The organism is Geomonas sp. Red32 (assembly GCF_023652955.1).
In the GTDB taxonomy this organism is placed as follows: domain Bacteria; phylum Desulfobacterota; class Desulfuromonadia; order Geobacterales; family Geobacteraceae; genus Geomonas.
Genome location: NZ_JAKLOY010000007.1, coordinates 115344 through 230686 on the forward strand (window position 1 = coordinate 115344; position 115343 = coordinate 230686).

Below are 115343 nucleotides of genomic sequence, written 5' to 3' on the forward strand. Positions count from 1 at the left end.
ATTTACCTCGTACCTTTTTGCCACGAAAAAGGGGACGGCACCTTTTGGTTCCGTCCCCATCTTCGCGATTTTGCGCCGTTCCTGCCGGGCAATATTTTTTAGTATGGTATAATTATTTAAATTTTACAAAACAAAAAACCCGGAAAAGAAAAAGGGGCTAGCCTTAAAAAGCTAACCCCTTGATGTTTCTGGAGGCGGCGCCCGGATTTGAACCGGGGAATAAAGGATTTGCAGTCCTTTGCCTTACCACTTGGCCACGCCGCCTTAATCAACGAAAGGAGGTGAATGTATATCGTGAATCCTTTTTTTTGTCAATGGGAAATTTTGCTAGCGGGCGATGAGCTTCACGAACTTGTTCAAGTAGTCGACTCCCGACCAGATAGTGATCACTGTTGCTATCCAAAGATAGAACATTCCGACATGGTGCATGTTCACCACGAGGAGAGGATGGTCGATGGAGAAGAACCAGCGGTAATCGTAATGCAGCAGCAGCCCGATAATGGCCACTAGCTGAAAGATCGTCTTGAACTTGCCGAGGTTGCTCGCGGGGATCACGATCCCTTCGGTGGAGGCGATCCCCCTCAAGCCGGTGATGATAATCTCGCGCCCGAGGATGACCAGCACCATCCAGGCCGGAACCCGGTCGTAGGGGAGGATCATGATCAGGGCCGCCATCACGATCAGCTTGTCCGCGATCGGGTCGAGGAACTTGCCGAAGACGGTGACGATCTCCATCTTGCGGGCCAGGTAGCCGTCCAGCCAGTCGGTAACCGAGGCCGCGGCAAAGAGCGCCGCGGCCCAAAAACAGGGGCGGCGGTCCGGGGAGAGCAGCAGCACGCAGAGACCCGGGATGGCCGCGATTCTCAGCATGGTCAGGAGGTTGGGGATGTTAAGAATGGTCCCGTGGTTGGATTTCTGCATGCAATCCTTCTATCGGTAGGTATTCCGGTAGCTCAGTACCTTCGCCACGTAGTTTCTGGTTTCCTGGAAGGGGGGGATTCCGCCGTACTTGGCCACGTTCCCCAGCCCGGAGTTGTAGGCCGCCAGGGCCAGTGATTCGTCCCCCCGGAAGGTGTCCAAAAGAAACCTCAGGTAGCGCACCCCTCCCTGGATGTTGTCGGAAGGATTCAACGTGTCGGCCACCTTAAGTCCCTGGGCGGTCTTGGGCATCAGTTGCATGAGCCCCTGGGCCCCCTTGGACGAGACTGCGTTCGGGTTGTACCCGGATTCGGCATGGATCACCGCCTTGACCAGCGCTACGTCCACCCCGTACTTCCTGGAGCAGGCAGCGATGATCGGCTCGAATTCCGCGGGATTCCTCGCATACCCCGAAAGCTTGAAGGCGGTCCGGAGCTTCTTGTCCTTCTTGATGTCCCGCATGAAAATCTTGAACCGCTTGTCGGTGGGAGCATCGGTGAAATGAAGGGTGCCGTCGGGGTCCTCGTACCGGTAGATGTCGGCGCGGGCGGAGGCGGGGTGGAGGACTGCCGCAGGGGCCAGCGCCACAAGGGCGAAAAGGATGACGTATCGCTTCAAGCGCGTGACCTTCCTTGGCTAAATGTGGAAAAAAAACGCACTGAAAAGATATAGAACAATAACCATTAGAATTCAAGGCCTAATATATTACCAGATGGCCTAACCTGCCAAAAGGCTTGACAAAAGTACCCCGGGGGTCAATAATCCGCTGGTTTTCCGGATAGTATTCCCAATTCTAACGCTCCGCCCGGGGGGAACAAAAATGAAGGTGCAAAGTGATTTTCTGGTGATCGGCAGCGGTATCGCCGGGCTCTCCTTCGCTCTGCAGGCCGCCGCCTATGGCACGGTCGCTGTGGTCACCAAAAAGGACATATCCGAGTCGGCCACCAACTACGCGCAGGGGGGGATCGCCACCGTCTCCAGCGCCGAGGACTCTTTCGACGCCCACGTCCAGGATACCCTGGTGGCGGGTGCCGGCATCTGCCATGAAGACGTGGTCCGCATGGTCGTCGAGGAGGGGCCCGGCGTCATCGCGAGCCTCATCGAGTGGGGGGTCCACTTCACCAAGAACGGCGAGGTCTACGACCTGACCCGCGAGGGTGGCCACTCCGCCCGCCGCATCCTCCACGCCGAGGACGTCACCGGCCGCGAAATCGAGCGCGCCCTGGTCGAGGTGGTCAAAGGGCACCCCAACATCACCATCTACGAGAACCATATCGCCATCGACCTGGTCACCGAGGCGAAGGTCAAGAAGACTCCGCAGAGCGTGAACCGCTGCCTGGGCGCCCACGTGCTCGACAAGCAGACCGGCGCGGTGAAATCCTTCGCCGCCCGCATCACCCTCTTGGCCTCCGGCGGGGCCGGCAAGGTGTACCTGTACACCTGCAACCCCGACGTCGCCACCGGCGACGGCGTCGCCATGGCCTACCGCGCCGGCGCCACCATCTCCAACATGGAATTCATGCAGTTCCATCCGACCACCCTCTACCATCCCCATGCCCGTTCCTTCCTGATCTCCGAGGCGGTGAGGGGCGAGGGGGCGATCCTCAGGCGCCGCGACGGCACCGCCTTCATGGAGCGCTACCACCAGTTGAAGGACCTGGCGCCGCGCGACATCGTGGCCCGCGCCATCGACAACGAGATGAAGACCCACGGCGACGACTGCGTCTACCTCGACATCACCCACCGCGACGCCTCCTACATCACCAGCCGTTTCCCCAACATCTACCAGACCTGCCTCGAGTTCGGCATCGACATGACCCGCGACATGATCCCGGTCGTGCCGGCCGCCCACTACCTCTGCGGCGGGGTTGCGGTGGACACCAACGCCGAGACCGACGTGAAGCACCTCTACGCCATCGGCGAGGTCGCCTTCACCGGCCTGCACGGCGGCAACCGCCTGGCCTCCAACTCGCTCCTCGAGGCCGCCGTCTACGCCGGCCGCGCCTTCAAGCACGCGGTGGAGACCCTGAAGAACGGCGAGTTCTCCGCCCCGGTCTTCCCCGAGTGGGATGCCGGCACCGCGACCAACTCCGACGAGATGGTGGTGGTCTCCCAGAACTGGGACGAGATCAGGCGCTTCATGTGGAACTACGTCGGCATCGTCCGCTCCGACAAACGTCTCGCCCGGGCCATGCGCCGCATCGACCTCATCCAGGACGAGATCGAGGAGTACTACTGGAACTTCATCGTGACCTCCGACTTGATCGAGCTCAGGAACATCGCCACCGTCGCGAAGCTGATCGTCTCCTGCGCGCAGATGCGCAAGGAGTCCCGCGGTCTCAACTACAACATCGACTACCCGCAGCTGGACGACAACTGGAAGCGTGACACCATCATCAAGAAGCAGTTCTGAGGCGCGGATGACCATAGACGAGATCAGGGAGAACATCGACCGGCTGGACAGCGAGCTGTTGCGGATCTTCAACGAGCGGGCCTCGCTGGCCCTGAGGATCGGTGAGCTCAAGAAGGGGCTGGGGCTCCCGGTCTACGATCCCGCCCGCGAGAAGCGGATCTTCAACCGGATGACCCAGGAAAACCCGGGGCCGCTCGACGACGACGCCATCGTCCGTCTCTTCGAGAGGGTGGTCGACGAATCCCGCCGTCTGGAGAGGATCATGACCGCCGGTGAGCACTAGGCGGCGCCGTATGGTATCACCCCCTTTCGACAAACAAAACCTAATCAAGATGACCGCAGGGAGTCAGGCAACGAGGCCGGCCGGGGCCATGCCCTCGCCGGCTTTGCCGTATCTGCCCCCTGCATTTCCAAAGGAGTGAATCGTGCTGATAGTGATGCGCAAGGGAGCGGACACCGAAGCTCAGGAGAAGATCAAGGCTTATCTCATCGAACGCGGGTATGACATTCATCAGTCTACCGGCGCCAACCGGGTCATCATCGGTGTCATCGGCGACACGGAGAACCTGCCTGAGGCCGACATCCAGGCGTTCCCGGGTGTGCTCCAGGTGGTAAGGATCGCCAAGGAAGAATAAATGCGCCGTCTGAACATAAAAGGATACCTCCCCCAGTCGCTCATGGGGGCGTCCCACACTTTCGAGGATAAACGGGGCTCCTACCTGGCCGCCGCCCGTGAATTTCTGGAGCATTTCCGGGAGGAGTCCAAGCGCGAGCACCGGGAGGGGGAGAGCGGCAAGGACGTGGTGGAATCCATCACCGCCATGACCGACGACCTCGTCACCACCCTCTTCACCGCCCTTTCCGACGACCTGCACATCGGGAAGGTGGGGGAGCTCGCCCTGGTGGCGGTGGGGGGCTATGGCCGCAGGGAATTGAACCCCTACTCCGACCTCGACCTGATGTTCCTTTATTCCGGCAAGGACGTCAAAAGGGTGGAGGAGATCGCCAACCGCCTGCTGTACTTCCTGTGGGACCTGAGGCTGGATGTCGGCTACTCGGTGAGAAACCTCACCGACTGCGTCGAGATGGCCAACAACGACACCACGGTGAAGACCGCCCTCTTGGACGCACGTCTTTTAACCGGGAGCCAGCCGCTTTTCGCCGAGCTGAAGAAGGTCATGGTGAGCCAGGTGCTCGCCAAGAGAAGCGATGCCTTCATCACGGAGAAGGTCGAGGAGCTCAAGAAAAGGCGGGAGAAGTACGGCTCCAGCGTCTACATCCTGGAACCCAACCTGAAGGAAGGGGAGGGGTGCCTGCGCGACCTCCACTCCGCCATGTGGATCGCCAAGATCAAGTACAAGGTGGACGAGCCGCGCGAGCTGATCACCAAAGGGGTCCTTTCCGAGGAGGAGCTGAAGGTCTACTACGACTCGCTTAGCTACATCTGGCGGATCCGCAACGAGCTCCACTACGCGGCCGGCAGGAAGAACGACCAGCTCACCTTCGATAACCAGATCTCCGTGGCCCGCTTCTTCGGCTACCATGACAAGGATAAGACGCTGGCGGTCGAGCAGTTCATGCAGGACTTCTACCTGCACGCCAACCACGTCGAGCATTTCTGCTCCCTTTTGATCACCAAGTGCAGCCGGCGCGAAGACAGCAAGAGCAAGATCCTCGGCTACTTCACCCGCCGTCCGGTGGGAGACGGGTTCTACGTGATGCGGGGCGAGCTGGTGGTGCCTGACGAATCGGTCATCGAGAAGGACCCCGTCCGGCTCGTCAAGATATTCGAGTACGCCCAGAAGCACGGGGTGAACCTCAACATCAACACCAAGCGGCTGATCCGCGAGAATCTCGACCTCGTCAACGACAAGGTCCGCCGCTCGAAAGAGGCCAATGCCTCCTTCGTCAACATCCTGCAGTCCGAGAAGCTGGTGGCCGAGACCCTCCAGCAGATGCATCACCTCGGCTTTTTGAACCGGTTCATCCCCGAGTTCGAGAGGATCTACTGCAAGGTCCAGCACGACGTCTACCATATCTACACGGTCGACACCCACACCCTCTTCGCCGTCGAGGAGATCACCAAGCTGTGGCGGGGGGATCACCGGGACGACCTTCCGCTCCTGACCCAGCTCTCCCTGGAGATCGACAAGCGCTACCTGCTCCTTCTGGCCGTCATGCTGCACGACATCGGGAAGGGGTCCGGGGGCGGCCACGCCGAGATCGGCGCCGAGCTTTCCAAGACCATCGCCCGCCGGCTGGGGCTCATCAAAGAGGACAGCGAGAGGCTGCAGTTCCTGGTCCGCCACCACCTCCTCATGGCCCACATCGCCCAGCGCCGCGACCTGCACGACGAGCGGATGATCATCCAGTTCGCCCGCCAGATGGAGAAGAGCGAGAATCTGAAGATGCTCTACCTCCTGACCTACGCCGACATCAAGGCGGTGGGGCCCGACGTCTGGACCGAGTGGAAGGCGCTGTTGCTCCAGGAGCTCTACGAGAAGGCCTTCGCCGTGCTCGAGCGGGGCGACTTCAAGCTGGAGGCCTCCGGCGACCGGGTGAAGCGGGTGAAGCGGGCGGTCTTCGACCTTCTGGCCGACGATTTCCCGCACCAGCTCATCAAGGACGAGCTGCAGTCGCTCTCCACCCGTCATCTCCTCTCCTACAAGCCGGACATCATTGCCGGGCATCTGCGGATCCTGCTGACCCTGCGCGGCGAGCAGCTCTTGCAGGTCAAGATTGCCCACGAGGTCTCCAGCGGGTACACGACCTGCACGGTCTGCACCTACGACGTCCCGGGCCTCTTCTCGATGATCACCGGGGTGATGGCCGCCAACGGCATGAACATCCTCGGGGCGCAGATCCACACCAACACCAACGAAAAGGTACTGGACATCCTCCAGGTCAACTCTCCGCAGGGATTCGTCATCACCGAGGAGAGCCGCTGGGCGCGCTTCGAATCCGACCTGACCCAGGTACTGCAGGGGAATGTGCGGGTGGGGGCGCTGGTCGCCAAACGCCACCGGCCGAGCATCCTCACCGGGAAGGCCAAGCCGACCCAGCCGGCCCGGGTGGAGATCGACAACGAGGTATCGACCGACTACTCGGTCATCGACATCTACGCCCACGACAAGGTGGGCCTCCTCTACAACATCACCAGTACCCTGACCCGGTTGGGGCTCTACATCGGCGTCTCCAAGATCTCCACCAAGGTCGACCAGGTTGCCGACACCTTCTACGTCAAGGACATCTTCGGGCAGAAGATCACCGATCCGGGCAAGCTCGAGGAGATCCGCCGCGAGCTTTTAGCCGCCATCGACAAGGACTAGTGGACTCTTTTGTCGACCTCTTTCTAAGTTACCTCCTGGTTGAGAAGGGGGCCGCCGCCAACACGGTGGCCTCCTACGGCCGGGACCTGGCCCGCTACCTCCGCTTTCTGGGGGAGGGGAAGGGGCCCGGCGGTGTCACCCCCACCGATATCGCCTCCTACCTCGCCCGCCTGAATGACGAGGGAATCGCCCCCCGCAGCCGTGCCCGCGCGCTCTCCGCCCTCCGGATGTTCCACCGCTTTCTGGTCACCGAAGGGTACTGCGATACCAATCCGACCTCCATCATCGAGGCCCCGAAGGGGGTACACAAGCTCCCCATCGTGCTGAGCGGCCGGGAGGTGGAGGCGCTCCTCTCTTCGCCTTTGGATACGGGCGCGGGGGAGTTGCGGGACAAGGCGATGCTGGAGCTTCTCTACGCGACAGGGCTCAGGGTCTCCGAGCTGGTGGGGTTGAAACTCTCCGAGGTGAACCTCTCGGCCGGATACCTCATGACCATCGGCAAGGGTGACAAGGAGAGACTGGTTCCCCTGGGGGAAAGCGCCTGCCGGGCGGTCAGCCGTTATCTCGTGGAGGCGCGCGAAGATCTCCTGAAGGAGGGGGCATCGACGCTTTTGTTTCTGACCCGGCTGGGCGACGGGATGACCCGGCAGTCCTTCTGGAACATCATCAAGAAGAGGGCGCTGCAGGCCGGTATCCTAAAGAACATCTCCCCCCATACCTTGCGGCACTCGTTCGCCACCCATCTTCTGGAAAACGGAGCCGACCTGAGAAGCGTGCAGATCATGTTAGGGCACGCCGACCTCTCCTCGACCCAGATTTACACCCATGTGACCCGCGAAAGGCTGAAGCGCCTCCACGCCGATTTCCATCCGCGCGGATGATAAGCTAAGCGAACGCCCGGTTAAGCTATTGCGGACCTCACTTAAGCAAAAGCAGGGTCGCTCATTTTAATAGAAGGTCGTTTTTAAAAAAAAGCAGACCGTCTTTAAATAAATGAAGGCGTCTTTAAGTAAAAGAGGGGCCTCCATTAACCGAAGAAGGTTTTCCCGTTAACCGAATCGGGCGGCAGGGGACATTTGAAGCGGTGCGTTGATTAATAGTTGGGCATCTTTTCGGCGTCAACCCTGTTGCGAAAGGTAAACCGCTGCCCGAGTAACCAAGAGGCGGGATGCGCGAGGTGAAAATCGCCGTTACGCCACGACGAGGTGCTCTGTTTTTACTTAACCACGACCGTCTTTTACGTAACCGAGACCGTCTTTAAGCAAAAGCAGAGCGCATATTAGAAAAAGACGGTCTTACATTGGAAAGCGCATACCATCTTTAACGTTCGCGCCCTTGCTCCCTTCCTTCGCTCCGGAGGGAAGAGTAAAACGGCGCGCAGAGGGGCAGGGGGTATTTCGCCTTCAAGGGTTGACCTTCACCCCCATTCCCTGCTAGATAGGTAGGGTCATTTTTATTGCAATGCAATTGCAATGCACTTCCCAAGCTAAAGAGGAACTTTCGATGAAGTACGTGGTACTGCTCGGCGACGGCATGTCGGATCAGCACATAGCAGCCCTTGACGGGAAAACTCCGCTGCAGGCGGCGAAAACCCCCAACATGGATTACCTTGCCAAGCGCGGCGTCCTCGGCCTGGCCAAGACGGTACCGGCCGGTTACCCGCCGGGGAGCGACGTGGCCAACCTCTCCATGTTCGGGTACAACCCGGCCTCCTGCTACACCGGCCGTTCTCCGCTCGAGGCGGCCAGCATGGGAGTCTCCCTCGGTCCCGACGACGTCGCCTTCCGCCTCAACCTGGTCTCCCTCGAGGCCCGCGGCGGCCGTCTCATCATGGAAGATTACTCCGCCGGCCACATCACCACCGCCGACGGCCGCGAACTGGTGGAGGACCTCCAGCGCCAGCTCGGCAACGACGAGTTCTCCTTTCATCCCGGCGTGAGCTACCGTCACCTCATGGTCTGGCATGGCGGCAAAGAGCAGATCAAGGCGACTCCGCCCCACGACATCACCGGCCAGGATATTCTCGGTTACCTCCCGAGCGGGGAGGGGGCCGACAAGCTCATCTACCTGATGAACTGCTCGCAGATGATCTTCAACAACCATCCCCAGTACAAGCGGCGGGCCGCCAAGGGCGAGCTTCCGGCCAACTCCATGTGGCTGTGGGGGCAGGGAAAAGCCCCGGCCATGGATCGTTTCGCCGGCAAGTTCGGGCTGACCGGGGCGGTCATATCCGCCGTCGACCTGATCAAGGGGATCGGGGTCTACGCCGGGCTCGACATCGTCAACGTCCCCGGCGCCACCGGCTACCTCGATACCAACTTCCAGGGTAAGGCCGAGGCCGCCGTCGCCGCGCTGAAGGATCACGACTACGTCTTCGTACACGTGGAGGCGCCTGACGAGGCTTCCCACTCGGGCAACCTGGCCGACAAGATCAAGGCCATCGAGTGCTTCGACGAGCTGATTGTTGGCCCGGTCCTCGAGGGGCTCAAGCAGTACGGGGAATATCGCGTCCTCTGCGCCCCGGACCACCCGACGCCGGTCTCCCTGATGACCCACACCTCCGATCCGGTCCCGTTCGTCCTCTACAGCGGCGAGCAGGAGGCGAAGCCGGGCGTGGAAGGGTACAGCGAGACCTCTGCCGCCGCCACCGGTGTGGTGGTGCAGGAGGGGTACCGCCTGATGGAGATGCTGCTTAAGAAATAACCCCGGCTACACCTTCTGGACAGAAAAAGGGCCCGGCAAAAAATTGCCGGGCCCTTTTCGTTGGTGCGGCCCCTGCCCAAAATTCTGCCCAGCACCGATCGCTCCCCACCCTGAACCTCTCCCGGAGGGAGAGGGGATTGCAGGCGTAGCGGGTCGAAAATACTGGGCCGGGGAAAAGGGGCGGAAGGTCAGTCGTCTCCGTTCTCGGCGAGGCGGGGATCCTTGCAGATGGCTATCAGCGCCTCCAGGGCGTTGGTGATGGTCAGAATACCGACCAGCTTCTTGTCGTCCACCACCAGCACCCCGTTGAGTTTGCGGTCGTGCAGAAGGGCCGCCGCCTCGGTCAGGTCGGTGTCCGGGGTGACCATGAACGGCTTGGGGTTCATGGCCTTGGTGACGGGAGTCTTGCTCAGGATGTAGTGGAGCTCCCAGGTGTCGAGGGCGGTTGCCTTGCTGGGGGTGAAATCCTTCACCATCGCCTCGGTCAGGATCCCTGCGATCTTTCCTTTCTTCATCACCGGCAGCCGCCTGATCTTCTTCTCCTTCATGAGGTGCATCGCCTCGATGACGGTGGCGTCCGCCTCGATGACGATCGGGTTGGTGGTCATCCAGCGCTTCACTTTGGTCATGAATCCCTCCTCGGCCCGCGTGGCCGTGTTCGCATCGTTAATTACCGCCGGTTGCGCCTGTCTGGGCGCCCGATCACATCCCCAAAAACGCCTTCCGCACGTGCGGGTCGTTGAGGAGATCCTCCCCCTTGCCCGTGAGCACGACCCGTCCCGTTTCCAGTACGTAGCCGCGGTGCGCGATCCGCAGCGACTGGTAGACGTTCTGTTCCACCAGCAGTATGGTCATCCCCTGGCGGTTGATCTCGGTGATGATCTCGAAGATGTTGCCGACCAGCAGGGGGGAGAGTCCCAGGGAGGGCTCGTCGAGGAGCAGAACCTTGGGATTGGTCATGAGCCCACGGGCGATGGCGAGCATCTGCTGCTCTCCGCCCGACATGGTCCCCCCGAGCTGCTTCTCGCGCTCCTTGAGGCGGGGGAAGAGGTTGAAGACCCGCTCGATGTTTTCCTCCCGGTTGGCCCTGGCGCTTTTTATGAAGGAGCCCATCCGCAGGTTCTCGCGTACCGTCATCTCGGGAAAGATCTTCCTTCCTTCCGGCACCTGCACGATTCCCCGTTCGACCACCTGGTGCGATTCGAGCTTGTTGATCTCCTCTCCCTGCAAGGTGATGGTGCCGGAATTGGGGCGCACCAGGCGCGAGATGTTCTTGAGCATGGTGGACTTGCCGGCCCCGTTGGAGCCGACCACCGTCACGATCTCTCCCTGGTGGACCTCGAGATCGATGTCCCAGAGGACCTTGAGGTCGTCGTAGCTGAAGTTGAGTTTTTCGATTTTGAGCATGTATTCCTCGTTACCAGTACTCCCCCTCCCGGCGAGGGAGGGGGGAACGCCCCTCCCCTTGCAGGGGAGGGAGAGCTGTCGAAGGGGGATCCGGCTAGGTGTGGCTCTCGCCCAGGTAGGCGTCGATCACCTGCTGGTTGGTCACCACCTCTTCCGGCGTACCCTCGGTCAGCTTCTCCCCGGAGGTCAAGACCACGATCCGGTCGGAAATCCTCATGATCGCTTTCATGTCGTGCTCGATCACCATCTGGGTGACCCCGCGCTTTTTGATGTCCAGGATCAGGTTGATGATCTCCTCGCTCTCGGCCTGGTTGAGCCCCCCCATCACCTCGTCCAGCAGCAAAAGCTCCGGCGTGGTGGCGAGCACGCGGGCCATCTCCAGCTTCTTCCTCTCGCCGATCGGCAGCCCGCCGGCCAGAAAGCCCGCCTTGTGCTCCATCCGGACCACGTGGAGCTGCTCCATGGCGATCTCCCGGGCCGCCTTCAGGGAACTCGTCCGGCAAAGCGCCCCTACCATCACGTTGTCGAGTACGGTCATCTTGGCCAGCGGGCGGACCTTCTGCCAGGTGCGGGCCATGCCGAGCTTGCAGACCCGGTCGGGCTGCAGCCCGTTCATCCGGTTACCCTTGAAGATGACGTCCCCGCGCGACGGGGGATAGTAGCCGGTGATGCAGTTGAAGAGGGTGGTCTTGCCCGCGCCGTTGGGGCCGATCAGTCCCATGATCGAGCCCTGGGCGACCTCGAACGATACGTCGGAGTTGGCCGCCAGCCCGCCGAAGAATTTGCTTACGTGTTTGATCTCGAGAATAGCCATCAGGCCCGCCCCCCTTTCCTCTTGGATACCAGCTTCTTCGCGAAGCCGAGCACCCCGTCAGGCATGAACAGGATTACCACCACCACCAGGATGCCGTAGATGAGCGCGTGGGCGTGGGCCAGGTTCTCCTTGAGAAAGTTGCCGACCGGGGAGCTCTCCGAGACGATGCCCGTCTCGAAGATTGCGCTCGCTATCAGGTTGCTCCGGAGCCCCTCCGAAAGCGGGACCAGCACCAGGGAGCCGACCACCGGGCCGTAGATGGTGCCGATACCGCCGATGATGCAGATCAGCACGATCTGCACCGAGATGTCCAGGCCGAGCACGGTCGGGGGATCGACGAAGCCGACGTAGATGGCGTAGAAGCTTCCGGCCAGCGAGGTCAAAACCGCCGACAAACCGAGGGCCAGGTTCTTGTAGAGGCTCAGGTTGATGCCGAGGGAATGGGCCGCGTCCTGGTCCTCGCGGATGGCCTGAAAGTAGTAGCCGAGCTTGGAGTGCTGCACCGCGACGGTAACCACCACGGTCAGCACCACGAGGCCGAGTCCGATGTAGTAAAAGGGGACCTTGGTGGAGAAGTCGGTGATCACCGTGCCGCCGATGGAGAAGGGGGGGAGGTCGGTGGCGAGGATCCCCTCGGCGCCGTTGGTGATCTCCTTGAGGTTCATCGCGGAAAGGCGCAGGATCTCTGCCACGGCGATCGAGGCGAGGACGAAGTAGGGGCCGCGCAACCGGAAGCAGATGGAGCCGACGACGAGACCTACCACGAGGGCCACCCCCATGCCGGCCAGGGCGCCGTACCAGGGGGCGATCTGGAAGTGCTGCAACAGGATCATGGTGGTGTAGGCGCCGGCCCCGAAGTAGGCGGCATGGCCGACGGAATACTGTCCCGTGTAGCCGCCGATCAGGTTCCAGCTCTGCCCCATGATGGTGCTCAGAAAGAGCAGGATCATGAGGTGCAGCGTGTAGGGGCTCGACACCACGCTGGGGACCGAGGCGAGGGCCAGCAGCGCCAGGAGGGACAGTACGGTGCCGGTGGTGATGAAGCTCCCCCCGGCGGCCTTGTTTTCTTTTGTGTTTATTGCCATTTCACTGGTTCCCATGAATTATTTGGCACCCCTACGCGCGGGATTTACCCAGCAGGCCGGAGGGCTTGAAGACGAGCACCAGCAGGAAGAGGACGAAGACGACCACGTCCTTCCAGCCGCTGGAGATGTAGACCGCACCCATCGACTCGGCGACCCCGATCAGGATCCCGCCGAGGGTGGCGCCGAGGATGCTCCCCATTCCCCCAAGGACCGTGATGACGAAGGCCTTCAGGGTGAAGGTGCTTCCGATCTGGGGGAAGATGTAGTAGGTCGGCGAAATCAGGGCGCCGGCGGTGCCGGCCAGCGAGGAGCCCAGGCCGAAGGCGATGATCGACATCCTCTTCACGTTGATCCCCATCAATTGGGCGGCGTCCCGGTCCTGGGCGGTGGCGCGGATGGCCTGGCCGGTGTCGGTCTTCATGAAGAACCAGTAGAGGAGGGCGGTAATGCCCGCGGTGATCACGAAGGAGATGGCGAGAGGCTGCGAGATGGAGATGTGGAACAGCCTGAAGCTGCTCGAAGAGTAGCTGGTGGTGAGGATCTGGTAGTCGGAGGTGAAGATGAGCATCATGGTGTTGCTCATGATGAGCCCCAGCCCGATGGTCAAAAGGATCTGGTTCTGGGGAAGCGCGTTCAGGACCCTGTTGATGAAGACCTTTTGCAGCAGGGCTCCGAACAGGAACATGATCGGGATGGTGATGGCCACCGATACGAAGGGGTCGATCCCCGCCAGCGTGAAAAGGTTGTAGGTGAGGTACATCCCGATCATCATGATGTCGCCGTGCGCGAAGTTGATGATCCGCATGACGCCGAAGATGATGGTGAGCCCGATGCCGATCAGGGCGTAGACGCCGCCGATCAGCAGGCCGCTTATGAGCGATTGGGAAAAGACAAGCATGGGAAACTCCGAATGTCCCGCGCACTGCGCAGACAAGACGTCCTCCCCCTGTCCGCTCCCCCTTGGCCTGCGGCCGGCCGGGATGGCCGGGAGGGGGGGGAACCGGGGGCCCCGCCTGACCCGCGCGCCGGACCGATGCCGGCGCGCGGGGGGCGGGGATTGGTGGTTACTTGAAGCCGGGGAAGGGGTAGATCAGCTTCCTGGTGGCCCACTTCTTCGGGTACACGGTCTCGTAGACGCCGTTTTGGATCTGTTCGACCAGCATCTGGTGGTTGTTCTGGTTGGTGAAACCGGCGTAATCCGCGAATTTCACCTCGCCCATGATGCCGTTCCACTTCCCTGCCTTGAGGCCGGCGCGGGTTTTCTCGCGGTTGCCGGCATTTTTGGCTGCGGTCTCGGCCATGATCATCATCGACTCGTAGGCGCAGGCGGCGTGGTAGGTCGGCTCCTTGCCGAACTTGGCCTTATAGCGCTTGCCGAAGTCGTGGGCCCCCGGCCAGCTGACGTCCTCGGTCCACTGGGTGCTGGAGAGGACGTAGTTGGAGATCTGCTTCTCCTTGGCGAACTGGACGGTGGTGAAGCCGGCGCCCCCGCCGAGGAATGCCTGCGGCTTCAGCCCGATCTCGTGGGCCTGGCGCATGAGCAGGATGGCGTCCGCCACGTAGGAGACCATGAAGACCAGGTCCGGCTTTTTCGCCTTGATCTTGGTGAGGGTGGAGCGGTAGTCGGGGGAGCCTTTCGAGTACGACTCGTCGGCCACGATGGCGATCCCCTTCTTCTGGGCGTACGCTTTCGCGCTCTGGCTGGTCGAGGTCCCGAAGTCGGTGTTCTCGTAGATGAAGGCGATGGTCTTCGGCTTGCCGGCGGTCAGGGCGGCATCGATCAGCACCGAGGCGTAGACGTCGGCCGGGGCGTTCATCCGGAAGACCCACATGTACCCCTGCCGGGTGATCTCCTCTTTGGCGGCGGCCGGGATCAGCACGGGAACCTTGTACCTCTGGGCGAGCTTGGCCACCGCGTTCGAGCAGGCCGAGGTGTAGGGCCCGACCACGCCGGCCACGTTGTCGCGGGTGGCGAGCTTTTCCATGGCGCTCATGGCGATCTGCGGTTTGCCGGTGTCGTCCTCCCACACCAGGTCCACGTTGACCCCTTTCTTCTTGAGGTCCTCCTGGGCCATTTTGATCCCGTTGGTGAGGTTCTCGCCGATCGGTGCTTCCGGGCCGGTGATCGAGTTGATGACCCCGATTTTCACGCTGGCTCCGAAGGCGGCCACCGGCGCCGCCATGAGGAGCGCAAGACCCAGAGCGACAAAACGTTTTTTCATACTCCCTCCTTGTTGATGGTGATATGCCGCGGGTGAAAGCTGCCTGTTTTAACTGGTAAAACCGTCTTGGTGCGTTTTCACGGACGGCAGGGGGGCTGAGGCGGACGCCGTTTGCCGGAGAATGCTAAAACGATTTTCTATCTGCCGGTTAGAAGCAAATAAGATGCCGGTCGCTTCCGGGAGCGGGCTTTCGGGGGGGGGCGGGGGGGGCGGCGATGGCTAACCTGCCGTTTCCACGCAGGCGTGGCCGCCGGGGGGGGAGTGGCGGGGAGACCATCGGGAAAGGATGGTGCCGTGGGAAAGGGAAGGGGGAGGCCGATGGAAAGGGAGCGATGGCGGAAATCCGCCACCGCGTGAGGCGGATTTCCGCCACCGGGGGGCGGCGGTTAGCGGAGGGGGAGGGCGTTATGAGGGGGACAGGCCGTACTTTTCCATTTTATAACGGAGGGTGCCGCGGGGGATCTTCAGAATGCTCGCCGTCTGCTGGACATTCCCGCCGCTTCTGCCGAGCGCCTCTTCGATGACCGACTTCTCGTAGCTCGAGATGGCCTCTTCCAGCCCCATTCCGGGAGGGAGGGGGGCGGGGGCGGCGGAGGGGGGCTGGGGAGGCACCGCACCGCTTATCTCCGGGGGGAGGTGTTCCGGCCGCAGCATGGGGCCCTTGTGCATGATGCAGATCCTTTCGATCACGTTTCTCAGTTCGCGGATGTTCCCCGGCCAGGGATAGTTTCTCATCAGCCGGGCGGCCTCGTCCGAGACCCCGCCGAAGTCGCGCCCGAAGGAGCGGGAGAACTCGTCGAGGAAGTAGGCGGCCAGGGCGTCGACGTCCTCGGTCCGCTCCCTAAGCGGCGGTAGGTGGATCGGGAAGACGTTGAGGCGGTAGAAGAGGTCCTCCCGGAAGCTCCCCTCGGCGATCCGTTTCTGCAGGTTACGGTTGGTGGCGGCGATGACCCGCACGTCGATGGGGATGTTCTTCACCCCCCCCACCCGGCGGACCGTTCTCTCCTGGAGGACCCTGAGGAGTTTGGCCTGCATGGCCATGTCCATCTCGCCGATCTCGTCGAGGAAGACGGTTCCCCGGTCGGCCTCCTCGAAAAGCCCCTTCTTGCGGCCGGTGGCCCCGGTGAAGGACCCCTTCTCGTGCCCGAAGAGCTCGCTCTCCAGCAAGGTGGCGGGTACCGATGCGCAGTTGATGGCGATGAAGGGGGCCTCGGTGCGGTCGGAGAGGTTGTGGATGGCCCGGGCGACCAGTTCCTTGCCGGTGCCGGATTCGCCGGTGATGAGGGCGGTGGAGGGGATGCGGGCGATCTCCCGCACCAGGGCGGCCACCCTCAGGAAGGGGGCGCTTTTCCCGATGAAGGGGGAGCTGCCCGGCAGCATCCCGTCGGCCCTCTTGAGCTTGCGCACCTCCCTTTTCAAGGTCTGCGTCTTCAGGGCGAGCTTCACGATGAGCCTCAGGGCGTCCGCCTTGAACGGCTTTTTCATGTAGTGGAAGGCGCCGAGCTTGAGCGACTCCACCGCGGTCTCCACCGAGCCGTAACCCGTGATGATGATGACGAGCAGTTCGGGGTCCAGCTCCTTCAGGGTCTTCAGGACCTCGATGCCGTTCTCGGTACCGAGGTTGAGATCGAGCAGGGCCAGGTCGATCTCCTCGGAGGCGACCAGGTCGCGGGCGGCGCTCCCGGTGGCCGCGCTCAGCACCTCGAACCCCTCGTCGCTCAGGACCCGCTGCACGTTTTCGCAGATGAAGGCCTCGTCGTCGATGATCAGGATTTTTTCCATCTAGATAGTTCCTTTTCCGATTGGCGCTGAACCAACTTCTTCCTCCCCTTCCACCTCGCCCTCGCCCTCTTTGGGAGAAGGGGGGAGCGACGCGGAGGGGGAGGCTTAGGACGGGGTAAGAGGGAGCTCGATGGTAAATCGCGTCCCCTCGCCCTGCACGCTCTCCACCCTGACGGTCCCCCGGTGCTCCTCCACGATCCGCTGGGTGATCGACAGCCCCAGGCCGGTGCCGGCTCCCTTCCTGGTGAAGAACGGCTCGAAGATGAGCGGCAGGTCCTCCGGTGCGATTCCGGCACCGTCGTCGCTTATGCAGACCCTTGCCGTCTCCCCCCGGGCGGTGGCTACCTCGATGCTCCCGCCGTTGGGAAGCGCCTCCAGCGCGTTGCGGATCATGTTCATGACCGCCTGCTTAATCTGGTCCGGGTCGATGAGCAGGGGAGGGAGCTCCCCGACCGCCAGGGTCAACCGGACCTGCTGGCGCTCGCACTGGCGGCGCATCAAGAGCACCGTGTCGGAGACCACCCGGTTCAAGTCGCACTCCCTGAAGGCGGCCCGGGCCGGGGAGGAGTAGTTGAGCAGCGCGGTGATGAGCCGCTCGACCCGCTCGATCTCGCTGAGCGCCTTCTTGATCAGCAACTGGTCCCCGGACCCGGAGACGGCCTGGTCGTGAAGATCGTCGAGGAGCAGGGAGATCCCGGTCAGGGGGTTGCGGACCTCGTGGGCGATGCCGGCCGACAGTTTGCCCAGCGAGGCGAGGCGGTCGAGCCGCATCATCTCCTCCTGGAGCTTGGCCTTCTCCGTCTCGTTGCGCAGGATGACCGTGAGCCCCTTGGCCGCCTCCTCGCCGATGGGAAAGAAGCCGATCTCGAAGTGGGTCATCCCCTCCCCGCGCTCCACCCTGAGCGCCTGGCGCCCGTAGCCCGCGTGGCTGGCGAGGACCCGCTCGATCTTAGCGTCCAGGTCCCCCCATCCCTCGAAGACCTCGCGGTAGCACCTGCCGAGCCGGGCTTCTTCGCCGAGGTAGAGGAGGCCGGTCCCGTTGATCGAGGTGAGTGTCCCCTCCGGCGAGAGGGTGACGATGGCGCTGGAGATACTCTCCAGGATGCTCTTCTGGAAGTTCCGCTCGTCCATGATCTCGAGGCGGGACTTGCGGAGCTCGTCCAGGGTGGCGAGGATGCTCTCCTTGCGGAGCTCCAGCTCGTCCGCCATGTAGTTGAAGGTCCCGGCCAGCACCCCGATCTCGTCGGCCGAGCTGACCGCCACCCTGACGCTGCTGTCCCCGGCGGCGAGCTTGGAAGCCCCTTGGGTGAGCTCTCTTAAGGGGACGCTTATGTTGCGGGACAAAAGCCAGGCGGAGAGGGCGGCGAGCAGGGCGGTGGCGAGGATGATGAGCGCGCTGGTGGTTCTATGTTCGCCGAGCTGCGTGAAGATCAGCCGGCTCCCCCTCCTCGCGGCCTGGTGGAACTGGTCGGCCTGGAACCCGATGGTCACCCCGCCGAAGACTCCGAATTTCTTGTAGTCGCCGCTGTCGTACGGGATGGGGGCGTAGGCCATGATCTTCTTGGCGCCGCCGGCGTTGGTTATGTCGACGTACCCGAACCGCTGGTTGCGGACCTCCGAGGCGACCAGCGGATAGCTCGGGTCGACGAAACCGGCGTAGTCGAGGTTGTAGGGGATGCGCCCCGCATCGATGTCGGCTTTGGAGGAGTGCTCACTGTAGGGGGGGACCAGGCGGCCGTTTTCGTCTACCCCCCGGATGTCCCAGAACTTGGGATGGGTGACGATCCACCCCTCGTCGTCGAACATGAAGGCGTAATTGCCGCTGCGGTAGGAGGGAAAGACGGTAGAGAAGCTCTTGCCGGGATCGATATGCTGGGTGAACTCCATCAGGTGGCGATGGTCCAGGGAGAGCACCACCGCCCCGGCGAAGCCCCCCCCGGCGTTAAAAAGCGGCGCGCCGAAGCGGACCACCCCTTGGTAGCTCTTGCCGTCGTAGGCGCTTTCGGGGTCGCCGGCCCCGGCCAACTGCTCTTTTTTGAGGATATGGAAACCGGTAACGTGCGAGACGTAGATTTCCCCCCGCTTAAGGCCGCGGATCCGGCGGAAGTACTCCTCGCTCTTGTAGGTGGTGCGGGCCGGATCGGAGACGTTGCGAAGCTCGCTGGGGGAGACGATCCGCCCGTTGGCGATGACGAGCTTCTCCTGCCCGGTACGGTCGATGAGGGCGATGGAGCGGTAGAGGGGGACCAGCTCGTGGCTTTCCTGCGGGGCCTCGGGGGTGCCGCTACGGAGCCAGAGCTCGCTGCGGCGGGTCTGGTAGAAATTAAGGAGCGCTGCGCTGTCGAGGCGGGAGCGGGAGAGAAACAAGAGGTCGTTTTCGCATTGGTGGAGAAAATCGGAGACGCTGTCGGCCAAGACCCGCGCCCGCATCTGGAGCACCTCCGAGGACTGGGTGTCGTCGGACTCGGCGATCTCGGCGGTAAGCTTCGTGCTGGTCGATTGCAGGTTGAAAAGCAGAATGATCGAGGAGACCAAAAGCGGCACGAGCGAAAGGAGCAGGGTGCTCATCAGGATCTTCTTGAAGATGGTGAAGCGGGGCAAGAAGGGGTTCCTCCACGTAAGGTGCCGATGCTGATAGAAGTCGATTCAGTTGCCAAGGGATCAAACAGTGTCTTGGCCGGAGACTAACACAAATCTCCCGGCTGAATAAACATAATCCTGCAGAAGGAAGTCCACCCGCGAATAGGGGGGTGGGGGATTCGATGGTGGCGGGCGTGAGGCAAATCCCCCCCGGCCCCCCTTTGACAAGGGGGGAGAGTTAGTGCGAAACGGGATGGTTTTAATTGACTTCGCCGCGGGGCTGCATTAAGAATAACCAGTTATTTCAAGCTTCACGTGGGGGAAACGATTGGGCTACCGGGACCTTGCTTCGTGCGTCGCCGACCTGGAACGCACGGGGGCCTTGAGAAAAATCGATGTTGAACTCTCCGCCGAGCTCGAGATCGGCTCGATCCAGCGGCGGGTGTACCAGGCGGGAGGGCCGGCGCTCCTCTTCACCAGGGTGCAGGGAAGCGATTTCCCCATGCTCGGGAACCTCTTCGGAACCCTGGAGAGGACCAGGTATATCTTCCGGGATACCTTGAAGGGGATCGAGAAGCTGGTGGAGATGAAAGTCGACCCCCGCGCCGTCATGAAGAATCCCTTCTCCTTCGTCTCCGCCATTCCCGCGGCCTGGCATCTCCTTCCCAAGACGGTCGGGGAGGGGCCCATCCTGGCCCACCGGACCACCATCGACAAGCTCCCGCAGCTCAAGTCCTGGCCCGACGACGGCGGCGCCTTCATCACACTCCCCCAGGTCTACTCCGAAAGCGCCGCGAGCCCCGGCCTTCGCCATTCCAACCTCGGCATGTACCGCGTGCAGCTTTCCGGCGGCTCCTACAAGCAAAACGAGGAGATCGGGCTTCACTACCAGATCCATCGCGGCATCGGCTTCCATCACGCCGAGGCGCTGGAGAAGGGGGAGCCGTTCAAGGTCAACATCTTCGTCGGCGGGGCCCCGTCCATGACGGTGGCGGCCGTGATGCCGCTTCCCGAGGGGATGCCGGAGCTCTCCTTCGCCGGGCTCTTGGCCGGCCACCGGATGGAGATGATTGCCCGCCCCGGCGGCCTCCCGATCCCGGCCCAGGCCGATTTCGTCATCACCGGTACCGTCGATCCCACCCGGACCCTTCCGGAAGGGCCTTTCGGCGACCATTTCGGCTACTACAGCCTGGCTCACCATTTCCCGGTCCTGAAGGTCGAGGAAGTCTTCCACCGCGACGGCGCCATCTGGCCCTTCACCACGGTGGGGCGTCCTCCCCAGGAAGACACCTCCTTCGGCGCCTTCATTCACGAGCTGACCGGGCCGCTGATTCCCACCGTGATCTCCGGTGTGAAGGCCGTCCACGCGGTCGATGCCGCCGGGGTTCACCCGCTTCTTTTCGCGGTGGGAAGCGAGCGCTACGTCCCGTACGCCGAGAAGCGCACTCCGCAGGAGATCCTCACCATCGCCAACGCGGTGCTCGGCCAGGGGCAGCTTTCGCTCGCCAAGTACCTGATGATCGGCTGTCACGAGGACGCGCCGCAGCTCGATATCCACGACATCCCGGCGTTTCTTGCGCATGTCCTGGAGCGGATCGACCCCTCCCGCGACCTCCATTTCCAGACCGCCACCACCATGGACACCCTCGATTACTCCGGAAGCGGACTGAACAGCGGCTCGAAGGTGGTCATGGCGGCTATCGGCGAGAAGCGGCGGACGCTCGCTACCGAGGTGCCCGGCGAACTGCGGCTTCCCGCCGGCTTCTCCGCCCCGGCGATCTGCCTCCCGGGTGTGCTGGCCGTGCAGGCCCCCCCCTGCCGGATAGCCAAGGGGGCGGACGATCCCGGCATGGAGGAGCTCTGCCGGACCCTGGAAGGGGTGCCGGGGCTGGAGGGGATTCCCCTCATCGTGGTCTGCGACGACAGCAGGTTCACGGCCGCCACCCTCAACAACTTCCTCTGGGTTACCTTCACCCGTTCCGATCCCGCGGCCGATATCTACGGTGTGGGGGCCTTCACCTCCTGCAAGCAGTGGGGGTGCCGGGGGCCGCTGGTGATCGACGCCCGGGTGAAGCCACACCATGCGCCGCCTCTGATCGAAGACCCGGCGGTGGAGCGCAAAGTCGACGAGCTCGCCGCGCCCGGCGGACCGCTGCACGGGCTGTACTGATACGTCCCCCTTTTTCAAAGGGGGGAGCTAAGCAGGGGATCTCTATTAGACGGCGGAGCTGTCTCGCTGGTTTGAGAATTCCCATTCCAGTAGAAAGGAATTTATTTGCCAAAGGAAAGGCTCGATAAGCTGGTTACCGAGCGGGGGCTGGCGCCTTCGCGGGAGAAGGCCAAGGCTCTCATCATGGCCGGTCAGGTGGTGGTCAACGACCATCTGGCGGACAAGGCCGGATTGATGGTGGACGTGGAGGCCGATCTCCGCTTGAAGGGGGCGCCGCTTCCCTACGTGAGCCGCGGCGGACTCAAGCTCGCCAAGGGGCTGGAGCAGTTCGGGATCGAGGTCACCGGCCTCTGCGCCATTGACGTCGGCGCCTCCACCGGTGGTTTCACCGACTGCCTCCTCCAACGGGGAGCCCGCCGCGTCATCGCGGTGGACGTAGGCTATGGGCAGCTCGCCTGGAAGCTCCGCGAGGACCAGCGGGTGGTGAACCTGGAGAAAACCAACATCCGCTACCTTGAGCCGGCCAGCCTCCCCGAGGTCCCCGAGCTGGCAGTCATCGACGCGTCCTTCATCTCGCTGGACAAGGTGCTTCCGCCCACGCTGCGGCTTCTCTCCGCCGATGGGGTCATCGTCGCCCTCATCAAGCCGCAGTTCGAGGTGGGGCGCGGGCAGGTGGGGAAGGGGGGGGTGGTGCGCGACGAGAAGAAGCACCACCAGGTGGTCGCCTCGGTGACCGCCATGGCGCAGGGGCTCGGGCTCCTGGTGCTCGGGGTGTGCGAATCGCCGATCCTGGGGCCCAAGGGGAACAAGGAGTTTCTCATCCACCTGAAGAAGACCGCCGATACGCCGGTCACCTTCCCGATGGATGCGGAGACGGAATGAAGCAGCGTTCGCGTTGCCAGGAACGTCCGGCAACGCGTTACTTAGTATTCAAAATCTGAAGTGGAGGGTTAGATGTCAGACTGCCTGTTTTGCAAGATGGCCACTGGCGCCATTCCGGTGAAGAAGGTCTACGAGGATGACCAGCTGTTCGCCATCGAGGATATCAATCCGGTGGCGCCGGTCCATATCCTGATCATCCCCAAAGAGCACATTGCCAATGCCCTGGACCTTGCCCCTGAGCACGACGCCCTGATCGGTTCCGTTCACCGGGCCGCTGCCACCCTGGCACGCGAGCGCGGCGTGGCCGACGATGGTTTCCGCCTGGTCAACAACACCAACCTGGCGGCGGGGCAATCCGTTTTCCACATCCATTTCCATTTCCTGGCCGGCCGCAAGCTGACCTGGCCTCCGGGGTAATGGTGACGTTGTCGCGTAATCCTTGACGGCGAAACCGCCGCCCGAGTAGCTAATCTGGCATGCAAGGAGTAGACATGAAAACGTTGTTGCTGGCCCTATTGCTGATCTATCCCGTTTCGGCACTGGCGGTGACCTACGAGTGGACCGATAATCACGGCACCGTTCATTTCACCGACGACCGGGGAGAGATCCCCAAGAAGTACCGGAAGAAGGCGAAGATTTTGGGCGAGGACGAGGTGGAGGCCCCCTCGGCACCGGCTGGTTCGCCGAAGAACGAGAAGGCCGGGAAGAAGCCGGCGGAAGGGCAGGGGGACGCGAAAGAGGCGGCTGAGAAGCCGAACAAGAAGTACGGTGACAAGGACGAAGCGGGGTGGCGGTTGGCCTTCCAGAACGCCAACGCCTCGATCCAGCGTGCGGAGGCGGAGCTCGAGTCGTTGAAGGCGAGGCTTACCGATACCTCCAACATGTCCCGTGGCGAGTATCTCTCCATCCAGAACAGCATCAAGCACACCCAGTCCATCCTCGATGAGCGTAAGCAAAAACTGCGTGATCTGAAGAACGAGGCGGACCGGGCCGAGGTTCCGGCCTCGTACCGGCAGTAACCGGCGCGGCACCGGCCCTCAAAGCCGGTGCCGTTTCCGTCTCAGCGCCGCCGGGATGAAAAGTTCCAGCACGTCGTCCACCGCGACGATCCCCGCCATCTTCCCTTCCTTGTCGAGCACCGGCAGCGCGATGAAGTTGTACTTCGCCACGATCTCCAGCACGTCGTCCGGGGTGGAGTCCACCTGCACACTCTTCACGCCGGAGCTCATGAAGCCCGCCACCACGGCCTCCGCCGGATTCACCAGCAGATCCTTCAGGCTGACCACCCCTTCCGGCCGTTCGTGCTGATCGAGCACGTAAAGATAGTAGATCGTTTCCACCTCGGGAGCGTTTTGCCGCGCCACCTCCAGGGCCTGGGCGGCGGTGAGCTCCTTCTTGATGGAGATGAACTGGCTGTTCATCAATCCCCCTGCCGTGTCCTCCTCATGTTCCAGCAGTTCCTGGATCCGGTCCGCATCCTCGTCTCCCATCAGCCCGAGCAGCTCCTGCGCCTTGTCCTCGGGGAGATCTCCCATGACGTCGGCGGCCTCGTCGGGGTTCATCTCCGCGATGATGCTGCAGGCCTGGCTTGCCTCGAGCTGGTTGATGATCCGGGTTCGCAGCTCGGGTTCCAACTCGTGGATGGCCTCACCGGCGGTTTCGTTGTCGAGGGAGTTGAGCACCGTCTCGACGCGGTTCGACGGGATGTTGCTGATGATGAGCGCCAGGTCGGCCGGGTGGATCTCCTTGAGCTGATCCCGGGCCACGGTGAGGGTGAGGCGGAAGACGTTCGATTCCAATAACTGCACGTACTTCCAGTTGATGTGGTGGTCGGAGATCGGGCGGTGGAAAAGAGAGGCGGCCTTCTCGGCCCAGTGCTCCAACCCCATCCGCCGCAGCAGCCCGCGCAGACCGACGTCCACGAAGAAGACGCAGAGCTTTCCCTGGAAGGTGCCGAGCTTCAGATCGTTGACCCGCAGCACCTTGGCGCCGTTGACGTCGACGATCTGCCGGTCGAGGATATCGCGCTTCAGGAGGATGTCCCCCTCCTGCTGCCGGTAGAGGGGGAGGTTTTGGCCGGGGCCGGCCAGCGAGATGACGAAGCGGTTGAAAAGGTTGACCCGGGGCCAGGGGACGCTGACGACACGGTGGTCGCCTTCGACCAGGATGTGGGAGACGGCGGGGAAGTGCTCGCCGGGAACCATGACCAGGTCCAGTAGTTTCCCTATCTCGCGCCCCTGCGCGTTGATCACGGGCCTGCCGAGCACGGTGCTCAGGAATATCTCGCTCTTGGTCCTGGCCATGGGTCACCGCTGCGGTTGGGTGCGCCGGCCGGCCCCATCCTCGCCCCGGCCCCGGCCTTGAAGGGGAGGGGGGAGCGTGGAAGGGCGGCCGGGGGCGGTATCGGAGACTGAATGATCCTGCGCGCTTGGGAAATGCTAGAACTGTATAACCCGGTTGGGGGTTGTCAACTTTCCAGCCCTCTCACCCGGCCTCCGGCCATCTCTGAAGGAGCGAGGGGACCGGGGGCGGCGATTGACACCCCGGCGGTTTGCTGTTACGGTAGCTGGAATTTTTCTCCTGGAGTCTCATCGATGCTGACCTATCCTCATATCGACCCCGTCTTCCTGCGGCTCGGACCGCTTCAGTTCCGCTGGTACGGCCTCATGTACATCCTCGCCTTTCTCTCCGGCTACTTCGTGCTCCTCTCGGGCGTGAAGAAGAAAGGGCTCCCGCTGGACAAGGAGAAGGTGGCCGACCTCGTCTTCACCGTGGCGGTCGGCGTCATCCTCGGCGGACGGCTCGGCTACATCCTCTTCTACAACCTCGGTTTCTACCTCGAGCATCCGCTGAAACTCTTCGCGGTCTGGGAGGGGGGGATGTCGTTCCACGGCGGGCTCACCGGAGCGGTGGTGGCGTCCATCTACTTCCTGAGGAAGCACAAGCTCCGCTTCTACCAGATGGCCGACATCGGTATCATGGCCGCCCCCATCGGGCTTTGCCTCGGCCGCCTCGGCAACTTCATCAACGGCGAGCTTTACGGCAGGGTGACCGACGCCCCCTGGGGGATGGTCTTCCCCGGCGGCGGCGACCTTCCGCGCCACCCCTCCCAGCTCTACGAGGGCTTCCTCGAGGGGCCGCTCATGTTCCTGATACTTTACCTGGCCGGGAAAAAGTCGGAGGGGCGGGACGGCGTGGTCTTCTGGACCTTCATCGCCTGCTATGGCCTGTTCCGCTTCATCGTGGAGTTCTTCAGGGAACCGGACGCCCAGATCGGGTACCTGCTCGGGATCTTCTCCATGGGACAGCTCTTGAGCTTCCCCATGTTCCTGGCCGGCCTTGCCATGGCGGTGCGCTGCTACCGGAGGAGATAAGAGGGATCAGGAGAGTTTCTTCTTCATCTCCAGGATGTTCTCCCGGCAGTTCTTGTGGTAGGAGACCGAGTCCATCAGCGAGCGGATCAGGAAGATCCCCCGGCCCCGGTCTTCCAGTTCCTCGAAGTTTGGGGTAGGGATGGCGTTGATGTCGAACCCCTGACCGTCGTCGAAGACCCGGATGGTGAGTTCGGAGGCGTGAAGGCTGATTATGATGCGGACGAGCTTCTCCGGTTCGTTGGGACCCGCATGCTTGATCGCATTGACCATCGCCTCCGTCAGCACAAGGTTGAGGTGGTACGCGAGGGTGTCCCGGTCTCCGCTGTATTTCTCCAGTTCCCGGGCGATGTCCTCGCCGATCCTGCCGATCAGGCTGAGGTAACGGGTCTTGTTGGGGACCTTGATGTCAACCTCGATCCTGTTTCCTTCCATTGCTCGCCTCGCTTTACTGGAAGTTTTCCATGGCTTCCACGCTGGAGGGGAATATCTCGAAAACCCGGTGCAGGCGGGTGAGTTCGAACATGGACTTCACCTGGGACTGAAGCGAGGATAGTTTGAGGTTACCCTGGTGGGAGATGGCGTTCTTGAAACCGGAAACAAGGGCGCCCAACCCGGAGCTGTCGATGAACCTGACATCCTTGAGGTCGACCAGCACGTTCTTGGTCCCGTCTTCGAAAAGCTTCTGCACGGCGCTCTTAAGTTCCGCCGAGTTATGAGCGTCCAGCCGCTCCTCTCTAACGTAGAGAATTACCACGTCGTTCCTCGTCTCGTTTACAAGGTTCATAACCTTCTCCTTTATGTAAATCCATGTCCGCATAGCTCGAGCCGCGACTCACATTAATTGTGCAATAACCCCCAGCAATTATCAAGCGAAGCGCGATATTCCTTATCCCCCGCCCCGCAAGCCTTCGCGGCTCTTCCTCGCTCCCGGCCCCCCTCCCGCGGCCGGTTTAATGCCCTCACCCTTTCATTTTCATTGGAAAACCGCCGTTCCTTAGCCCCTTTTGCACCTCTGTGAGTATCGCGTACCGGTTTAGTGGGGAGGCGAGGGGGTGCCGGGTTTTTGCCCCTTTTCCCGAGGGCGGGGTGGATTGGACGGCTCCTTGCCGTCGGTGACCTTGACGACCACCATCGAGATGTCGTCCTGCAAGGGGGCCGGCGAGGTGTATGCGGTCACCTCGGCCATCACCTCTTCGACGATGCCCTCCGGCTCCCGGTCCAGCAGGCGGGTGAGGGTGGCGGTAAGCCGCTCGACCCCGAAGAGCTCGCCGTTTTTCCCCTCGGCTTCGATGATCCCGTCCGTGTAGATGAAGAGGAGATCCCCCGGTGCGAGGGAAACCTCTTTCTGCTCGAAAAGCACGTCCATCTCCACTCCGAGGATCAGCCCCTCGGCGTCCAGCTCCTCCCATTTCCCCTCGCGGTAGAGAAGGGGCCTCGTGTGGCCGGCGTTGGCGTAGCTGAAGGTGTGGGTGGTCCCGTCGTACTTCCCGCAGAACATGGTGATGAACAGCTCGGCCCGGGTGAGGTCGTGGTAGAGGAGCTCGTTGAGCACCCTCAGTACCTCGCGGGGAGCGCGGGTCGCCTGCATCTGGGTCCGCAACACGCTCCTCGTCTCCACCATGATGAGGGCCGCGCCCACGCTGTGGCCGGAGACGTCGGCCATGACGGTATCGACCTGGTCCTCGGTCCTTTGGAAGAAGTCGTAGTAGTCCCCCCCCACGTGGGTCGCCGGGGTGCAGCGGCAGGCGATGCTGATGCCGAGCACCTCCGGGGGGCGCTCGGGGAGCAGGGAGAGCTGGATCTGCTTGGCGAGCTCCAGGTCGCGGGTGACGCGGGCGTTCTCGAGCTGGGCCGCTTCCTTCTGGCGCCGTTCCTGCTCGCGCGCCTCCCGTTCCCGCACGATTCCCACCGCCTGGGCGAGCTGGCCGGCGAGACTCTCCAAAAGCTCCACGAACTGCTCGGTGAAGAGGCCGACGATGGAACGGGAGAAGACGGAGAGGATGCCGACCGGAGGGGCCCCTTCGCTGGCGATCGGGATATGGGCGAAGGACTTGATCCCCTCGCGGTTGAAGATCTCCTTGGCGATCGGCTTGGTGATGTAGGTGGTGTCGTTGAAGAACTCGGTCCGCCTCCCGAGGAAGGCCTCGCCGACGTGGGTGTCGATCTCCACCTGGCGGTCCTCGCCGGTAATGGCATCTCCCCCTTCGCCCTTGAAGCAGCGGACCTCGAGCATCCCGCGGTCGTTCAGGAGCCGGATGACCGCCAGGTCGAGCTTGAACTCGCGCAACAAAAGGGTCAAAAGGTCCTGCATGATGATGTCGAGCTCCTGGGAGCGGCTCATGATCTCCGACGCCCTGAGCCTCACGAAGAGCGCCTCGCGGCTTTGGTCGCGGGAGGTCCGGACCGTGGAGAAGATGTCGTAGACCGACTCCATGCGGGACCCGATGTCGGAGAGGAAGCTCTCCACCACCGCCCCGGCCGCCGCCCCCCCGAGCGAGCCGGCCAGGGTCTTCTCGACGAAGCGCTTCAGGTTGGGGAGCTCGAACTCGGAGACCCCCCCCTTGCCGTCGATCTCACGATCGCCGAGGTAATCGCTGATGGCGGCGTAGGCGGGCCCCTCCCCGATGAACTTCGACATCAGGTTGACGAACTGGACGATGGTCACCGGCTTGGAGAGGCGCTTGGTTTCCCACTGCGGGGTTCCGTCGGCTGGCTCGAAGACGTGGACGAACTTCTCGACCTGTTCCTTCTCCTTCTCTCCCTGGTGGAAGATGATGGAGAGGTGGAGATAGGCGGAGATGTTGAAGAACATGCTCCAGAAGAGGGTGTGGCTCCAGGGGTCGAGCTTGAGGCCGAAGAGCGCCTGGGGCTTCAGGAGCTCGATGCCGAAGGGTCCGTAGGTGAGGATGTCGGAGTGCCAGTGCCCGGCGTGGATGATGGAGGGGAAGAGCATGGTGTAGCACCAGACCGCGAACCCGAGCGCCAGGCCGCCGATGGCCCCCGCCTTGTTGCCGCGGGGCCAGTAGAGTCCGCCGATCAAGGCAGGGGCGAACTGGATGGCGGCCGAGAAGGAGATGAGCCCCATGTTGGCGAGCATGTAGCTCTCCCCGACGATGCTCTGGTAGAGGTAGCCCAGGAAGATGACCAGGATGATCCCGACCCTCTTCAGGTTGAGGAGGAGAAACGAGAACCAGCTCCTGGGCTTGAGCCGCACCACGACCGGCATCAGGACGTGGTTCAGAAACATGGTGGAGACCGCCACCGACTCGACCATCACCATCCCGGCCGAGGCGGAGAATCCCCCCAGAAAGGCCAGCAGGGCCAGCCAGTGGTGCCCCGCCTTGAGCGGCAGGGTCAGCACGAAATAGTCGGCTCCGGCGTTGGTGCCGGTCATCAGCATCCCCGCCGCGGCGATCGGCATGACGAAGATGTTCATCAGGAACATGTAGGCGGGGAAGGCCCAGGCGGCGGAGTTCAGGTGCCGCTCGTCGGCGTTCTCCAGCACCATGACCTGGAACTGGCGGGGAAGGAGCATGACCGCGCTCATGGAGAGGGTAAGGAGACTGAACCAGGAGAGGTAGGAGTTCTCGTTCCCGGACCCGAGGGTGGAGAGCCTGGCCAGGTCGGCCGGGGAGTGCTCCTTGAGCCGGTAGAAGATGTCCCCCACGCCGTCGAAGAAGACGTAGGTGATGATGATGCCGACGGTGAGAAATGCCACCAGCTTGACGACCGACTCCAGGGCGATGGCCGCCACCATCCCCTCGTGCCGCTCGGCCGCCCCCAGGTGCTTGGCGCCGAAGATGGCGCTGAAGAGCGACAGCACGATGGCCGAGAAGAGGCCGGGGTGGGGGGAGATCGTGGCGAGGCTCTCGGGAAGCGGCAGCCCGAAGTCGCGGGTGCCGGTGATGATGGTGAAGGAGGTGGAGACCGCCCGCAGCTGGAGGGCGATGTACGGCATGATCCCGGTCAGGGTGATCACCGTGATCAGGGCACCCAGCACCTGCGAGCTCCCGTAGCGCGAGGAGATGAAGTCGGCGATGGAGGTGATGTTGTTTTCCTTGGAGATGCGGACGATCTTCTTCAGGAAGAACCACCAGGAAAAGGCGGTGAGGGTGGGGCCGAGGTAAATGGGGAGAAAGTCGATCCCGGTGGTGGCCGCCTTGCCGACCGAGCCGTAGTAGGTCCAGGAGGTCGCGTAGACCGTGATGGAGAGCGAGTAGACGAGAGGGTTGGCGGTGATGCTTCTCCCTTCCTTCTGCCTCTGGTCCCCGTAGTACGCCACCAGAAAGAGGAGCGCTATGTAGAGCAGGGCGGTGCCCCACACCAGGTTGGCGGTCAGCATCAGTGACGGTCCCTTTTCTCGTTTTCCTTGCGCGCGGCACGGCTGAAGAGGTAGACGGTGCAGATCGAGACGAACCATCCGGTCAGCAGGTACAGGTAAAGGAGCGGGAGGCCGAAGGGGAGGACCGGGCGGTTGAAGATGCTCAGGAAGGGATAGTTCATCATCACCATCCCGAGCACGAACCAGACGACCCAGGTGTCCTTGAGCCGCAGGCGCTTCGCCACCCCTTCGCGAAACCGCTTTCTCATGTCAATAACCCCATCCCTTCCAGCGCCCGCTCCACCACGTCCGCCAGCGGCAGCGAGGAATCGACGGTGATCGACTCCCCCGGGGCGGGAGGTTCGTACTCGGAGGCGAGTTGCGGATAGGTTTCCCAGCGGGCGTCGGAGATCTCCCGCGGGTCATCGAGCCGCTTCTCGAGCCGCTCCCTGATCACCTCAACGGGGCAGGAGGTCTCCAGCACCACGAAGGGGACTTCGAGATCCTCGGCCAGCTTGCGGAAGATATCGCGGTCGGCGCGGCGGCGGAAGGTGGCGTCGATCACGACCGGCCTCCCGGCCGATAGTTCCTCGCACGCTCGCAGGGCCAGTTCCGCGTAGGTGGCCCGGTCCCACTCCGGCGTGTAAATTCCTTCGTTGCAGGTGGCCGTTCCCCTGCTGGCAGAGGTGGCCTCACTTTCCAGGGGGGGGGCCGGAGGATGGGGTGCTGACGCCACCTTGGCCTGCGCCGCCATCTCCTTTCGCACCGCGTCGCTTCGCTCCCGCCGGATGCCGAGCTGCAAGGCCAGCTCGCCGGAGAGGGCGCTCTTGCCGCTTCCCGTCATCCCGCAGGTGACGATGAGCGAAGGCTCCAGCCGTTCCCGCAGGATAAAGCCGCGGCAGAGGTTGAAGTAGCGGGCGGCGCTCCCGGCGCACGAGTTGCGCTCGGCCTCGGTCACCCCCTCCTGGCCGCTCCTGATGCTCATCACCTTTCCCCGGATGAAGGCGCGGTTGGCGCGGTAGAAAGTCAGCAGCGGCTCCGGCAGGGAGTCGGCGGCCAGGACCCGGTAGGTGGCGAGGAAGGGGGCGCAGAACTCGCGGTGCCCGGCGTACTCCAGGTCCATCAGGAGAAAGCCGATGTCCGCCGCGGTGTCGGTGTAGCGGAACCTTTCGTTGAACTCGATGCAGTCGAAGATGCAGATGGTATCGGTGAGGCAGATGTTGCCTGAGTGGAGGTCGCCGTCGCACTCCCTGATGAAGCCTTGCGCCACCCGGCTTTCGAGGAGATCCCTCCTTTGATCGAGAAAGGCCCGCACCCACTCCCCGACGAGGGTGTGGTCGCGGCGGGAGATGGTGGCGCCTATGAAGGGCTCCACCTGCCGCAGGTTGTCCTCCCAGTTCACCCCGAGGAGCTCGGGCGTGCCGCAGGCGTCGATCTCGGGGGCGCGCCGGGCGGCGAGGTGGAAATCTGCCACCCGGCGGGCGAGCCGTTCCATCATCCCGAAGCTCGCCTCGCCACGCTCCAGCAGCCGGTTCAGCATCCGCTCCTCGGGGAGCCGCCTCATCTTGACCGCATAGTCGATGAGCTCCCCCTCCGGACGAAAGCTCGCCTGATCTCCGGTCCGGTGCAGTTCCACCACGCCGAGGTAGGTGTCGGGGCAGAGCCGGCGGTTGAGACGGAGCTCTTCATGGCAGTAGTAGAGGCGTTTTTCCAGGGTGGTGAAGTCGAGAAAACCCAAGTCGACGGCCTTCTTCACCTTGTAGACGAAGCGGTCGGTCAGGAACAGAAAAGAGACGTGTGTTTCGATGAGCCGCACCTCAGCCGTAGGCTCAGGGTAGGCCATTGGTTCAAGTAGGGATTTTATGAGCGTACGCTCCATCGCGTTCCCTTAAGGTGACGATTTCACTTGAGGAATACTATCACAACGACCCGGTGGTGCAACTCAAATACCCGGCACAATTGTTGTTTGACGCTTCTGGGTATTTGTGTTAGCTTTCATGTGACGATTCGCGCCATCCCGCGGGATAGAGTATCCCCCAGGGGTGCCGCGTTTTTTAAGTTTTTATGACTGCTTTCTAACTGGAAACCACAGGTACCCCATGACCAAGAAGTGTCTTCCGTTCCTTTTACTTCTTTCCCTGTTGAGTGCGTGCGCCACCGGACAGGCGACCCACGAGGTTCCTTCCCCCCTCACCCCTGAGGCGAGTACGCAGTCCCGCACTCTTTACTTCTTCGCGCTGGCCCGTCTGCGGGCGGGCGAGGGGGACCTCGACGGCGCGCTCACCCTGCTCCGCTCCGCCATCGAGGCGGACCCGTCCTCCCCCATTCTGCATACCGCCGCCGCCCAGATCTACCTGCAGCAAAACCACCCGGACGAGGCGCTGGCCGAGGCCCAGGCGGCAGTCAAGGCGGACCCGAACTCCGTCCAGGCCGAGCTTTTGACCGGCAACATCCTGACCACCATGCAGCGCGAGAAGGAGGCCATCCCCTACTACAAGAAGGTGCTGGAGCTCGACCCGGCCAAGGAAGAGGTCTACCTTCACGTGGCGATCTCCTACCTCAAGAATTACGAGTACGAGCAGGCGGTCGACACCTTGAAGTCCATGATCAAGGCGCTTCCGGAATCGCCGCTCGGCTACTACTACCTGGCCAAGACCTACGACCAGATGCGGCTTCCCAAGGAGGCGCTCTCCTACTACAAGAAGGCGGTGGAGATCAAGCCGGACTTCGAGCAGGCGCTGATCGAAATGGGGATCTCGCAGGAGACCCAGGGGCTGACCAGCGACGCCATCGCGACCTACAAGGCGCTTTTGGAGGTGAATCCCTCCAACATCACCGTCGTGCAGCACCTGGCCCAGCTCTACATCCAGCAGCGCAAGCTCGACGAGGCGCTGACCCTTCTGCAGCAGCAGGGGGGAGACTCCCTGGAGAACCAGCGCAAAGTCGGTCTGCTTCAGCTGGAGCTTGAACACTACGACGATGCGGTGGCCACCTTCGAACAGATCCTCAAGACGGATCCCCAGGCCCACCAGGTCCGTTTCTACCTCGGTAACGCCTATGAGGAGATGGACGAGCCCGAGGAAGCCATCGCCGAGTTCTCCAAGATCCCGCGCGACTCGAGCTACTACGTCGACGCCATGGGCCACCTCGCCTTCCTCTACAAGGAGCAGGGGGACCCGGCCAAGGGGATCGATCTCATCAAGAACGAGATCAAGGAGATGCCGGACAAGGTGGAGCCGTACCTGCACCTGGCCGGGCTCTACGAGGCGATGGACCGCTACCAGGACGGTATCGGCGTCCTGACCGGGATGGACAAGAAGCTGCAGGCCGACCCGCGGGTCAGCTTCCGCCTCGGCATCCTCTACGACAAGACCGGCAAGCGGGAAGAGTCGGTGGCCATGATGAAACAGGTGCTGGTCGCCACCCCGGACGACGCCCAGGCCCTGAACTACCTCGGTTACACCTACGCGGAGATGGGGGAGAACCTCGACGAGGCGCTCGGCTACCTGAAGAAGGCGGTGGCCCTCAAGCCCGACGACGGCTTCATCCTCGACAGTCTCGGGTGGTGCTACTACAAGCTCAAGCGCTATGACGAGGCGGTCTACCAGCTCGAACGGGCGGTGGATCTCTCCGACCACGACACCACCGTCATGGGGCATCTGGCCGACGCCTACTGCGCAAACCGCGACTACCGCAAGGCGCTTCCGATCTACCGCAAGCTCCAGAAGCTCGAGCCCGATCAGAAGGACATAGCCGACAAGATCCGCCGCTGCCGTCAGGAGACTGGGGAAAAATGACCCTGGGGCGCCGGCTAGCGCTGGTCCTTTTTGCCTTCTTGGCCTTCGGCTGCGCCCAAGGTACGCCCGAGCAGAAGCCGCGTGCCGCCGCCAAAGGCGGACCGCCCGCCTACGGCGATGCGCTGGTGACCGGGAGCATCGGCGAGCCTTCCAACCTGATCCCGGTCCTCTCCACCGATTCCGCCTCCAGCGACATCTCGGGGCTCGTCTACAACGGGCTCGTGCGCTACGACAAGGACCTCAAGCTGGAGGGGGATCTGGCGCAGTCCTGGGACGTCTCGCGGGACGGCCTGACCATCACCTTCCATCTGCGCCACGGCGTCAAGTGGCACGACGGCGAGCCCTTCACCTCCCGGGACGTCCTCTATACCTACAAGGTCCTCGTCGATCCCAAGACCCCCACCGCCTATTCCGATGCCTACAAGCAGGTGAAGACCGCCGAGGCGCCCGATCCCTACACCTTCCGGGTCACCTATCCCAAGCCGTTCGCTCCCGCCCTCGAGTCGTGGGGGATGAACATCCTTCCCGCCCATCTTCTGGAGGGAAAGGACATCACCAAGAGCCCGCTTATCCGGCACCCGGTCGGCACCGGTCCCTACATCTTCAAAGAGTGGATCACCGGCCAGAAGGTTACCCTGGAAAGCAATCCCGACTACTGGGAGGGGCGCCCCTACATCTCGAAGTACGTCTACCGGATCATCCCGGACGCCTCGACCATGTACATGGAGCTTAAATCGGGGGGGATCGACGAGATGCCGCTGTCGCCGGTGCAGTACCAGCGGCAGACGAACACGCCGGAATTTCTCTCCCGCTTCAACAAGTACCGCTATCCGGCCTCCGCCTACACGTATCTCGGCTACAATCTGCGCCTCCCGTTGTTCCAGGACAAGCGGGTCCGCCAGGCGATGACCTGCGCGATCAACAAGGAAGAGATCATCCAGGGGGTGCTGTTCGGGATGGGGCAGATCGCGCACGGGCCGTTCAAGCCCGGGAGCTGGGCCTACAAGCCGAAGGTGAACGACGACTTCGGGTACGACCCGGCCCGCGCGCTGGCACTTTTGAAGGAGGCCGGCTGGGTGATGGGGAAGGATGGCATCCTCGTCAAGGACGGCAAGCAGTTCGCCTTCACCATCATGCTGAACCAGAACGACCAGCGGGTGAAGACCGCGCAGATCGTCCAGCAGCGGCTGAGAAAGGTCGGCATCGTGGCGAAGATCAGGGTGATGGAATGGGCTTCCTTCATCACCAACTTCATCGACACCGGCAAGTTCGAATGCGTGATCCTGGGGTGGACCCTAGGGCAGGATCCGGACATCTACGACGTCTGGCACTCTTCGAAGACCGGCCCGAAGGAGCTCAACTTCATCCATTTCAAAAACGCCGAAGTCGACCGCCTCATCGAAGAGGGGAGGGAGACCTTCGACATCGAGAAGCGGAAGGCGTGTTACTGGCGGATCCAGGACATCCTCGCCGAGGAGCAGCCGTACACCTTCCTCTACGTTCCCGATGCGCTTCCCGCGGTGTCGTCCCGATTCCACGGAATCGTCCCCGCGCCGGCCGGCATCGGCTACAACCTCATAAAATGGTACGTGCCGAAGGCGGAGCAGGTTTACTAGGACAACTATGGGCAGATATCTCATAAAACGGCTGCTGATGATCTTCCCGATGCTGATTGGGATCTCCCTGATCACCTTCGTGGTCATCCATCTCGCTCCCGGGGAGCCCGTGGAGATGCAGGTCTCCATGAGCCCGAAGATCTCCGCCGCGACCAGGGAGAAGCTTAGGGAATACTACGGCCTCAACAAGCCGCTGCACGTCCAGTACGGCATTTGGGTATCGCACTTGGCGCGCCTGGACTTCGGCCGCTCCTTCGGCTCCGACCACCGCCCCGTCACCGAGAAGATCGCCGAGCGGATCCCGGTTACCCTGTCGCTCAACGTGATCGCCCTGATTCTCGAATTCTGCCTCGCCATCCCGATCGGCATCCTGGCGGCCACCCATCGCGACACGCTGGTGGATAGGAGCATATCGGTCTTCGTCTTCCTCGGTTTTGCGGTGCCGACCTTCTGGCTGGCGCTTCTCTGCATGTACCTGTTCGGCGTGAAGCTCAACTGGCTCCCGATCTCCGGCCTCCATTCCATGGGGAGCGATAAGCTTCCCTTCTTCGGCTGGCTGTGGGATCTCGCCAAGCACCTGATCCTGCCGGTGGGGATCGCCACCTTTGGCAGCCTGGCCGGCCTCTCGCGCTACATGCGCTCGTCCATGCTCGAGGTGCTCTCCCAAGATTACATCACCACCGCCCGCGCCAAGGGGGTGAAGGAGCGGCTGGTCATCTACAAGCACGCATTGAAAAATGCCATGCTGCCGGTCATCACCCTCCTCGGGTTCTCGCTCCCGGGGCTCATCGGCGGCAGCGTCATCTTCGAGACCATCTTCGCCATTCCCGGTATGGGGCAGCTCTTCTACCAGGGTGTCATGGCCAGGGACTATCCGCTGGTGATGGGTATTCTGATCATCGGTGCCTTCCTGACCCTGTTGGGTAACCTTTTGGCGGACCTCTCGTACGCCTTCGCGGACCCGCGCATCCGCCACGGGAGGGAGTAGCGTGCGATCCTCGACTCCCTTCATGCAGTTCTGGATGAGGTTCAAGGAAAACCGTTTTTCGGTGGCGGGACTCGCCGTCATCGCGGTGCTCTTTCTGATCTCCTTCGCCGCTCCCCTCCTGACCCAGTACCGGCCGGAGACCATCAACGCCTGGCACGTGCTTCTTCCCCCCTCGTCCGCCCACTGGTTCGGGACCGACGAACTGGGGCGCGACGTCTTGACCAGGATCATCTACGGCGCCCGCGTGTCGCTCAAGGTAGGTTTCGTGGCGGTAGGGATCTCGGTGGCCATCGGCGTCGTGGTCGGGCTTTTGTCCGGCTTTTACGGCGGGTGGACCGACTCGATCCTGATGAGGCTCGTGGACATCATGCTCTGCTTCCCGACCTTCTTCCTGATCCTGGCCGTGATCGCCATGCTGGAGCCTTCCATCAACTACATCATGATGATCATCGGCCTGACCAGCTGGACCGGGGTGGCGCGGCTGGTGCGGGCCGAGGTGCTGAGCCTGAAGAGCCGTGACTTCGTGCTGGCGGCGCGGGTGCTGGGGGCTTCCGACGCGAGGATCATCTTCCGGCATATCCTGCCGAACGCGCTCTCGCCGGTGCTGGTGTCGGCCACCCTCGGGGTAGCGGGGGCCATCCTCACCGAATCGGCGCTTTCCTTCCTGGGGATCGGCGTGCAGCCTCCGACGCCGAGCTGGGGCAATATCCTCACCTCGGGGAAGGATTACATCGAGTTCGCCTGGTGGCTGTCGCTCTATCCCGGCCTGGCCATCCTGGTCACCGTCCTCTCCTACAACCTGGTGGGGGAGGGGATCCGCGACGCGCTGGACCCGAGAAGGAGATAACGGCCTTACGTCCCCCTTGTTAAAGGGGGATTTAGGAGGATTTGCAGCAGGTTAGCGGCAAATCCTCCCCCGCCCCCCTTTGACAAGGGGGGAGCTCGCAGAGAATATAGAACATGTTTTAGGAGTTTTTATGGCTGAGCTTTGTGATGAAGGATTCGAAGAACTGAAGGTGAGCAAGCAGGATTTTGTGCCCGCCACTCTCGATGACGAGGTGCGGGTCGACAACAAGTGCAAGGAGCTCCTGCTCCGCTTCTATAACGAAAGCATCGGCGCCGGCATACCGGCCGAAGAGGCCACCGCCCTCGCCAGCGGCGCCGACTACTTCATCCGCGATTTCGTGGTGTCGATCAAGCAGCGGAGCATCTTCGACGAGCGGGCCGGGGTCGTCCGGCAGTTCGCCGCCAACTGGTACATCGTCAATACCATCGAGCCGAGCGCCGCCGAGCTCGAAGGTTACCTGGCCGGGGTCAAGGCCTTCTACCGCTTCCTCCACGGTCACCACCTCATCTCGCTCAAGTTCCTCCAGTCCATCGAGGCCGAGTGCGCCGACCTCGGCTACTACGCCGCCCGGATCGAGAGCTTCTGGGACATCAAGGACGACGGCTACTTCGCCTGGGAAAAAGAGTGCACCCTCAAGGGCGATTAGCAGCCGTCTTCCGCCCGGCGTTCCTTCTCCGCCCCCCATCCTCACCCCGGCCCGCCCCTTGAAAGGGAGGGAAACGTTGCATGTCATGGAGAGCCGACTGGCCGCTTCCCTCATAAGCAGAATCCGCCGTCTACGGCTCTTTTCTCCCGGCGAAACCGTCATCGTCGCGGTCTCCGGCGGGGCGGACTCGGTCGCCTTGCTGGACATCCTGGTCCACCTGGAGATCGAAGGGCTCACCCTGGTCGTCGCCCATCTCAACCACTCACTGCGCGGGGCTGCCTCCGACGGCGACGAGGAGTTCGTCGCCTCCCTCGCCTCGCGTTACCAGCTCCCCTTCGTCACCCGCCGCGTCGACGTGGCCGCCCTTGCCCGGGACGGCAGGCTTTCCCTGGAGGACGCCGGCCGCGCCGCCCGTTACGCCTTCTTCGAACTGACCGCCAACGAACGGAACGCCGACGCCATCGCCCTGGCCCATCACCGGGACGACCAGGCGGAGACCGTGCTCATCAGGCTTTTGCGCGGCTCCGGGGGAGCCGGGCTCTCGGCCATGAGCCCCGTGCGGGGGAAACTCAGGCGTCCGCTTCTGAAGGTAAGCCGGAAGGAGCTGGAGAACTACCTGAAGCTTCGCGGGTTAACCTGGCGTACCGACGAATCCAACGCCGACACCGCCATCCTCCGAAACAGCATCCGTCACCAGCTGATCCCCCAGCTCGAGCGCTACAACCCCAAGGTCTCCGAACGCCTGGCCGCCACCGCCGAGATCCTCTCCGGCGATGAAGAGCTCCTCGAACAGGTCGCGGCGGCCGCCTTTGCCCGCCTCGTCGAATGCTCCCCGGCCGCGGTGCGGCTTCCGCTCGGCCTGCTTCTTCGCGAGCCACGCGGGTTGCGGTTGCGCCTGTATCGGCTTGCCCTGCACGAGTTACGCGGCGACCTCCGGCGGATCTCCTTCGCCCACCTGGAAGCCGTCGACCACTTGGCGTCCGGCGAACGCCCCAGCGCCCGGCTGAAGCTCCCCGGGGATTGCGTGGTCTCCCGCGGCTACGACTCGCTCTCCTTCAGCGGCCAGTGGCGGGCTCCCGCCGGAAATTGGCAACTTGTGGTAAGCGGGGAAGGGCGGCATACTCTTCCGGTAGATTCCGCGCTGGTCGTCGAACGGATCCCGTGCCCCGAAAAATTAGATTCCGGCTCCCGCCTGGTTGCCTTCATCGACCCCGAGGCGGCCCCTTTCCCCTGGACGGTGAGGAACTTCCGCCCCGGCGACCGCTTCACGCCGCTCGGGATGACGGGAGAGCAGAAGGTGAAGGATCTTTTCATAAACGAGAAGATACCTTTGGGGGAACGATCCCGGGTGCCGCTCATCGAGTCAGCCGGACGGATTATCTGGGTGGCGGGGATACGGGTTTCCGAACACGCAAAGGTAAAGGCAACCGCGGAAAAGGTGTGGAGAGTTGAGATTCTTAGGGTTTAAAGCTCTTGTCAAGGTGCTACCTTTGTGGTAATCCTTTTGTTCATTTGAAATCTTTTTTTTACTACTAATCTAAGCACATAAATGCTCGCAGGTGCGCTCGCCGCCGGGACCGCTGTCACAGCCCCCGCCGCGAGCGTCATACCGATATTTCCGGGGAGGAAACTTGAACCAATTCTACAAGAACCTGGCACTCTGGCTGGTAATCAGCCTGATGATGATCCTGCTGTTCAACCTTTTTAACAAACCAAAACCCACCCAGGAAAAGCTCGACTACAGCGACTTTATCGAAGCGGTCGACACCGGCAAGGTGAAGAACACCAACCGGACCATCAACAGCGTCACCATCCAGGGTAACGAGATCATCGGCAAGTACAGCGACGGCAAGGAGTTCAGGAGCTACAAGCCGGCCGATGCCAACCTGACCGACAAGCTGATCGCCAAGCACATTGCCGTCTCGGCCCGCCCCGAGGAGGAGCGTTTCTCCTGGTTCTCGCTCTTGGTCTCCTGGTTCCCGATCATCTTCCTGGTCGCCGTCTGGATCTTCTTCATGAGGCAGATGCAGGGTGGCGGCGGCAAGGCGATGGCCTTCGGCAAGAGCCGCGCGAAGCTTTTGACCGAGGCCCAGGGACGCGTCACCTTCGAGGACGTGGCAGGCATCGAGGAAGCCAAGGAAGAGCTCGAGGAGATCATCTCCTTCCTGAAGGATCCCAAGAAGTTCACCAAGCTGGGTGGCCGCATCCCGAAGGGTGTCCTCTTGATGGGCCCCCCGGGTACCGGCAAGACCCTTTTGGCCCGCGCCATCGCCGGCGAGGCGGGCGTTCCCTTCTTCTCCATCTCCGGTTCCGACTTCGTCGAGATGTTTGTCGGCGTGGGCGCCTCCCGCGTGCGTGACCTCTTCGTGCAGGGCAAGAAGAGCGCACCGTGCATCATCTTCATCGACGAGATCGACGCCGTCGGCCGTCACCGCGGCGCAGGCCTCGGCGGCGGTCACGACGAGCGCGAACAGACCCTGAACCAGCTGCTGGTCGAGATGGACGGCTTCGAGTCCAACGAAGGGGTCATCCTGATCGCCGCTACCAACCGCCCCGACGTCCTCGACCCGGCGCTCCTCCGCCCGGGCCGCTTCGACCGCCAGGTCGTGGTTCCCCGTCCCGACGTGAAGGGGCGCGAGATGATCCTCAAGGTGCATTGCAAGAAGACCCCGCTCGGGGCCGACGTCGATCTCGGCGTCATCGCCCGCGGCACCCCCGGTTTCTCGGGCGCCGACCTCGCCAACGTGGTCAACGAAGCGGCTCTCCTGGCCGCCCGCAAGGATAAGAGCATCGTCGAGATGATCGACTTCGACGACGCCAAGGATAAAGTCCTCATGGGCGTCGAGCGCCGCTCCATGGTGATCTCCGACGAGGAAAAGAAGAACACCGCCTACCACGAGGCCGGTCACACCCTGGTCGCCAAGCTCATCCCGGGCACCGACCCCGTCCACAAGGTCTCCATCATCCCGCGCGGCCGCGCGCTGGGCGTCACCATGCAGCTCCCGATCGAGGACAAGCACAGCTACTCCCGCGAGTCGCTTCTCGACCGGATCGCCGTCCTCATGGGCGGGCGCGTCGCCGAAGAGGTCATCTTCAACTCGATGACCACCGGCGCCGGCAACGACATCGAGCGCGCCACCGAGATTGCCCGCAAGATGGTCTGCGAGTGGGGCATGAGCGAGAAGCTCGGCCCGGTCACCTTCGGCAAGAAGGACGAGCAGATCTTCCTGGGCCGCGAGATGGCCACCCACAAAAACTACTCCGAGGCCACCGCGGTCGAGATCGACCACGAGATCAGGCTGATCGTCGAGCAGAACTACGCCAGGGTCCAGGATCTGCTCCGCTCCAACCTGGATGCCCTGCACCGCATCTCCCTGGCCCTCATCGAGAAGGAGAACCTGACCGGCGATGAGGTTGACCGGATCATCGCCCAGGGCGCCCTTCCCCCGGAAGGGACTGCCACCGCATGATAGCTGCACCGGCGGCGTGGGATCTCCCACGCCGCTCTCTTTCGTTGAAACGTCCGCTGGTCATGGGGATCCTCAACGTGACCCCGGACTCCTTTTCCGACGGACACCGTTTCTTCTCCCTTGAGGCCGCCGTGGAGCGCGCCATCGAGATGGAGGCGGAAGGCGCCGACATCGTCGACATCGGGGGGGAAAGCACCCGGCCCAATGCCCCCGCCGTGGAGCTCGACGAGGAACTTCGCCGCGTGGTCCCCGTCATCGAGGCGCTGGCCGGGAAACTTACGGTCCCCATCTCGATCGATACCTACAAGGCCGGTGTCGCCCGGGCCGCCTGCGCCGCCGGCGCCGAGATCGTCAACGACGTGAGCGGGCTCTTCTTCGACGACGGCATGGCAACCGCCGTCGCGGAAGCCGAGGCGGGACTCGTCGTGATGCATACGCGGGGAAGACCCCACGAGATGCAGCAAAACACCAGCTACGGCGATCTCATTGGCGAGGTCGTCGAATACCTGAAAGGGTCCCTCGCGCTGGCCAAGCGGGCAGGCATCGCCTCTTCCCGTATTGCGGTCGATCCCGGCATCGGCTTCGCGAAGAGCCTGGAGGGTAACCTCGAGTTGATCCGCAGACTCCCCGAGCTTGCCGCACTGGGGTATCCCGTGCTGGTGGGCCCCTCCCGGAAGTCGTTCATCGGGAAGGTGCTCGGCAGGGATGGGGGGGAGCGGCTCTTCGGAACGGCGGCAGCGGTTGCCGTCTCCATCGTGAACGGCGCCTCCATCGTAAGGGTGCATGACGTAGCTGCCATGAGGGACGTCGCGGATATGGCGCGGGCGCTCAGCTAGCCCCGCACGAATGCTGGGAGTAACCTCCCGCGTGGTGCCGATGAATCCTTCTCTGCAAGACATAGGCGTGATTCGGGACCTTCTCGATCTATCGCTCGTAGCTCTGATCGTCACTCGGCTCTCCAGGCTTTTGAAGGCGCAATTGGCCCTGCGCGTCCTCCCCGCGCTTTGTCTCCTGCTGGCCGGTCACCTCCTGGCCCGGCTCTTCTCCCTGTACACCGTCCGGATCCTCCTCGATACCTTCCTCGCCTCTTCGGTGGTGGTGCTGGCGGTCATCTTCCAGACCGACATCCGCCGGGGTTTTGCCGCCTGGATCAGGAGCAAGACCGGGAAGGACGTGGAGATGTCGGATGTCATCGACGAGCTGGTGTTCGCCGTGGCGGGACTGGCCCAGAAGCGGATCGGGGCCCTGATCGTCATCGAGCGAGGCATCCAGGTCGATAGCTACCTGGCGGTGGGGACCGACATCGACGCCAAGGTGACGAGCGAGCTGATCTCGTCCATCTTTTTGCCGTACTCCCCGATCCACGACGGTGCGGTGATTATCCAGCATGGGAAACTGACCAAGGCGGGATGCTTTTTGCCGCTCACCCAGAACCTCGAGATCAGCAAGAGCCTGGGGACCAGGCACCGCGCGGCTTTCGGGCTATCGGAGCTGGTCGACGCGGTGGTCGTGGTGGTTTCCGAGGAGACCGGCGCCATTTCGGTCGTCGTGGGAGGAAAGAAGACCGTTATCCTGGAACCGCCGGCTCTTGGCAAGATGCTGAGAAGGCTGATCGAGCCGAGGTGGCTTAAATGAGAATGCACGGGCCGGAACCGAGCGATGCAACGGTGGTCACGGGGCTTTCCCTGCTGCTGTCCGTCCTTATCTGGACGTGCGTGATGGTGGAGCGTCCCGCCGAGACGACCCTGAAAGTCCCCCTGCGAGCCGAACATATCCCTGCCGGCCTGAAAGTGACCACGCCGCTTCCGGAGAACGTGGAGGTTACCGTGGCCGGGCCGGGGATCCTTTTATGGCCGCTTCGTTTCGTCGATCCCGGGAGCGTCGAGCTCGATCTTTCCACGGCGGCGGCAGGTGCGGCATCGTTTGCCGCCGATCGCCGCTCTCTGCGGTTTGCCGACAGCGATCTCAAGGTGGTGCGGATGTATCCGGCCAACGTGCGGGTGACACTGGTGACGATCTCCGGCCAGGCAAAGTAGCCGTTTAATGTAATTTCATCTCGCCCCCTTTGGGGGAGAGGGGCAGGGCGAGGGCAGGTTATACCGGGCACTCTCTCCATTTATTTCGATCCAAGGAGCTCCCTATGAAGAAACTATTTGGCACCGACGGTGTTCGCGGCGTAGCCAACGTCTATCCCATGACGGCGGAGATGGCCATGGCGATCGGGCGGGCGGCCGCCTATACCTTTAAGAACAGCAAGAGAAGGCATCGTATCGTCATCGGCAAGGACACCCGTCTCTCTGGCTACATGCTGGAAAGCGCCCTGGTCGCCGGCATCTGCTCGATGGGGGTCGACGTCCTGCTGGTGGGGCCGCTCCCGACCCCGGGCATTGCCAACATCACCTCCTCCATGCGTGCCGACGCCGGCGTGGTCATTTCCGCTTCCCATAACCCCTTCGAGGACAACGGGATCAAGTTCTTCTCCCGTGACGGGTTCAAGCTTCCCGACGAGAAGGAGCTGATGATGGAGGAGCTGATCTTCTCCAAGAAGATCGACTCCCTGCGCCCGACCGCCAAGGAGGTCGGCAAGGCCTACCGTATCGACGACGCCGCCGGCCGCTACGTGGTATTCCTCAAGAGCACCTTCCCCAAAGACCTCGACCTCGCCGGGCTGAAGATCGTTCTGGATTGCGCGAACGGTGCGGCCTACAAGGTGGCTCCGGCGGTCTTCGAGGAACTGGGCGCCGAGGTCATCACCATCGGTGTCAAACCCAACGGCACCAACATCAACGCCGACTGTGGGTCGCTGCACCCGGAAGTGATGAGCGCGGCGGTGAAGGAGCACGGAGCCGACCTCGGCATTGCCCTCGACGGCGACGCCGACCGGGTCATCTTCGTCGACGAGTACGGAAACGTGGTGGACGGCGACCGCATCATGGCCATCTGCGCCACCGAGATGATGAAGAACGGAACCCTCAAGCGGAATACCCTGGTGGCCACCGTCATGAGCAACATGGGCCTGGATATCGCCATGAAGCGGATCGGCGGCGAGGTCATCAAGACCGCCGTCGGCGACCGTTACGTGGTGGAGGAGATGGTCAAAGGAGGCTACAACCTGGGGGGCGAGCAGTCGGGGCACATGATCTTCCTCGACCACAACACTACCGGCGACGGCATTCTCTCCGCCCTGCAGGTGCTGGCCATCATGCAGCGGCGCCAAAAAAGGCTCTCCGAGCTGGCCCTGGTCATGGAGGCGCTTCCCCAGGTGCTCGTCAACGTGCGGCTGAGCCAGAAATCGGACATCATGCAGGTTCCCGAGGTCGCCAACCTGATCCGCGACGTGGAAGGGAAACTTGACGGAGCGGGGAGGGTGCTGATCCGCTATTCGGGCACCGAGCCGCTGTTACGGATCATGCTGGAAGGCACCGACGAAAGTGAGATTCGCACCTGGGCGCACGACATCGCATCGACCGTCGCCTGTCATTTGGGAGGAGAAGTTCGTGGCTAGACTGGGAGTGAACATCGATCACGTAGCGACCCTGCGCAACGCGCGGGGGGGATCGGAACCGGATCCGGTGGCGGCCGCCGCCATCGCGGAACTGGCCGGAGCCGACCAGATCACCATTCACCTGAGGGAAGATCGCCGTCACATCAAGGACCGCGACCTGCACATCTTGAGGCAGACCGTTCAGACCCGGCTGAACCTGGAGATGGCCGCCACCGACGAGATGGTGGAAATCGCCCTGAACGTGAAGCCCGAGGCTTGCACCCTGGTTCCCGAGAAGCGGGCGGAGCTCACCACCGAAGGGGGGCTCGACGTCCGCCTTCACCAGGAGGCGTTGAAGCCGTATATCGAAAAGCTGCAAGCCGGAGGCATCATCGTCAGCCTCTTCATCGATCCCGATCCCGATCAGATCAAGGCCGCCAACAAGGTCGGCGCCGACTACATCGAGATCCACACCGGATCCTTCGCCGAGGCGAGGGACTGGAAGGAGGAAGAAGAGGAGCTCATCAAGCTCGAGAACGCGGTGAAGCTCGCGAGAAAGCTCGACCTCGGCGTGAACGCCGGCCATGGGCTCAACTATGTGAACGTGAAGAAAGTGGCCGCCATCGGCGGGATCGAGGAATTCAACATCGGCCACTCCATCATGTCCCGCGCGATCCTCGTCGGTCTCCACCAGGCCGTCCGCGATATGTCCGAGCTCGTCCGCTACGCGTAAGCCCGGCGCACCGCTACCTCAGGGTAGCTCATACTGACTTTACCGCCTCTCCCCCTCCTTCAAGGGGAGGGCAGGAGTGGGGATGGGGAAAGGGGACTGGAACCTTCAGGTGCCCGTCCCCCTCTCCGGCCGTTGTTTGTTTCTGCCAACAAAAAGGCGGATCAGGATATCCTGGTCCGCCTTTTTCATTACCTGGTGGATCACGTTTACTCTATCGTATCTGCCGTTCCAGGCCTACAGGATCATGGGAGGTCCTCAGTGCTTCGCCATGCGCGAGGCGGCGCTACCGGTCTGTCTAAAGTACGAGTTGGTAGGCTCGATAGAGTTAGCCTGTTCGTTGGAAAAATAAACATCCGTTCGGGTGATAGTAACTGTAAATGCTTAACATAGACTAATACGGATAGCTCCTGCCCAGACGTCACCACACTCGTGTAACTCACCCGAGGAAAAGGATGTCCCTGCCGGCAGGGACATCAAGGTTACCGCCCTTGCGCTCGATGAAAACGAAGACGTAATCTACACGGGGGTGGTAAACGGGGTAGTCGTACTGGCTGGGCAGACAACCGACCTGGTGACCTTCTTCATGCTGCGTGCGTTGACCTCGATTACCGTCGATCCGCCCAACCAGGGCCTCTCCGCTATCGGCGCGACCCAGCAGTACACGGCGTTGGGCAATTACCACGACGATTCTACGCCGCGGGACATCTCCGGGGCAGTAACCTGGACCTCGTCGGATCCCTCAGTCGCCACCATAGATGCGACCACGGGATTGGCGACCGCCGTGGGAGCAGGATCGACCACCATAACAGCCGCTGATGGCCATCATTCAGGGCAGGCCACGCTGACCGTAACCCTCGCACCCTATATCTCCGCCGTAGTAATCAGCGTGACTGAAGGGGAAAACCCCTTGGGCTTTTTACAGCAGGTGCGAGTGTCCTCCGATAACAGCGAGCAAACTCCGGTGACTGACGCCACCGTGACGGTGAATGGAACGGTTCTTACCTACGACTCTCAAAAACGTGGCTACACAGGTTTCCAACCGATAGACCCCGGTGGTTCAGTCGAACTGAATGTGACGGTCGGAACCAACACCTACAGTGCGGCTGGCACCCAGTTCACCATCTTTCCGAGCATCACCTCACCCGTGTCAGGTGCCACGTGGGATACCGGCAGCGGCAACGACATTGTCTGGAGTGCCGGAGCTCCCTTGGAAAACGCCAACTACACCATCGGAATCTTCTCCAAGTCTCTTGGCAAATTCGTCTATCCGGCAGATAAAAATCCGATGGACAACTCTACCCGGCACTACCTTCCTGAACGTCCCTGCAGGGCAGCTCTCCCCGGCGAACGACTACTTCGTGATGGTAGCAATCGCAACTCCGGGGATGGGAGGGGGGCCGTCCGGGGGGATACCAATCGCGGGAGCCGCCGCCGGGTCCGCCCTCAAGATAGGGGGGACAACCGCCTTCGTCCCGATTTCGGTGACTGCAGCAAGTCCACCACCCTGATTGTTACCCAGGCTGATGCTGCCGTTCGAGGCTGAGCATAAGAAAGGCCTTCCTGACATAGTCGGGAAGGCCCTTTCGATTTTGTTCGCGAACTACCGGACTTCCTTCGGTGTCCTATTTGCCGCTCACCGTCAGTTGCTTGTACGGCCAGCCCTCCATCCCGTCTTCGAGAATGAAGAGACGCTTTTCCGGTATCCCCTTTAGCTGCAGGTAGTCGTACGCGTTTTTCGCACCGCCGCGGCCACGGGGGCAGACGACGACCACGTCGTTCTTGCTGGCGGCAAGCTGCGGGAGGATCCTGTCCAGTCTCTTCTTCTCATCCGCGGATTTGACCGGGAAAGAGTCGGTCTCCATGGCACCCTTGAAGTGGTGCTTCTGAAAATCGCTCGGTACCTGGATGTCGACGATCTGGATCGCTTTCCCGGTTTCCAGCCATTTTTTAAAGTCGCCAGGGGAAACATAGTTGTAGCCGAAAGCATGCGCGGCGGCTGCGAAGAACAACGAGAAAAGTATGGATGCGACGAGGGATTTACGCACTTTATTCTCCTTTACGAATAATATCCCCGTTCCGGGCCGGGGCTTCATGGGAAGCATTAAGCTAAAGGAATATACGCGAAGCTGAATCTCTTAACAATTGGAAAATTTCGATAAAGCCGAATGCCGGTATCGGAATTGACGATACCGCTTCTGTGGATTTGGGCAGTGAGGTTAGTCTCGAGTAGTGCTTCCATGGCAAGGGGGGCTGCCCGGGCGAAAGGTGACAACTTCTCTCCGAAAGTTTCACTTTCCGGATGAAAGGTGACAACTTTTTTCCGAAAGTTTTACTTTCCAAACGAAAGGTGACAACTTCTCTCCGAAAGTTTCACTTTCCGGATGAAAGGTGACAACTTTTTTTCGAAAGTTTCACTTTCCAAACGAAAGGTGACAACTTTTCTCCGGAAGTTTTACTTTCCAAACGAAAGGTGACAACTTCTCTCCGAAAGTTTCACTTTCCGGATGAAAGGTGACAACTTTTTTTCGAAAGTTTCACTTTCCAAACGAAAGGTGACAACTTCTCTCCGAAAGTTTCACTTTCCAAACAAAAGGTGACAACTTCTCTCCGAAAGTTTCACTTTCCAAACGAAAGGTGACAACTTTTTTCCGGAAGTTTCACTTTCCAAACGAAAGGTGACAACTTTTCTCCGGAAGTTTTACTTTCCGAACGGAAGGTGACAACTTCTCCCCGGAAGTTTCACTTTCCAAACGAAAGGTGACAACTTTTTTCCGGAAGTTGTGCAATTCATCGGGGCCCCTCCGATGGGGGGGCCGGCGGCGGCGTGTAAAGACACTTGAACCTCGCGGCCAAAAATGTCATCTTCTCAGCCGCCAGAGCTCGATCGGGGCAGAAGCCGGCGACAGCGGAGTGGTCGTGATCGGATAAGGAGAGGGCGGGGTTGAGGGGAAGGGGAAGGGCCGCGTAGCGGAAGATCATCGCCAATCGGCAAACCATTTGTGTGGGGGGGGGAGATGTCGTTACCCAGGAGGGACTCATTATTCATACTCGTCGCGGTTATCATTCTTTTCATACTCGCGCTTGGTACCTTGAAGGGGAAAGGCCGGGATACGCCGCACGACGAGATGCATGCCGCGGGCTACGCAGCGGCGCGGGAGGGTAAGAGCCAGTCCGCCATCGAGAGGAGCTGTAACGAGTGCCATTTCATCAAGACGATCAAAGGCCACCCTCCCAAGGAGCAATGCCTTATCTGCCACAAACTGACCGAACGCTGATGATTGTGCTCGGATTTCGGTTAGATGGGTGAGGCTACCGCAGTGCCTTGTATTTTTTCTCCACGGTCTGCTCCATCCTCATCGATAGAACGAATCCGATGCCGTTAGGGGCTGAGGCTCTTCCTGTCAGCCACATGTTCATGTCCATCTTGTCGGAGAGGGGGGCCTTTGAGGTGTCGATCGGGAAGTCCCCTGAAAAGTAGACGAAGGCGTTGGCTTTATCGACGATGAACTCGGGCGGTAACGCCGGCGAGGTAAGGTTTTCAACCTCAACGTTTCCGGTGATTCGCAAAGCCTTGATACCGTCGCTTTCGACGATCTTATCCAGTGCCGTGCTCCCCTTGATGCTGTCCGGCTTGGCCAAAATGCCAACCTCACTCAAGCTGGCAGCCATTTCCGCATTGTGGACCGGCCAGCGGTCGCCTACCTTCTTACGTTCCTTCGTTCCAAACACATCATCGTCAGTGGTCTTGTCGTGCCGCAGGGAGAAAAACAGGTTCAGGACCTTTTTCACTTCGGGAGATACCGGCTTGCCATTCACCAGAAACACTTCCTCCTTCCCCTGAAGCTCCGCCAGGATTTCAGTCCCTGCGGGTAAGATTTCCTGTTCGGGAGTCTTGCCGTTCTCGGAATACTTGCAGGCGGAGACGATCAGGCCGAGTTTACTTCCATCACCGGTATCGCCGTTCTTTAAGACCGTTACGGTTGCGTCAAGCTTACCTGAATAAGACGCCGTAGTTTCGCTTACTACTTTCAATCCCTGAGACACCTTGAAATGTTCCAGTTCCCTGCCGGATCCGGAAAGAAGATACTTGTCTCCAACTTTTTCGGGCCTGTCCAGCTTGATCTCGAACTCCTGGGCAAAGAGCTGGCCGCACATGAGAAGGGTGAAAAGTACGGACAACGCTAAAATATTCGCTCGCATGGTATCCTCTTGCTTGGCCACGGAGGGGACAAATCATTTCCCCACACATGGCAATGACGACATCGCCCAGCACTCAGCCGTGTGCTTTTGAGGCTGCTGCACGTGTTTTGGTACTGAATCTATCGATGATGCGTCCGGCGTCGATTCCGGGCCCGATCCCGCTGACAAGACCGATTCTTTTCATTTTGGAACTCCTTTCCATGCCGGGGCGTTTTACCGGTAGTTGTTCCGACAAAGAACCTTCCGGCCTGGATTTCCCCCCATGGACGCGCTGGAGTACGCCTTTAAATACGTCCTTGGGGAGTCTGCATTACTGTTCCCGTAATCACTCGAACCTACTGAAGTAGATTCCATAGGAAGGAGAACCGTCTGTCATGCCGACGTTTTGGGACCACATGACTGTCGCACGACCACTGGAATCGACTGCCAATGTTGGTGTGTCTGCGCCTCCAGGCGCGGTTTTTAGTTGCTGTGCCACGGCCCATCCGCTGGTCGGCGTGCGTACGTTGCTATAGACTTTGCCCTCTCCTGGATAAGGATCGTTGAAGTTGTATTGCAGCCACGCAACAAACACCGTCCCGTTTCCGTCGGCTGCTATTTGGGGGGTAACTACGTTGTCACCGGTACTGACAACTTCCGCGGGGAGCCAGCCGCTGGACGGAAGGAAGCGGGCTGAGACAACTTCACTCCACTGGCTCTCGACCCATACGGCGTAGAAATTCCCTTGGGCATCGTGATTGACGGATGGCCAACTACTGCCCCAAAGCGAGTCTTCGAGTTGCACGGCAGGATACCAGCCGTTGGCCGCGTCATAGTACTTTGCGATGGTGTGCGTGAGGTATCCGGGAAGGTCTTCCCCCCACACGAGCATGGTGTTTCCATTATGGGTGGCAATGGCGAGCGAAGAGACTGCCCCGGGAGTTGAGGCAATAATTTCCGGGGACGCAAAGAGGTTAGCTCCGGACTGACTCACCATCAAATAGGAACCGTTGGAGTCTCGTTCACTCCAAAACACGAACCCGGCCCCTGAAGCATCGAGGCCGATTTGGGGGGGACTATGGTCTGGAGCAGGGGATAATTGTTGAAAGGTCCAGCCGGAGTCTTGCCTGAACGTGGTGACGGTTATCCCTGAGGTGTAGAGCGAGCCGACTACATAGACGGACCCATCGTCAGTTATTGCGATGTCGTACGGAGTACCTTGCCAGCCGAGGTCTTCGACTTGGCCCCAGCCAGTCGCTGTAGAAAATCTGACGACTTGGAGAGAGTAAACTCCGCTGACGGTCCTCAGCCAGGTTACGGCACCGTTTCCGTTTTGGCTGACGCTCAGATGCAGGTTATCCCACCCAGATGCCGTGTCTCCTATCCTTTGAGGAACTCCCCATCCTGTCTCCGGGCGGTATATGTTAGCGAAAAAACCTCCCGGCTCTGCCCATACAGCATATACGTTTCCCTGACCGTCGACGGCGGATTGTTGGTAGCGAGCAGGACTTGCCAGAAGGGCGGCACTCCTCCATTGGCCGACTGCCGGTTGGCTGGATACGGTCTCAGATTTCGAGTTACCACACCCACCAAGCAAAGCGACGAGCAGAAGGCAAAGAAGATAGTGGCAAAAAAAGTTAACGTGTCGAATGTGTCACCCCCATGGAGGCCTTTCTCGGGGCGAAGAAGGCAGACTAGTTATCGGAAATGGAGTTGCCCTGGGTGCTCGGTAAGGACGTTAAAAGTATAGATTCACCAAAATACCGGAACTGATAGTGCCGATGGTATAGCCTTCGTCGTGGGAGGACCCAGTGAAGGAGCCGGAGGTGGTTGAGTGGTTTTTTTCGTACTGGGCTATTGCTCCCACATGCCCGGCAACGCTCACGCGCTGGGTGGGGAACCATTCCAATCCGATGCCGCCCTGCAGACCGGCGGTATAGGATTCGGACCGGGTTTTCGTATCAGACCCTCTGTCGAGGGTGGTTCCATATCTGCCTATAATCGCGCCATAGCAGTAGGGTGAAACTGCCTTTTCAGGCAGGAGGTAATACCTGATGCCCGGGCTGAACTGGTAGGTCTGGCTCACATAGTCGTTATGGTGCCTTAAATATAAGGTGAAATCGCCACCAAGGCTGACGTCATCGTTGAGCTTGTGCCAGTACCCGATAGTGGCACTGTTGGTTGCAGCACCCATGGTGACTGCATTGTTGCCCCTTTCTTTTACCTCCTGGGCGTCGGCAGCATTGACGGTCAAAACAACAGCTAGCACCACGGCCAACCATACCAATCTTTTCAATTTTCTCTCCTGTGCTGGAAAAATATTCATTTCAAAATTGGAGGAGAATATATAAGTAATACTCATTATTGTCAAAGCCGAAAGTTGCCCAAATGGCGAAAATTTTGAGATACCTTGGAAAGTTAGTAATCCACACACTGTTAGTACGGAGCGGTCGTAAATTCTGTGAGTACGAGGTTGAATGCTGAGGGGAGCTCTGCAGAGTAAATAAGGCTAAATTTCACTGCGTTATCGCTTTATATAATTTTCGAATTTACAAAGTATGGGCATTCACTTATAGTGTGGCCTGAATTAGCTTCTCCTTTTAAACAATGGATAATTGCTGGGCCAGGCAATATTAGTTCAGTACATGGTAAAGGAGTCGAATGAGTCTGGTAACTCTGTCCTGCCCCGTTTGCGGTTTTTCCAAGGATCTCGACTCCGCTCTGCTTCCCAAGGCGGGGAGCAAGGTCACCTGTCCCAAGTGCCGGTCGGTCTTTCCTCTTGAGCTCCAGGAGGAACCGCTGCCGTTGCCGGACGGTGAAAATGTCCCTCCCACCGATCCGCCTGCCGTCTCGCCGCCGCCTCCGGCCCGCGAAATCCCCCGCACCTACACCTTTTCCTTCACCGGTAACGCGAAGGAGTACTTCGGCATCTGGATCGTCAATACCTTGCTGCGGATCGTTACCTTAGGCCTCTACTCTCCTTGGGCGAAGGTCAGGAAAAGACGCTACTTCTACACCAACACCCTTCTCGCCGGTGCCCCGTTCGATTACCTTGCCGATCCGTGGGCCATCCTCAAGGGATGGTTCATTGCCGGTATTTTCCTCGGCCTCTACTCGCTGACCTCCAAAGTAAGTCCCCAGTATGCCGGCTTCTGGATGCTGGTATTTTTCGGCGTGTACCCGTGGGTGGTGGTCCGTTCCCGCCTCTTCAGCCTCAGAAACTCTACCCACCGCAACATCCACTTCGGATTCAACCCGGACTACCGCGAGGCATACCGGGTCTTTCTCTTCTGGCAACTGCTGGTCCCGCTTACCATGGGGATCCTGGCTCCCTACGTCATCTACCGGCAGAAACGTTTCCTGGTCGAGAACAGCCGTTTCGGGACCACCCCGTTCCGCTTTCACGCCAAACCGGACGAATATTTCAAGATATTCATCCCGGTCCTGCTGCTTTTTCCGGCGGTCGGCGCGGTGATCATCACCGCAGGCGTCCTGCACAAAGGCGGCGCGTACATGGCCTTTATCATTCCCATCCTGTTCGTCACCGGCTACCTGGTCGCCGGTGTCTATTTCCCCACGGCACTCACGAACCTTACCTGGAATTCCACGACCTTGGGGGGGCACCGCTTCTCCTGCCAGCTCCGGCTTCGGGATCTTCTCTGGATCTACTTCTCCAACGGGATTGCCATCGTCTGCACGCTCGGGCTCATGGCTCCCTGGGCGACGGTCCGGATGATGCGGTACCGGCTGGAGCATCTGAGCGCCCGCGGTGCCGGAAGTTTCGACGTCTTCCGGGCTTCCAGCGAGGAACAGGTGGGTGCCGCTTCCGAGGAGCTTGGTGACATGCTCGGTTTCGACCTGGGCCTATGAGCGAGTACGCAGCCACCTGGTACGACGGGCAGACTTCCCGTGGCCATGACGTGATCATTCACCTGGACGGCGAGATGCTCCGGGTAGCGGGGGAGGGGGTGGCGTGCGAATATCCGCTGTCCCGGGTGCGAATGGATCAGCGGCTCGGCAAGGCCCGGCGTTGCCTGCGGTTCGAAGACGGCGCCGTTGCCGAGGGCGCAGCGGACGTCTTCCTTGACGAGCTTTTAAGCAGGCAAGGAAAAAACGGGGTGATGAACCGGGTCGTCCCCCGCTGGGAGATGAATCTCAAGAAGGCCTTTGCCGCTCTCGGCATCACGGTGATCGTGGTGGCCTGTTTCATGCGTTTCGGGGTCCCGATTCTGGCCGAGAAGCTGGCCTTCGCACTGCCGCCCGCGACCGAGGAAGTCCTGGGCCGTCACACGCTGGAACTTTTGGACGAGATCGCGCTGAAGCCGTCGGAGCTCGGCAAGGAGCGGCAGGAGGATTTAACCCGGCGATTTGCCGCCATCGTGGCCGGGCACCCGGATAGGCAGGGGTGGCGGCTGGTCTTCCGCTCTTCCAAGCCCATCGGAGCGAACGCGTTCGCACTTCCCTCTGGCATCGTGGTGATCACCGACCGGATGGTGGAGATCGCCGAGAATGACGACCAGATCACCGGAGTGCTGGCGCACGAAGTTGGTCACCTGGTACGGCGTCATTCCCTGCGGAATCTACTGCAGAACTCGGTCACCGCGCTCTTGATCGCCACGCTGACCGGGGATATCACCTCGCTCCATTCGATAGCGGCGACCTTGCCGACCGCGCTGATTGACGCGAAGTATTCGCGGGATTTCGAGCGCGAGGCCGATGATGCTGCGGTGGCGTACCTGAAGGAGAAGAGGATTCCTATCCGGAGTTATGCGGAAATTCTGGCTCTGCTTGCCAAGGACCACAACATGGCGGGGGAAGGACCACGCTTCGGGGAGCTTTTCGACAACCATCCGATGATGCTGGAAAGGGTCCAGCGGGTGCTGGCGGGGTCGGGTGGATGAGGTTGGGAAGATGCGATTGATTCAGCCATTGGCAAGGAGGAAAGCATGAAGATTTGGTGGCGGGGAGCGATTATCACCCTGGTCTGGTTGCAGTTGTCCGGGCTCTGTTTTGCCAAGCAGCTCTTCCTCAAGGATGGCAGTGTCCTTGATTGCGAGTCGTTTTGGAAGCGCAACAATCAGGTCGTGGCCAAGGTCAACCGGGACGTGGTCTTGACCTTCCAGGCAAGCGAAGTGAATCTCGCCAAAAGCTTTCACCGGACCAAAAAGAAGACGGTGAAGAAAAAGCTCCATCGGGTGAGAAAAACTCACGGTGCGGTTCTCCCCGGCGGACCGGCTGCCTCCAAGGGGGGCGATGCCGGAACATCGGGATCCTTCCCGGCGGCGAACTCTTCCTCACCGGACCAAAAAGGCGCCACCGCGCCGGTTCCTCCCCCGCAGAAGAGGGTGAAGGCTGCCGCAAACGCCAAGAATCCGGAGAGTAAGGACGCTAACGCTCCAGCTCCGCCCGCACAGAAAGCCTCGGCGCAACCGCAAAACGGTGGCGCTCCCGTGGCCCCCGCCGGAGATGCCAAGCCCGCCGCAGGCACCCCTCCTGTTGGTGGTGGAGCTGACGCTCCCGCCGCCAAAGCTGCACCGTCACCACAGCCCGGTGCGGCAGCCAAACCGGCAGTCCCCCCCAAGCCGGCCGTAGCGCCCAAGCCTGCGGCTCAGGCCAAGCCGGAAGTCACCGCTGAAATGAAGCAGAAGCTGATGTCCAACCTCATCCTGATCCTTGTGAGCCTCCTGCTCATAATTGCCGGGATGTGGAAGGTCTTCGAAAAGGCGGGGTACGCCGGCTGGAAGGCGATCATTCCCTTCTACAACATGTATCTCCTGATGATCATCGCCGGAAAGCCCGGCTGGTGGTTCTTCCTGCTCTTCATTCCGGTCGTGGGGATCGCCATCCTTCTGTTGGCCTACCTGTCGCTCGCGGAGAAGTTCGGCAAGAGCGCCCTCTTCGCGGTCGGACTGGTGTTTTTCCCCATGCTCTGTTTCCCGGCCCTCGGTTTTGACCGCTCCCAGTACGGCGCCCGCAAGGAGGAACTCGAGTTCTCCTTCTCCGAGGAATGATCAAGCAAGGAATTCCCATGACCACGGCGGGAAACGACACGGCGCCTGCCGGCAAGGGGCGCCTGGTTCTCGAAGCCATACCGGACGAGGCCGTCAGAGAGAAGGTCATTGCCCTTCTTTGCCGCAGTGCCGCAGGAGCCACTCCCGAGCAGGTCGCTCAACGGTTGTCTTCGCTGCCCCTGGTCCTGTCCAGCTCGGTTTCCTCATCGACGGGAACACGCCTGGCGGAGAAACTCCGGGAATGCGGTGCCCAGGCCGTTTTCATTCCCGGCCTTTCTCCCGGGGCGGCAAAGCTGCCCGCGGGACCCCCCTCTGGGGAGGCGCGCTCCGCCCATCCTCGTAAAGGCGCTGCCGCCGCGCCTTCGCCCGGTCCCGAGCTTCCGACCGACGCCCCGGTCCTCATTCTCAATGCCTTTCTCGCCGTCCTGGTGTCCCTGTTCTCGCCCGTCTTCTACGTGGTCGCCATTCCCCTGGCTCTCTATGCTGTCCATCGCTCCGGCACCGTTCTCGAGATCCACACCGAGGTCAGAGGCTTTCTTCTCGTCGGCTCCTTCATCCCTCTTCTGAACGCCGCGATACTGCTGGTGCTCCTGGTGATGACGAGCCTGTCGCTGCGAAAAAAGGCCAAGGGGCTGCGCAAGGCGGTCAACGACCATAGGCTCCGTACACTTTTGATGCGGTTCGCGGTGACGCCCCTGATGCTCATCGCCATGCTCGGGGTTTTCAACGGGTCCCTGCCCGATTCCGCCGAGGGGCTGGTGGAAAGTGTCGAAACCCAGCTCAAACACGAAGCCGCCAAATTCGGCAAGGATCTTCCCCGCAAGGCGAATGACAATCTCACCATCGACAGCGTCACGGCAGGCCCCGGCAAGCTCCTCACCTACAACTGCACCCTTACCAAATTAACCGCTGACCGCCTTGACGTACCGCACTTCAAGGAGGCCGTCCTTCCGGGGATCAGGAAGAATGTCTGCTCCAGCAAAGAGCTGAAACGGTACATCGATATGGACGCGACTTTCGCGTACAGCTTCAAGGGCGAGGACGGGCTCCCGATCGCCACGGTAGCGATCGACTCGATCGCCTGCCGGCAGGAAAGCATGGCCAGCGAGTCGAAAGGAAAGTAGGGAAGATGGAAACGGAAACCGGATACTTCGATCGTCATGTCGAACAGGCCTTCATAGCCAAGGTGCTGGGGCTGGTCGTCATTCTGATCCTCGCCCGCGAACTGGTTGGCGGGCTGATCGGTTTCGTGCTGCTCTTCTTGCCGTTACTGTTTTTCATGTATCTCCGGTACCAGATGAGGCTGACCGGTTCCGGCCCCTGGGAGATCCTGAAAGAGCATCTGACCTTTATCCCCGTCATGAGTACCGGCTCGGAGCGAAAAAGCGAGCGGGTACCGACCGTGACCTACGGCTTGATCATTCTGAACGTGCTGATTTTTTACACCGTCCAGAGTAGCCTCCCCGACGATCTCATTTCCGATAACCTGATCTTTCTCCCCCAGCACCCGGATTTCTGGAATCTCCCGGTGAGCGCCCTGAGTTCCATGTTCCTGCACGGCAGCAACAGCCACCTCTGGGGGAACATGGCCTTTCTCTGGGTGGTCGGATCGGCGGTGGAGCGAAGGATCGACAGCGGGACCTTTCTCTTTCTGTATCTCTTCACCGGGGTGATGGGAGGGCTTCTCTTTGTCATCGTCGAGTATGTCTTTCTGGAGAACGCCGGCCACTGTCTCGGCGCTTCCGGTGCCATCGCCGGTATCATGGGGATCTTTGCCGTGCGCTGCTACTTCAAGAGCATGATCTTTCCCGTACCGATAATGGGCGTTTTCTCCCTGATCTTCCCGATCAGTTTCAAGCTTCGCCTGAACTCCCTGGTAGTCATCGGGCTCTTTTTCTACTCTGACCTGGCAGGCGGCCTATCCCAGATCGCGGGCAAATACTCCCACATCGGTCACTGGGTCCACCTCGGCGGGATGATCACCGGGATGGTGGTGGCGGGTTGGTTCCTGAAACTGGGGAACGATGCCATCGAGGAGCGTCACCTCGAGATCGGCATCAAGGCGGCGGAAACCGCTCAATGGATGGAGGACGGCGAAAGATCTCTCAATATTGCACTGGAAAGAAATCCCGGCTCCGGCGAAGCTCTCCTTGCCATGGCGCGTCTGAAATCCAGGGTGTTCAACAGTGAGGAAGCCGATTCCCTCTACTGCAGGTCCATCGAATCGCTGTTAAAGGAGACTCCGCAACTGGCTCTCGAGGCCTTCTATGAGTATTCTTACAAGTATCATGTCCAGCTCGAGGCGCGGGTGATCGATACCATCGGCACTTATGCCTTACGCTTGAAGAACAGCGAGATTGCCCTGCGGGCCTTTTCCCTGCTCGCCGACAACCCAAAAGCTTCTCCACCCGACCGCGAGCGTGCGCTGTTCCAGTGCGGCAGGCTTCTCGAAGAGACCGGCGAATTCGAACTGGCGCACCGGCGCTATCGTCAGTTCGTGGAGGAATTCCCCGATGCTCCCGCCGCGGCCCGCGTCAGGCTGAAGCTGGACGTGGACGAAGAGACCGCGGAGGAGGCGAGCCCGGCTTCCGGCCGGGAGGTTGCCGCCCCGCCCCCCCCGGGGAAGAGGAGCAGTGTTGTCCCGCCTGTTCCGGCAAGATGAGCCGCCGCCGCGCCACCAACGGGCCGCACGCCGGAGGCGTGTTCTGGGTCTGTCATGAGTACCCGAAATGCCCGCAGGTGGTGCCGGCCGTGTGAGAGAGGGAACGAGCGGGCCCGGCTCAGCCACTGCCTGCCCCTGCCGCGGGAAGCGGCGGATCGATGGAGGCATCTGATGGAAGACCACATCGGCGAACTGGAGGAGGAGGCGATCCCGGGGAGTACGAGCGCACGGGTGCTGGGTGCCTTGCAGATCATGTACGGACTGGCGGTGTTCGTGCTGGTGCTGCTTCCCGGTAACCCGATCCGGCCGCTCCATTTCCTCATGCTGGGCCTGGCCGTGCTTTTCGTGGTGAGCGGCATCGGCCTTTGCAAGCTCAACTACTACGCATGGTTCTTCAGCATCGTGCTCGCCTCCGTTTCCATTGTCAGCGGATTGGCCGTCATCGTCCTCTCCGACGTGGCAGGCGACAGCCGCAGCGGTGCGGTCGCGGCAAGCCAGATGGGACCGCCCATCATCGCTTTCTGGCTGCTGTACCTGGCCCGGAAGGCGTGCAAACGGAAGAGATGAAAACAACTACTAGCTGCCAGACGGCTGGCAGGATTGACGACGTACAACACTGAACGAACTTCGGAGGAGTAAATGCTTGATGCAGGATCGCTGTTGAGTTGGATCGGCCACCACTATTACTACCTGATTGCCCTCGCTGTCTTGATCGTGCTGCTCTGGAACTCGGTCGTCGTGGTCAGCGGCAACGAGATCGCCCTGATCGAGCGCCGCTGGTTCGGCAAGAAGATGCCGCAGGGGAGGGTGGTCGCCCTCGGCAACGAGGTTGGCATCCAGGCCCGCACCCTCGGCCCGGGGCTCCACTTCCTCATCCCTTTCATCTACAAGGCGACCAAGAGCGTCTTCACCGAGATCCTCGACGACGAGATCGGGCTGATCGAGTCGGTGGACGGCTCGGCCATCCCTTCGGGCCGCATCTTCGCCGCGGTGGTCACCGGCCACAACTCCTACCAGGACGGCGAGGCCTTCATCCGCAACGGCGGCCAGAAGGGGCCCCAGATCGAGGTGCTCCCTCCGGGGAAGTACCGGATCAACCCCTACCTCTTCAAACTCACCAAGGGGAAGGTCACCGAGATTGCGGACAACGAGATCGGCATCGTCGAGTCGGTCGACGGCGCCGCCATCCCCGAGGGACGGATCTTCGCCCACGCGGTGCAGGGGCACTCCTCCTACCAAAACGGTGAGGAGTTCATCAACAACGGCGGCCAGAAAGGGCCCCAGATCGAGATCATCCCGCCGGGCAACTACCGCATCAATCCCTACCTCTTCAAGGTGACCAAGAGCCAGGCCACCAAGGTCGGGGAAGGGGAGATCGGCCTCGTGGAATCGGCCGACGGCTCCGCGATTCCCGCCGGCCGCATCTTCGCCGCCGTGGTCCCCAGCCACAACTCCTTTCAGTCCGGGCAGGACTTCATCTCCAACGGTGGCCAGAAGGGGCCCCAGACCGAGATCCTTCCCCCGGGCGTCTACCGTATCCACCCGAACCTCTTCCGGGTAACCAAGGCGGCCGCGGTGGTCATCAACAAGGGTGAGGTCGGCGTGGTGACCGCCCAGGACGGTGCGCCGATCCCGATGGGGCGCCTGCTTGCCCAGAGCGTGCCGGGGCACTCCAACTACGAGAACGGCGAGGCCTTCCTGAAAAACGGCGGGCAGAAGGGGCCGCAGATCGACGTCCTCTTGCCGGGTACCTACCGTATCAACCTGAACCTTTTCTCCATCCAGGTCGCCCCGGCGGTGGTGGTGGAGGCTAACAAGATCGGCCTGGTTACCGCCCTCGACGGACTCCCTCTCCCCGAGCGCGAGTACGTGGCCGCGCCCATCACCGGGCATAACGATTACCAGGACGGCTCCGCCTTCCTCTCCAAAAACGGGCAGCGCGGACCGCAGCTCGACGTGCTGCGCCCCGGTACCTACTACATCAACCCCTTCATGTTCGCGGTGGAGATCGACAACGTCGCGGTGGTCGAGCGCGGGCAGGTCGGCGTCATCGTCTCCAACGTCGGCGACGACCCGACCGAAGAGATGAAGAAGCGGCTGGGCGCCTCCCAGCACGATCCCTCCGAGGAGGAGGGGAAGGAGCGCTACGTGGTTCCCAAGGGATTCCGCGGCATCCAGGAAGAGGTGGCGGGCCCCGGCCGCTACTACCTCAACCGGCGCGCCTTCATGGCCTACATCATCGACACCACCAACATCACTATCGACTGGGACGACCAGGAGGACACCCGCTTCGACCAGCTGACCGTCATCTCCAAGGACGGCTTCCCGATCCAGGTCTCGGTCAAGGTGGTCATCAGGGTCCGCCCGGACCAGGCGCCGTACATGGTCGCCAAGGTTGGCTCCATCGACAACCTGATCCAGCATGTCATTCATCCGATGATCGATTCCTCCTTCCGCAACCAGGCCTCCACCGCCTCGGCGATGAACTTCCTCCAGAGCCGGTCGGAGGAGCAGGCCAAGGCGGAGCTGAGGGCCCGCGCCGACCTCGAGCGCTACCACGTCGAGTGCGTGTCGGTCCTCATCTGCCAGATCCGGCTTCCCGAGGAGCTGATGCAGACCCAGACCAAGCGGATCATTGCCGAGCAGCAGCAGGAGATGTTCAAGATGGAGCAGCGCTCGCAGGCGGAGCGTACCGAAATGGAGAAGATGCGCGCCACCGCGGATCAGCAGCCGACGCTGGTCGCTTCCGAGATCGCGGTGAAGGTGGCGACCCAGAAGAAGACGGAGATGATTACCCTGGCCGAGGGGTCCGCCGAGGCCAAGGCGCTGGAGGGAACCGGCGAAGGTAAGCGCTTGAAGGCGATAGGCGAGGGGGAGGCCGCCAAGATCGCCGCCATCGGCGAGGCGACCGCCCAGGCCTACGAGAAGCAGCAGGAGGCCATCGGCGAGGAGGCTATCAAGCAGATCAAGATCGTCGAGCTGATCTCGCAGGCCATCGAACAGGGGGCCATCAAGATCGTCCCGGACGTGCTGGTGACCGGCGGCGGTAGTGCCGTCGACGGCCTGATGGGGCAGCTGAGCCGGTTGTTGCCGGGCGTCGACCTGATGGCGCTAACCCGCAGACATTCCGAGCCGCACCAGGGGGGACAGAGCGGTCCGCCCGCCAAGCTGTAACGGAAACAAATGCAGCAGCAACAACGAAGAGGGCTACCGGGGACCGGTGGCCCTCTTTTTTTGTCCGGCATACGGTGATTTCACTTCAGTAGGCGCGAGCCTCGTCGATAAGAGGATGAATTGGTCTGTAACCACTCTGGAAGGTAGTACGGGAGGATGTCGATGAAGATTGGGACGAGGCTGAGACTGAGTTTCGGGGTGATACTGGTAATCATCCTTGCACTGAGTGCATTCACCGTTACGATGTTTGCGCATGTTAATGGAATGGTCAAAGTCATAACCAATGATCAATGGCCGAAAACCGTGATGTTGAATACCATCAATGACAACATCAACAAGAATTCTCTGACCCTGAGAAACGCCGTCCTCATCGAGAATCCGGACGAGATGAAAAAGGAGCTTGAAAAGATCGGTGGACCCACCAAGTCCACGCTGGAAAATTTCGACAAGCTCAAGAAGACGGTCCAGGACGAGGAGGGGAAACGCCTGCTGGGTCTGATAAACGAACAGCGGGAAAGCTACAAGTCGGTGCAGAAAAACGTCATGGCCCTGATTCAGGCCAACCGCAAGAAGGAGGCGGGCGAGCTCCTGATCGATTCCTACCAGGGGGCGCAGGACCGGTACACGGGCGCCATCAAGGACATGCTGGCCCACGAGGAGAAGCTTCTCCGTAACACCACGGATGATACGGAGACCAAGTACCGGGAGACGCTGGCACTGAGCATCGTGTTCTCCGCCATTGCGGCGGGGTTAAGCCTCTTCTTCGGCTTCTTCGTCACGAGGAGCATCACCAAACCGGTTGCCGAGCTGGCGGCAGTCAACGATCAGATTGCGGACGGCAACCTGGCGGTGACGGTGAGTTTGGCCGGAAACGACGAGATCGGCCACTTGGCTGATTCGTCGCGGCGCCTGGTGGAGAAGATGCGGGAGGTGCTGAGCGAGGTGAGCCAAGCGTCGTCGCTGGTGGCCACGGCCGCCGGACAGATGCGCTCCACCTCGCAAAAGATCGCGTCAGGTACCGAAGAGGTCGCCAACCAGACGGGGAGCGTCGCCACGGCCACCGAGCAGATGAGTGCCACCAGCAGCGATATCGCCTTGAACTGCACCAGGGCGGTGGAAAGCTCGCGAAGGACGAGCGAATCCGCTTCCCGGGGAGGCGAGGTGGTCCAGGAAACCATCGCGGGCATGGCCAAGATCGCGGAACGGGTAAGGCAGAGCGCCCAGACGGTGGAGAGCCTCGGGGAGCGGTCGGAGCAGATCGGCCAGATCGTTGGGACCATCGAGGACATCGCCGACCAGACCAACCTTTTGGCGTTGAATGCCGCCATCGAAGCGGCTCGCGCGGGCGAGCAGGGGAGGGGATTCGCGGTGGTGGCCGACGAGGTGCGGGCCCTGGCCGAGCGGACGACCAAGGCGACGCGCGAGATCTCGGAGATGATCAAGAGTATCCAATCGGAGACCATGACGGCGGTTCGCGCCATGGAGGACGGTGTCCGGGAGGTAGAGAAGGGGGCGGCCACTTCGGAGAAATCGGGGGAGGCGCTGGAGGAGATCCTCCAACAGATCAACGATGTGACCCTGGAGATCAACCAGATGGCGACCGCGGCCGAGGAGCAGATGGCCACTACCAACCAGATTTCCTCCAACGTGCATCGCGTCGCCACCATCGTCAACGAAGCGGCCCGCGGCGCCAACGAGACCGCCGCAGCGTCGCACGAGCTCTCCCGGCACGCCGATCAGCTGCAAACGCTCGTCTCCCGCTTCCGGCTGGGGTAAATCTCCGACGATCTTGACGCAATAAAAGACCCCGGGCTAAGGAGCCCCGGGGTCATTTTTGCTGGCGGGAGAGAAGTTCTACATCCGGTGCCCTTTCTGCAGTGCCTGGCGGCATTCCGGCGACAGTTCGCCCTGATGGCGTCTCAGGCATTTCATCATGCGTCCCCTCCCGGCCTGCACGTTCCCGCAGAACTGGTCGATGTCGTCCTGGCACGCCTGCTGGGCCTCGCGCACGGTTTCTTTCACCTGATTGAGGTGCTCCTTGCAGGTGGCGGAGACCGATTCCTCGTGCGACTTCAGGCAGGCGAAGATCCTTCCCCCTCCCGGCTTGACATCCTTGCACCAGGTAGCTACGTCGTCCGCACAGGGCCGCTGGGCCGCCATGGCGGTCGATGCCATCAACGCTGCGATTACGGTGAAACTGGCAATTTTCATGATTACCTCCCTGAAATGCTCCACCCCATTGTTCCCCACATCCTCGCTCCTCTCCTTGTGAGACGCCTCTCCCCCGGTGCCTCGTGCCGGAGGCCGGTAACAAAGCGGATTGTAGTTCACCATCGAGGGATGTCAACGCGGGGCCGCTCCCCATCGAGTAAAATCGTTACTAGAAAATGTTGGGAACCTTTTCGTCTCCCGAAGCATCTATAGGGTAGGTACAGGAGGAACGACGATGGCAGCCGCAGCCGATGAGCGTGGGATGGTGAGGGATCAGAATGGGTGGCCGGAGGCCGGGCGAGGGTAGATTTAAAGGAGCGGGCGCTTTTGGCGAGAGGAGCTTTTCCGGTTGTGCCTGGATTGAGCCATAGGCTATAATGGCCCCCGTCGGCGACGGATGCCGGGACAGGTTCTGACACGGAGGAGTGATGACGGACGGTAATAAAGGGAAAAAGTCGCTGATGGCACAACTGTTCTCCACGGAGACCGTCATCTGCATCGTCGGGATCGGCTGCGTGGTCTATGGCCTGATTGATGGGTTCAAGGTCATGCAGACATTCTTCGGCTTCTGCATCATCCTGGGAAGCTTCGCGCTGCGGCTGGTGAGGACCAAGGACTGGGATGCCCACTGGGCAGAGCAGCAGCGGGTCCGCCAGGCACATGAGGCGCGGATGGCTCAGGAGAGGGAAGAAAAGAAGTAAGGGGCGGAACGCTACCGGAAGATAGAGAAAGAGGCGGAGGGAAATTCCCTTCGCCTCTTTTTATTCAGTGGGCGGCGGGAGGGCGGGCGTGATGGACCGGCTTCTTCAGGAGCAGGAGCAGGGGGATGATGACGATGAAGGCCATGCCGACGATGAAGAAGATCCGGTTGTAGGAGAGCATGTAGGACTGCTTCACTACCGTCCCGTAGACGATCCCGAGGGCTGTTTTCTGGGCGGTTACCGCATCCACCCCCTTGGCCATGGTGGCCGCCTTCAGCATGGCGATTTTCGATTGGGCGGCCGGGCTGTACGGGGTCACGTGGGCAACCAGGTTGGTCTGGTAGAACTGGGCGTAGCGCTGCAGCAGGGTGGCGGAGATGGCGATCCCGACGCTCCCCCCGATGTTCCTGAGCAGGCTGTACATCCCCGTCGCGTTCCCCATCTCCTCCTTGGCAATGGTGGAGAGGGTGAGGGTGGTGAGGGGGACGAAGGTCATGGCGAGGCCGACGCCGAGCACCACGCGGGGCCAGACGAAGTCGCGGTACGCCGCCTCCATGGAGAAGTGCTGCATGATGAACATGGAGATGGCCCCGACGGTGAGGCCGCAAAGAACGACCTTCCTGCCGTCGTAGCGCTGGATGATGGCTCCCACGAACGGCATGCAGACGAGGGTCGCCACCCCGCCCGGGGCGAGCACCATGCCTGCCATGGTGGCGTTGTAGCCCATCAGGGTCTGGAGAAAGAGCGGGATCAGCATAATGGAGCTGTACAGGCAGAAGCCGACCGCGAACATGATGAGATTGCCGGCCGAGAAGGATACGTTCTTGAAGAGCCGCAGGTTCACGATGGGATGCGGATGGGTAAGCTCAACGTAGACCAGCGAGAGCAGCGAGAAGGCGGAGATGGCCGAGAACGCAAGGATTAACGGCGAGTTGAACCAGTCCTCCTGCTGCCCCTTGTCGAGCACGATCTGGAGCGCACCCAGACCGACCACCAGAAGCGCCAGTCCCCAGTAGTCGATAGTGGCCTTGGCGCGCTTGATATAGCTGGGGTCGAAGATGAAGAAGGTGGCCATGACCATGGCGACGACCCCGATCGGCATGTTGATGTAGAAGATCCACCGCCAGCTCATGTTGTCGGTGATCCAGCCGCCGAGGGCGGGGCCGATGATGGGGCCGAACATGGCGCCGATGCCGAAAATTGCCATCGCCATCCCCTGCTGGTAGGGGGGGAAGGTTTCCATGAGGATCGCCTGGCTGATGGGGATGAGCGCACCGCCGGCGGCACCTTGCAGGACGCGGAAGAAGATGAGGGCGCCGAGGCTGGGGGCCGCGCCGCAGAGGAAGGAGGCAAGCGTGAAGAGGACGATGCAGGTCATCAGGAAGCGCTTGCGGCCGAACATGCGGGCGAGCCAGCCGGTCATCGGGAGGACGACGGCGTTACTGACCAGGTAGGAGGTCAGCACCCAGGTGATCTCGTCGGTACCGGCGTTGAGGCTCCCCTGCATGTGCGGGAGCGCCACGTTGGCGACCGAGGTGTCGACGATCTCCATGATGGCCGGGAGCATGACCGTGATGGTTACCAGCCACTTGTTAACTTGTTTTTCGTCTTCTGCTTTTGTCATAAATATCTGTTCGCCACGGAGCTACGGAGAAAATCCGGAGAAGACAAAAAACATGCGCCACGGAGACACGGAGAAAATCGGAGAACTTCAAAGGCTTCAGAGTTGAGGCTTAAAAGCCTTATTTTTACCAAAAACGAAGATGTACCTCTCTCTAAAAGGTTTTCTCCGATGTTCTCCGTGTCTCCGTGGCTACGATTTTGATTTTCTCCGCAGTTCTCCGTGGCTGGATTTTTAGTGTCCTTTGACGACGTCCTTGAAGCGCTTGCCGGTGAGGATGGTGGGGACGACGCTCATCCCGACCCTCAACAGGTGCTGCGGATCGCTACCCTTATCGATGGCGATCTTGACCGGGATCCTCTGTACGACTTTCACGTAGTTGCCGGTGGCGTTTTCGGGGGGGAGCATGGAGAAGGCGGCTCCGGTGCCGGCCATGATGCTGTCGACGGTCCCCTTGAATACGTGCCCGGGGTAGGTGTCGACGGTGAATTCCACCGGCTGGTCGGGATGCACGTCGGTCAGCTGGCTCTCCTTGTAGTTGGCGGTGATCCATGCGTCTTCCAGGGTCACCAGCGCCATCAGCGCCTGCCCGGGCTGAATGTAGTTTCCCTGCTCGACGGATTTGCGGGTCACGTAGCCGTCGGTGGGAGCCACGATCCGGGTATAGGAGGTGTTGAGGGCGGCGGTTTCCAGCTCACCCTGCTTCTGCGCGACGCGGGCCTCGCGGGAACCCGGGCCGGCGGCACCCAATAGCGCCTTGGCTCTCCGTTCGCCTTCCTGCGCTTCTCTCAGCTGCATCTCGGCAACGGTCTTGGCGGTCTGCAGTTTCTCCAATTGCTCCTTGGGGATGACTTCCTTGGCGTAGAGCTTCTCCCCGCGCTTGAGATCCAGCTTCGCCTGGTCCAGTCGCGCTACGGCGAGGCCGACGCTGGCCTTGGCGCTTTCCACCTGGGCCTGATCGCCGGAGGTTTCGTTGCGGGCGATCTCCAGCGAGGCGGCAGCGGTTTTCATCCGTGCCCGGTAGTCGGCGTCGTCCAGCTCGACCAGGAGGTCCCCCTTGTGGACGAACTGGTTGTCGGCCACGGCCACCCGTTTCACCAATGCCGGGACCCGGCTGGCCACGGAGTGGATGTGGGATTCGATGAAGGCGTCGTCGGTCTCGATATGGGTCTTGCCGCGGACCCACTGGCGTCCGCCGAAGAAGGCGGCGCAGATGAGCAGGACGAGAAGGATGATGCCGCCGCGCTTTTTCTTGCTCATCCCTTTCTTGCCGGTGGTTTCCTCTTCAGCGGTGGTGGTCGGTGCTTTCTCTTCAGACATGGTTACCTCTTTATCTGCGGCCAGGCTCGGCTCTCGTTCCTTGTTACAGTTCTCCGGTCGCCCGTTTCACCCGGGCGGCCGCCACTTCGTAATCGAAGACGCTCTGGTAGTAGTCGGTGCGGGTCAGGGTCAAAAGGGTCTGGGCATCGACCACGTCGGTGGCGGTGCCGACCTTCTCGGCGTAGCGGTCCTTGGTGATCCTCAGGTTCTCGATCCCCTGGGAAATGGCTTTTTCGCTCGCGTCGATGCGGGCGGCGGCAACCTTCAGGTCGTTCTGGGCGGTGGCCAGCTCCAAGCGGATCTTCAGCTCCAGGTCCCTCAGGCGGTCTTCTTCGCGGCTACGCTCTTCGACTGCCTGCCGCAGGCGCGAGGTCTTGGCGTTGCCGTCGAAAAGGTTCACCTTGAGACCGATGGTGGCGGACATGATCGCCTGCTCGCGGACTCTGCTGTTCTGCATGTAATCGAGTCCCAGGTGGGCGAAGAACTCGGGGTAGTAGTCGGTCTTCGCTTCCTGCACCAGGTAGTCCTGCGCGGCTACTACGTCCCGCTGGGCCTGCAGCTCGGTCCGCTTGACGAAGAGGTCGGACGGGGGAGGGGCCGACTGGGGGGCCGAGGCCGGCTTTGGGGTGGACCCGGTGGACGGCGTGGACCCGGTGGACCCGGTGGACCCTGAAAGAACAGTGGAACCGGTGGAGGCGGAGCCGGTGGGCGGGAGCTGTACGGTCTCTTCCACCAGCTCGCCACGATATCCGGCGGGGGCGCCGGTCAGGTAGTTCAGCAACAGCCAGCCGTTTTCTACGGCGTTCTCGGCGGCCAGCACCCGTTGCCTGCTGTTGGCTACCCGAACCTCGGCCTGCAACAGGTCGTTCCTGGTCACCACGCCTTCTTCGTACATCGCCTTCGCGGTCTGCTGGTGCGAGACCATGGAGGCCAGCTCGTCCTTCGCCGCGCCGACGAATTTCCCGGTCTCGAGAATCCCGTAGTAGGCCCGCACTACCTGCAGGAAAAGATCCTGCTCCCCCGCGGCATAGCTCTGCCGCGCGGCATCGGTCGCTACCCGGGCGGCTCCTTCCCGCGCCTTGGTCCTCCCGAAATCGTATAGGGTCTGGTAGATCCCCAGGTTGAAGGTGGCAAAATCCGCATCCTGGGTCTCGGCCACCAGGGGACCGAACTTGGCCGCCTGCGGCTCCAGTTGCGCGGTGTAACCGGCCTGAACGTCGACCCGCGGCAAACGGGTGCTCCCCGCCACGGTCTCCTGCTCACGCCTGATCGCAACGTCACGGGACGCCGCCTTCAACCCCAGGTTGGCCGCTGCCGCTCTGCCCAGACAATCCTTCAGACTCAGTGTGTCGGCATAGGAAATGCCGGTGCCCACACCGAGGGCCACCAGCACGATGATGCTCTTGAACATGGAACTCTCCCCACTCAACTGCGCATCTTCTCCAAAAGGTTCCTCAAAATCTCCACTTCGTGCGGCTCGAGCTTCTCTACCACCCGCTCCTGGACCCGCAAGGCCAACGGGGTCAGCTGGGGCTGCAGCGCCTTGCCCACTTCGGTAAGGCAGATCTGGTAGGCCCGGCGGTCTTCCGGATGGCTGTACCTCGCTACCAGCCCCTCTTTCTCCAGTCGGTCGATGAGCCCGCCCATGGTCGTCCGGTCGATCTGGCTCCTGGCGGAGAGTTCGGTCTGGGTGAGACCGTCTTCCTGCCAGAGAAAGCCTAAAAGCCCGAACTGCTGGGGAGTCAGCTCGTAACCCTCGAACTCTTCCTTGAAGACCAGGCAGGCGCGCTGGTACGCCTTGGCGAGCAAAAAGCCGACGCTCTCCCCGATCACGATCCGCTTGGTCTGCTGCGGTTTGTTGGCTGACATATCCTCTCTTTTCCGCTCTCCGGTGCCGGTCCGGCACGAGCCCGTTTCATCGAGATGGTCATTATGCATATAATCAGTATGCTGTCAATTGTTCCTTGAGGGGGGCTCGAAGGGGCGCCGCGGGGGCAAACTCGTGAAAATTGTTGGTGGAATGGGGATCTCTTCTATGGTAGTATTTCAATCCTTCGTATCTGGACGTGCTCGCCCGGTCGTGACATGATTTCTCCCACTTACAGTCACTGGCAGCGGTGGCCTGCTTTTCTGCTATCTATTCAAAAGGGGATCCCATAATGAAGATATTGCTCCCGGTTGCGGGCAAAGGCACAAGGCTGCGGCCGCACACTCACACGAAGGCGAAGTCGCTCGTTCACGTCGCCGGAAAGACCGTGCTGGAACACATCATCAGCCGGCTCATCCCGCTCAATGCAACCGAATTCCTCTTCATAACCGACGACAACGGCTGCCAGGTCCAGGAATTCATGCAGTGCGTCTTTCCCAACCTCAACTGCCGCTATATCGTTCAGAAGGACCGTAAGGGACCGGCCCACGCCGTGTCGCTGGCCTCGCCCTACATCAACAAGGGGGACGACCTCCTGATCGTCTTCAACGACACCATCTTCGACGCCGACCTGACCCGCATCCCCTCCCTCTGCGACGGCTGCGACGGACTCATCTACTCTAAAGAGGTGGAAGACTACCAGCGCTTCGGGGTCAACGTTGTCCGCGACGGTATCATCGTCGACATGGTGGAGAAACCGGACACCCTGATCTCCAAGCTGGCCCAGGTGGGTCTTTACTACCTGAAGGACGGCCTCTCCTTCATGGAATACCTGGAAAAGACCATCCACGCCTGCGAGACGGTGAAGGGTGAGTACTACCTCCCGGCGGTCTTCATGCGGATGATCAGGGATGGCCTGAAGTTCAGGGCTCCCGAGATCGACGCCTGGCTCGACTGCGGGACGCCGGAGACCCTTTTGCAGACCAACAGCTACCTCCTGGCCGGGCGCCATCACAACCACGGCGAGGTGGTCGATTCGGTGCTGATCGAGCCGGTGCACATCGAGAAGGGGGCCGTGGTCAGGGGCTCCATCCTCGGCCCCAACGTCTCGGTGGCCGCCGGCAGCGTGGTGGAGGCCAGCATCCTGAAGGAGACCATCGTCAACAGCGACTCCCACGTCAGCAACATCGTGCTGCACCACTCGATCCTCGGGGACTGCGTACACCTTATTGGGGGGACGAGGAGGATGAATATCGGGGACCACTCCCACATCGAGATGGAAGGGTAGGGGGAGAGGGAAGAAAATGAAAAGGGCGGCCGTCATGGCCGCCCTTTTTTTTTATGTGCGCCGGGTGAGGGGGGAACCTCCGTCACCTTTGGGGCAAGCGCTACCCACCGTGCCGGTCACTGTCCGGCGGCGGGCTGCTGGGGGGCGGGTTCCGAGGGTTCGGCGGACGCGGGAGGAGCGGGAGGAGCGGAGCCCTGGGGCTCTTCCTTAATCCCGGTCTGGGGGGCGGAGCCCTTGGCCGGGACCGGCTGCAGGCGGTAGAGCCTCTTGTAGATCTCCATCGCGGTGGCGACCTTCTTGACGTACTCCCGGGTCTCGCGGAAGGGGATGCTCTCCACGAACTCGTCCTGGGGGAGATCACCCAGCGACTTCTGCCACCGGTTGACGTTCCCCGAGCCGGCGTTGTAGGCGGCGATGGCGAGGGTCATGTTGCCGTTGTAGCTCGCCAAGAGGCTCCTGAGATGTTTGGCCCCCAGCCGGATGTTGAGGTCGGGACGGGTGAGCCGGGAGCCGTCGCCCCGCGAGATCCTCTCGGCGGTGGCGGGCATGATCTGCATGAGCCCCACCGCGCCGACCGGCGACAGCGCCCCCGGAAAGTAGTTGCTCTCGGTTCTCATCACCGCCCAGACCAGGGTATCGGGGATGGAGTTGGCAGAGGCCTGGTGGGTGACCTCGTCGAGGTAGGCCAGCGGGTAGAAGAGCCCCCACATCTGGCCGCTCTCCGACAGCGAGCGCTTCGGCCTCTCCCGCGAGATCAGGTGGTAGGCGCCGTTGTAGTTCCCCATCTCCAGGTAGAGACGGGCGAGCACCAGGGTGTTCTTTCCCTTCTTGGCGCTCAGCTCGCGCCCCGCCTCGTCGAAGAGGCCAAAGGAGATCAGCGCCTTTTCCCGCTCGTAGCCGGCCGGCATGGCGAGCGAGTCGGCCAGGTTCCTCGGGGGCTGCGGGAAAGCGGAGATCGGGCACATCCGGTTGCAGATGAGGGCGTAGTAGCCGAAGGGGTACTCGGAGGCGAGCGTCGAGTAGGCGGACTCGGCTCCCTTGCCGTCGCCGGTGGCGGTGAGCGATTTGCCGAGCCAGTAGAGCGCCTTCTCCCTGGTCTCGTCGCGCTCGGCAAGCTGCCTGAAGAAACCGGCGGCGGCCTTGTAGTCGCGGGAGAGGTAGCTCGTCCAGGCGGTCTCCCAGATGACGGCCGGGGTCCTCTGTGCCGGGTAGGTGTCGAGGTACCTTTTGAAAAGTTGCTGCGCTTCCCCCCATTTCTTCTGGAAACGCTTCAGGTAGGCCGCCTCCAGGAGGGCGTCGTCCGCCACCGTGGTGGAACGGGGAACCTCGGCGAGCTTCATGAATACCTGGTATGCCTCGTCGGTTTTGCCGGCCTTGTCGAGCGCCTTGCCCAGCCAGTACCTCGCCTCGGCCAGGTTGCCGTTGGCGGCCCCCCTGTTGACGATGGCGCGGAAGGTGGCCTGCGCATCGTCGTAGTGGCGCGCCTTGAGCTGGGCCTGTCCGAGCTTGAGGCGCACCCGGAAGGCGAAGTCGTCGCTTTGACCGTCGAGCGGCAGCTTGGCCAGGGCGTCGGCGGCATCCCTGCTCCGACCGAGGTCGTAGAGGGTGACGGCACGCTTGTAGAGCTCCGCCGGGGTGTAGGGGGCGACGGTCACTCCCGCCTGGGCCATCAACTCGAGCTGGCCCGCCGCCTTCTCCGCATAGGGGGAGGTGGGGTACTTGAGCCAGAGGCTGCGGAAGATGGAGGCGGCGGCCTTGGAGTCGCCGAGTTTCTCCTTGCAGAGGGCCGAGCCGTAGAGGGCCGAGATGGAGTCGCTCCCGGAGGGGTAGCGTTCGATGAAGAGGGTGTAGGTCTCCAGCGCCTCCTTCGGATAGCCGCGGGATGCGATGGAGTCTCCGTAGAGGATCATGGCCGCCCGGACCAGCCTGCTGTCGGGGTACTGCTGCAAAAGCCGGTAGAGGGGATTGAGCGCCTGGTCGTAACGCTCCAGCTTGGAGAGGGCGAGGGCCTGATTGTAGAGGGCGTAGTCGGCCAAAAGCGGGTAGCTCTCGGCGGCGGCCGCGAGTTGGGCGGCGGCCTCTTCCCAGTTCTCGAGCTTGATGTCCGCCATGCCGATCAGGAAGGCGCGGGCCCCGGCCTCGTTGCTCTTCAGGGCGGCCGTGCGGGCACCGTTGAAGTCCTTCACCTTCATGCGCGCCGCGGCGGCGGTGAGGGGGGCGTCGAGGAGGTTCCTGGTCGTTACTGCGGAAGCGGGAAGGGTGGCCGAAACTATGATCAATCCGGCTGCGATGATGCGGGAAAACAGCATGGGAATACGCCTCCGAGGTGCAAGGTTAACCTCCTACTTTTACCGAACGGATCATGAAATAGCAAGGAGAGATTGCCCCATTAAAGATGCCGCGGCCGGAGACCGGCGGCTGGTGGGCATTGACTTTCCGCCGGTGCTTCTGCATTATCCATTAAGAGCTCATTCATCACTTTTTCATTTGAAAATATCTACAACCGAGGAGTCTGCATGCATAGGGGGAGAGGTCCGCGCAAAGGGAGCGGGAAAGGGGCCGCGGAGAGGGATCAGCGGCCGGCGCACCAGGGGAAGGAACACCGCGAGGCGCACCCGCACCCGGGCGGGCACCGGGCGAGCGACCCGGTGCTGAGGCTTTTGGGGAAGGGTGAGCCGGTCCCGTTCAGGCAGATGCTCAAGGCCTTCGGGGTGACCCGTTTCGAGCGCCCCCGCTTCGAGGAGCACCTCGACCGCCTGGTGGAGGAGGGGCAGATCGTCAAGCTTCCCGGGCGGATCTACGCCGTTGCGGGAGGTAACTCTCTCAAGGGAAGGCTCTCCATTCACCCGGACGGCTACGGATTCCTGGCGCCGGAGGAGGGGGGGGAGGATCTCTTCATCCCCCGCCGCTACCTGACCGATTTCATGAACGGCGACATCGTGGAGGCCCAGGTGGTCTCTACCCGCCGGGACGGCAAGCGCGAGGGGAGGGTGACCGCCCTTGTTCAGCGCGGGGTGACCAGCGTGATCGGCCGTTTCGAGGCGGCCGGGAAGGGGGGGAGGGTGGTCCCCGACGACCCGCGTCTGTTCCGCGACCTCTTCGTGGCGCCGGGCGACACCAAGGGAGCCCGGGAGGGGCAGGTGGTGCAGGCCACCATCACCTCCTATCCCACGGCGACGAGAGGCCTGGAAGGGATCGTAGCCGAGGTGCTCGGCGAGGCCAACGACCCCGAGGTCGAGGTGCTCACCGTCATCAAGAAGTACGAGCTTCCCCACCTCTTCTCGAAAGAGGTCATGGCGGAGGCGGCCAGCGCGCCGCAGGCGGTCGAGGATGAGGCGCTCAAAGGGCGGGAGGATCTCCGCGGGCGCACCACGGTCACCATCGACGGCGAGACCGCGCGCGACTTCGACGACGCCGTCTCGGTCGCCCGGGAAGGGGACGGGATCGTACTCTGGGTCTCCATCGCCGACGTCTCCCACTACGTCACCCAGGGCACGAAGCTCGACGACGAGGCCTACCTTAGGGGCACCTCGGTCTATTTCCCCGACCGTTGCATCCCGATGCTCCCGGAGGAGCTCTCCAACGGGATCTGCTCGTTGAATCCCCAGGTGGACCGGCTGACCATGACCGCCGAGATGCTCTTCGACCCCCAGGGGGAGATGGTCAAAGCCCGCTTCTATCCCTCGGTGATCAAGAGCGCGGCCCGGCTCACCTACACCACGGTGAGGAAGGTGCTGGTGGACAAGGACCCCGAGACCATGGCCCTCCACACCCATCTCCTCGCCGATCTGCAGCTCATGGAGGAGCTCGCCCTTAAGCTCAACAAGAAGCGGAGCGCCCGCGGCAGCATCGATTTCGACCTCCCCGAGCCGCAGATCGTCCTCGACCTGCAGGGGGAGACCACCGCCATCGTGAAGGCCGAGCGGAACCTCGCCCACAGGATCATCGAGGAGTTCATGCTGGCCGCCAACGAGGCGGTGGCGAGCTTTTTGGAGAACACCCCGGTCCCCTCCCTTTACCGCATCCACGAAAACCCGGATCCCCTGAAGCTCCGCGACCTGGCCGAGTTCGTCTTCGGCTTCGGTTACGAGCTGCCGGTCCTGGACGACAAGGTGAGCCCCATCGCCTTGCAGAAGCTCCTGGCGGAGGTGGAGGGTAAGCCCGAGGAGCGGCTCATCAACGAGGTGCTCCTGCGCTGCATGAAGCAGGCGCGCTACAGCGCCGAGAACCTCGGCCACTTCGGCCTGGCCGCACCTTCCTACACCCATTTCACCTCCCCCATCCGCCGCTACCCCGACCTGGTGGTGCACCGAATCCTGCGTCGGGTCCTCTCCGGCAAGATGACCGGTGCCGACAAGGCGCAGCTCGAGGCGAGGCTTCCCGAGGTGGCGCTCCACACGAGCCGCCGCGAGCGGGTTGCCATGGAGGCCGAGCGGGAGATGGTCGATCTCAAGAAGATGCAGTTCATGCGGGACAAGATCGGCGAGGAGTACGACGGCTTCGTCACCGGGGTGGCCCCCTTCGGCCTCTTCGTGGAACTGGTCGATCTCTTCGTGGAGGGGATGATCCCGGTGGCGACCCTTCCCATGGACTACTGGGAGCACCAGGAAAAGGCGCACGCCCTGGTCGGCCAGCACTCCCGGGTGAGCTACCGGATCGCCGACAAGGTGCGGGTCCGGGTGGCCGGGGTGAACGAGGCGCGCCGCCAGGTCGAATTCGCCCTGGTGGGAACCCTTGAGAAGCGGCCGGTAGCGCCTCCTCCCGAGGGGGAATTCTACCAGCGGGTACCGGTCAAGGGGAAGCGTCCCAAGCCCAAGCGCCGTTGAAAGCTGTTGCGCTCGCTTTGACCGCTGTGGTATAGCATCGGTTTGTGCTCACCAATGTAAGAACCGGAGAAGAGGGGGTCTATGTCGTCGGATGAAAAGGTACTGCCGTTTCTGGAACACCTCGCCGAACTGAGGAAACGGCTCATTGTCTGCGTGGTTGCCATCATCATCGGGATGGGTGTCGCGTGGAACTTCTCCAACGACCTCTTGAGCTTCGTCGAGAAGCCCCTCACCGGCAAAACCTACCTCACCGAGATGAAGAAGAGCCTCTACGGTGAGCTCAAGAAGCGCTACCCCGACGCCTACAAGCGTTACAAGATTGGGGAGGAGCTGGCCGTCCCCGAGAAGACCCGGGTGCTCAACTACAGCGCGCCTCTGGAGCCCTTCTTCGTCCAGTGCAAGATCTCCATGCTGGCCGGTTTCGTGATCGTGCTCCCGGTCATCTTCCACCAGTTCTGGCTCTTCGTCGCCCCGGGGATGACCCGCAAGGAGAAGAGGCTGGTGGTCCCCTTCGTGACCGCCGCCTCGCTCAGTTTCTGCACCGGCGCGCTCTTCTTCCTGATCGTCATCTGGCCGGTCATCATCAACTTCTCCCTCTCCTACGAGGCGGCGGGACTGCAGAGCTGGTTCAACATCTCCGCCTACATCAATTTCTGCCTGAGGCTCATCCTCATCTTCGGCGGGATCTTCGAGCTTCCGATCATCTCGCTGTTATTGGCCCGCTTCGGGATCGTCAACTACCGTATGCTGGCCGCCCGCAGGAAGTACGCCCTCTTGGCCAGTTCCATCATCGCCGCCTTCCATGCCGATCTCATCACCATGTTCGTGATCATGATCCCGCTCTACCTGATGTACGAGGTGAGCATCTGGGTCGCGCTGGTCTTCGGTAAGAAGAAAAAGCCGGTCATGGTCGAGGCGGCGGAATAACGGTCTTTTTTGAGTCCCATGATCATATTTAGAAAACTCTCCGAGGTAAAAGAGAAACTGCGCCACCCGGCGGTCACCATCGGGAACTTCGACGGCGTCCACCTGGGGCACCGGGAGATCTTCCGGCGGCTGACCGGAAAGGCCCGGGCTCAGGGCGGGGTGTCGGTGGTGATCACCTTCACGCCGCACCCGATGCAGGTGGTCTCCCCCGGCACCGGCGTGAAGCTCATCACCACCACCACCGAGAAGGAGGCGCTGATCGCGGCGGCCGGCATCGACTACCTGCTCGAGATCCCCTTCGACTGGAACTTCGCCTCCATCCCCGCCACCCAGTTCGTGGAGGAGATCCTGGTGGGGACCATCGGGATGGAGAGCCTGGTGATCGGCTACGACTACGCCTTCGGCCGCGGGCGCGAAGGGGACGTGAATCTCCTGAGGGCGCTCGGGGAACGCTACGGCTACACGGTCGATCTCCTGGAGCCGATCTCCAACGGCACCACCATCTACAGCTCCACCGCGGTCCGCAACATGGTGGGGGCCGGCGACGTGAAGGGGGTGCTCTCGGTGCTGGGGCGCCACTATGCGGTGACCGGCACCGTCATCCACGGCGACCAGCGCGGGCGGGTGCTCGGCTTTCCCACCGCCAACCTCTGCGTCCAGAAGGATCTCCTTCCCGCGGCAGGGGTGTACGCCGTGAAGGCCGCCGTCGGCCACGACCACTTCGACGGGGCGTGCAACATAGGAACCAACCCGACCTTCGACGGCCACCGGCTCTCCCTGGAGGTCTTCCTCTTCGACTTCGACGGGGATCTCTACGGCCGGGAGGTGACCATCACCTTCATCGAAAGGCTGCGCGGGGAGATGCGTTTCCCCAACATCGACGCGCTCAAGGAAGCCATCGCCAGGGATGTCGCCCGCTGCCGCGCGATCCTGGGTGCCCCGGAAAGCTCGGCCGGCCAGGCCGATCCTGGCCGTGACCTGAGCGGCCGACAAGGAGAATGACCTGGCCAAGCCAAAGATAGACATCAAACTGCTGGCGGGACTCGCCATCAGCCTCTTTTTCCTGGCGCTCGTCTTCAGGAAGATCGAGCTCGACAAACTGGCCGCGGCCTTCAAGGGGATGGATTACCGCTACCTGTTCCCCGCCCTGGTACTCACCTTCGTGAGCTACTTTTTGCGGGCGGTCAGGTGGAAGTTCCTGCTGTTACCCATCAAGCGGACGCGGCTTTCCAACCTCGTTTCCGCCACCATGATCGGTTACATGGGGAACAACGTATTCCCGGCCCGGCTCGGCGAGTTCATGCGCGCCTACGCGCTGGCCCGCAGGGAGCGGTTGGAGTTCAGCGCGGTCTTCGCGACCCTGGTGGTCGACCGCTTGTGCGACGGATTCACCATGCTGCTGGTGCTGGTGGTCGCCTTTTTCACGGTGACCCTGCCGCCCGAGAAGGCGGGGCTCCACCAGCAGCTGATGCGCGGTGGATATCTCATGCTCGGTCTCTACCTGGTGGTCATCGCTTTTCTGGTGTTGCTCAAACAGAGAACGGCATGGACCCTGGGGGTGGTGCGCTGGTTGCTCACCCCTTTGCCAACCCGTTTTTCCAGCAAGATCGAAGATTTGCTGACCTCTTTCATCGACGGGCTCAGGCTCTCGGCCTCGCCGCTGCAGTACCTCGGCATCGTGGCGAGCTCGCTCGCCATCTGGGCCACCGCCATTTGGCCGGTCGACCTGCTTTTGCGTGCCTTCGGGCTCCCCATGCCGGTTTCGGCTTCGCTGTTCATCATGGTCTTCCTGGTGTTCGCCGTGATGATCCCGGCCTCGCCGGGATCGGTGGGAACCTACGAGTACGCCGGCGCGGTGGCGCTCACCGCGCTGGGGGCCAAATGGGAGATGTCGGTCAGTATCGCCCTGGTCATCCACGCCCTCAGCTTCTTCCCGGTCATCCCGGTCGGCTTCTATTACCTCTGGCGGGACAAGCTGTCCGTGAAGGACCTCAGACAAAATAACGAAACTGGAGAGCCTGCGTGAATCAAACCGGAATCCTCAAGAGGCTGGACCCCTTAGCCCTCCTCTCGTTTTTGCTCCCGCTCTTCATGTACCTTTTGACCTTGGCCCCCTCGGTCACCTTCTTCGACTCGGGCGAGTTCATCACCGCCACCGCGTCCTTGGGTGCCGCCCACTCCCCGGGCTACCCGCTCTTCATCAACTACGCCAAGCCGTTCACCTGGCTCCCCTTCGGGAGCATCGCCTTCCGGGTCAACCTGGCCACCGCCTTCTCCGCCGCGGCCGCCTGCTACGGCGTCTTCCTCCTGACGAGCCACGTCCTCAAGGACGAGGAGTTCCTCGCCGGCCCCCTGGGGCGCTTCTGGAAAGGGGCCATCTCGCTGGCCGCCGCGCTCGCCTTCGCCGGCACCCCGAGGCTCTGGCTGCAGTCCAACCACGACAAGCCGTACCCGATCCTGGCCTTCATCTGCGGCATGGTCTTCTACCTCATGCTCCGCTGGCGCGAGGGGTACCTGGCCGGAGAGGAGCGCCCCTCCTACGTCTACCTCGGGGCCTTCCTCTGCGGGCTGGGGACCGGCGCCCACCAGATCGTGGTGCTGATGATCCCCTGCTACGCCTGGCTGCTCGTCTCCGCCGACCGCCGGGTCTTTCTCCGCTTCAAGGAGATCATCCTGGCCGCCGCCTTCGGGCTTTTGGGCTTCGCCATCCAGCTCCACCTCATCGTGCGGGCTTTGAGGAAGCCGCTCCTTAACTGGGGGGATTCCCGCAACCTGACCCAGTTCCTCTGGACCATGCTCCGCAAGGGGTACCCGGTGGAGCCCCCGGTCCGCGATTTCGAGCTCCTGCGGTTCCAGATCAACGCCTTCAACGTCCCCTACGAGTTCACCGTGGCCGGGGTCATCCTGCTCTTCATCGGTCTCGCCGTGCTGTTCCGGAAGAAGATGTACCTGGTGCTTTCCTACCTGATCGCCCTGGGCACCTTCCTGCTGGTGATCGTCGGCTACTTCAACACTCCCAAGGAGACCATCTTCCTCACCGAGGAGTTCTTCACTCCGCTCTATCTGCTGAGCGCGGTCTTCATCGGGGTGGGGTGCTATGCCGTCATCCGCGAGATCCTCACCCGGCTTCCCGGGGACGTGGCGGGGATGGCGGTGGTCCGCTTCACGCTCTTCGCCTTCCTCTTTACCCTGCCGGCCGCCATCTGCGCGCTGAACTACCGCGAGAACGACCAGCACGAGAACTACATCGCCTACGACTACGCGGAGAACACCCTCCGCTCGCTGGCCCAGGGGGCCGTCATGTACACCTGGGGCGACTCCGGCGCCTTCCCGCTCTGGTACGTCCAGGGGGTGGAGCGGATGCGCGAGGACGTGCTCTTGCCGCATACCCCCCACCTGGTCTTCGACTGGTACCTCGACACCTTCCCCGATCTCTTCGCGAACAGCGCCATCAGGAAGCTCCCGCTCGAGCAGAGCGCGCCGGAGAACAACCTGGTCGTCTCGATCCAGGAGCAGCTTCCGCTGCGTCCGGTCTACGTCGACTTCTCCACCCGCTACACGGTCCCCTTCGCGCAGCTCGTCCTGCAGCAGGACGGCATCGCCTACCGGCTGCTCCCCGGCGGCTCGCCGCTGGCCCCCCCCGCCGACATCTGGCCGTACTACAGCATGCGGGGCATCGCACCGGACAGCGGGATGTTCTTCCGCGACCTCGATACCGGCAAGGCGATCCTCATCTACGCCTCTGCCCGCCTCGAGGATGGCGAGACCAACTTCAAACTGGGGAACCAGCAGGCAGGCCTTCGGGATCTCGAACAGGCGACCAGGATCGCCCCCGAAGTGATCCCCCAGGTGCAGCAGATCCTCTCCACCTACCGGGTGCGCTGATGATTACCGGAAAAACGACCCTGGCGGGGATCATCGGTTTCCCGATTGCCCATTCGCTGTCGCCGGTGATGCACAACGCGGCCTTTGCCGAGCTGGGGCTCGACTGGAATTTCGTCCCCTTCCCGGTCCACCCGGACCGCCTTGCCGAGGCGGTGGCAGGGCTCTCGGCCCTCGGCGTGGCCGGCTTCAACGTGACCATCCCGCACAAAGTGGCGGTGATGCCGCTTCTGGACGAGGTCTCCGATGAGGCCCGCCTGATCGGCGCGGTCAACACGGTGGTGGTGAGGGAAGGGCGGCTGACGGGCCACAACACCGACGGCATCGGGCTGGTGGCCGCACTCCGCGAAAAGCTCTCCTTCTCGCCGGCCGGCCGCTCGGTCCTCGTGGTGGGGGCGGGGGGCGCCGGCCGGAGCGCGGTCGCCTCGCTCGCGCTTTCCGGAGCGACCCGGGTCGAGATCGCCAACCGTTCGGTGGAGAAGGCGAGCGACCTCTGCCTTTCGCTGGCTCCCCGGCTTCCCGGCTGCTCGCTCGGTGCGGTTTCCCTGGAGCGGCTGGCCGACCCGGGGTATCTGGCCGGCTTCGACCTCCTGGTCAACACCACCTCGGTCGGGATGAAGGATGACTCCCTCCCCGGGCTTTCCCTGGCCGGGCTTAAGGAAGGCTTCGCCGTTTACGACATGGTGTACGCCCCGCCGGTCACCCCGCTCATGAAGGAGGCTGCCCGCCACGGCATTGCCAGCGCCAACGGGCTCGGGATGCTGGTGGCCCAGGGTGAGGCGGCGTTTTATCTCTGGACCGGGGTAAGGCCCCCGAAAGGTTGCATGGAGAGAGCGCTTACTGCGTATCATTCATTAGGTAAGCCTTGACAACGCCGCGATTACAAAATACCATTCGAAGTTATTGAACTTTGAGGTCCGTATGCACGTAAGCAGACTGGGTGAACTCCTGGTCGGGAACAACCTGATCACCAAGGAGCAGCTTCAGCAGGCACTCGCCGAGCAGAAAGCGGCGGGGGGAAACCTGCGCCTTGGTTCCATACTGGTCCGCGACTCGCTGATCAGCGAGGCCGACCTCACGTCGTTTCTCTCCAAGCAGTACGGCGTTCCCACCATCAACCTGACCGATTACGACGTCGACCCCGCGGTGGTGAAGATCATCCCCGCCGAGGTGGCCACCAAGTACCAGATCGTCCCGGTGAACCGGGCCGGTTCCACGCTGATCATCGCCATGAGCGATCCGTCGAACATCTTCGCCATCGACGACATCAAGTTCATGACCGGCTACAACGTCGAAGTGGTGGTGGTGGCCGAAAGCGCCATCAAGAGCGCCATCGACAAGCTCTACGACCAGACCGCCTCCCTGGCCGACGTGATGAACGACCTCGAGATGGACGACCTCGAGGTACTGGGGGACGAGGAGGACGTCGACCTCACCCAGCTCGAGCGCGCCACCGAGGACGCCCCGGTCGTCAAGCTGGTCAACCTGATCCTCACCGACGCCATCAAGAAGAAGGCCTCCGATATCCACATCGAGCCCTACGAGAGGAGCTTCCGGGTCCGCTACCGGATCGACGGCATCCTCTACGAGGTGATGAAGCCTCCGATGAAGCTCAAGAACGCCATCACCTCCCGTATCAAGATCATGGCCGAGCTCGACATCGCCGAGCGCCGCCTGCCGCAGGACGGCCGCATCAAGATCAAGCTGGGCGGCGGCAAGGACATGGACTTCCGCGTCTCGGTCCTGCCGACCCTGTTCGGCGAGAAGATCGTCATGCGGCTTTTGGACAAGAGCAACCTGCAGCTCGACATGACCAAGCTGGGCTACGAACCGGAGGCCCTGGAATCCTTCAAGCGCGAGATCCACAAGCCGTTCGGGATGGTGCTGGTCACCGGGCCGACCGGTTCCGGGAAGACCGTTTCCCTCTACTCCGCGCTCTCCGAGCTCAACAAGGTGACCGAAAACATCTCCACCGCCGAGGACCCGGTCGAGTTCAACTTCGCCGGCATCAACCAGGTGCAGATGCACGAGGATATCGGGCTGAACTTCGCCGCGGCCTTGAGGGCCTTTCTCCGCCAGGACCCGGATATCATCATGATCGGCGAGATCCGTGACTTCGAGACCGCCGAGATCGGGGTCAAGGCGGCCCTTACCGGCCACTTGGTCCTCTCCACCCTCCATACCAACGACGCCCCCTCCACCATCAACCGTCTCCTCAACATGGGGATCGAGCCGTTCCTGGTCGCCTCCGCGGTCAACCTGATCACCGCCCAGAGGCTCGCCCGGCGCGTCTGCTCGGAATGCAAGGTGGTGGAAGAGATCCCGGTCCAGTCGCTCGTCCAGGCCGGCATCCCCGCCCACCAGGCGCCGGGGGTGGTCTGCTACCGGGGGGCCGGCTGCGCCAAGTGCAACAACACCGGCTACAAGGGCAGGGTCGGCTTCTACCAGGTCATGCCGATGTTGGAGCCGATCCGCGAGCTGATCTTGAACGGCGCCAACACCGCGGAGATCAAGCGCGAGTCGATGCGGCTCGGCATCAAGACCATGCGCCAGTCGGGGCTCACCAAGCTGATGGAAGGTGTCACCTCCTTCGAAGAGGTGCTCAGGGTGACCGTGGCGGACGACTAACCAGCTCCATCCGCGAACCGGTATCGGCGTTTTCAACAGCACAAGGAAGGTCTCATGGTCAATTTTCATCAACTGCTCAAGGATCTCGTGGAGCGCGGAGGGTCCGACCTCCACATCACCACCAACACCTCCCCCCAGATCCGAATCGACGGGAAGCTCACCCCGATGGACATCCCGCCGCTCACCCCGGTTGAGACCAAACAGCTCTGCTACAGCATCCTGACCGACTCGCAGAAGCACCGCTTCGAGGAGGACAACGAGCTCGACCTTTCCTTCGGCGTCAAGGGGCTCTCCCGTTTCAGGGGTAACCTCTTCATCCAGAGGGGGGCGGTGGCCGGAGTCTTCAGGGTCATCCCCTACAAGATCCTCACCTTCGAGGAACTGGGATGCCCCCCGGTGGTCAAGGCGCTCTGCGAGAAGCCGCGCGGCCTGATCCTGGTCACCGGGCCGACCGGCTCCGGCAAGTCGACCACGCTCGCCTCCATGATCGACTTCATCAACACCTCCCGCCGCGACCACATCGTGACCATCGAGGACCCGATCGAGTACCTCCATCCCCACAAGGGTTGCCTGGTCAACCAGCGCGAGGTGGGGGCCGATACCAAGAGCTTCAAGCACGCCCTGAAGTACGTCTTGAGGCAGGACCCGGACGTCGTCCTGATCGGCGAGCTCCGCGACCTGGAGACCATCGAGGCGGCGCTCACCCTGGCCGAGACCGGGCATCTCTGCTTCGCCACCCTGCACACCAACTCCTGCGCCCAGACCATCAACAGGATCATCGACGTCTTCCCTCCCTACCAGCAGACCCAGGTGCGGACCCAGCTCTCCTTCGTGCTGGAAGGGGTGCTTTCCCAGACCCTGGTCCCCAAGATGAACAGCCGCGGGCGCGCGCTGGCGCTGGAGGTGATGGTCCCGAACCCCGCTATCAGGAACCTGATCCGCGAGGACAAGGTGCACCAGATCTACTCCCAGATGCAGGTCGGCCAGGACAAGTTCGGCATGCAGACCATGAACCAGTCCCTGATGGCGCTGTTAGCCAAGAACATCATTTCCATCGACGAGGCGCTCGGGCGCTCGCCGGAACCTGACGAGCTGAAGCAGATGCTCTCGCCCGGTTCCTCCATGCCCCGGCGTCCGCCGATGAGATAGCCAAACCTTCCGGCGCGGCCTACAAAAGGAGCATACGGGAATGCCCAAGTACAATTGGGAAGCCAGGAGCAAAGCGGGAGCCACCCAGAAAGGCGTCATGGACGCCGCCAGCGCCGCCGCCGTCGAGACCCAGCTCAAGCGATACGGTTTCAGCAGCATCACGGTGAAGGAGGCGGGGAAGGGGCTCAGCATGGAGCTCAAGATCCCCGGCCTGGGCGGCGCCAAGAAGATCGACACCAAGGACCTGGTCGTCTTCACCCGGCAGTTCGCCACCATGATCGACTCGGGGCTTCCGCTCGTGCAGTGCCTCGACATCCTCTCCTCCCAGCAGGAGAACCCGACCTTCAGGGACGTCCTGGTCAAGGTCAAGGAGAGCGTCGAGAGCGGCTCCACCTTCGCCGAATCGCTCGCCCGGCACCCGAGGGCCTTCGACCAGCTCTACGTTAACCTGGTGGCGGCCGGCGAGGTCGGCGGTATCCTCGATACCATCCTGAACCGCCTGGCGGCCTACATCGAGAAGGCCATGAAGCTCAAGAAGCAGGTCAAGGGCGCCATGGTCTACCCGGCAACCATCATGTCGATCGCGGTGGTGGTCGTCGGCGTCATCCTGGTCTTCGTCATCCCGACCTTCGCCAAGATGTTCGCCGACTTCGGCGGCGAGCTCCCGGCGCCGACCCGCATCGTCATCGCCCTGAGTCACTTCCTGACCAAGTACATCCTGGTGCTGATCGCCCTGGGGTTCGCCATCAAGTGGGGGATCGGGAAGTACTACCAGACCCCCGCCGGGCGCAAGAACATCGACCGGATGGGCCTCAAGGCGCCGGTCATCGGTCCCCTGATCCGCAAGGTCTCGGTCGCCAAGTTCACCCGTACCCTGGGGACCATGATCAGCTCCGGCGTCCCCATCATGGACGGCCTCGACATCGTGGCCAAGACCTCCGGCAACAAGGTGGTCGAGGAGGCGATCTACAAGGTGCGGACCTCCATCTCCGAGGGGCGCACCATGGCCGAACCGCTGGCCGAATGCGGCGTGTTCCCTCCGATGGTGGTCCAGATGATCTCGGTCGGCGAGGCAACCGGCGCCATGGACACCATGCTGAACAAGATTGCCGACTTCTACGACGACGAGGTGGACGACGCGGTCAGCGCCCTCACCGCCATGATGGAGCCGATGCTTATGGTGTTTTTGGGAACCACCGTCGGTGGCCTGGTCATCGCCATGTACCTGCCGATCTTCAAGCTCGCCTCCACCGTCGGCGGATAGCCGATGCCCGAAGTACGAAGGATCGTCTGGTCGATACTTTTGCGGGTGGTGATCGCCACCGGTTTCCTGGCCGCCCTTTTCATGCTCCACCTCCCGAGCAGCGAGAGCTATGCGGAGGGGGCGCTCGGGGTGATGACCCGGCTGGTGATCGCCACCTACCTCTTCTCGCTCATCTCGCTCATCTCCCTGAAGTTCACGGGACGGCAGCTCAAGGCGGTGAGCTACGCCCAGATCGTGTGGGACCTCTTCCTGGTCACCACCCTGATCCTGACCACCGGGGGGGTCGCCTCCCCGTACGCCTTTCTCTACTTTCTCTCCATCGTCAGCGCGAGCGTCTTGCTGTCGCGTTCCGAGGCCTACTACACCGCCTCCCTCTGCGTCATCCTCTACGGCTCGATCCTCGATTTCCAGTACTACGGAAGACTGGTCCCCTTAGGACTCGGGCCGACCATGTCCCACCAGTTCGGGGCCGGCTACGTCTTCTACCTGATCTTTCTCTACAGTCTCTCGTTCTACCTGATCGCCTTCCTGGCCGGGAGCCTCTCCGAACGGGCACGCGTATCGGAGACCGCGCTCAAGGAGAAGGTCTTCGACTACGAGGAGCTGGAACGGCTGCAGCGCTCTATCGTTTCCACCATCGACTCGGCGCTGGTCACCCTGACCCCGGGGGGGAACATCCGGGTCTTCAACCGCTACGCCGAGCTCCTTACCGGCCTCTCCCAGCGGGAGGCCTACGACCGGCCGGTGGCAGAGGTCTTTCCCGGGCTCTCACCGCTAGTCGGCGGGATCTTCGGGGTCTCTCGCGGCGAGTTCGTCCACCATGCGAAGGACGGCCACGAGCTTCTGCTTTCGTTCAAGTCGGTGCCGCTCGCGGGAAAGGAAGGGGATGAAACCGGGGCGCTCCTCGACATCAACGACTTGACCGACATCAAGCGGATGGCCGGGGAGCTGAAGCGGGCCGACCGGTTGGCCGCCATCGGGGAGCTCTCGGCCCGCATGGCCCACGAGATCCGCAACCCGCTGGCCGCCATCAGCGGCTCGGTGCAGCTGGTCTCCAAGCGGGAGTGGCCGGACGAGAAGGACCGCCGGCTCTTTTCCATCATCGTGCGGGAAACCGACCGGCTCGACACCCTTTTGCGCGACTTCCTCTTCTACGCGAAGCCCTCCCAGCCGACCCGGATCCCGCTGAATCTCCGCCGCCAGGTGGCCGACGTGATCGCCCTCTTGGGGAGCGACCCGCGGCTAGCCGGGGTGAAGTTCGACAACCGGGTCCCCGATAATCTGGTCCTTACCTTCGACAAGGACCACTGCTCCCAGATCTTCTGGAACCTTTTCGTGAACAGCGCCGAGGCAATGGTCGGGGGAGGGGAGATCCAGGTGGAGGGCGAACAGCTCAAAGGGGAGGGGCTCGAGCGCGAGGTCCGCATCTGTGTGAGCGACGACGGCTCCGGCATGAGCGACGAGGTGGTGAAGCGGGTCTTCGAGCCGTTCTTCACCACCAAGAAGGGGGGGACCGGGCTGGGGCTCGCCACCGTGTATCGCATCGTGGAGACCCACGGCGGCCGGGTTGCCGTCGCCAGCCGGCTGGGGGGAGGGACCATGGTGACCCTCTACCTGCCGAGCTGACCCTTCTCTTCCTCCCTTGGGGGAAGGAGCCTACCCTCTCCCGGCCTTCGGCCACCCTCCCCTGACGGGGCGAGGGGAGCGGAAAGGGGGCTTCGGCCCACCCTCCCCCTCATGGGGGGAGCGATTTCAACTTACGAGGCACTATGAACACGCACATTCTGGTCGTTGACGACGAGCTCAGCATGCGGGAGTTTCTCGCCATCCTTCTCGAAGGGGAGGGATACCGGGTCGACCAGGCGGAGAGCGCCGAAGAGGCGCTTCAGTACCTGGCCCGGGAGAGCTACGACATGGTTCTCTCCGACGTCAGCATGCCGGGGCTCTCCGGCATCGATCTTTTGGCCTCCATCAAGGCCCAGTCCCCCGACACCGCCGTCCTCATGATCACCGCCTTCACCACCTCCGAGCAGGCGGTGGAGGCGATGAAGCTCGGCGCCTACGACTACCTCTCCAAGCCGTTCAAGGTTGATGAGGTCAAGGTGCTGGTCAGAAACGCCCTCGAGAAGCGGAGCCTTCTCGTGGAGAACAAGCGTCTCAAGGCCGAAGTCCAGGAGCGCTTCGGCTTCAGCGGGCTGGTCGGTAAGAGCCGCAAGATGCAGGAGGTCTACGACCTGATCGGCAAGGTGGCCGAGAGCATGGCCAACGTGCTGATCATGGGGGAGAGCGGCACCGGCAAGGAGCTGGCCGCCCGCGCCATTCACTACAACAGCCGGAGAAAGGCCCTCCCCTTCGTGGCGGTCAACTGCGGGGCCATCCCCGATACCCTCATCGAGAGCGAGCTCTTCGGCCACCTGAAAGGGGCCTTCACCGGCGCAACCGCCGACCGCGCCGGCCTCTTCGAGCAGGCCGAGGGGGGGACCCTCTTCCTCGACGAGATCGGCGAGGTGCCGCTGCTGCTGCAGGCCAAGCTCTTGAGGGTCCTGCAGGAGCGGGAGTTCCGCAGGGTAGGGGGAGGGGTGCCTCTCAAGGCCGACGTCCGCATCGTGGCCGCCTCCAACCGTAACCTCGAGGAGCAGGTGCGGGAGGGGAGCTTCCGGGAGGATCTCTTCTACCGGCTCAACGTGGTCCAGGTCCGCATGCCCTCCCTGAAGGAGCGTGTCGAGGACATTCCGGTGCTGGTCGAGCACTTCTACAAGAAGTTTGCCCTCTGGTCCGGGACTGGCGAGATCGTCACCGCCGACGCCCTGGACGCCCTCTTCAACTACCCCTTCCCGGGTAACGTGCGCGAGCTGGAGAACCTGGTGGAGCGTTGCGTGGTGCTCGGGAGCCGGGTGATCACCCGCGAGTGTCTCCCCCCGAGCGTCCGCGACTACCGGATCCCGACCCCTCCGGCCGACGAACTGGCGATCCCCGACGGGGGGATGGACCTCCAGGCCTACCTGGACGGACTGGAGAAAAAGCTCCTGATCCAGGCGCTCGAGAAGTGCGGCGGGGTGAAGAAGAAGGCGGCCGCCCTCCTTGGGATGACCTTCCGCTCCTTCCGCTACCGGCTGGCCAAGTTCGGGATGGACGACGAGTGACAAAAAACGTCACCTCAGGGAGACTAATTTTGTCCCTGTTACTAATGAGAGCGGTGCCCTTTTTCGGCGTTTTTTAGGTGATCCGCGTAAAAACGGATAGTTAGGGATTTTAATCTTTTTGGCCCGCTCCTTGCTCCTAGTTTCTTCGTTTTGCAGCACTCAAACGGTTACCAAGCTTGCTGTATCAATCCAGTGCAACAACACGAACGAAAGGAGAAACTACATGTTACGTAAACTCAGAAGCAGCAAAGGCTTCACCCTGATCGAGCTCCTGATCGTCGTCGCCATCATCGGTATTCTGGCGGCTATCGCGATCCCGCAGTTCTCCTCTTACCGCGCCAAGGCCTACAACTCCGCCGCTAACGCCGACCTCAAGAACATGAAGACCGGTATGGAAGCGTTCATGGCCGACAAGCAGCAGTACCCCGGCAGCCTGCTGTACCAGTAATCACACAACTTAAGAGGAGAATATCTCTATGAAAAAGATCATTGCTCTCACCGCTTTCGCTCTCGTTCTCGGCGGCATCGCCTACGCAGGCAGCTACGGCCCGGGCGCCGGCGTCACCATGGACGGCAACCTTGCCGATCCGGCTTCCAAAACCGGCGCCTCGCTCTACGGCGATATCACCACCGCCTCCGCCTCGACCGTGCTGATCGGCAAGACCTCCACCGGCGTTGGCCTGGGCGCCCTGACCTCCGCCAACGGCTACGCGATGGCTACCCAGCACAAGTCTGGTAACCGCGCCTTCGGTACCGCCTACGACTCCACCTCCGTTTACTACAAGGACGTGACCAACGTCGGCACCGCCGTCGAGACCCTTCCGCAAAAGTCCGACTCCACCGAGTTCTCCGCCTGGAGCTCGATGTAACACCACCGTAGCATCGCACGTCGGCGGGATGCCTCGGCATCCCGCTTTTTTTTCGGGTAATTCATGCAAGAGCGGATAACTGCACGGACCTGCGTGCTCCTTGTGGTGCTGGTCGTTTTGGGGGTCTACTACCCGGCCATCTTCGCCCCCATCAACTCGATCGACGATCCCGGCACCATCACCTACCTGCTTAACACCGACTCTTTCAACCTGCGGGACATCTTCACTCCCGGGGCCGTCTATTTCCGCCCCCTGCTCCTCCTCTCCTTCATGGCCGACAAGTATCTGTGGGGGCTGCAGGAGAGCTTCATGCACCTGGAGAACGTGCTGTTCCATCTGGCGAACGCCCTCCTTGTGCTGGCGGTGGCGCGCCGGGTGGCGGCCCGCCTGGAAATCGCCTCTCCCCTGGTTCCCCTTGCCGCCGCACTCCTGTTCGCGCTCCATCCGATCAACACCGAATCGGTCAACTGGATCTCCGGGCGCACCGATCCGCTGGCCTGCATCTTCATCCTGACTTCGCTCTTTTTCCTCGTGAAGCCGGCGCCGGCCCCCCGCGTTGCCCCGCTTTCCAGCGTGCTGGCCGCCCTGGCGATTTTGGCCGCTTGCCTGGTCAAGGAGACCTCCATCTTCTTCCTGCCGGCGGCCCTGATCTTCCCCTTCTTCCTTCCCGGCAGGGAAGGGGGGCGGATCCCACCGAGGGAGGCTCTGCTTCGCAACTGGCCGCACCTGGCGGTCATGTTCACCACCGGCCTCGGGTTCTTCGCCTTCCGGCGGATCGGCTCCCACAGCCACGACGCGGGGGTGGCTCGGGTGGTGACCCACGTGGCCGGCCACGACAGTGCGGGGCTCGCGGTCAGCGCCCGGCTCGTTTTCAAGGCGGCGGGCTTCTATCTTAAGAAGCTGTTCGTCCCCTTTCCGCTCAACTTCGGCATCATCCACGTCTCCGACCTTTACCTTCCGGTCGGCGTGGCGGTCTGCCTGTTGGGACTTTGGCTTTTGAAGCGGCGGACCCTGACCGCGTACTTTTTCCTCTGTGCGCTGGCGGTCGGCTGCTCGGCCCTCCTGGTCCCCCTTTTGAACCTGACCTGGACCCCGCTCGCCGAACGGTACCTGTACGTGCCGAGCGCCTTCTTCGCCCTGGGATGCGTGTTCGGGGTGGAGGGGCTCCCTTTTGCCGGCCGGCACCGTACGGCGGTGAGTGTGCTGTTCCTCGTGCTGCTTGGCATCGCCGTATGGGGGACCGCCACCCGGACCCTGCTCTGGCAGGACAACCTGGCCCTTTTCCGGGACACCCTCAAGAAGTCCCCCGGCTTCGTGCCGGCTCAAAACGAGATCGCCATCGCCCTCTACAGCCGCGGCGAGACCGGGAAGGCGACCAGGGTCCTGAGCTCGATGGAGACCCCCGCTTCACTCATCAACTACCAGTACGGGTTGATTACCAAGGCCACCGTGCAGATCAGGAAGGGTGACCTCGACGCCGGGCAGGCCATCCTCGAAGAGGCGCTCGCCGAGCCGGGCAAGCACGAGGCCGACATCATCCGCCGGCTGCTTGCCGTGTACGACCTTAAGATCCAGAAGGACAAGCGGCTGGGCGCCACCCTGTACCCAAAGTCGGTGCGGCTTCTCGCCCGGCTGTACCAGATCACCGGCGACCCGTTCTACCAGTACCGGCTCGGCATCGTCCACCTGGCCCAGCACGAGGACGCGCTGGCCGGGGCGTGCTTTGCGGTCGCGGCGGCCAAGGCGCCGGCCAACGCGGTCTACCGGGAACCGGCCCTGAAACTTGCCCAAAAACTCGCCAAGCGCACTTCACCCTAAGGAGCTAGCACCCATGTTCGACATCGTCCGCATCACGGTCAAAGGGATCTTCCGCGACCGCGTCTTCCACGGCATCCTGATGGCGGCTCTTCTGCTCCCCTTGATCCCGAGCATCAGCCAGCTTTCCATGAGGCAGGTGACCGAGCTCTCCGTCACCCTGTCGCTGTCGCTCATCTCCTTCATCCTCCTGCTTTTGGCGGTCTTCCTCGGCGGGACCTCGCTCTGGAAGGACATGGAAAGGCGCTACACCTTTAGCGTCCTCTCCCTTCCTATCACGAGGACCACCTATCTCCTTGGCCGTTTCTTCGGGGTGGCGCTCTTTCTCCTCATTACCGCGGCCGTCCTGGGGTTCGTGGCCAGCGTGGTGGTCACCATCGTGGCCGGCAACTTCCCCCCCGACCGACCGGTGGTCTGGAACAACATCTACCTCTGCGTGCTGTTCGACGCCTTCAAGTACATCCTTCTATTGGCGGTCGCCGTCCTCTTTTCCACGGTGAGCACCTCCTTCTTCCTCCCGATCTTCGGGACCATCTCCGCCTTCCTGGTGGGGAGCGCGAGCCAGCAGGTCTACGACTACGTCCACTCCTCCTCCGGCCAGGTCCTCTCCCCCCTGGTCCGCCAGGCCGCCACCGCGCTCTACTATGTCCTCCCCAACTTCAGCGCCTTCGACCTCAAGGTAAACGCCATCTACGGGGTCCCGCTTTCTACCGGGGGGATCGTTTTGACCGTCTGCTACCTCGTGGTCTACGCGGCGGTACTGCTGTCGGTGGCCGCCATCATCTTTTCCAAAAGGGAAATGAAGTGATGGCCGCTGCAAGCAGAGGTTGGCGCCGCCTGGCCCGTCCGCTCGCGGTAACCTTGCTCCTCGTCGTCTGCTACGGGGCGATCATTACCCCCTTCGCGAGCTACATGCGGAACAAGCCGTTCGTGGAAAAGCTCGGAACCCTGCCGCGGGTGGAGGTGCTGCGGGCGATCGCGGCGGATCAGAAACAGGTGGTTGCCGAGGGGCTCATCCTCGACGTCCTCATGTACTTCGGTGGGCTTTTGGGGAAGGAGAAGGGAAAGGTCGTGGTCCCTCCCGACTTCCAGGCCATGTCGCGGCTGCTCCACGGTGCGGTCCAACTCGACCCGTACAACATGGACGCCTACTACTTCGCCCAGGCGATCCTGGTCTGGGACGTCGATCAGGTGAAGCTCGCCAACAACCTGCTTGACTACGGCATGAAGTACCGGAGCTGGGACTGGTACCTCCCGTTCTTCGCCGGCTTCAACTACGGCTACTTCCTGAAGGACTACCCGCAGGCCGCCAAGTACTACATGAAGGCGGGGGAGCTCTCCGGCAACGAGCTTTTCATCAACCTGGCCGGGCGCTACTTAAACGAGTCGGGGCAAAACGACCTGGCCATCGCCTACCTGAAGACCATGGCCAAGGGGGCCAAGAACAAGGTGATGTGGGAGTCGCTGACCACGAGGCTCAAGGCCCTGGAGGCGATGCGGGCGATCGGCACGGCCCGGGACGCCTTCCACAACGCCACCGGACGGCTGCCGAGCTCCGTCCAGCAGCTTTTGTACGCGGGGTACCTGCAAGAGATCCCCAAGGACCCCTACGGGGGGACCTTCTACCTGGCTGCCGACGGGACGGTGAAGACCACCAGCAACCTTGCCTATCCCGTCAAGAAGAAACAGTGACCACACTCGCAGAGGGGAATCGATGAACGCGATAGAAATTTCCGGTCTCTCCAAGACCTTCAAAGGGAAGCGCTTCACCCGCGTTGAGGCGCTCAAGAATCTGAGCCTGACCGTGGGGCAGGGGGAGATCTTCGGCTTCCTCGGTCCTAACGGGGCCGGCAAAAGCACCACCATCAAGACCCTGATGGGGCTCATCGAGCCGTCGGCCGGCTCCGCCTGCATCATGGGGATCGACATTTCCTCCCCCAAGGCCCGCCGTCGGGTCGGCTATCTCCCGGAGAACCCGGCCTTCTACGACTACCTGAGCGCCGAGGAGTACCTGGCCTTCGTGGGGACCACCTTCGGTCTCGATCCCGAGCTCCTCGCCAAACGAAGCGAGGAGGTGCTGAAGCAACTCGAGCTCTGGGAGGCCCGCAAGCGTCCGATGCGGAGCTACTCCAAGGGGATGGTGCAGCGGGTGGGGCTTGGCCAGGTGCTGATCCACGATCCCGACGTCTGCATCCTCGACGAGCCGATGAGCGGCCTCGACCCCGTGGGGCGGGCGCTCGTCAAGGAGATCATGCTCGACCTGAAGAAGCGGGGGAAGTGCGTCTTCTTCTCCACCCACATCATCGCCGACGTCGAATCGGTCTGCGACCGGGTCGGGATCATCTTGAAGGGGGAGCTGCAGAGCGTTGAGCGGGTGGAAGACATCATGACCCGCGGCGTGGTCGGCTACTACCTCACCCTGCGGGACAGCGGGGGGGGGACCACCGAGCTCTACGTCCCCAAGGACGAGCTTTCCGGCGCCCTCGCCTCGGTGCGGGACCAGGGGGGGGAGGTCACCCTGATCGAGCCCAGAAGAAAGAGCCTCGAGGACTTCTTCCTCGACATCATCAAGGGGAGAAACGGGTAAACCGCAGTCTCTTCAGGAATTTGGCGCTTGCGCAACCTTCCCGCGCTGTGGCATACTGGGCCGCGATAAACCGCCAAGCGAGGCATCACGACTGTTGAAGATAACCGCCTATCTCAAACTGCTGCGTCCCGCCCAGTGGTTGAAAAACCTGATGCTCTACTTCCCTCCGTTTCTCGGGGGGACCATCCTGCAGCACGGCATGGCGACAAGGGGAGTGCTCCCCTTCGTCTCCTTCTGTCTCGCCAGCAGTTCCACCTATGTCCTGAACGATCTCCTGGACCGCCACCGCGACCTGCACCACCCGCGCAAGAAGGGGCGTCCGATTCCCTCCGGAGCCGTGCCGGTCTGGGCGGCAGCGCTCCTCGGTGCGCTCTCGCTCGCGGCCGGGGTCTATCTCGCCGTCGGCATCTCGACCCTCTTCTTGCTCCTTTTGCTGGCCTACCTCGCGGTCTCCGCCTGCTACTCGCTGAAATTGAAGGAGCTGCCGGTGGTCGATCTCTTCTGCATCGCCTCGGGATTCCTGCTGCGGCTGGAGGCGGGGGGGGAGGCCTTCGGGATCGAGATCTCCCACTGGCTGTTTCTTTCCGTCTTTTTGCTGGCGCTCTTTCTCGCCACCGGGAAGCGGCTCGGCGAGAAACAGAGCCTCGGCGAGCAGGCCGGCGAGCACCGAAAGTCGCTTCTGTCGTACCCGGACGGCTTTTTGCCGGGAGCCATGTACATGACCGGCGGTGCCGTGCTGGTCACCTACACCCAGTACGTGATTTTGCGCCATGCCCTGGTCTACACGGTACCGCTTTGCTGCTTCGGACTTTTGCGCTTCATTCTGCGGGTCCAGAGCGGGGAAGGGGGGGATCCCACCGAGTCGCTCTTGAAGGACCTTCCCCTTTTTATTGTGGGGGTTTTGTGGGCGGCTATGATAGGATGGGGCGTCTACGCCGGGTACTGACAGTATCTGCTAGAAGCAAGCAAGGTGGAACACATTCGGGAAGAAATTCTCCCCGCATCTCGAAGTGTAGAAGACCGACCTGGTACTGATCGGCAGAGCGCTATGAGTATCTCCGCGCAGACGATCCTAGCCTAGCGGGTATCAAGCTTGGTGAGACACCTTGGTGCCGGAACTGTTTGACTGCGTGGAGCGGCTGCACCGCGACAGCGAAAGTATCTTGACGGTGGAGAGGCATAGTTGTTAAGCATGCGAGAGGCGCTGCTCAGATCGATATACCGGCTTTTCCCCTTCGACCTTAGGGGCGACTGCCCCGTCCCCCCCGCCCGCGACGGGATCAGGCTTTCCTGCGTGATCAACTTCTACGGCCGGCTCGACCTCTTGGCCGGGATCCTTCATTCGCTTGCCCAGCAGGAGCTCCCCCGCGCAGAATTCGAGGTGGTGCTGGTGGAGGACCGCGCCGGGACCGAGGCAGGGAAGCGGATGGCCGAGGAGTTCGCCGACCGGCTCCCGATCGTCTACGCCCCGCTCGACAAGAACTTCGGATCGATGGGGTACTCCCGGAACCACGGGGTGGCGGCCTCCCGGGGCGAGTACCTGCTCTTTCTCGACGACGACACCGTCCTTTTGCAGCCCGACTTCCTCTCCACCCTGCTCGACGAGTTCGCGGCCCATCCGGAGGCGGCCGCCGTGGTGCCGCGCGGGGAGGCGAGCTATGCGCTTGTCGAGGGGCGCTACCACCACCACGACGAGTTCTTCATGACCAGCCGCTGCACCGCCTACCGCCGGGACATCATCGCTAGGCTGGGGGGATTCATGTCCGCCTTCATCGGGCAGGAGGACGTGGAGTTCGTGGTCCGCTTCCTGGTGGCCGGCGCCAAAAGCGTCAACTCGCCGAGGCTTCAGTACTACCACCCGCCGCTTCTGGTCGGCAATTTCAGGAAGCCGATGGCGGTCGGGCAGTCGTTTTATCGCCTGAAGGGGCGCTACTCGTGGCCGCTTTGGCTCCTCGTGCTCGCCAACTGCAGCCGCCACGCCCCGCTGTACCTTCTGCCGGGGAGGAAGAACCGCGAGATGGGGCGCTTCGGCCTGGGCTTCATCGCCGGGGTGATCTCGTCCCTGTTCCGGAAAAAGGAGTTCCAGTACGGCTGACATGAACGAACAGCGCGAGATCGTCATCCGCCCCGGGATGGGGGAGCTCAACTACTGGCGCGATCTCTGGCGCTATCGGGAGCTCTTCCTCTTCCTCGCCTGGCGCGACATCCTGGTCCGCTACAAGCAGACCGCCATCGGGATCGCCTGGAGCGTGATCCGGCCGCTCGCCACCATGCTGGTCTTCACCGTGGTGTTCGGGAAGCTGGCCAAGCTCCCCTCCAACGGCGTGCCGTATCCGGTCATGGTGTACGCCGCCATGCTCCCCTGGCAGTTCTTCGCCAACTCCCTCGCCGAGTGCGCGAGTTCCCTGATCGACAACGCCAACCTCCTCACCAAGGTCTACTTCCCGCGGCTGATCGTGCCGGCGGGGGCGGTGGCGGTGAGCCTGGTGGACTTCGCGATTTCGTGCGCCATCCTCGCGGGGATCATGGCCTGGTACCGCTTCGTTCCCGACCTGAGGATCCTGCTCTTGCCGCTGTTCCTTTTGATGGCGCTCGCCGCCAGTTTCGGCATGGGGCTTTGGTTCGCCGCTCTCAACGTGAAGTACCGCGACTTCCGCTACGTGGTCCCCTTCCTGGTCCAGTTCGGGCTGTACATCTCGCCGGTCGGCTTTTCCAGCTCCATCGTTCCCGAGAAGTGGCGGCTTGCCTACTTTCTCAACCCGATGGTCGGGGTGATCGACGGTTTCCGCTGGGCCATCCTGGGGGACCGCTTCCCGGTCCAGTGGAGCGGGCTCATGCTGTCGGGGCTTTTGGTCCTGGCCATCCTGGCCGGCGGCGTTCTCTACTTTCGCCGCATGGAACGCACCTTCGCGGACGTGGTGTAGCCGATGACGAGCGCGATCAGTGTCGACAACCTGGCCAAGAAGTACCTCCTCACCCACCAGGCGGGGCAGGGCTCCTACCTGGCCCTGCGCGACGTGCTGGCCGAAGGGGTCAAGTCGTTCGGGCGCAGGGTGATCGGGAAGGGTTCCGGTGACCGCTCGCGGAGTATGGAGGAGTTCTGGGCCCTCAAAGGAGTCTCCTTTGAGGTGAAGCAGGGGGAGCGGGTCGGCATCATAGGTCGCAACGGGGCCGGCAAGTCCACGTTGTTGAAGATCATCAGCCGGATCACGGAGCCCACCACCGGGAGCGTGCGCCTCAGGGGAAGGGTGGCGAGTCTCCTCGAGGTGGGGACCGGCTTCCATCCCGAACTCACCGGCCGTGAAAACATCTACCTCAACGGCGCCATCCTGGGGATGGGGAGAGGGGAGATCAGGCGGAAGTTTGATGAGATCGTCGATTTCGCCGAGACCGAGCGGTTCCTTGACACCCCCGTCAAGCGTTACTCGAGCGGCATGTACGTCCGTCTCGCCTTTGCCGTCGCCGCCCACCTTGAACCGGAGATCCTGGTGGTGGACGAGGTATTGGCGGTTGGCGACGCCCAGTTCCAGCAGAAATGCCTGGGAAAGATGGAGCAGGCAGGGAAGGAAGGACGGACGGTGCTCTTCGTGAGTCACCAGATGGGCGCCATCAGCAGACTGTGCGGGCGCGCCATCCTCCTCGGTGAGGGAGCAATCGCCGTCGACGGCGATGTCGAGTCGGTCACCAAAGCGTACCTCGACGCGGCGCTCTCGGCGGGGGCCACCTCCGCCGAGCGGTGCCCCGATCCGGACAAGCCCCACCAGATTACCGGCGTCAGCATCTGCAAGGGCGATGGAACGGCGATCAGCGGGCCGGTCGGCGTGGACGAGCAACTGGCGGTGCAGGTCCGTTGCCGGCTGCAAACCCCCTTGCCCGGCGGCTACGCCGTGCTGGCGGTCAAGGATCTCAAGGGCGAGTATGTCCTTTTTTCCGATAGCCGCGATCACGACGGTTCCGCAACCTACGCGGGTGCCGGGGAGATCTCGGCCACGGTAACCATTCCGGCTCCCCTCCTGGCACCGGGACGCTACAGCATTTCCGCCTATATCGGACGCCCCCCTACCGGCACCGTGGATGCCTGCATCGACGCCCTGACCTTCGAGGTCGAAGACCTGCACGGGGTGAGGAGTTCCCGGCCGGGTCACATCTATCTCCCGCTGCAGTGGCAGCAGGATGCACCCTCCTGGAGGTGAGGCACCCGATGGACAAAGCCGGTCCCGACATCATCGCCCTCATCACCGCCCGCGGCGGCTCCAAGGGGGTGCCGTACAAGAACATCCGCGAGGTCGGCGGGAAGCCCCTGATCGCCTGGAGCATCGAGGCGGCCCGGAAGTCGTCGCCCGAGCTGCGGGTGGTGGTTTCCACCGACGACGCGGAGATCGCCGCGGTCAGCGCTGATTTCGGTGCCGAGGTGCCGTTTCTGCGTCCGGCTGAGCTTGCCGGGGACCATGCCTCGTCGGAGTCCGTGGCCCTGCATGCGCTGACCTGGCTTGCCGAGCGGGAAGGGTACCGTCCTCGACTGCTCCTTTTGCTCCAGCCGACATCACCCCTGCGGACCTCCGCCGACATCGACGAGGCCGTGAGGCTACAGGCGGCCTGTGACGCCGATGCCGTGGTGAGCGTCACTCCCAACGAGCGTCCGGTCCAGTGGCTGCGCAGGGTGGACGACGGGGGACTCCTGGTGCCGTGGATGGCCGGGGAGCAACTGGCCCGGCGCCAGGAAGCCGAGGAGATCTACCGGTTGAACGGTGCCATCTACCTGATCAAGACCGAGGTGCTCGTCAGCGAGAAGACATTCTACCCGCCGGCGACCCGTCCGCTGGTCATGCCCGTCGAGCGGTCCCTCGACATTGACTCCGAATTCGATCTGCTGCTGGCCGATTTGCTGCTGACCGGCCGGCAGGGGAAGGGAGAACCAAGATGAACTGCATACGGATAGCCGGCCGAGCCGTGGGGCCGGACCATCCCCCGCTGGTGTTGGCCGAAATCGGCATCAACCACGAGGGGGACTTCGAGAAGGCCCGGCGGATGATCGACGATGCCCATGCCGCAGGGTGCGAGTGCGTGAAGTTCCAGGCCCACGTCATAGCGGACGAGATGGTGCCCAACGACGTGGTGCCCGGCAACGCCTCGGAATCTATCTGGCAGATCATGGAACGCTGCGCGCTGACCGAGGACGAGGACGCGCGGCTCAAGGAGTACGCCGAGTCGAAGGGGATGATCTACCTCAGCACCCCGTTCTCGCGCGCGGCGGCCGACCGGCTGGAACGGCTCGGGGTTGCCGCCTACAAGATCGGCTCCGGGGAGTGCAACAACTACCCGCTCATCGAGCACATCGCCCGTTTCGGCAAGCCGGTCATCCTGAGCACCGGGATGAACGACCTCGCCAGCATCGCCCGGGCGGTGGAAATCCTGCGGCGGCACCAGGTTCCTTTCGCCCTGATGCACTGCACGAGCATGTACCCGACCCCCTACGACAAGGTGCGCCTGGGTGCTCTTGCCGACCTGCAGCACGCCTTCCCCGACGCCGTCATCGGGCTTTCCGACCATTCCCTGAGTAACTACCCCTGTCTGGGCGCGGTGGCTCTCGGGGCCTCCCTCCTGGAGCGCCATTTCACCTCGGACAAGAGCTGGCCCGGCCCCGACATCGAGATCTCCATGGACCCATCCGACCTTCGCGAGCTGATCGCCGGAAGCCGCGCCATCTTCCTCGCGCGCGGCGGGAAGAAGGGGATCCTGGCCGAGGAGCAGCCGACCATCGACTTCGCCTACGCCTGCGTGGTGGCCATCCGCGACATCGCAGCCGGAGAGGAGCTCTCCGGCGACAACATCTGGGTGAAGCGGCCCGGTACCGGCGAGATCAAGGCCGTGGACTACCCGTCGCTGCTGGGAAGAAAGGCTGCTGCTGCCATCACGATGAACGAGCAGCTCACCTGGGGAAAGATCAGCCATGGCTAGGAAGATTCTCTTTCTCACCTCTACCCGCGCCGACTTCGGGAAGCTGAAATCGCTGATGCACGCCCTCGACGACGATCCCGCCTTCGAGGTGCATGTCTTTGTGACCGGCATGCACGTGCTCCCCAAGTACGGCAACACCGGCGAGGAAGTGGAGAAGTGCGGCTTCAAGAACATCTACCGGTTTATCAATCAGAAGTCCAACGACGACATGGGGAGCATCCTCGCCAACACGGTGCAAGGGCTCTCCAACTACGTCGAGCTTCTGAAGCCGGACATGCTGGTCATCCACGGTGACCGTGCCGAGGCGCTGGCCGGCGCAATCGTGGGGGCCTTCAGCAACGTCCTTGTCAGTCACATCGAAGGGGGAGAGGTTTCGGGCACCATAGACGAGTCGATTCGGCACTCGGTCTCCAAGCTCGCCCACATCCATTTCGTGGCCAACGAACGGGCCCGGCGACGGCTGATCCAGATGGGGGAGCACGAGGAGAACATATTCATCATCGGTTCCCCGGACATCGACCTGATGACCTCCAGCGGCCTCCCCAGCCTCGCTTCCGTCAAGGAGCACTACGAGATCTCCTTCGACAGCTACGGGATTTTCGTCTACCACCCGGTCACCACCAAACTGCACGACCTGATGGGGAACCTGAGCGAGATCTCCAAAGCCCTGGTCTCTTCCGGGAGGAACTACGTCGCCATCTACCCCAACAACGACCCCGGCTCGGAGTTGATTATCGAGGAGCTGACGGCCCTGCGGGACAATCCGGCCCTGCGCATCTTCCCCTCCATCCGGTTCGAGGCCTTCTTGGTGCTGCTGAAGCATGCCGACTTCATGATCGGCAATTCCAGTGCCGGGGTCAGGGAGGCTCCTTTCTACGGGATACCTTCCATCAACCTCGGCAGCCGCCAAAACGGCCGCTTTTGCTGCGACACCATCATCAACTGCCGGGAGCGCGTGCCGGAGATCGAGGCCGCCATCTCGCAGATCGCCGCCTTGCCGAGGACGCCGACCGAACACTTCGGCAACGGCACCAGCAAAGATCGCTTCCTCGAAATCGTCAAGGGGAGGAAGATCTGGGGGACCAACATCCAAAAGTACTTCGTCGACCAAGCGGGCTTCGAAGCGGGGGGGGACTGATGCATCCAGGCCAGGCGCGGAGCAGGATGGAGGAGCTCTGGCATCCCGCCGAACTCCGCTTCACCAAACCTTTCGACATGCGCACCCTGAACCGGACCCCCTCCTGGCGCCGGGAGATTGCCCGGGGGCAGCAGGCCATTTCCGAGGCGGTGCTGTCAGCGCGGCACACCGTGGAACGCTGCCCGATCTGCGGCGAGAGCGCCTCATCCTGCTTTGTGGCGGTCTATGGTTTCCACTACCGCGAGTGTGGCGCCTGCCATCATCTCTACTGCTCCAATCCCCCTGACGCCGAGGGGGTGAAGAACCTCTACACCGGCGCGGACGACCAGGGGAAGAAGACCATCCAGACCTGGACCTACCTCGACAGCCGGCACTACCAGACCAGGGTCGAGACCATAGCCGCCCCCAAGGTGGCCTACGTCAACGGGTTCTGTACGAAGCCGGGGGGGCGCTGGATCGATGTCGGCTCCGGGGCCGGCGAAACGCTGGTGGCAGCGGCCTCGACAGGTTTCGAGGCGGTGGGGCTCGAGTGCGATCCGGCCGAGTGCGCCTTTGCGCGTGAGCGGGGGGCGACCGTGGTGGAGGAATTCCTCACCGGTTCCAACGCGGCAGAGCTCCTGAAGGGAGCTGCCGTGGTTTCCCTCTTCAACGTTCTCGAGCATACCGAAGATCCCGGTGGAGTGACCGAGGCGATCTCCGCGGCCGTGGAGCCGGACTGCCTGGTGGTGATCGAGGTGCCGCGCCATCCCTCGTTGAGCTCGCTCAGCAACTCCCTTTTTCCCGGGGTCTCCTGCCGGCACATCGTCCCCCCCGACCACCTGCACGTCTTCACCGATGCTTCCCTGCAGCGCCTTACCTCCCGCAACGGGTTGGAGCCGCTCGGTCTCTGGTATTTCGGGCAGGACTACTACGACCTCCTCTCTTCGGCCATGGCATCGGCCGATCTCCCCGCCTCCTCGCTCTACAGCCAGGCCCTGGATTTGAATTCGCTTATCCAGCCGGTCATCGATCAAGCGGGGCTCTCGGACACCATGATATACGTCGGCCGCAAGCGTAGTGACGTGGCGGGATGAGCCGCCGGCCCAGACACAGAAAGGTCAGCATATGAACAAGAACTACATTTCCTCGATCGATGGCGAAATCTACCTCAGGGAGAGGCGCTACGACCACCCGAAGGAGATCTTCAAGCAGGCCGCTGAGATTCTCGCCCTGGCCTCCCCGGCCGCCTGCCAGCCGTCGCTCTCCCTGGTCGACCTGGGCTCCGCCACGGGGGAGTTCGCCTATTACATCCGCGGCCTCAACCCCGAGATCAAGCTGCAGTGCATCGAGCACAACCCCGAGCTGGTGGAGGACTGCCGCGCCTTGCTGGCCCAGCGGGGGATCGACATCTGCTGTGGGGACATCAACGACCTTCAGGGGGTGGCCGATTCCACCTTCGATTTCGCCACTTCCTTCGGCGTTACCCAGATATTCGAGGACTTCAAGCCCTCGCTCGGCGAGATGATCCGGGTGACCAGGGACGGCGGCCGGTGCGTCAACCTGATGATGCTCAACGAGTTCCCCATCGACGTTCTCATCCGCTACCGGGTGCCCGGGACCGGGGTCGTGCAGGCGAACTGGAACAAATTCGCCATGAGCTCGGTGGCGGAGTTCCTGGAACAGCATCCGGAGGTGGCCTCCTACCGTTTTCTCAAGCACGAGATGCCGTTCGACTTGCCCCCCCGGGAGGATGACCCGATGAGGTCCTGGACGGTGATGACGCCGGAGGGGAAGAGGATACTCTGGAACGGTCTCAACATGGAGATCAGCCTGTACCACGTGATCATCGAGGTCAGCAAAGGGAAAAACTCCTGATATGGAGCGGGGTGCCACAGCGCAAGGGCCTTTCCTGCTCGCGGTCAACTACCACTATATCGGGGCCGCCGACCGCTACCCGTACCCGGGCATCATCGGGGTCACTCCCTCTGAGTTCGAGGCGCAGTTGGACGAGATGGGGCGCCATGTCGAATTCGTGGGCGCCGACGCCATCGAGCGGGCGCTCTCCGGCAACCGGGCGCTCCCTGAAAATGCGGCAGTCGTTACCTTCGACGACGGCCTGAAGGAGCAGTTCGCGCTGGCGCTCCCCATCTTGGAAGCCCGTCGCATACCCTTCATCTTCTTCGTGAACTCGGCCCCGCTGGCGGAGCGCCGCCCCTGCTTCGTGCACAAGGTCCACTACCTCCGCTCGGTGATCTCCTCGGAAGAGTTCCTCGCACGAGCCCGTCTGGTGGCCGAGCGGAAACTGTCGTTCTCCTTCCCGGAGATCGATGCCTCATCCATTGGGCCGAGCTTTTACCCGTACGATGAGCCGCCGGCGAGGGCGCTGAAGTACACGCTGAACTTCCTGTTGAGCCCGGAGCACGCCGCCACCATCGTGGACGAGATGTTCAGCGAGCAGGCGGACGAGGCCGAATTCTGTTCCTGGTTCTACCTGAACGCCGACGAGGCGCGGGAGCTGCACGGGAGGTTTCGCGCCCTCGGGGTGCATGGCCACAGCCACCTCTCGCTCGCCTCGCTCCCCGAGCAGGAGGCCCGTCGGGAAATCGGCCGCTGCGCTGAAATCCTCGGCGAGGTGGCCGGCGCCCCGCTCTCCTGCATAAGCTATCCCTTCGGCTACCGCCAGTCGGTCTCCCCCCGGGTGGCGGAATTGGCCGGAGAGTACTCGATGAAATTCGGCTTCACCATGGAAAGTTGTTTCAACTGGGACGTCTCGCTGCAGCCGCTCCTTTTGGGACGCATCAACAACAACGAAGCTCCCGGGCATCGCCAGGCCGCTTTCCGCTTTTCCGGGGAGGGCCCGGTGATCGATAACCCCTCCAGGATGAGCATGCACCGCACCTGGTTTGCCAAAGAACGAGTTCCCTTCCCGGCGGAGGCCACCCCATGAAAGTGCTGCTGGTCGTATACGACAACTACTCGTACATCCACTGGTTCCCGCAGGGAACCGCCTACATAGCCGCCGCCTTGAGAGGGTGCGGGTGCGAGGTCACTATCTACCACGAGGACCTGCACCACTACCCGAGCTCCGCGCTGACCGACTTCCTGGACCAGAACGAGTTCGACATGGTTGGAGTCGGGGTCATCGCCGGGTACTACCAGTACCGCAAACTGCTGGAGATAGCGGAGGCGATCAATCGCTCGCGCAAGCGCCCCTTCTTCGTGCTGGGGGGGCACGGCCCCTCGCCCGAGCCGGAGTACTTCCTGCGACGCACCCAGGCGGACGCCGCGGTGATCGGGGAAGGGGAGGAAACGGTGGTGGAACTCGTCCGCCAGCTGGCTGCCCGCGCTCCCCTCTCGGAGGTGAAGGGGCTCGCCTATCGGGACGGCGACCAGGTCCGGGTCAACGAGCGCCGGGCTCCCATCGAGGAGATCGACGCGCTCCCCCATCCCGCCTACGATCTCTTTCCCATCGAGTACTACCGGCTGATCAGAAACGCGCACGCCGTCAACGGCGACTTCGTGATGCCTCTCCTCTCCGGCCGCGGCTGCCCCTTCGAATGCATCTTCTGCTACCGGATGGAGAAGGGGATCCGGCTCCGCAGCACCGAGGGGATCCTTGAGGAGATACGGCTTTTAAACCGCGACTACGGCATCAACTACATCAACTTTTCCGACGAACTGCTGATCTCCTCGGCCGCGCGGGCCGCCGAGGTTTCCGAGGCCATCCTGGCCAGCGGCCTCAACATCAAGTGGGCCTGCCAGGGAAGGCTCAACTTCGTCTCCGCCGACCTCCTCGCGCTGATGAAGCGGGCAGGGTGCGTTTTCATCAACTACGGGATCGAAGCTCTCGACGACGAGGTGTTGAAGCGGATGAACAAGTGCCTCAACACCGCCCAGATCGTGAAAGGGATCGAGCTGACCCTGGCATCGGGGATCAGCCCCGGTTTCAACATCATCTTCGGAAACCCCGGCGATAGCGTGGAGACGCTCAACAAGGGAGTCGACTTCCTGCTGAAATATGACGACGGTGCCCAGTTGCGGACCATCCGGCCGGTGACCCCGTATCCCGGTTCCCCGCTCTACTACCAGGCCATAGAACAGGGGCTGCTGCGGGACTGCGAGGATTTCTACGAGCACAAGCACGTCAACTCGGACCTGCTGAGCGTCAATTTCACCGAACTGAGCGACGACGAATTCCACCAGGCCCTGCTGGTGGCCAACCGGAGACTGCTGGATAACTACTACTCCCGGGCCTTGCAGCAGGCGGTCGGGCAGGCCGAGCGGCTCTACCTGCAGGCGGACAGCTCCTTCCGCGGTTTCCGGCAAACCTAGGCCAGGCCGGCATGACCAACCGCGAAATCATCGAGACGGTGCGGGCCTTCGAGATGACCCATCCCGTGGAGAGCTACCGGTTCTTCGACTGGAACGTGTGGCCCCTGATCCGTGAGGAAACGCTGATCGTGGCCATGATGCCGCCGCGGGTCGCCGCCCCTACCGGCTCCTGGGGGGCGGTGGTTCGCGACTTTCTGCACGGCCACCGGCACCTGCGGCCGCTGACCCGGATGCTGGGTTCCCTGAGGGCGAGACAGTCCCGAAGGGAGATGGAGCGGACCTGGGCAAGGGAGTGGGACTCCCTGCTGGCTCTCGATCCTTCCCATAACGACGACCCGGTGGCGCCGGGGCGGGAGGTGGTGCTCTTCACCCTGTCCGGACGCCGCGTGCAGACGCGGGAGGGGCTCTACGAGATCTACGCCGATCCCCTGGTCGAGTACCTGGACCGCAAGGGGGTTTCCTCCCTGCTCTGGGAGCGAGGGGTGCCGCGCCACCCCCGACGGTACCGGTCGGCGTGGGTTTCCCGCCTGCTGGAACGGGAGGCCCTGCTGATCCCGGACCCCCCGCCGCTGAAGGAACCCCCCTGGTTCCAGGAGTTAGCTGCGTTCTCCGCCGCCGTTTCCGGTCGCTACCGGAACTGGCACGAGGTGCAGGCGGACATCATCTACCTGCAGAAGCTCAGCCTCGTCTTCGAGAAATGGCTCCGGGCGACCGGGGCTAAACTACTGGTCTCCGTCTGCTGGTATGGGCTCGACGTGATGGCCGCCACCCTGGCCGCGCGCAGAGTGGGGGTGGTCACCGTCGATCTCCAGCACGGTGTTCAGGGGCGCGATCACCACGGTTACTCGGGATGGGCGAAAGTTCCGCCGGTACCGTACGAAGTGGTTCCCGATCTCTTCTGGTGCTGGGGAGAGGAGCAGAAGAGGACGCTCCTGGCCGAAAATGAGGCTTTTGCCGCCCAATGCGATGTGGCGGTCTGCGGCAACCTCTGGTTGAACAAGTGGCATACCGACGGTGACCTCGGGGGGGAGGAGGGCGGCGAGCTGGCGCGGTCCACCGCGGGATTCGAGAAGACCATCCTGGTCACCCTGCAGACCCCCGGAGAGTTCACCGACTTCATCGTGGAGGCGGTGCGTGAAAGCCCCCCCGGGTGGTTCTGGTTGCTTCGTTTCCATCCGGCAACCCCGGAAGCGGAGCGTGCCCATTTCGAGGAGAAGCTGCAATCCGTCCGCCGGGCAAACTTCGAAACGGAGCAGGCGAGCCGGATGGCCATGTACGCCTTGATGCAGCTGAGCGACGTGCAGGTGACCGGCTATTCCACCTCCGCACAGGAAGCCCTCTTCTTCGGAATCCCGACCGTCACCGTTACGGCCAACGGGGCGAGTGCCTTGAAGGGGTTGGTGGATGCGGGAATCGTACTCCATGTGGAAACCTTGCAGGAACTGTTCGAGGCGCTGAAACGATGCGAAACCATTTCGTCGAAACAGTGTCAGGATTCCGTGCAGAACTACTTCGCCCCTCCGCAGGTGGCCGGGCAAGGGATAGATCAGCTCCTCTCCCGGGCCGGCATCTGTTGCCGAGGGGCCGGCGGGTGACAGCGTGAACTACTTCATGGTCAGAGTGCGCAGGAGAATAGCAGGCTTGCTGCAAGCCTTGGTCAATCCTCCCGATATCTGCGTCAGCGTTTCGCAACCGGAGCTGATCCATCCGGCGGCCCAGTTGAGGAACTCCATACTGGGCGGCCGGATCAAGGTCGGAAAGAACTCCATCATCAAGGAGGCCTACCTTTCCGGAGGCGACATCTCCATCGGCCGCAACACCAGTCTGTGGGGACCCAACATTGACATCTACTGCTGGCTCAATCCGGTCACCGTCGGGAGTTTCTGCTCCATCGCCCGCAATGTCTCGATGCAGGAATACAACCACAGGATCGACCGGTGCAGCAGTTACTTCTTTGCCGGCAACGTCTTTGGTGGCAATCAGAGCGAGGATATGGTATCCCGGGGACCGATCGTGATCGGTAACGACGTCTGGATCGGTTCCCAGGTGGTGGTCGTTTCTGGTGCCGTCATCGGCGACGGTGCGGTGATCGGCGCCAACAGCGTGGTCACCGGAACCATCCCCCCCTACGCCATCGCCGCCGGAAGCCCCGCCAAGGTGATCAAGTACCGCTTCGACCAGGAGATCGTTGACCGGTTGCTGGCCTTGAAGTGGTGGGAGTGGGACGACGACCGTATCTCCCGGAACAGGGAGTTCTTTCTCAACCCCATGAGCCATGAGTTGCTCGACCAGGTCAAGGACTGATACAGCTATGACGGATAACAACAAGGTGAGAGCCGGTTTCCTCGTGTACGGGGCTCCGGCCATCGAGGCGCCCGAGATCGAGGAAGTGGTGGCCTGCATGGAGAGTGGTTGGCTCGGGACCGGTCCCCGGGTGGCGCAGTTCGAGCGCGACTTCGCCGCCTACCAGGGGGTGAGCCACGTCGCGGCCCTTAACTCCTGCACGGCCGCGCTCCACTTGAGCATGGTGGCTGCCGGTATCAGGCCGGGCGACGAGGTGATCACCACCCCGCTTACCTTCTGCGCCACCGTCAACGCCATCATTCACGCCGGGGGGACCCCGGTCTTGGCCGATATCGACCCGGTTACCATGAACATCGATCCCGCCGAGATAGAGCGGAAGATCACCGCAAAGACCAAGGCGGTGATCCCGGTCCACTTCGCCGGGCGCCCCTGCCGGATGGACGCCATCATGACCATCGCCAAGCGGCATGGCCTGAAGGTCATCGAAGACTGCGCCCACGCCATCGAAACCGAGTATCGCGGCAAAAAGGCCGGCACCTTCGGCGATTTCGGCTGTTTTTCCTTCTACGTGACGAAGAACGTGATAACCGGGGAAGGGGGGATGGTGGTGGCCAAACGGGAGGAGGATATCGGCCGCATCAAGATCCTCGGCCTGCACGGCATGAGCAAGGACGCCTGGAAGCGCTTCGGCGACGAGGGGTTCAAGCACTACTACCTCGTCGAGTGCGGCTACAAGTACAACATGATGGACCTGCAGGCCGCCATCGGCATCCACCAACTGGCCCGGGTGGAGACCAACTGGGCCAAAAGGGAGCTGATCTGGGGGCGCTACGACGAAGCCTTCGGGCCTTTGCCGGTCGCAATTCCCGCGCCCGTGGAGCAGGAAACCAGGCACGCCCGCCATCTCTACACCATCCTGATCGACGAGGAGAAGACCGGGATCTCCCGCGACCGCTTCCTCGATCTGATGACCGCCCGCAATATCGGGGTCGGGGTCCACTACCTGAGCCTCCCCGAACACCCGTACTACCAGGATACCTTCGGCTGGAGGCCGGAGGATTACCCGCACGCCATGCGGGTCGGGCGGCAAACCGTGAGCCTTCCCCTCTCTCCCAAGCTCACCGACCAGGACGTGGAGGACGTGATCTCCTCGGTGAAGGCGGTGCTGGCGGGGGGGAGCGCGACGGAAGGGGGAAGAGCCTAGATGACGGCAACCCTCAAATACCGCCGCGTGCTGTTCGTTTACCCCAACTACCCGGGGAACCATTACGGCGGCGAAAACCAGTTCCCTCCCATGGGCATCGGCTACCTCTGCGAGGTGCTTGAAGGGATCGGTGTGGAGACGGCCCTGGTCGACATGGGGAAGCTCTGGCCGCTCGAGTACCTTTTCGAACGGATCGCCGAGTTCCGGCCGGACCTTGTAGCCATCTCGCTGATGACCTTCCGGTACCGCCATCACTACGAGTTGATCGAGGCGGTCAAGAAGAGGTTCCCGGCCATCCCCGTCATCGGCGGCGGCCCCCATCTGACCGCCTGGAAAACGAAGGTGCTGGAGCAGTGCCCCTCCCTTGATTTCGGCGTCTCGTTGGAAGGGGAGTACCCGATGAAGGAGCTCTGCCAGGGGGCCGAAGTCGGGAGCATCAAGGGGCTCATCCACCGCCGGGGCTCGGATATCGTCTTCAACGGCGAACGGGAGCTGGTGGCTGACCTGGACCAGATCCCCTTCCCGAGGTACCGCTCGTTTGACCTTAGCCGCTACCATTCGGGAGTCTTTCTCTGTTCCTCCCGCGGTTGCCCCTACCACTGCATCTTCTGCCAGTCCAAGAGCATGCTCGGCAGAAAGTTCCGGGCCAGAAGCGCGGGGAACATCTTCGAGGAGATCGCCTACTGGTACCAGCTCGGATACCGGCACTTCAATTTCGTGGACGACAACTTCACCCTGCAAAAGGGGAGGATCCTCGAGCTCTGCTCGTTGCTGGAGAAAGCCGGCTTCGACGACCTCGATTTCTACGTTTCCGGCGTCCGGGCGGACCGGGTGGACCACGAGCTGCTGGTTGCCATGAAACGGGCCGGTTTCACCCACCTCTCCTTCGGGGTCGAGTCGGCCTCCGACGAGATCCTCAAGGTACTGAAGAAGCACGAGACCGTCGAGGAAATCGAGGCGGCGGTGAAGACCGCCAACGAGCTTGGTTTTTACGTGGTGCTCTACTTCATCGTCGGCAGTCCCCACGAAACGCTCGACGACGTCAGGAAGTCGATCGCCTTCGCGGAAAAGTACGCCAGCGGCGGCTGCAATTTCGGGAGCCTCATGCCCATCCCCGATACCACCTTGATGGAGTGGGTGACCGAGCACGGCACCCTCCTGATGGAGCCGGAGCATTACCTGAACGACCTCGCGGAGTACGAGCGGGTTCCCTATTTCGACGGGCCGGGGATGACGCTCGAGGAAAAGAAGACCGCCCTCCGCATTACCCAGGAGACGAAGGAGCGGTTAGAGAAAAGGTACCGGCGCCGGTACCGGCTGGATACCTTCCGAAACGACCTGCGCGGCAAGGGGGTTGCCAAGGCGGTTATCGTCCAGGGAGTGATCGCCGCCCTGGAGATCCCGCTGGTCGCGCGGCTCTATAACGGCAGGGTGAAACGGTTGGGACAGGCCGTGAAGAAGAGACTGAAACTATGACGACCATGCTGGTCAGCGTCATCGTCCCCACCTATAACCGGGCGCACTTAATCGGCAGAGCGCTGCAAAGCATCATGGCCCAGAGTCACCGCGAGCTCGAGGTGATCGTGGTGGACGACGGCTCCACCGACGATACCGAAAAGGTGGTGGCCACCTTAAGCGCGCAATGGGGACGGCCGGTGAGGTACGTCGCAAAGAGTAACGGCGGCTGCGCATCGGCCCGCAACCTCGGGATTTCGCTCGCCACCGGGGATGCCGTCGCTTTCCTCGACTCCGACGACGAGTGGTTGCCGACCGCCATCGAGGAGATGGTCGCCACCCTGCAAGGAAGCGGCGCCGATTTCGTCTACAGCCCGGCCTACACCCGTATCGGCGGAAGGGACACCCTGGTCTATCCGACCGCCGCCGGCGACCCCGACCGCTTCGCGGAACGACACTTCTTTACCACCAGGGTGTACGTCTGCTGCCTGTTGTACCGCCGCCGCGTCTTCGAGCGTTTCCGCTATCAGGAGTCGCTGCGCTACAACGAGGATTCCGACCTGCTGCAGAGGATTGCCATCGTCTTCCGGGCCGCCTACCTCGACAAGCCGACCGCGGTCGTCCACTACCACAGCGCCAACAAGTCGTCCAACCGGGTGGAAATCAACCGCGCGCTCCTTAAAAGCGCCGAAAGCATCCTGGCCGAGTTCCCCGACTTCAGGACCAGACTCGCCGGGGAAGGGGACCGCAGGATCGGCGAGATCGTGGCGCAGCTAGCCGGCGAACTGGTTCTCCAGAAGAGGTTTCCCGAGGTGGTTGCCCTGGGGGCGGAGTACCGGCTCAGGCTGCTCGACCGGCTCTCTGCGCTCCTCAAGACGCCGCTATTCGAAATCGCGGCGAGGAAGGGACGGCGTCTGGCGGAGATGGTGGCGGGAGGAGGGGAGTGACCGGCCGTACTCATCGAGCATTGCGAGCAGCATCCGCCGGATCGGATACCGGTCCGGTCCGGGTCGGTGAACTGCTGCACTGCTACCTGGCGCCCACCGAAAACTGGTGCTATCGGCTGCTCGACGCGCTGAGCGGGGTGCAGTTGACGGTGGTGACCGCAAACCTCTCCGGGGAGGAACGCTTCCCCCTTCGCGACGCTCGCTTCGTGGTGGGCCCCCTGGCACGGCGTTTCGCGCTGGGAACCACGGCGGCCGAAGGGCTTTTGGTGACGGTCCGCCGGGCGCTTCTACTGGCCTGGCGCCCCTGGGTAATCTGGCGCTGCCGAAAGCTCCAGCTTTTGCACGCCCATTTCTCCTTTATGGCCTGGGACTATCTCTGGCTTGCCCGGGCCCTTTCCCTACCGCTGGTGGTCTCCTTTTACGGCTTCGACTACGAGTGGCTTCCGGGGAGCGATCCGAAGTGGGTGCGCCGGTACGGGACTCTTTTCCGGGAGGCCAGCATGTTCCTGACCGAGGGAGAATTCGGACGCAGCCGGCTGATCGAGATGGGGTGCCCCCCTTCCAAAGTCAGGGTGCTCCATCTCGGGGTCGACCCCGGCAGCATCCCGCTCTTTAAACGAGAGAAACGCCCCGGGCGTCTGCGCCTTCTGCAGATGGCGAGCTTCACGGAGAAGAAGGGGTACGACGTCACCGTGGAGGCCTTCGCCCGGGCCCTCGCGCGCTGCCCCGAGATGACCCTGACGCTGGTGGGAAGGGATCAGGACGGCCTGCGGGGGCGGATCCAGGCCCGGATAGCTGAGCTGGGGGTCGGAGGGCGGGTGGAGATGGTCGACGGGGTGCCTTTCGAGGAGCTGCACCGGTTCTTCGCGGACTTCGACGTATTCATCCACCCCAGCCGCTACAGCGCCTCCCGGGACTGCGAGGGGGGCGCTCCGGTGGTGCTCCTGGACGCCCAGGCGACCGGACTGCCGGTGATCTCGACCACCCACTGCGATATCCCGGATGAGGTCGTCCACGGCGAGAGCGGCTTGCTCGCGCCGGAAGGAGACGTCGCCGCCCTGGCCGCCTTCGTCGAGCGCTTCTACCTGATGGACGACGCCGAGTACCAGCGCTTCAGCCGGGCCGCGCGCCGGCACGTGGAGAAGGAGTACGACCTTTCCTGCAGCGCCGCGCAGCTGCGGGAGATCTATCGGGAAGTCGCCAGATCCAGCGAAGGAGCAGATCATTGACGGTTGTAACCCAGGGGAAAGGGCGGAAAGAAGCATGAGGCTGGTCCGGATAACAACGCTCTATCCCTCCTACCTCGCCCGGTTCTACGCGCAACGGCCGGGACTCGCCGGTGCGAGCTTCGCCGAGCAGAAGGTGGCCTTCGATTTCGACGCCTCTGGGAGTGCTGATTTCTGGAGTCATGCGCTCGCCCCCCTCGGATACCAGGGGACGGAGCTGATCCTGAACGCCGAACCGATGCAGCGGGCCTGGGCGAGGGAGAACGGCTTCGCAGACCCTGCCGGCGTCCCGCTCGACCAGATCGCCATCGAACAGGTGCGCAGGTTCCGGCCGGAGGTGCTCTGGTTCGACGACAGCGATGAGCGGGTTCTGGCTGCCATCAGGTCGGCCGTCCCCTCCATCCGTCTCGCCTTGGGCTGGACGGGGAGTGCGGTGCCCCGCTCGACGCACTGGCGGCACCTCGACCTGGTCCTCTCCTGCGCCCCCGAGTCGGTAGAATACCTGCGCGCACAGGGGGTGCCGGCCGAGCATCTGCACCACAGTTTCGATCCGCGCATCAACGAGCGGCTGGCGGCCCGGGAGAAGCTGTATCCGCTCAGCTTCATTGGACAGCTAATCCGGACCAGCCAGTTTCACCTGCAGCGCGAGGAGCTGCTGCTCGCGCTGGCCAAGGTCACCGAGATCGCCATCTTCTCCTCCAGCGCGCGGCTGGGACGGTTCAACAACTTTAAGGCCTGGCTCTCGGTCTGGATCCACCACTCCTTCAATATCCTGAAAAGGGTGGGCATCGACCGGGATTGGCTCGCCAGGCTGCCGCAGGTCGGCTGGATCGCCGAAGAGGAGGAGACGCCCCCTTCTTTCATCGTTCATCCTGCCCTCCGGCCGTTTCTCAAGCCGGACGTCTACGGCCTCGAGATGTTCCAGGTGCTAAGGGATTCCAAGATCGCCCTCAACATCCACGCCGATTCCTCGCCGCGCTACGCCTCGAACATGCGGCTTTTCGAGATCACCGGGGTGGGAGGGTGCATGGTGGCGGACTGGAAGGAGAACTTCGCCGAGCTGTTCGTGCCGGACCAGGAAGTGGTACTGTACCGGTCGCCGCAGGAGTGCCTCGAAAAGGTCCGTTGGCTGTGCGAGAATCCTGCCGAGCGGGAGCGGATTGCCGCGGCCGGCCAGCAGCGGACTCTTTCCTGTCATACCTTCGCCCACCGGGCGGTGGAGCTCGACGGCATCATCAGAAGATTCATCGCTGGCAAACGGGGAAGCCGGTGATGGTAAGCGAAAGCCTGCAGAAGTCCTGCGACGAGCAGTAAGTACCACGACAGCGACCGGCCTTGGCGCATGGTGTGCGCCAAGCAGAAGGTCCGCAACATCCAGGAGTCTGCCGCGGGGCGCGAACGCCTGCGGAAGGGAATCACCGTCCGGGACCTGCTGCTGATCGCCGCGCTGACTGCGCTTCGTTTTCCGCTGAAGGCTGTCCTGAAGCCTTTCTTCAAGCACATTATCGTCTGACAGGGGAGAGCCCATGATCGAGCAGGTCCAGGCCGGGGGGGAACTTCTGGCCATCATTCTCAGGGAAGGTTTCAACACCCCAGGCATCCACTTTCTGACTCCGGGGGAATTCTCCCAGCAGCTTGCCTACATGCGGCATCCGGCCGGCAAGCTGATCGAGCCGCACGTTCATAATCCGGTCCATCGCGAGGTCTCCCTCACCCAGGAAGTGCTGCTGGTCAGGCGAGGAAAGGTACGGGTCGACTTCTACGACAACGGGCAAAACTATGTGGAAAGCAGGATCCTGTCGGCAGGGGACACCATCCTCCTTGCCTCCGGCGGCCACGGATTCGAGGCCCTCGAGGAGCTGGAGATGATCGAGGTCAAGCAGGGCCCCTTCGCCGGCGACGGCGACAAGACCAGGTTCCGCGGGATCACCGCCGACCAGGCGATCCTCGGGGAGTGATCGATGGGTGACTTCATTGCGGTGAACGAGCCGCTTTTGGACGGCAACGAGAAACGCTACCTCATGGAGTGCATCGAGACCGGCTGGATCTCCTCCGAGGGGCCGTTCGTGAAGGAGTTCGAGGAGCGCTTCGCCCGCCGGGTCGGGCGGGAGTGCGGGATCGCGGTCGCCAACGGCTCCGGGGCCCTCGACATCGCCGTCAAGGCCCTGCGGCTTGGGCCGGGGGACGAGGTGATCCTCCCCACCTTCACCATCATCTCCTGCGCGGCCTCCATCGTCCGCTCGGGCGCCACCCCGGTGGTGGTCGACGCCGACCCGGTCACCTGGAACATGGACGTAGGCCAGGTCGAGGCCCGCATCACGCCGGCCACCAAGGCCATCATGGTGGTCCACATCTACGGCCTGCCGGTCGATATGGATCCGCTCCTGGAGCTTGCCCGCCGGCACGGCCTGAAGGTCATCGAGGACGCCGCCGAGATGCACGGCCAGACCTACCGGGGGAGGCCGTGCGGAAGCTTCGGCGACATCAGCACCTTCAGCTTCTATCCCAACAAGCACGTAACCACCGGCGAGGGAGGGATGCTCGTCTGCGACGACCCCGGTCTCGCGGAGCGCTGCCGTTCGCTGCGCAACCTCTGCTTCCAGCCCTCCCGCCGCTTCGTCCACGAGGAGCTTGGGTGGAACTACCGGATGACCAACCTGCAGGCCGCCCTGGGACTTGCCCAGTTGGAGCGGCTGGACGAGTTCGTGGAGAAGAAACGGGCCATGGGACGGCGCTACCGTGAGCTTCTGGCGGGGATTCCCGGCCTCCAGATGCCGGCCGGCGACTGCGACTTTGCCGACAACATCTTCTGGGTCTTCGGGGTGGTGCTCGACGATGAACTTCCTTTCGACGCCCAGGAGGCGATGAGGAGGCTTTCGGCCTTGGGGATCGGGACCCGTCCGTTTTTCTGGCCCATGCACGAGCAGCCGGTCTTCACCGGTGGCGGCCTCTTCGCGGGGGAACGCCACCCGGTCGCCGAAAGGCTGGCCCGGCGCGGATTCTATCTTCCGAGCGGGCTTGCGCTGACCGGCGACCAGCAGGCCCGGGTGGCTGCCGCGGTCCGGGAGGCGGTCTGCCGATGAAGAGAGTGGGGA

100 protein-coding genes and 1 tRNA gene (1 of these 101 only partly in view) are annotated in these 115343 nt (G+C 62.3%); 74 read left to right on the forward strand and 27 right to left on the reverse strand.

Annotated features, from left to right (window positions below; all coding sequences use genetic code 11):
- Positions 1–189: 189 nt before the first annotated feature.
- The 3 genes from L4X63_RS17595 to L4X63_RS17605 all read right to left on the reverse strand — a co-directional run bounded on the left by L4X63_RS17595 (position 190) and on the right by L4X63_RS17605 (position 1521).
- Positions 190–264, reverse strand: a tRNA-Cys gene (locus tag L4X63_RS17595).
- 63 nt (positions 265–327) lie between these two features.
- A complete protein-coding gene (gene pgsA, locus L4X63_RS17600) occupies positions 328–921 on the reverse strand; it encodes a CDP-diacylglycerol--glycerol-3-phosphate 3-phosphatidyltransferase (RefSeq protein WP_250679963.1) in 594 nt (197 codons plus the stop codon).
- Positions 922–930: 9 nt separating this feature from the next.
- The gene (locus tag L4X63_RS17605; protein ID WP_250680125.1) at positions 931–1521 is read right to left on the reverse strand and encodes a transglycosylase SLT domain-containing protein; all 591 of its coding nucleotides are present in this window, start codon (positions 1519–1521) and stop codon (positions 931–933) included.
- A 217-nt stretch (positions 1522–1738) separates the two neighbouring features.
- Here L4X63_RS17605 and nadB point away from each other — a divergent pair, with 217 nt between their 5' ends.
- From nadB to L4X63_RS17635, 6 genes are all read left to right on the forward strand, one after another.
- Complete coding sequence (gene nadB, locus L4X63_RS17610; protein WP_250679964.1) at positions 1739–3331, forward strand: L-aspartate oxidase; 1593 nt, start codon at positions 1739–1741, stop codon at positions 3329–3331.
- Positions 3332–3338: 7 nt separating this feature from the next.
- The gene (gene pheA / locus L4X63_RS17615) at positions 3339–3614 is read left to right on the forward strand and encodes a chorismate mutase (protein ID WP_250679965.1); all 276 of its coding nucleotides are present in this window, start codon (positions 3339–3341) and stop codon (positions 3612–3614) included.
- Between the two features lie 142 nt (positions 3615–3756).
- Positions 3757–3966: a hypothetical protein gene (locus L4X63_RS17620; protein WP_250679966.1), complete on the forward strand. Its 210-nt coding sequence runs from the start codon at positions 3757–3759 to the stop codon at positions 3964–3966.
- Entirely contained in the window at positions 3967–6660 is a 2694-nt protein-coding gene (gene glnD, locus L4X63_RS17625) for a [protein-PII] uridylyltransferase (protein WP_250679967.1), read from the forward strand.
- Positions 6660–7541: a site-specific tyrosine recombinase XerD gene (gene xerD / locus L4X63_RS17630; protein ID WP_250679968.1), complete on the forward strand. Its 882-nt coding sequence runs from the start codon at positions 6660–6662 to the stop codon at positions 7539–7541. The genes glnD and xerD overlap by 1 nt, the downstream gene beginning before the upstream one ends.
- 622 nt (positions 7542–8163) lie before the next feature.
- The gene (locus L4X63_RS17635) at positions 8164–9363 is read left to right on the forward strand and encodes a cofactor-independent phosphoglycerate mutase (protein WP_250679969.1); all 1200 of its coding nucleotides are present in this window, start codon (positions 8164–8166) and stop codon (positions 9361–9363) included.
- 188 nt (positions 9364–9551) lie between these two features.
- Here L4X63_RS17635 and L4X63_RS17640 read toward each other — a convergent pair whose 3' ends face one another.
- The 8 genes from L4X63_RS17640 to L4X63_RS17675 form a co-directional block, all read right to left on the reverse strand.
- Complete coding sequence (locus L4X63_RS17640) at positions 9552–9992, reverse strand: CBS domain-containing protein (RefSeq protein WP_250679970.1); 441 nt, start codon at positions 9990–9992, stop codon at positions 9552–9554.
- Between the two features lie 73 nt (positions 9993–10065).
- Positions 10066–10770 (reverse strand): ABC transporter ATP-binding protein, encoded by a 705-nt coding sequence (locus L4X63_RS17645; RefSeq protein WP_250679971.1) that lies wholly within the window; start codon positions 10768–10770, stop codon positions 10066–10068.
- Between the two features lie 94 nt (positions 10771–10864).
- Positions 10865–11584, reverse strand: a complete 720-nt coding sequence (locus L4X63_RS17650) for an ABC transporter ATP-binding protein (protein WP_250679972.1) — start codon at positions 11582–11584, stop codon at positions 10865–10867.
- Positions 11584–12669 carry a branched-chain amino acid ABC transporter permease gene (locus L4X63_RS17655; protein WP_250679973.1) on the reverse strand — a complete coding sequence of 362 codons (1086 nt, stop codon included), beginning with the start codon at positions 12667–12669 and terminating at the stop codon, positions 11584–11586. The genes L4X63_RS17650 and L4X63_RS17655 overlap by 1 nt, the downstream gene beginning before the upstream one ends.
- Positions 12670–12700: 31 nt before the next feature.
- A complete protein-coding gene (locus L4X63_RS17660) occupies positions 12701–13567 on the reverse strand; it encodes a branched-chain amino acid ABC transporter permease (RefSeq protein WP_250679974.1) in 867 nt (288 codons plus the stop codon).
- A 166-nt stretch (positions 13568–13733) separates the two neighbouring features.
- A complete protein-coding gene (locus L4X63_RS17665) occupies positions 13734–14891 on the reverse strand; it encodes an ABC transporter substrate-binding protein (protein ID WP_250679975.1) in 1158 nt (385 codons plus the stop codon).
- Positions 14892–15296: 405 nt separating this feature from the next.
- Positions 15297–16673 carry a sigma-54-dependent transcriptional regulator gene (locus L4X63_RS17670; protein WP_250679976.1) on the reverse strand — a complete coding sequence of 459 codons (1377 nt, stop codon included), beginning with the start codon at positions 16671–16673 and terminating at the stop codon, positions 15297–15299.
- A gap of 105 nt (positions 16674–16778) precedes the next feature.
- Positions 16779–19274 carry a PAS domain-containing sensor histidine kinase gene (locus L4X63_RS17675; protein WP_250679977.1) on the reverse strand — a complete coding sequence of 832 codons (2496 nt, stop codon included), beginning with the start codon at positions 19272–19274 and terminating at the stop codon, positions 16779–16781.
- Positions 19275–19581: 307 nt separating this feature from the next.
- Between L4X63_RS17675 and L4X63_RS17680 the strand changes: the two genes are divergently transcribed.
- The 4 genes from L4X63_RS17680 to L4X63_RS17695 all read left to right on the forward strand — a co-directional run bounded on the left by L4X63_RS17680 (position 19582) and on the right by L4X63_RS17695 (position 23324).
- Positions 19582–21423 (forward strand): UbiD family decarboxylase, encoded by a 1842-nt coding sequence (locus tag L4X63_RS17680; protein ID WP_250679978.1) that lies wholly within the window; start codon positions 19582–19584, stop codon positions 21421–21423.
- Positions 21424–21528: 105 nt separating this feature from the next.
- Entirely contained in the window at positions 21529–22305 is a 777-nt protein-coding gene (locus L4X63_RS17685) for a TlyA family RNA methyltransferase (protein WP_250679979.1), read from the forward strand.
- A 72-nt stretch (positions 22306–22377) separates the two neighbouring features.
- On the forward strand, positions 22378–22722 hold the full coding sequence (locus L4X63_RS17690) for a histidine triad nucleotide-binding protein (RefSeq protein WP_250679980.1): 345 nt from the start codon (positions 22378–22380) through the stop codon (positions 22720–22722).
- 74 nt (positions 22723–22796) lie between these two features.
- Positions 22797–23324, forward strand: coding sequence for a DUF4124 domain-containing protein (locus L4X63_RS17695; protein ID WP_250679981.1), 528 nt, complete (start codon positions 22797–22799; stop codon positions 23322–23324).
- A gap of 18 nt (positions 23325–23342) precedes the next feature.
- Here L4X63_RS17695 and L4X63_RS17700 read toward each other — a convergent pair whose 3' ends face one another.
- Positions 23343–24608: a magnesium transporter MgtE N-terminal domain-containing protein gene (locus L4X63_RS17700; RefSeq protein ID WP_250679982.1), complete on the reverse strand. Its 1266-nt coding sequence runs from the start codon at positions 24606–24608 to the stop codon at positions 23343–23345.
- Between the two features lie 294 nt (positions 24609–24902).
- Between L4X63_RS17700 and lgt the strand changes: the two genes are divergently transcribed.
- On the forward strand, positions 24903–25679 hold the full coding sequence (gene lgt / locus L4X63_RS17705) for a prolipoprotein diacylglyceryl transferase (protein ID WP_250680126.1): 777 nt from the start codon (positions 24903–24905) through the stop codon (positions 25677–25679).
- Between the two features lie 6 nt (positions 25680–25685).
- Here the strand turns inward: lgt and L4X63_RS17710 are convergent, their stop codons facing one another.
- The 5 genes from L4X63_RS17710 to L4X63_RS17730 all read right to left on the reverse strand — a co-directional run bounded on the left by L4X63_RS17710 (position 25686) and on the right by L4X63_RS17730 (position 31843).
- A complete protein-coding gene (locus L4X63_RS17710) occupies positions 25686–26111 on the reverse strand; it encodes an ATP-binding protein (RefSeq protein ID WP_250679983.1) in 426 nt (141 codons plus the stop codon).
- Positions 26112–26124: 13 nt separating this feature from the next.
- Entirely contained in the window at positions 26125–26463 is a 339-nt protein-coding gene (locus L4X63_RS17715) for an STAS domain-containing protein (RefSeq protein ID WP_250679984.1), read from the reverse strand.
- Positions 26464–26712: 249 nt separating this feature from the next.
- Positions 26713–30021 carry a SpoIIE family protein phosphatase gene (locus tag L4X63_RS17720; protein ID WP_250679985.1) on the reverse strand — a complete coding sequence of 1103 codons (3309 nt, stop codon included), beginning with the start codon at positions 30019–30021 and terminating at the stop codon, positions 26713–26715.
- The gene (locus tag L4X63_RS17725; protein WP_250679986.1) at positions 30021–30269 is read right to left on the reverse strand and encodes a hypothetical protein; all 249 of its coding nucleotides are present in this window, start codon (positions 30267–30269) and stop codon (positions 30021–30023) included. Before L4X63_RS17725 ends, L4X63_RS17720 begins: the two co-directional genes overlap by 1 nt.
- Positions 30266–31843 (reverse strand): bifunctional aminoglycoside phosphotransferase/ATP-binding protein, encoded by a 1578-nt coding sequence (locus tag L4X63_RS17730; protein WP_250679987.1) that lies wholly within the window; start codon positions 31841–31843, stop codon positions 30266–30268. The genes L4X63_RS17725 and L4X63_RS17730 overlap by 4 nt, the downstream gene beginning before the upstream one ends.
- A 256-nt stretch (positions 31844–32099) precedes the next feature.
- On the opposite strand from L4X63_RS17730, the gene L4X63_RS17735 reads away from it, so the two are divergent.
- The 13 genes from L4X63_RS17735 (at position 32100) to L4X63_RS17795 (ending at position 47124) form a co-directional block, all read left to right on the forward strand.
- A complete protein-coding gene (locus L4X63_RS17735) occupies positions 32100–33797 on the forward strand; it encodes a tetratricopeptide repeat protein (RefSeq protein WP_250679988.1) in 1698 nt (565 codons plus the stop codon).
- Positions 33794–35413, forward strand: coding sequence for a peptide-binding protein (locus L4X63_RS17740; RefSeq protein WP_250679989.1), 1620 nt, complete (start codon positions 33794–33796; stop codon positions 35411–35413). Before L4X63_RS17735 ends, L4X63_RS17740 begins: the two co-directional genes overlap by 4 nt.
- Before the next feature lie 7 nt (positions 35414–35420).
- Entirely contained in the window at positions 35421–36401 is a 981-nt protein-coding gene (locus tag L4X63_RS17745) for an ABC transporter permease (protein WP_250679990.1), read from the forward strand.
- Positions 36402–36423: 22 nt separating this feature from the next.
- Complete coding sequence (opp4C, locus tag L4X63_RS17750) at positions 36424–37248, forward strand: oligopeptide ABC transporter permease (RefSeq protein ID WP_250680127.1); 825 nt, start codon at positions 36424–36426, stop codon at positions 37246–37248.
- A gap of 130 nt (positions 37249–37378) precedes the next feature.
- A complete protein-coding gene (locus L4X63_RS17755; RefSeq protein ID WP_250679991.1) occupies positions 37379–37894 on the forward strand; it encodes a hypothetical protein in 516 nt (171 codons plus the stop codon).
- Between the two features lie 85 nt (positions 37895–37979).
- The gene (gene tilS, locus L4X63_RS17760) at positions 37980–39362 is read left to right on the forward strand and encodes a tRNA lysidine(34) synthetase TilS (RefSeq protein ID WP_250679992.1); all 1383 of its coding nucleotides are present in this window, start codon (positions 37980–37982) and stop codon (positions 39360–39362) included.
- 163 nt (positions 39363–39525) lie between these two features.
- Positions 39526–41364, forward strand: a complete 1839-nt coding sequence (ftsH, locus tag L4X63_RS17765; RefSeq protein ID WP_284694696.1) for an ATP-dependent zinc metalloprotease FtsH — start codon at positions 39526–39528, stop codon at positions 41362–41364.
- A 44-nt stretch (positions 41365–41408) separates the two neighbouring features.
- Positions 41409–42200: a dihydropteroate synthase gene (folP, locus tag L4X63_RS17770; RefSeq protein ID WP_502799921.1), complete on the forward strand. Its 792-nt coding sequence runs from the start codon at positions 41409–41411 to the stop codon at positions 42198–42200.
- Between the two features lie 40 nt (positions 42201–42240).
- Positions 42241–42999, forward strand: a complete 759-nt coding sequence (cdaA, locus tag L4X63_RS17775) for a diadenylate cyclase CdaA (protein WP_250680129.1) — start codon at positions 42241–42243, stop codon at positions 42997–42999.
- Entirely contained in the window at positions 42996–43400 is a 405-nt protein-coding gene (locus tag L4X63_RS17780; RefSeq protein WP_250679994.1) for a YbbR-like domain-containing protein, read from the forward strand. The genes cdaA and L4X63_RS17780 overlap by 4 nt, the downstream gene beginning before the upstream one ends.
- Positions 43401–43504: 104 nt before the next feature.
- Entirely contained in the window at positions 43505–44869 is a 1365-nt protein-coding gene (gene glmM / locus L4X63_RS17785; protein WP_250679995.1) for a phosphoglucosamine mutase, read from the forward strand.
- Positions 44862–45581, forward strand: a complete 720-nt coding sequence (locus L4X63_RS17790) for a pyridoxine 5'-phosphate synthase (RefSeq protein ID WP_250679996.1) — start codon at positions 44862–44864, stop codon at positions 45579–45581. The genes glmM and L4X63_RS17790 overlap by 8 nt, the downstream gene beginning before the upstream one ends.
- 571 nt (positions 45582–46152) lie before the next feature.
- Positions 46153–47124: an Ig-like domain-containing protein gene (locus tag L4X63_RS17795; RefSeq protein ID WP_250679997.1), complete on the forward strand. Its 972-nt coding sequence runs from the start codon at positions 46153–46155 to the stop codon at positions 47122–47124.
- A 79-nt stretch (positions 47125–47203) separates the two neighbouring features.
- On the opposite strand, the gene L4X63_RS17800 is transcribed toward L4X63_RS17795, so the two are convergent.
- Positions 47204–47626, reverse strand: a complete 423-nt coding sequence (locus tag L4X63_RS17800; protein ID WP_250679998.1) for a rhodanese-like domain-containing protein — start codon at positions 47624–47626, stop codon at positions 47204–47206.
- 1044 nt (positions 47627–48670) lie between these two features.
- Between L4X63_RS17800 and L4X63_RS17805 the strand changes: the two genes are divergently transcribed.
- Complete coding sequence (locus tag L4X63_RS17805) at positions 48671–48856, forward strand: hypothetical protein (protein WP_250679999.1); 186 nt, start codon at positions 48671–48673, stop codon at positions 48854–48856.
- 34 nt (positions 48857–48890) lie between these two features.
- On the opposite strand, the gene L4X63_RS17810 is transcribed toward L4X63_RS17805, so the two are convergent.
- The 3 genes from L4X63_RS17810 to L4X63_RS17820 form a co-directional block, all read right to left on the reverse strand.
- Positions 48891–49781: a hypothetical protein gene (locus tag L4X63_RS17810; protein ID WP_250680000.1), complete on the reverse strand. Its 891-nt coding sequence runs from the start codon at positions 49779–49781 to the stop codon at positions 48891–48893.
- Positions 49782–50106: 325 nt separating this feature from the next.
- The gene (locus L4X63_RS17815; protein ID WP_250680001.1) at positions 50107–50757 is read right to left on the reverse strand and encodes a hypothetical protein; all 651 of its coding nucleotides are present in this window, start codon (positions 50755–50757) and stop codon (positions 50107–50109) included.
- Positions 50758–51498: 741 nt separating this feature from the next.
- Complete coding sequence (locus tag L4X63_RS17820) at positions 51499–52056, reverse strand: hypothetical protein (protein ID WP_250680002.1); 558 nt, start codon at positions 52054–52056, stop codon at positions 51499–51501.
- 365 nt (positions 52057–52421) lie between these two features.
- On the opposite strand from L4X63_RS17820, the gene L4X63_RS17825 reads away from it, so the two are divergent.
- The 8 genes from L4X63_RS17825 to L4X63_RS17860 all read left to right on the forward strand — a co-directional run bounded on the left by L4X63_RS17825 (position 52422) and on the right by L4X63_RS17860 (position 63383).
- Complete coding sequence (locus L4X63_RS17825) at positions 52422–53630, forward strand: DUF898 family protein (protein WP_250680003.1); 1209 nt, start codon at positions 52422–52424, stop codon at positions 53628–53630.
- A complete protein-coding gene (locus tag L4X63_RS17830; RefSeq protein WP_250680004.1) occupies positions 53627–54661 on the forward strand; it encodes a M48 family metallopeptidase in 1035 nt (344 codons plus the stop codon). Before L4X63_RS17825 ends, L4X63_RS17830 begins: the two co-directional genes overlap by 4 nt.
- Before the next feature lie 45 nt (positions 54662–54706).
- On the forward strand, positions 54707–55771 hold the full coding sequence (locus tag L4X63_RS17835) for a DUF5684 domain-containing protein (protein WP_250680005.1): 1065 nt from the start codon (positions 54707–54709) through the stop codon (positions 55769–55771).
- Positions 55768–56895 (forward strand): hypothetical protein, encoded by a 1128-nt coding sequence (locus tag L4X63_RS17840; RefSeq protein ID WP_250680006.1) that lies wholly within the window; start codon positions 55768–55770, stop codon positions 56893–56895. The genes L4X63_RS17835 and L4X63_RS17840 overlap by 4 nt, the downstream gene beginning before the upstream one ends.
- Positions 56896–56900: 5 nt before the next feature.
- Positions 56901–58433 carry a rhomboid family intramembrane serine protease gene (locus L4X63_RS17845; protein WP_250680007.1) on the forward strand — a complete coding sequence of 511 codons (1533 nt, stop codon included), beginning with the start codon at positions 56901–56903 and terminating at the stop codon, positions 58431–58433.
- Positions 58434–58604: 171 nt separating this feature from the next.
- Positions 58605–59000, forward strand: coding sequence for a hypothetical protein (locus L4X63_RS17850; protein ID WP_250680008.1), 396 nt, complete (start codon positions 58605–58607; stop codon positions 58998–59000).
- A gap of 72 nt (positions 59001–59072) precedes the next feature.
- Positions 59073–61607, forward strand: coding sequence for an SPFH domain-containing protein (locus tag L4X63_RS17855; protein ID WP_250680009.1), 2535 nt, complete (start codon positions 59073–59075; stop codon positions 61605–61607).
- Between the two features lie 162 nt (positions 61608–61769).
- Positions 61770–63383, forward strand: a complete 1614-nt coding sequence (locus L4X63_RS17860; RefSeq protein ID WP_250680010.1) for a methyl-accepting chemotaxis protein — start codon at positions 61770–61772, stop codon at positions 63381–63383.
- 78 nt (positions 63384–63461) lie between these two features.
- Here the strand turns inward: L4X63_RS17860 and L4X63_RS17865 are convergent, their stop codons facing one another.
- Positions 63462–63818 carry a cysteine rich repeat-containing protein gene (locus L4X63_RS17865; protein WP_250680011.1) on the reverse strand — a complete coding sequence of 119 codons (357 nt, stop codon included), beginning with the start codon at positions 63816–63818 and terminating at the stop codon, positions 63462–63464.
- Positions 63819–64246: 428 nt separating this feature from the next.
- On the opposite strand from L4X63_RS17865, the gene L4X63_RS17870 reads away from it, so the two are divergent.
- Complete coding sequence (locus L4X63_RS17870; RefSeq protein WP_250680012.1) at positions 64247–64519, forward strand: hypothetical protein; 273 nt, start codon at positions 64247–64249, stop codon at positions 64517–64519.
- A gap of 64 nt (positions 64520–64583) precedes the next feature.
- Here L4X63_RS17870 and L4X63_RS17875 read toward each other — a convergent pair whose 3' ends face one another.
- The 4 genes from L4X63_RS17875 to L4X63_RS17890 all read right to left on the reverse strand — a co-directional run bounded on the left by L4X63_RS17875 (position 64584) and on the right by L4X63_RS17890 (position 69329).
- A complete protein-coding gene (locus L4X63_RS17875; protein ID WP_250680013.1) occupies positions 64584–66143 on the reverse strand; it encodes a DHA2 family efflux MFS transporter permease subunit in 1560 nt (519 codons plus the stop codon).
- Between the two features lie 231 nt (positions 66144–66374).
- Positions 66375–67460, reverse strand: a complete 1086-nt coding sequence (locus tag L4X63_RS17880; RefSeq protein WP_250680014.1) for an HlyD family secretion protein — start codon at positions 67458–67460, stop codon at positions 66375–66377.
- A 43-nt stretch (positions 67461–67503) separates the two neighbouring features.
- Positions 67504–68871, reverse strand: a complete 1368-nt coding sequence (locus tag L4X63_RS17885) for a TolC family protein (protein ID WP_250680015.1) — start codon at positions 68869–68871, stop codon at positions 67504–67506.
- A 14-nt stretch (positions 68872–68885) separates the two neighbouring features.
- Positions 68886–69329, reverse strand: coding sequence for a MarR family winged helix-turn-helix transcriptional regulator (locus tag L4X63_RS17890; RefSeq protein WP_250680016.1), 444 nt, complete (start codon positions 69327–69329; stop codon positions 68886–68888).
- 290 nt (positions 69330–69619) lie between these two features.
- On the opposite strand from L4X63_RS17890, the gene L4X63_RS17895 reads away from it, so the two are divergent.
- Positions 69620–70615 (forward strand): sugar phosphate nucleotidyltransferase, encoded by a 996-nt coding sequence (locus tag L4X63_RS17895; protein WP_250680017.1) that lies wholly within the window; start codon positions 69620–69622, stop codon positions 70613–70615.
- 116 nt (positions 70616–70731) lie between these two features.
- On the opposite strand, the gene L4X63_RS17900 is transcribed toward L4X63_RS17895, so the two are convergent.
- The gene (locus tag L4X63_RS17900; RefSeq protein ID WP_250680018.1) at positions 70732–72924 is read right to left on the reverse strand and encodes a lytic transglycosylase domain-containing protein; all 2193 of its coding nucleotides are present in this window, start codon (positions 72922–72924) and stop codon (positions 70732–70734) included.
- Positions 72925–73131: 207 nt separating this feature from the next.
- Between L4X63_RS17900 and rnr the strand changes: the two genes are divergently transcribed.
- The 39 genes from rnr to L4X63_RS18095 form a co-directional block, all read left to right on the forward strand.
- Positions 73132–75441 (forward strand): ribonuclease R, encoded by a 2310-nt coding sequence (gene rnr / locus L4X63_RS17905; RefSeq protein WP_250680019.1) that lies wholly within the window; start codon positions 73132–73134, stop codon positions 75439–75441.
- Between the two features lie 81 nt (positions 75442–75522).
- Positions 75523–76368: a twin-arginine translocase subunit TatC gene (gene tatC, locus L4X63_RS17910; protein WP_250680020.1), complete on the forward strand. Its 846-nt coding sequence runs from the start codon at positions 75523–75525 to the stop codon at positions 76366–76368.
- A gap of 18 nt (positions 76369–76386) precedes the next feature.
- A complete protein-coding gene (locus L4X63_RS17915) occupies positions 76387–77370 on the forward strand; it encodes a bifunctional riboflavin kinase/FAD synthetase (protein ID WP_250680021.1) in 984 nt (327 codons plus the stop codon).
- 61 nt (positions 77371–77431) lie between these two features.
- The gene (locus tag L4X63_RS17920; protein WP_502799925.1) at positions 77432–78394 is read left to right on the forward strand and encodes a lysylphosphatidylglycerol synthase transmembrane domain-containing protein; all 963 of its coding nucleotides are present in this window, start codon (positions 77432–77434) and stop codon (positions 78392–78394) included.
- Entirely contained in the window at positions 78391–80253 is a 1863-nt protein-coding gene (locus L4X63_RS17925) for a glycosyltransferase family 117 protein (RefSeq protein WP_250680022.1), read from the forward strand. Before L4X63_RS17920 ends, L4X63_RS17925 begins: the two co-directional genes overlap by 4 nt.
- Positions 80250–81119: a shikimate dehydrogenase gene (locus tag L4X63_RS17930; protein WP_250680131.1), complete on the forward strand. Its 870-nt coding sequence runs from the start codon at positions 80250–80252 to the stop codon at positions 81117–81119. The genes L4X63_RS17925 and L4X63_RS17930 overlap by 4 nt, the downstream gene beginning before the upstream one ends.
- Positions 81120–81171: 52 nt before the next feature.
- Entirely contained in the window at positions 81172–82878 is a 1707-nt protein-coding gene (pilB, locus tag L4X63_RS17935; protein ID WP_250680023.1) for a type IV-A pilus assembly ATPase PilB, read from the forward strand.
- A gap of 54 nt (positions 82879–82932) precedes the next feature.
- Positions 82933–84027, forward strand: a complete 1095-nt coding sequence (locus tag L4X63_RS17940; protein ID WP_250680024.1) for a type IV pilus twitching motility protein PilT — start codon at positions 82933–82935, stop codon at positions 84025–84027.
- A gap of 40 nt (positions 84028–84067) precedes the next feature.
- Positions 84068–85291 (forward strand): type II secretion system F family protein, encoded by a 1224-nt coding sequence (locus tag L4X63_RS17945; RefSeq protein WP_250680025.1) that lies wholly within the window; start codon positions 84068–84070, stop codon positions 85289–85291.
- Between the two features lie 3 nt (positions 85292–85294).
- Entirely contained in the window at positions 85295–86917 is a 1623-nt protein-coding gene (locus L4X63_RS17950) for a two-component system sensor histidine kinase NtrB (protein WP_250680026.1), read from the forward strand.
- 143 nt (positions 86918–87060) lie between these two features.
- Entirely contained in the window at positions 87061–88434 is a 1374-nt protein-coding gene (locus L4X63_RS17955; RefSeq protein WP_250680027.1) for a sigma-54-dependent transcriptional regulator, read from the forward strand.
- A 223-nt stretch (positions 88435–88657) separates the two neighbouring features.
- Positions 88658–88882 (forward strand): type IV pilin protein, encoded by a 225-nt coding sequence (locus tag L4X63_RS17960; RefSeq protein ID WP_250680028.1) that lies wholly within the window; start codon positions 88658–88660, stop codon positions 88880–88882.
- A gap of 28 nt (positions 88883–88910) precedes the next feature.
- The gene (locus L4X63_RS17965) at positions 88911–89303 is read left to right on the forward strand and encodes a hypothetical protein (RefSeq protein WP_250680029.1); all 393 of its coding nucleotides are present in this window, start codon (positions 88911–88913) and stop codon (positions 89301–89303) included.
- Between the two features lie 63 nt (positions 89304–89366).
- Entirely contained in the window at positions 89367–91121 is a 1755-nt protein-coding gene (locus L4X63_RS17970; protein WP_250680030.1) for a tetratricopeptide repeat protein, read from the forward strand.
- Between the two features lie 13 nt (positions 91122–91134).
- Positions 91135–91926 (forward strand): ABC transporter permease, encoded by a 792-nt coding sequence (locus L4X63_RS17975; protein ID WP_250680031.1) that lies wholly within the window; start codon positions 91135–91137, stop codon positions 91924–91926.
- On the forward strand, positions 91926–92810 hold the full coding sequence (locus L4X63_RS17980; RefSeq protein ID WP_250680032.1) for a hypothetical protein: 885 nt from the start codon (positions 91926–91928) through the stop codon (positions 92808–92810). Before L4X63_RS17975 ends, L4X63_RS17980 begins: the two co-directional genes overlap by 1 nt.
- Before the next feature lie 22 nt (positions 92811–92832).
- Positions 92833–93705: an ABC transporter ATP-binding protein gene (locus L4X63_RS17985; RefSeq protein ID WP_250680033.1), complete on the forward strand. Its 873-nt coding sequence runs from the start codon at positions 92833–92835 to the stop codon at positions 93703–93705.
- A gap of 94 nt (positions 93706–93799) precedes the next feature.
- On the forward strand, positions 93800–94651 hold the full coding sequence (locus L4X63_RS17990; protein WP_502799922.1) for a decaprenyl-phosphate phosphoribosyltransferase: 852 nt from the start codon (positions 93800–93802) through the stop codon (positions 94649–94651).
- 246 nt (positions 94652–94897) lie between these two features.
- Positions 94898–95800 (forward strand): glycosyltransferase family A protein, encoded by a 903-nt coding sequence (locus tag L4X63_RS17995; RefSeq protein WP_250680133.1) that lies wholly within the window; start codon positions 94898–94900, stop codon positions 95798–95800.
- Position 95801: 1 nt separating this feature from the next.
- Positions 95802–96629, forward strand: coding sequence for an ABC transporter permease (locus L4X63_RS18000; RefSeq protein ID WP_250680034.1), 828 nt, complete (start codon positions 95802–95804; stop codon positions 96627–96629).
- Positions 96630–96632: 3 nt separating this feature from the next.
- Positions 96633–97898: an ABC transporter ATP-binding protein gene (locus tag L4X63_RS18005; protein WP_250680035.1), complete on the forward strand. Its 1266-nt coding sequence runs from the start codon at positions 96633–96635 to the stop codon at positions 97896–97898.
- A gap of 8 nt (positions 97899–97906) precedes the next feature.
- Positions 97907–98629: an acylneuraminate cytidylyltransferase family protein gene (locus L4X63_RS18010; RefSeq protein WP_250680036.1), complete on the forward strand. Its 723-nt coding sequence runs from the start codon at positions 97907–97909 to the stop codon at positions 98627–98629.
- Positions 98626–99663 carry an N-acetylneuraminate synthase family protein gene (locus L4X63_RS18015; protein WP_250680037.1) on the forward strand — a complete coding sequence of 346 codons (1038 nt, stop codon included), beginning with the start codon at positions 98626–98628 and terminating at the stop codon, positions 99661–99663. Before L4X63_RS18010 ends, L4X63_RS18015 begins: the two co-directional genes overlap by 4 nt.
- Entirely contained in the window at positions 99656–100801 is a 1146-nt protein-coding gene (neuC, locus tag L4X63_RS18020; RefSeq protein WP_250680038.1) for a UDP-N-acetylglucosamine 2-epimerase, read from the forward strand. The genes L4X63_RS18015 and neuC overlap by 8 nt, the downstream gene beginning before the upstream one ends.
- Positions 100801–101874, forward strand: coding sequence for a class I SAM-dependent methyltransferase (locus tag L4X63_RS18025; RefSeq protein WP_250680039.1), 1074 nt, complete (start codon positions 100801–100803; stop codon positions 101872–101874). The genes neuC and L4X63_RS18025 overlap by 1 nt, the downstream gene beginning before the upstream one ends.
- 31 nt (positions 101875–101905) lie before the next feature.
- A complete protein-coding gene (locus L4X63_RS18030) occupies positions 101906–102655 on the forward strand; it encodes a class I SAM-dependent methyltransferase (protein ID WP_250680040.1) in 750 nt (249 codons plus the stop codon).
- Position 102656: 1 nt separating this feature from the next.
- A complete protein-coding gene (locus tag L4X63_RS18035) occupies positions 102657–103727 on the forward strand; it encodes a polysaccharide deacetylase family protein (protein WP_250680041.1) in 1071 nt (356 codons plus the stop codon).
- Positions 103724–105112, forward strand: a complete 1389-nt coding sequence (locus L4X63_RS18040) for a B12-binding domain-containing radical SAM protein (RefSeq protein ID WP_250680042.1) — start codon at positions 103724–103726, stop codon at positions 105110–105112. Before L4X63_RS18035 ends, L4X63_RS18040 begins: the two co-directional genes overlap by 4 nt.
- Positions 105113–105123: 11 nt before the next feature.
- Entirely contained in the window at positions 105124–106707 is a 1584-nt protein-coding gene (locus L4X63_RS18045; RefSeq protein ID WP_250680043.1) for a hypothetical protein, read from the forward strand.
- Between the two features lie 46 nt (positions 106708–106753).
- Positions 106754–107416 (forward strand): CatB-related O-acetyltransferase, encoded by a 663-nt coding sequence (locus tag L4X63_RS18050; RefSeq protein WP_250680044.1) that lies wholly within the window; start codon positions 106754–106756, stop codon positions 107414–107416.
- 7 nt (positions 107417–107423) lie between these two features.
- A complete protein-coding gene (locus tag L4X63_RS18055) occupies positions 107424–108620 on the forward strand; it encodes a DegT/DnrJ/EryC1/StrS family aminotransferase (protein ID WP_250680045.1) in 1197 nt (398 codons plus the stop codon).
- Complete coding sequence (locus L4X63_RS18060) at positions 108621–110096, forward strand: B12-binding domain-containing radical SAM protein (RefSeq protein ID WP_250680046.1); 1476 nt, start codon at positions 108621–108623, stop codon at positions 110094–110096.
- On the forward strand, positions 110093–111022 hold the full coding sequence (locus tag L4X63_RS18065) for a glycosyltransferase family 2 protein (RefSeq protein ID WP_250680047.1): 930 nt from the start codon (positions 110093–110095) through the stop codon (positions 111020–111022). Before L4X63_RS18060 ends, L4X63_RS18065 begins: the two co-directional genes overlap by 4 nt.
- Positions 111023–111042: 20 nt before the next feature.
- Positions 111043–112251 (forward strand): glycosyltransferase, encoded by a 1209-nt coding sequence (locus L4X63_RS18070; protein ID WP_250680048.1) that lies wholly within the window; start codon positions 111043–111045, stop codon positions 112249–112251.
- A 34-nt stretch (positions 112252–112285) separates the two neighbouring features.
- Positions 112286–113521 (forward strand): CgeB family protein, encoded by a 1236-nt coding sequence (locus L4X63_RS18075; RefSeq protein WP_250680049.1) that lies wholly within the window; start codon positions 112286–112288, stop codon positions 113519–113521.
- A 69-nt stretch (positions 113522–113590) separates the two neighbouring features.
- The gene (locus tag L4X63_RS18080; RefSeq protein WP_250680050.1) at positions 113591–113761 is read left to right on the forward strand and encodes a hypothetical protein; all 171 of its coding nucleotides are present in this window, start codon (positions 113591–113593) and stop codon (positions 113759–113761) included.
- Positions 113762–113774: 13 nt separating this feature from the next.
- On the forward strand, positions 113775–114206 hold the full coding sequence (locus L4X63_RS18085) for a cupin domain-containing protein (RefSeq protein ID WP_250680051.1): 432 nt from the start codon (positions 113775–113777) through the stop codon (positions 114204–114206).
- Positions 114207–114209: 3 nt separating this feature from the next.
- Positions 114210–115331: a DegT/DnrJ/EryC1/StrS family aminotransferase gene (locus L4X63_RS18090; RefSeq protein WP_250680052.1), complete on the forward strand. Its 1122-nt coding sequence runs from the start codon at positions 114210–114212 to the stop codon at positions 115329–115331.
- A protein-coding gene (locus tag L4X63_RS18095; protein ID WP_250680053.1) for a glycosyltransferase family 4 protein crosses the window boundary here: on the forward strand, positions 115328–115343 show its 5' portion. The gene runs 1145 nt beyond the window's last position; only the first 16 of its 1161 coding nucleotides appear in the window; the start codon lies at positions 115328–115330; its stop codon lies beyond the right edge, outside the window. Before L4X63_RS18090 ends, L4X63_RS18095 begins: the two co-directional genes overlap by 4 nt.

Excerpts from the sequence above, each read along its gene's own strand:
- pgsA (WP_250679963.1), bottom strand. The coding sequence starts at position 921 with ATGCAGAAATCCAACCACGGGACCATTCTTAACATCCCCAACCTCCTG.
- nadB (WP_250679964.1), top strand. The coding sequence starts at position 1,739 with ATGAAGGTGCAAAGTGATTTTCTGGTGATCGGCAGCGGTATCGCCGGG.
- pheA (WP_250679965.1), top strand. The coding sequence starts at position 3,339 with ATGACCATAGACGAGATCAGGGAGAACATCGACCGGCTGGACAGCGAG.
- glnD (WP_250679967.1), top strand. The coding sequence starts at position 3,967 with ATGCGCCGTCTGAACATAAAAGGATACCTCCCCCAGTCGCTCATGGGG.
- L4X63_RS17635 (WP_250679969.1), top strand. The coding sequence starts at position 8,164 with ATGAAGTACGTGGTACTGCTCGGCGACGGCATGTCGGATCAGCACATA.
- L4X63_RS17640 (WP_250679970.1), bottom strand. The coding sequence starts at position 9,992 with ATGACCAAAGTGAAGCGCTGGATGACCACCAACCCGATCGTCATCGAG.
- L4X63_RS17645 (WP_250679971.1), bottom strand. The coding sequence starts at position 10,770 with ATGCTCAAAATCGAAAAACTCAACTTCAGCTACGACGACCTCAAGGTC.
- L4X63_RS17650 (WP_250679972.1), bottom strand. The coding sequence starts at position 11,584 with ATGGCTATTCTCGAGATCAAACACGTAAGCAAATTCTTCGGCGGGCTG.
- L4X63_RS17655 (WP_250679973.1), bottom strand. The coding sequence starts at position 12,669 with ATGGCAATAAACACAAAAGAAAACAAGGCCGCCGGGGGGAGCTTCATC.
- L4X63_RS17660 (WP_250679974.1), bottom strand. The coding sequence starts at position 13,567 with ATGCTTGTCTTTTCCCAATCGCTCATAAGCGGCCTGCTGATCGGCGGC.
- L4X63_RS17665 (WP_250679975.1), bottom strand. The coding sequence starts at position 14,891 with ATGAAAAAACGTTTTGTCGCTCTGGGTCTTGCGCTCCTCATGGCGGCG.
- L4X63_RS17670 (WP_250679976.1), bottom strand. The coding sequence starts at position 16,673 with ATGGAAAAAATCCTGATCATCGACGACGAGGCCTTCATCTGCGAAAAC.
- L4X63_RS17690 (WP_250679980.1), top strand. The coding sequence starts at position 22,378 with ATGTCAGACTGCCTGTTTTGCAAGATGGCCACTGGCGCCATTCCGGTG.
- L4X63_RS17695 (WP_250679981.1), top strand. The coding sequence starts at position 22,797 with ATGAAAACGTTGTTGCTGGCCCTATTGCTGATCTATCCCGTTTCGGCA.
- L4X63_RS17700 (WP_250679982.1), bottom strand. The coding sequence starts at position 24,608 with ATGGCCAGGACCAAGAGCGAGATATTCCTGAGCACCGTGCTCGGCAGG.
- L4X63_RS17710 (WP_250679983.1), bottom strand. The coding sequence starts at position 26,111 with ATGGAAGGAAACAGGATCGAGGTTGACATCAAGGTCCCCAACAAGACC.
- L4X63_RS17715 (WP_250679984.1), bottom strand. The coding sequence starts at position 26,463 with ATGAACCTTGTAAACGAGACGAGGAACGACGTGGTAATTCTCTACGTT.
- L4X63_RS17720 (WP_250679985.1), bottom strand. The coding sequence starts at position 30,021 with ATGCTGACCGCCAACCTGGTGTGGGGCACCGCCCTGCTCTACATAGCG.
- L4X63_RS17725 (WP_250679986.1), bottom strand. The coding sequence starts at position 30,269 with ATGAGAAAGCGGTTTCGCGAAGGGGTGGCGAAGCGCCTGCGGCTCAAG.
- L4X63_RS17730 (WP_250679987.1), bottom strand. The coding sequence starts at position 31,843 with ATGGCCTACCCTGAGCCTACGGCTGAGGTGCGGCTCATCGAAACACAC.
- L4X63_RS17735 (WP_250679988.1), top strand. The coding sequence starts at position 32,100 with ATGACCAAGAAGTGTCTTCCGTTCCTTTTACTTCTTTCCCTGTTGAGT.
- L4X63_RS17740 (WP_250679989.1), top strand. The coding sequence starts at position 33,794 with ATGACCCTGGGGCGCCGGCTAGCGCTGGTCCTTTTTGCCTTCTTGGCC.
- L4X63_RS17745 (WP_250679990.1), top strand. The coding sequence starts at position 35,421 with ATGGGCAGATATCTCATAAAACGGCTGCTGATGATCTTCCCGATGCTG.
- opp4C (WP_250680127.1), top strand. The coding sequence starts at position 36,424 with ATGCAGTTCTGGATGAGGTTCAAGGAAAACCGTTTTTCGGTGGCGGGA.
- L4X63_RS17755 (WP_250679991.1), top strand. The coding sequence starts at position 37,379 with ATGGCTGAGCTTTGTGATGAAGGATTCGAAGAACTGAAGGTGAGCAAG.
- tilS (WP_250679992.1), top strand. The coding sequence starts at position 37,980 with ATGGAGAGCCGACTGGCCGCTTCCCTCATAAGCAGAATCCGCCGTCTA.
- cdaA (WP_250680129.1), top strand. The coding sequence starts at position 42,241 with ATGAATCCTTCTCTGCAAGACATAGGCGTGATTCGGGACCTTCTCGAT.
- L4X63_RS17780 (WP_250679994.1), top strand. The coding sequence starts at position 42,996 with ATGAGAATGCACGGGCCGGAACCGAGCGATGCAACGGTGGTCACGGGG.
- glmM (WP_250679995.1), top strand. The coding sequence starts at position 43,505 with ATGAAGAAACTATTTGGCACCGACGGTGTTCGCGGCGTAGCCAACGTC.
- L4X63_RS17810 (WP_250680000.1), bottom strand. The coding sequence starts at position 49,781 with ATGCGAGCGAATATTTTAGCGTTGTCCGTACTTTTCACCCTTCTCATG.
- L4X63_RS17815 (WP_250680001.1), bottom strand. The coding sequence starts at position 50,757 with ATGGTGAGTCAGTCCGGAGCTAACCTCTTTGCGTCCCCGGAAATTATT.
- L4X63_RS17825 (WP_250680003.1), top strand. The coding sequence starts at position 52,422 with ATGAGTCTGGTAACTCTGTCCTGCCCCGTTTGCGGTTTTTCCAAGGAT.
- L4X63_RS17830 (WP_250680004.1), top strand. The coding sequence starts at position 53,627 with ATGAGCGAGTACGCAGCCACCTGGTACGACGGGCAGACTTCCCGTGGC.
- L4X63_RS17835 (WP_250680005.1), top strand. The coding sequence starts at position 54,707 with ATGAAGATTTGGTGGCGGGGAGCGATTATCACCCTGGTCTGGTTGCAG.
- L4X63_RS17840 (WP_250680006.1), top strand. The coding sequence starts at position 55,768 with ATGATCAAGCAAGGAATTCCCATGACCACGGCGGGAAACGACACGGCG.
- L4X63_RS17845 (WP_250680007.1), top strand. The coding sequence starts at position 56,901 with ATGGAAACGGAAACCGGATACTTCGATCGTCATGTCGAACAGGCCTTC.
- L4X63_RS17850 (WP_250680008.1), top strand. The coding sequence starts at position 58,605 with ATGGAAGACCACATCGGCGAACTGGAGGAGGAGGCGATCCCGGGGAGT.
- L4X63_RS17855 (WP_250680009.1), top strand. The coding sequence starts at position 59,073 with ATGCTTGATGCAGGATCGCTGTTGAGTTGGATCGGCCACCACTATTAC.
- L4X63_RS17860 (WP_250680010.1), top strand. The coding sequence starts at position 61,770 with ATGAAGATTGGGACGAGGCTGAGACTGAGTTTCGGGGTGATACTGGTA.
- L4X63_RS17865 (WP_250680011.1), bottom strand. The coding sequence starts at position 63,818 with ATGAAAATTGCCAGTTTCACCGTAATCGCAGCGTTGATGGCATCGACC.
- L4X63_RS17870 (WP_250680012.1), top strand. The coding sequence starts at position 64,247 with ATGACGGACGGTAATAAAGGGAAAAAGTCGCTGATGGCACAACTGTTC.
- L4X63_RS17875 (WP_250680013.1), bottom strand. The coding sequence starts at position 66,143 with ATGACAAAAGCAGAAGACGAAAAACAAGTTAACAAGTGGCTGGTAACC.
- L4X63_RS17880 (WP_250680014.1), bottom strand. The coding sequence starts at position 67,460 with ATGTCTGAAGAGAAAGCACCGACCACCACCGCTGAAGAGGAAACCACC.
- L4X63_RS17885 (WP_250680015.1), bottom strand. The coding sequence starts at position 68,871 with ATGTTCAAGAGCATCATCGTGCTGGTGGCCCTCGGTGTGGGCACCGGC.
- L4X63_RS17890 (WP_250680016.1), bottom strand. The coding sequence starts at position 69,329 with ATGTCAGCCAACAAACCGCAGCAGACCAAGCGGATCGTGATCGGGGAG.
- L4X63_RS17895 (WP_250680017.1), top strand. The coding sequence starts at position 69,620 with ATGAAGATATTGCTCCCGGTTGCGGGCAAAGGCACAAGGCTGCGGCCG.
- L4X63_RS17900 (WP_250680018.1), bottom strand. The coding sequence starts at position 72,924 with ATGCTGTTTTCCCGCATCATCGCAGCCGGATTGATCATAGTTTCGGCC.
- rnr (WP_250680019.1), top strand. The coding sequence starts at position 73,132 with ATGCATAGGGGGAGAGGTCCGCGCAAAGGGAGCGGGAAAGGGGCCGCG.
- tatC (WP_250680020.1), top strand. The coding sequence starts at position 75,523 with ATGTCGTCGGATGAAAAGGTACTGCCGTTTCTGGAACACCTCGCCGAA.
- L4X63_RS17915 (WP_250680021.1), top strand. The coding sequence starts at position 76,387 with ATGATCATATTTAGAAAACTCTCCGAGGTAAAAGAGAAACTGCGCCAC.
- pilB (WP_250680023.1), top strand. The coding sequence starts at position 81,172 with ATGCACGTAAGCAGACTGGGTGAACTCCTGGTCGGGAACAACCTGATC.
- L4X63_RS17940 (WP_250680024.1), top strand. The coding sequence starts at position 82,933 with ATGGTCAATTTTCATCAACTGCTCAAGGATCTCGTGGAGCGCGGAGGG.
- L4X63_RS17945 (WP_250680025.1), top strand. The coding sequence starts at position 84,068 with ATGCCCAAGTACAATTGGGAAGCCAGGAGCAAAGCGGGAGCCACCCAG.
- L4X63_RS17950 (WP_250680026.1), top strand. The coding sequence starts at position 85,295 with ATGCCCGAAGTACGAAGGATCGTCTGGTCGATACTTTTGCGGGTGGTG.
- L4X63_RS17955 (WP_250680027.1), top strand. The coding sequence starts at position 87,061 with ATGAACACGCACATTCTGGTCGTTGACGACGAGCTCAGCATGCGGGAG.
- L4X63_RS17960 (WP_250680028.1), top strand. The coding sequence starts at position 88,658 with ATGTTACGTAAACTCAGAAGCAGCAAAGGCTTCACCCTGATCGAGCTC.
- L4X63_RS17965 (WP_250680029.1), top strand. The coding sequence starts at position 88,911 with ATGAAAAAGATCATTGCTCTCACCGCTTTCGCTCTCGTTCTCGGCGGC.
- L4X63_RS17970 (WP_250680030.1), top strand. The coding sequence starts at position 89,367 with ATGCAAGAGCGGATAACTGCACGGACCTGCGTGCTCCTTGTGGTGCTG.
- L4X63_RS17975 (WP_250680031.1), top strand. The coding sequence starts at position 91,135 with ATGTTCGACATCGTCCGCATCACGGTCAAAGGGATCTTCCGCGACCGC.
- L4X63_RS17980 (WP_250680032.1), top strand. The coding sequence starts at position 91,926 with ATGGCCGCTGCAAGCAGAGGTTGGCGCCGCCTGGCCCGTCCGCTCGCG.
- L4X63_RS17985 (WP_250680033.1), top strand. The coding sequence starts at position 92,833 with ATGAACGCGATAGAAATTTCCGGTCTCTCCAAGACCTTCAAAGGGAAG.
- L4X63_RS17995 (WP_250680133.1), top strand. The coding sequence starts at position 94,898 with ATGCGAGAGGCGCTGCTCAGATCGATATACCGGCTTTTCCCCTTCGAC.
- L4X63_RS18000 (WP_250680034.1), top strand. The coding sequence starts at position 95,802 with ATGAACGAACAGCGCGAGATCGTCATCCGCCCCGGGATGGGGGAGCTC.
- L4X63_RS18005 (WP_250680035.1), top strand. The coding sequence starts at position 96,633 with ATGACGAGCGCGATCAGTGTCGACAACCTGGCCAAGAAGTACCTCCTC.
- L4X63_RS18010 (WP_250680036.1), top strand. The coding sequence starts at position 97,907 with ATGGACAAAGCCGGTCCCGACATCATCGCCCTCATCACCGCCCGCGGC.
- L4X63_RS18015 (WP_250680037.1), top strand. The coding sequence starts at position 98,626 with ATGAACTGCATACGGATAGCCGGCCGAGCCGTGGGGCCGGACCATCCC.
- neuC (WP_250680038.1), top strand. The coding sequence starts at position 99,656 with ATGGCTAGGAAGATTCTCTTTCTCACCTCTACCCGCGCCGACTTCGGG.
- L4X63_RS18025 (WP_250680039.1), top strand. The coding sequence starts at position 100,801 with ATGCATCCAGGCCAGGCGCGGAGCAGGATGGAGGAGCTCTGGCATCCC.
- L4X63_RS18030 (WP_250680040.1), top strand. The coding sequence starts at position 101,906 with ATGAACAAGAACTACATTTCCTCGATCGATGGCGAAATCTACCTCAGG.
- L4X63_RS18035 (WP_250680041.1), top strand. The coding sequence starts at position 102,657 with ATGGAGCGGGGTGCCACAGCGCAAGGGCCTTTCCTGCTCGCGGTCAAC.
- L4X63_RS18040 (WP_250680042.1), top strand. The coding sequence starts at position 103,724 with ATGAAAGTGCTGCTGGTCGTATACGACAACTACTCGTACATCCACTGG.
- L4X63_RS18045 (WP_250680043.1), top strand. The coding sequence starts at position 105,124 with ATGACCAACCGCGAAATCATCGAGACGGTGCGGGCCTTCGAGATGACC.
- L4X63_RS18055 (WP_250680045.1), top strand. The coding sequence starts at position 107,424 with ATGACGGATAACAACAAGGTGAGAGCCGGTTTCCTCGTGTACGGGGCT.
- L4X63_RS18060 (WP_250680046.1), top strand. The coding sequence starts at position 108,621 with ATGACGGCAACCCTCAAATACCGCCGCGTGCTGTTCGTTTACCCCAAC.
- L4X63_RS18065 (WP_250680047.1), top strand. The coding sequence starts at position 110,093 with ATGACGACCATGCTGGTCAGCGTCATCGTCCCCACCTATAACCGGGCG.
- L4X63_RS18075 (WP_250680049.1), top strand. The coding sequence starts at position 112,286 with ATGAGGCTGGTCCGGATAACAACGCTCTATCCCTCCTACCTCGCCCGG.
- L4X63_RS18080 (WP_250680050.1), top strand. The coding sequence starts at position 113,591 with ATGGTGTGCGCCAAGCAGAAGGTCCGCAACATCCAGGAGTCTGCCGCG.
- L4X63_RS18085 (WP_250680051.1), top strand. The coding sequence starts at position 113,775 with ATGATCGAGCAGGTCCAGGCCGGGGGGGAACTTCTGGCCATCATTCTC.
- L4X63_RS18090 (WP_250680052.1), top strand. The coding sequence starts at position 114,210 with ATGGGTGACTTCATTGCGGTGAACGAGCCGCTTTTGGACGGCAACGAG.